Below are 88,514 nucleotides of genomic sequence, written 5' to 3' on the forward strand. Positions count from 1 at the left end.
ATCTTAGGATTACCCAAAAAGCGGTCAACGCAGTGGCGGACTAACTTCAAACGGTCAACTTATTTCAGGACGACACATTGCGGGCGTGGCGTCTCAACATACGGACCTTTTTACAAGACGCTTGCCTTAACTGCTTAGCACCCCCGAAAGATATTGCCGATTTTCTCATTCCCTGTTCTCACTAATCAACAACTCGCAGACTTCACCCCCATTGACTTCGTGAGATAACTAGTAATACTTATAGGTTACGCTCGCATGTATCGTCGACCAATCCTGTCCACGTCCACGTAGCCGTAGCGCAACAGCAAGTGATAGGCGGCGAATCTGCATGAAGGAAATAGATGGTCTGATGAGTCTACGCAGCAGCCGAGAAACATCGTGGTGGCCCGGCAAATAACCTCCTACTCGACGATCCATCGCGAGGAAACATTACGGGATTAAGATAGCGCTCCCGCCATCCTAGCCCCCGTTGGGTCAGGAGGCACGAGGCCACCGCACACTTCCATGATGCAGCCTTGCACCGTCCCGTTGGGTAGCACAAATCAAGTAAGGAGTGGAGGACCAGCGTTGGCTAGCAGCTAGTGCCTACTGATTTAACCCGTAGGCTACTCACGCATAGGCATAAGGCTGCAACTGTACACCCGCTAGGACCGGTACTGCCCGGCAGGCCCCTGTCGTGGGGTGCAGCCGTTCCGAAATCTGCGTCCGGTAGCCATAGCGGCGAAATAGGCGCTGGAACACGCGCAACCGTGCCACCGTGAAGGCCACGCGGCTTAGGCCAGGCGAGGACCCCTTCGGGGCGGTGAGCAGAGAACGCACTACGGCTTGCGGCATGCGCACCTGGCGGCTGATGGCTGACACATTCCAGGGCTGCAGCGGATCATTGGTGCGCTCAAACCACGCTTGCAGATGCTCCCAGGCTTCAGGCTGTTCGTAGATAGTACGGGCGGTGGGCATGCAAGGCGAAGAAGAGAGAGGAACGCCGCAAGGTACTGTATACAGGGTCAAAAAGGGAGTGGGTCTGCGAAACAACGACTGAAAAGGCCCCCAATCCTGCCAACTGGGCCACGCTCATCTATCCCATCATTTGCTCCCAGAGCGGCATATGGTACGCGACCGGTAGGAATGAGAACACTAGGAGAAGAAAGCACCCACCTGCTTTAGTTCCCAGCTGTCAGCAAGCTGATGACGCACCCGGGGTACGAGCACCGGTTCTTCCCGCAAGCTGGGGCGACGCGCTATCTCTGCCTCGAGACCAGGGGCCGGCGTCGTCACGGAGGCTAAGACCTGGGCCCAGTCGTTCCTATCTTTCATCGACGTAAGCCAACTATTCACGCCGGCTTGGTCTACTACCGTCTCGGCGAACTGTACGGTATACCCAGCGTGTTGCGCCAACTGTTCGATCACCAGCAGTAGCACGGCTGCATTACCTGCCTGGAAGGGCGCTACATGGTCATAATGATCGCAGTACGTGGCTAGACGCTGCACAAACTCGTCTTGCGCCAGCCCCCGCAGCCCGTTTTCCTGTTTCCACGCGACGCTGATCCTATCCAGTTCGTGGTGGACCGTCGTGGCCGCTGCAAAGGGGAAGGTATCCGGACCAGTTATTCGTTGCGGGTAATCGAAAATAGCCGGCCCTCTATTCGATTTCACCTCGTGCCGAGTCTGGCCGGCCCAGGAGTAGAGGTCTTGTAACACAAAGGCATGAATCTGACAAAAATGCAGTGTGTCGAAACGGCCTCGAATCACCATTAACTTTTCCCGCATCTCTCCTGCGCGAAATGCGGTGGTCACTTGCTGGGCTGCCCAGAGCACTTCCGAGTCAATTATCCCCAGTTTATTGAGTGGCACTTCGCCCGTACCATCATTGTAGTTCATGTTGAAGGCGGTGATAAGCCAGCGTCAGTGACGGCCGGAGATGAAAAAAGAAGGTAGTTGCTGGTCGGGGTGGCTACATACCAGCAATAGCATCAACGCAATGAGCCGAATCGGGCCTCCACTATTCTACAAGGGCCAGTTAAGTGGAATCTCCCGCGTGGCCGTAAGCGGGAGAAGTAGCGGCAAGAGTCTGCTTGTCATATGCCCGCAAGCTACTAAAACTTTAATTACGCTATCAAATTCAATCGCGTTCCTCATCACCACGAATATTCTGGGTGTAACCTTCCGTCTCCATCGCCCACCCAAGATCACGTCCTAAACCCGCTGTATTACGGCTAACAGAAGGGGTATGCTTGCGGGCTGTTCTACTACCAGCACGGTTGTAGGCAGGTGACAGTTGCCCTGATTGGCCAGTCCGATTATTGGTTGTATTTGTTCTATCAAGTTGGTCTGGCGGCAGCGTATTCTCTATTCGCTGTATCCTTCCTGTGCGCAGGAATTCATAGGGTTCTCGCACTACTTTCGCCGTGTTTGCTTGCCGGCCTATTCTCCCTAACCGCCTATAAAAAGCCTTGCTGTAGTCCTCCTCCCGGGCTACTTGTAACACAATAGAGGGGTCTAACTTCCCATTCTTCGGCAGCTTTGTATTTAGCCTTTCTACCTGCTCCAATAGCCGTTTATCTTGCTTCATCTGGGCGGCAATCGTATGAGCTGCCATCTTGGGATCTTTGCCCGTACGTAAGAATTTATATGGCAAATCATGGTAGTGCTGTTGCTTCGCCTCCCGCTCCAATTGCCCTAACCGGCCATAGAATGCTTTGCTGTAATCGAGTCTACGGGCTGCTTCCAACACCTTATTATGTTCCAGTTGTTGATCGACTGACCGTGCTTTATTGGCGCGGTCCACTTGGGCGAATAGCTGTCTATCCCGCTTCTCATCGGCTGGTTCATAGAATCGACAATTCACATAAGCACGCTTCGGACGTTGTGCACGGCCGTCTTTTACGGCGGCGCGGCGGCGAATAGAGTCGGCTATTTCCTCGGCCGTTTGCGTTGTCCGGCGACGCGTTTGCTGGCTTTGTGCCTGCTTATCAGCCCAGCTATTCGCTGCGTCACGCCGTTGCGTTCGGTCCTGTTGCAGGGGGCCGAACACCTGTTCAAACGCGACATTGCTCTTGGCATAGAAACCCACTCGATTAAACCGAGCGGCTTGTCCGAGGGGGTTTAGGGTGATCTTTTGCTGCTTATTATGGGCTGAAACCATCACGTGGATGTGGGTCTGTAAGCCCTCTTTCAACTGGCCACTGGGGGCGCCATCGTGGCCCCGATGTTTGCGTTCTTCGTGCTTGGTAGCCACCCACACTAGGTCTTTTTCCCCGAGCGGCTGACCTGACTTCATGCGAAAGTTCGCTGCATACTCCTGCATCACGTGGGCCGTATATGCTTTCAGTTTCATCGGATCATTGCTAATGTGATTCAACTCTTTCTCACTCGGGCTGATGACCAGGGAGAAGAATTTCGCCTCGTCTTTCCGCAAGCCTTTCCGGTTGGAATCGAGTAGGTGTACTGCCTCCTCCCCACTTATTCCTTCTCGCTCCGAGTGAAAAAACGTGGCATTCTGCCCCTGCTTTTTCGCTTCTCCCTCCAGATAATTAGTTGCTTGGCGGGCACTTCCTCGATTAGTATAGGCGTGCTGGCCGTCGTTGCCGGATTAATAATCTTGATATACATGGTCAATAAACGAAGATTTAGAAGTACTCCGGCAAACCGTCACTCACTGAGTTGGCAGGCGCCGGAGTAGACTTTTCCGCTCGGTTAGGTATGGCTGTTAAGGGCGGCAACGAAGGCTCCGGCCGAAGGGGTGGGACTAAATTCGTTACGAATTGATCGACTTTCTTTTTGACATCCTCATCCCGTCGGCTGTTAAATTCACGGTGCTTAGCTGGGAACTCATCCGCCCGATTCAAGGCTGTGAGCATCAATTGTTCCCCTAATCGCCGGCCATACAAGGCCTCCACATTAGTCAGCATTGCCTCTTGTATCAAGGGCATCAGGAACATTTCTTCTTGGTCACTGAGGTGTTCGTGGACGTTCTGCTCCTGCTGTTGTAGGTAGCTGAACAGAGTCTTTTCATGCCCGCGTAAGTAGCCGAACAAGTCCCGGTTCAAGTTCATTTCATGCTGGGTGAGCCAGCCAAAAAGACGATTGCTTAGGGTCGCCACGACCTTCTCCAAGTCATGAATTTTTGCTTGAATAACTAGGCCCTCCCGCTCCCGGTCAGTCACTGGATTTAGGCCGCGCTCGGCAAAAAAGCTGACGGCAGCAGACGCATATTCGGAGGCTGTTATCTCTGCCCTTTCGGCGGCTGGCAACAGCATAGCATGTGCCTCATAGGCTAAATAGACTTGGCGGCGGGCACTAGAAGCACAGCGTTTGCGCTTCTTTTCAGTTGGTGAGGTAGTTCGGCTCTGCTCACTCATAAAGCTGATTGGTGTTACCGCTAATGCGGCTGATTTCTAATAAATTGTGTTTGAAAAGTAAGCTATTAATTTTAATATCAATAATTACGAGGGTAAATATTGTCTAAAAGAGGGGATGCTACACCGATCAAAACGTTGATTATCAATTATTTAACTATCTGTTGGTGTCAGAAAATCTCTGATTTTTGCCCTAAATCACTTACTACCAACGCTTTAGCTTGGAGTATGTGATGCCCCTTTTGCTAACTAATCGTTAGCGCCTATTCAGGCGGCTTTTGGCTAGGGGCTACTGTCGTATACTTACGCCTGCTGACACTGGCTGAATTCGGGGAATTGCTGTTTCGGATGAATCGTTGCTTTTGGGGTCGTTATTGTTTCGCCTGTTTCACTGGTAGCGATAGTTTCATCAGATTTTGCCAGTTGCTCAGACTCACGAGTTTTGCAAAACCGCTTGCAAGCCCTGTATTGGTCTATTTGCGTTGGATGTTACCGTATGAAATAGCTATAGTTGACGTATGAAGTGTCCATAGTTGGGCAATCCACTTTCTGAGTAATCGCCTCAATTCATTCAAAAGGCAACCCCAAGTTGCACTTGCTGGGCCAGATGTTGACGTATGCAACGTCCATAGTTCACCCATGAAATGTGGTCAGTACCTCCGCAAACGGAGGAGCATACATTCTGCTCAAAACAGTCACTATTGCTCAATAGCCATTTTCGAGAAATTAGCGCTTTTCCTCATTTTGATCAAAACTGTAAAATACACAATTTTGCATTTTACAGTTTTGATCATATTTTATAAAATATCTCTTTCCTACGTTTTGATATTTTCGCGTTTTACGCCAACTTGACAAAGCGCTACTATTTGAACCTATGTTCACCTTCATTGGATGAGTATACTAGCTCAAAGCTGTTAGACTACTTCCGCTCGATGTATTGCGCTTATGGGCCTATCGTAAAATCTGCACTTCTGGCATCAGCTTGGTTGAGTACCAAATTTGCTCTGACCTACAGATTTGCTTTTTTGGCTTCTGCTGCATCATCGTGGCCTGAGCAACTTGTTACTGTTGCTGATCCTAACAGCCTACAGATCATACGCAACTAGCCTCCTCAGCACGATCTGTGAGAATGCCCTACCTGGCTAGTTGAAGAAATCGATGCGTGTAGTAATTATGCTGCTCCAGCAGATTTACCTACATATGCTCAGCTGCTACTTTTCATGTTGCTGGCCAGTAGACCCTGGCTTGCGTTTCCCCGCTTTCAACAACTTCCGCATTTTGCTTCGATTTTCGGTTTTTAACGAATCAGCGTTTTGCGACTTCGCACTGGTGACCACATTATCTGCCATTCCGCAAATCAGTCAACAGTACTCCCGTGAGCAATTCTGGTCTTATGACCAACACGACGAAACCTTATCGTTCGCATAATACCGGGTTGAAGCAAATTGCAGCAAGTCGCTCAAAGGGTTAAAATCACTCAGAGGGGAAATTCGAGAGATTCATAAAGTGGAGAAATCGATTTTTTATACTATCTGACGATTTCTGCAAAAATCTATAGCCCACTATTTTCTAGTTTCAGCTACTTTTTTGAAACTTTAAGTTTCTGTAGCGGCAGAAGCTGCCACTGGTTCTACATTTCACTTGAAGATATACTATTCTCTTATTTCTATAACAGGTATATATTAGTACATATGCGGCTTGTGCTCAAACACTAATAAATACTATTTTGTGCTTTATATTTCACTTTGATTATCCCCTCATTACAATCATATGTGATTTCTAACAAAATCACTCATTTTATTCTTTCTTCTATTTGTACCAATTATTAACTTTCCTTGATGCTACAGAAGTTAGCTACCTACTTACGACCATATACTTCTATATTTTCCATTCTTCACCAAAACTTCAACTCACTATCAATGGCAATTGATGAGCAGCACTCGAATACAACTACAACTGTTTCAGATGAATCCAAAAACACAGTTACTAATGCGTCAGCAGCTACCATTCCTAACACGTCCCGTAGTTCTGGTAAGAAGACCCACAAGACTAATAAGTCCACAAAGCCTGCGTTAGGGAAACTAAAGTTTTCGCTCACCCAATCCAGCGAACGAGCTCTTCGAGTAGCCGCCATCATGCTGGAGGACTTTCCCAATGCCCCCAACACCCCGCAGGAAATTGTTGAGGCAGCCACTATCACATACCTGAAGAAACTGCGCAATTCGAAAGTCCTGGAGATATCCCTCTCTTTGCTCCCAGAGTAGACTGCGCTGATCATTTAGTTCTATTGGTTCACTCCTCTTACCACTCTGCTCTCCTCTTCTCCGCTTTAACAAGAACAAGTCGTAGTGGAAAGTATTACTATCTAGATGCACGTGAACAGCAAGACCATTTACGGCATCCGCCACTAGAAAATCTTTAGGGATGGCCCGTCCAAAGAAAGCATGGCGACCCTCAACACGTAAAGCTTCAACGAGAGTAAACCCTTCAAAGCCGCAAATATCTGAATGACCGTAGGCTCTACCCCATAGCCCTGGGTAACCCACCCACGGCCACCAGGCGCTTCCTACTCAAGACGCACCGTAGGCAAGCCGCAACATCAACCGCGTAGACCTACAGGGCACAACGAGCAAGCTCCAGTCAAGCATACCAAAGGTGGGCTGGCCGTGGTGCTACCCACGCAAAAGCCTAATGCTATTACCTACGCGCTGAAGATTGTACCGACCTAAAGCAATTTCAGCACATGGTGCCAAATGCCTATCCGTTGGCCACGCTACCTCAACCCCTACAATCACCTACTAGTAAGAAATCGCAAAAGAGTTGAATGTAGCCGGATCAGTTGTGGCCCCTTGGTGGAGCAAGCCTGGGCGGGGGCTACGGTCCCAGGGAGGTAGGAAGTCGGCCTTATAGTACGTACCGCCTGTCTTCACCTCTATCCAAGAATTACTGTTGAGCCAGAAAAACCGGCACTTACTCCCCTGCTCTACGGTCATTTTCATCTGCACGGGCTGCTGGGCCTTGATGGCAACGGCTTGCAGCACCGTTCTTTTTTTGTCTTTCACTGCCCATACTTCCACCGTGTCGTTTCGTACCCCTACGCCTACTGCCTGGCTAGCATCTCCATACAGCACTAGGCTCTTCAGCGTCGCATTGTGCTTTGCTACCTCTGTGGTTACGGTGTAGGTGCCCATTAGCGGGCGAACTGTAAGTGCAGTACCGGCTAGGTTATCTGCCCCTACCGAGCCAGCCAACAACAGCGTCCCCTGCTTTATTTGCCACGTGGGCTGACTATGGCGGAAATCCCATTGCCACGCATTCGAGAGCGAGCCTGCGGAAAAATCATCCCGAAAATCTTGCACCGGCGCTGCCTTATCCCCTTCTGGGTGCAGGGTAGGCCAGCCTGTTGCTTTATTCCATTCGACCGCAGCCAACATCCCTTGGCGGCCGGTATACACGTCGGCCGTTTTGCTGTAGGCGTGGTACAGGAAAAAATCCTTGCCGTGGGCGGACGTCACCAGCGTGCCATGGCCAGCACACTTCCACGCCTCCGTTTCAGCCAGAATAGGATTGTTGGCATACCGCGTATAGGGTCCCCGCAACGTAGCCGACCGGGCCACCTGCACTTGGTAGGTACACTCGCGGCCGCAGCAGTTCCCCAGGGAGTAAAACAAGTAGTAGTAGCCTCCCCGCTTCACCACGCACTGTCCTTCTAAGCCTTTTTTTTCATCGTCGCGAAGAAGGGTAAAGGGCTCCCCTACCACCCGTACTCCATCGTCGGACAACCGACTGCCAAGTAATTCAATGGGCCGTTGGTCCAGCCCGTAGGCTTTCTAGGTGATGTACAACTGGCCGTTGTCTTCCAGCACAAAAGGGTCGATGGCCTCCTTCCCAAACTCCAGAAAAATGCCGTGGTCGGCGAAACCTTTCGCTGGGTCTTGGGCCGTAGCCACACCAATGCAGGAGACGCCATTACTCTTTTTGCGGGCCACATAGTACACATAGTAGGTGCCGTTTCGGTAAAACAACTCGGGTGCCCAGAAAGAAGAAGCGGCCCAGGCCGGCGTTTGTGGCAACACATAGCCCATGGGCTGCCAGTGGAGCAAATCGGTGGATTGAAATAAAGGAAAATGCGGCGCCCACTCCGATGAAGTCCCTGTGGCGTAGTACACTCTCCCCTTCCGGATAGCAGAAGGATCGGCAAAATCGCCGGGAATGACCGGGTTTTCCTAGCGCCGGCTGCTGTCTTTGCTCGCGCTCTTCACTACAAAGCCCCGCCTTTGCGGTGACCAAAAAGCAAAAGCAGGAGGTTGGAGAACGTAAGAGCTAAACACAAGTAGCAGAAAGATCAACCCGCTCACCTGCCGACTCCCGATGCTGTGTGCCATATACCCCATGCTATTTTGCGTGAATTGAAATGCCTAGCTCCTCCTTCTGATTGCGCCAACGGGTGGCAGGGCTAATACTCTCGTCAAGCTAATCTTTCGAACAAGCTATCCGCTTGTGCCAAGATACATTTTGAAATTTCTAATGGATATGTATCTCAGCTTAATGTACATCAACATATACAAGCTGTTTTCATAATTGTCATAATTATGGTAATGATAAAGCCACGCTATTATATCATCTTTGTGACAATGATGATTATACCTTACAATGGCAATAATTGTTGAAATGATCATAATTATAATAACTATTATCATTATTTAAATATTTTGTGCTGATACGTAAATATTTATGTATCCAAGTTTAGATTAAGATAAAACTACAGTTATAGTAATTTTCATAATTATAAAAATTACTATAATGTTACATATTGTAATAATGCACACCATTGTTGCTATTACAATAATGCGTATCATTGCCAACATTATCATAAAGACGCAGTATGTATACCATCACATTTGCTAATCACAAGGGGGGCGTTGGTAAGACCACATCCAATTTGAATGTGGGACAAACCCTAGCGCGCATGGGGAAGAAAGTCTTACTGATTGACTGCGATGCGCAGTGCAACTTGACCATGTCGTTTGCGCCCGATGGGGAAGCACACGTGGGCCAGGTGTTGCAGGGCGAAAAGACGCTAGCAGAGGTGATGCGCGTGGTAGAACCAAACCTATGGCTGGTTAATGCCACCCCACATCTGCACTACCTGGAAAAGCTGATTGCTACCCAACTGGGCTACGAGATGTTACTGCGGGAAGCATTAGAACCCTTGGCCGACCAGTTCGACTTTTGCCTGCTAGACACGCCCCCCAGCCTGTCGGCCCTGACGTATGCGGCATTGGTAGCCAGCCAGTCGGTATTTATTCCCAGTCAGCCGGAATACTACGGTTTCGAGGGTCTCACCACCTTGCTTGATGCCTGTGCCCGCGTGCGGAAGCACTTCAACCCAAACCTGAAGGTAGGGGGGGTGTTCTTTACAAAGTACTCGCCTACCTACCGGCGCAAGCTACACCACGACATTGTGCGCCTGATGAAGGAAGATGGGGTACTGAGCCAACTGGTGATGCAAACGACAATCCGTGAGAACGTAGCGTTGGCGGAAGCTCAGATTCAGAAGGAAAGTATCCATTCCTGGGCACCAGACAGCAATGGCGCCACCGACTACGAAAACCTTACCGCTGAAATCCTGACCCGGTTATGAAAAAGCAGAAACCTGATTTTGGGCGTAACCTACAGTCGCCAGCTCCTCTGCAACAAACGGATGCGTTACTATATGGCCTCCAATTGCCCCCTGCGGCTACCGTCTCGCAACCTAGTCCAAAGGCTCCTCCGGTTGCGCCAGAGCCTACCCCGGTGCCACCAGCCCCATCAAACGACGACGACGACGAGCTGATGGAGGTGTCTTTCACCACATTGATCCGCAAAAGCACTTTCCTGCGCCTGAAGCAGGCAGAGTTCTGGAAGCCTGGGTTCATGATTAAGAAGGCCACTGATAAGGCCCTGAGCGATTATCTGGATAACCTGCCGGAAGCCAACCGGACGTTGCCGGAGGAGGAAAAGCACCGCCTCGATTTAAAGAAGCTCCGGCGCTAACGTATCAGCAAGCCAAGCGGCGCCTCCTGATCTGCCAGCAAGCACCTGCTGCCCAAAACACCTATTACAAAAACCACGACAACCCCCGCCCCACGACCGCTACGTTGCCGCAACTCGTAGGAAATTGCAAGGCCAACGGGTTTCCATCGTGGTTTTTGTAATAGGTGCCCCCGCCTACTCCATGCTGGGAGGGTAGGGGAGGGGGTTGCGTCGTGGTTTTTGTAATAGATACCAGCTTAGAGAAGAGCTCGACGCAATATTTGATAAAGACACAAACATCTGATAATTAAATAGTTGGTTTGCATGTACCCTCAGGAATCTGACGGATACCGAAAAAGCATCTATTACAAAAACCACGACGGCCGCGCGACGCAATAAACCTAAACCGTCGATGGTCCCGCCAACGCCTTGTTGCCTGATGTTAGGGGCCTTACCCTTTTCAAATTTAAAAAACGACCTCTTTCACCTTTTAAAAAGGTTGTTCCTTATTTATAAGGTTTATAAGGTTTACAGGGATTGTAACTATTTGTTATACAATAATTTATAGGCCTCATCTATTACAAAAACCACGACAATCTATTACAAAAACCACGACAATCTATTACAAAAACCACGAACCAGCTATTACAAAAACCACGACAATCTATTACAAAAACCACGACAATCTATTACAAAAACCACGACAACCTATTACAAAAGCACGAAACGGGGGTAGTAGGGTAGGTGTGAACAACGTTTGCTATTACAAAAGCACGAATAGCGAATGAAAAATAGACCCGCTGCTACAGCTTCCATGTATTACAGCTGATAAGAGTTGTAATAGATGCAAACGTTTTGCATCTTTCGCTCGCTTACTTAGCGCTTGACAATGCAAACTGTTCTGTTCGACTCTACCCCTTCCGAAGAGCCTAGCGGCAAAATTGTAGTTCAGCACAATGCGCTGGTAAATGCTCGCTTCGATCTTAGCACCGTGGAGATGCGCCTGTTTATGGCCATGCTTTCCCGCATTGGACGCGACGACAGCGAGTTTCGGGAGATGTGCATTCCGCTCACCGAAATTGTGGCCTTGTCGGGGCGGCGGCCAAGCAGTAAGGACTACCAGCAGGTAGCCAGCATGTGCGACCAACTGGTTAGCCGTATTTTGCATATTGAGCGCCCTACCCTGACCCAGCGCAAAGAGCGGCGCAACGCGCCCGACTTCGATAAGATTCCGCTAATGGCCTACGCCAAATACCGCGGAGAGGAGGGGGCCCTGCGGGTACGTTTCAACGACGAGGTGATGCCGTATCTACTGCAATTGCACCGCAACTTCACCAAGGCCCAGGTGGTGCAGCTGCTCAAGCTGAAAAGTCCCCACTCGTACCGGATTTACTGGCTGCTGAAAGAATATTCCACGTTCGGTAACCGCGTTATGAGCGTGGAGGAACTGAAGGGCTTGTTGAACCTTGATGGGCAATACAAGCAGTTTCCACTGTTTCGGCTGCGGGTTTTGGACAAAGCCCAGATCGAACTGAGCCAGACAGATCTGCCGTTTGAATACGAGCTTATCCGGCAAGGAAAGAGCGTGTTTCAGATTCGGTTTATCTTCAAGCAAATGCCCTTGCTAGTGGAACCGCTGCCTCCAGCTCTGGCCGGTTGGCAGGAGGTACTGCATCAGGTTGGACTGGCCCCAAGCAGTTTGGCTACGATTGTGAGCCTAGTAGAACAGGGCGCAATAGAGCCAGAATACGTAGTTTTTGTGGTGAAGGCGCAGCGTGAAAAGCACCGGCTGGGCAAAGTCAAGAGCTTGGCTGGTTCTGTTTTCACCGCCATCACGAAACGTCATCTGGTCACCGAATATCAGCAGGCCCAAGAACGCCACAAGGTCCGGCAGGTAGCAGTTGTGGAAAAGGTAGATGCAGTACGCTTCCAGGTGAGCGATCTAGAGCCTGTGTATCAGACTCTCGTAAAGAAAAATAAGACTGCTGACGCCACATTCGAAGAGCACTTGCAACGCGTGTATCTGAGTCAGGGATTCGTCTTGCGCAAAGATCAGGAAGGCAAAAGCTGGGTGATCAAGCAGTAACAAAAATTGCGTAGCCAAGCCAATACAGTCTGAAACCCAACCAGGGTCTCAAATTATACCGATGTAGTGAGTTGAACTGACCGTATCGGAAACGATTTACAACTCCAATGTATGACTAGGTAGAAAGCTTGCTCAGAAAAGTAAGATAGGATTTGCTGGTAGTCGAGTTCAAATTGGTGGGGTAAGCGGTAGCCCAGAGCGGAGTGTCTGCGGTCGAGATTGAAGTACGTATCGAGGTAGTAGGCTACTTCCAGGCGAGCCTCTTCGAGCGAGGCAAAAGGCGCTCGCAAGGGCAGTAATTCCGTTTTGAGCGTGCTCCAGCCAGCTTCGGCCTGCGCATTGTCATAGGGAATACTGCTACCTAATGGATAAGAAAGCGTCAGCGCTACTTGGCCATTACGTTTGCTGTCGCATCTAATGCATGGACTTATGAAATCTTATAGCCATATGGTTTGAAATAGCGTTGAAGGCGCCGCAATCGAACCTTTGTAAACGCCGTGCGACTGAATCCCGGGGTACCCTTCGGGGCTAGAAGCAAAGCTCGCACGAGCGGCTGAGTCAGTTTCAACTGCCGAGCAATTCCGGACACGCTCCAGGGACGGGCTGAGTCATTGGTCTGTTTAAACCAAGCTTGTAAATGATCCCATTGTTCAGGTAGTTCTTGGATGGAACGTTGATTGCGCGACGGTGATGCTACGGAGACAGTAGGCTCTACTGCCTCCATAGCAATCGATTGTACATAGACCCGACGGGGTGGCGCCCAGTTGGGGTCTCGGAAAGCAAAGGCTAGGCAAATGTTGTCGGCTACTGCGTCACCACTAATCATTCCTTCCAGCGCGAAACGATATAACTCAATTGCTTCGTGCTGTTGGCTGGCTGGTAACGCTGACCCTTGCGTCAAAGCTCGGCTAGCTCGTTTGAAAACGCCATTCAGCTTATGAGCGACAGGGCAATAGGCTAGGCTGAGGGGGGAAGCAACGTTGGTATGCATTACATATAGATAGGTAGTTAAACGGGATAAATCCTCTTTTCTAATCTCCACATTTGACTCACCTACCTCTAATACCGGATAACAAGTGGCTACCACATGTGGCCACTGGCGAGAAGTTAAGGTAGGAAAGTCCTGCTGGAACACATTCTGAACAATGCTTACCGCCGCCGCTTGTAGGGCTTGGGAAGCCAGATGGTATGGAACACTTTGGTATGGCGGTAGGTGTTCAAAAGAGGATGACATAGGCAGGGAAAAGAAGGGTAGGGGGGAGAACCTTTTCTAAAAGTAATTCATGTAGTTGGTGAGCATAAGCGCACGTGCTAGTTGACGACCATATGAGTCTAGCTGGTTTATGAGTGACATGCAGAAGAAAGCAATTCTTAACTCGACTAACTGATGCTCGCCCAAAGTCAATCTTGAGCCGACGTTGGCACTTATTGCGAATAGGCACACGCAAATTAAGAAATAAAAAAAATTTAAGGGCGTATACACCCTTAAATTTTATGGCTACAGGCAGCAGCTTGCCTCGTGAAAAATCCTGCTGGCTTGAAGGCTTTCTCTGAGAGGTTGCGCTATCTACGCAAGCAACATGGCTACTCGCAGCAGAAACTGGCGGACATTGCTAACGTGGAGCAGTCCACCATCAAGCGTATCGAACTTGTGCAACTGGCTCCAACGTTGGACCTGCTCATCTCCCTAAGCCGAGCACTAGAATTAGAGGTACGAGACTTAGTAGATGATCCGGCTATTACCAATTCAGATAAACAGTCATAATGTTAAAAGGTACAATTACACAGCGGTAGGGCCGAAATAGGCCGTATGCCTTATTCTCATACGAGCACGAATGGTTCGCGAGATTATTGTTGAATGAAGCTAGTGAATAGCAAGTCTTCCCTCCACTGATTACACAAAAAAATCGACTACAAACATTCAGCCCCACTGCCCTGCGAAATACAGGAAGGGAGTTGAATCTGAGTGCGTGCGCTCGAATAACTAAAAGTCGGGAAGTGCTGAACAGACTTAGCTTGTACCCAAGATTTATTGTTCGCGTTCATCAGCAGCTGGAAGCGTGACGCCTTGGTGGGGTCTGGCACTGCTGCCTGTAGGTACGTCTAAGAGGAGGAGGTAGCGGTAAATCGTGGCGCGGCCTACACCCAGCAACTGCCCGATTTCCGCCACCGTCTTGTCTTGTTGCAAGTATAGGGTTCGAGCGGCCTGCGCTTTCGACAGCGCTTCTTTCGACAGGCCCTTGGGCCGACCACCCTGCCGACCCCGGGCGCGGGCCGCGGTGAGTCCGGCCTTGGTGCGCTCGCGGATTAAGTCCCGTTCAAACTCGGCTAAGGAAGCAAACAGATTGAATAGAAGTCGGCCCTGGGCAGTGGTTGTGTCTAGGTGGTCTTGCAGACTGATGAACTGCACCCCGCGCTCCTGCAAACCCGTCACCAAGGTCACCAAGTCTTTGAGCGAGCGCCCCAGTCGGTCGAGTTTCCACACCACGAGCGTATCGCCCGCGCGTAGCCGCGTGAGCAGGTGTTGCAGTGCCGGCCGCTCTTTCACAGAGGACACTTTCTCCTGGGCTATTTCAGCGCAGCCGTAGGCCTGCAAGGCATCGGTCTGCAGGTATAACTGCTGGCCAGCGGTACTCACGCGGGCGTAGCCAAAAATCATCGGTATGTTCTCAGAAAGTCAGGGCGCACGAAGATAGCGAGCCGTTGATTGCTGGGAACAGGAAACGAGACAAAACCAAGCAGATAGGCTGCTACCGGATCGGCGGCAGTGGGCATCTCGTGAAAACGTCCGTGGCTGTTGCAGAACTCAAGCGCTGCTAGGTACTTTCGCGACCACTAAGTCTGTTTGTCAGTTGGCGGCTCCTTTTGCCTCGCTGGAACAGGCAAATCGGACAAGGTATAGGAGGCCTGGGTAGGGCTACTGCCACGCCTAGGAGCTGCTTCGGCTGATACTTCAGGAGCTTTTTCAGATTGTAGGCCATCGCCGCCAGCAGCATCGTCTTGTGGGCACTGGCGCGACCACGCGTGTTGAGCCGGCGCAGACCGTACTGGTGTAACAGGCTGCCAAACACGGGTTCCACCGTGCTTTGTCGCCGCAGGCGCATCTGCTGGCCTAGCTGGCTCTGCTGTCGTTGCAGGGCCCGTCGATAGTGCGCGTCGTAGGCCGTGCGCGTAATCTGGCGGCATTTGCTCTTGGGGGCACACGCCCCTTTGCGCGGGCAGTGCTGGCAGGCTTGATAGGGTGCGCGGTAGATCTTCTGCAACCCGCCGTCGGCATTCGTATCGTACGTCTTGAAGGGTAGCGTCTCGCCCGCCGGACAGGTAAACTGATCCGTCTGCGGATCATAGGGAAAGCCCTCGATGATGGGTTTGTACTTGCCGAACACGGGGATCCACGGGGTAATACCTTGTTGCTCGAGCAGCGCATAATTCACGCCATTGGAGTAGCCGGCATCGGCCAGCACAGCCTGTAAGTACAACCCGTTGGCGCCTAAGCGCTGTTGCAGCCCCTGCACGATGCCGGGCAAGTGCACACTGTCGCGGCTGTCGGCGAAATCCGCTTGCACCTGACTGATCACGCCCCGGGCGGTGTCCACAGCCAACGAACACAGGTAATTCAGGGCCCGCGCTTTACCCGGCTTGACGGAGATACGGGCCTCGGGATCGGTGGGACTGTAATGCGTTTTATTGCTCACCAGCTGCGCCTGCGCGTGTTGCGCCCCTAACGGGCTACTGGTAGTAACGTGGCGACGGGCACGGCGCGCAGCCTCCCGCCGCAAGCGATGGGCTGGGGCTGATAACACCGCGCTGGGGTGCGGCGGCTTTGGGGTGGCCCCCAGGGATGCCCTCTCTACCGGCTCGGACGCCACAGGGACCGGCGGTTGCTTTTCTTGGAGGCGGTCCAGTGACGCGTTGGCCTTCACGGGGGCCGAATCGACGGCCTGTGTGTCTCCGCTCACCAAGCCGCGGGCCACGCACTGGGCAAACACGTGGTCGAACAGGTGCTCAAAGACAGTGGCTGGGATGAGCTGGCGGGTGCGGCTCACCGTCGAGTGCCACGGTAAGTTCTCATCGACCTCGTAGCCCAGAAAGAAGAGGATGTCGAGCCGTAGGGCACAGTGCTCGATCAGGCGGCGGTCGCTAACCAGGTTTTCCAGCCGGCCCACGAGCACGAGCTTGAAGAAAACCACCGGGTCGAGCGAGGGCTGCCCGGTGTGACTATAGAGGTCTTGGGTCTGCTCGTAGAGAAACGACCAGTCCACCACCTCGGCCAGCCGGCGGTAGAGATTATACGACGGAACGCGCTCGGAGAGCCGAAAGCGAGCCACCTCTTTGTCGAGAAACTGCTTCTTGCCTTGCATCCACTCTCTACGGACTAGGCAAGGGAAAAGGATAGGCCTTCTGCAACAGCCACGTCCGTTTAGCGGGACGGACAAGACAGCAAAAAATTTTGGACCACAGCCCAACCAGGGATTCAGGTTCGTACGTTTGTGCTACCCTGAACAGGAATATAAGGTTACGATAGCAGCCACGTAACGGAACCAGCCATTTTTTAGTAGCTCGCCTGTTTAACGCCTACATTTGACGGCATCATTTTTCTGCTGTTACCCCCGTCCGCATGCTGCCTATTACCCACGAAAGTCAAAATACTGAATGGAAAGAGTCGTGGCGCGACGAGTATATCAAGTGGCTTTGCGGCTTTGCCAATGCGCAAGGCGGCACGCTTCTGATCGGGGTGAATGACGAGGGCCAGGTGGTGGGTATCAAGAACAGCCGCCAGCTGCTGGAAGAAATACCGAATTAGGTTCGTGACCTGCTCGGCATTCTCGTGGATGTGCACAGAGCCGCCAGGAAGAGGAGCGGAACTATTTGGAAATTGTCGTGGAGGCGTACCCGTATCCGATCAGCTACAAAGGCCAGTACCACTACCGTAGCAGCAGTACCAAGCAGTACCAAGCAGGAGCTAAGAGGCGCGGCCCTCGACAAGTTTCTACTACGTAAGCAAGGTAAACATTGGGATGGAGTGCCCGTGCCCGGTATCACGCTGGCAGACTTGGCCCCCGAGGCGCTAGCGTTGTTCCGCCAGCGCGCTGCCCGCAGCGGGCGGGTGGACGCACAGGTGCTAGAGGATAGCATTGAGGCGCTGCTGGAAAACCTACACCTACTAGAGGGCGAGTACCTGAAGCGGGCCGCCGTGCTCTTGTTCCACCCCCGGCCGGAGAAATACATTACTGGGGCTTAGGTAAAGATTGGCTACTTCACCACCGAGGAGGACTTAAGCTACCAGGACGAAGTGCATGGCCCCTTGCTGCAACAGATCGAGCGGACCTTGGAGTTGCTACGCACTAAGTATGGCAAAGCGCACATTCGCTACGAAGGCGCTAACCGCATCGAAGAGTATACGTTTCCGGAAGCTGCGCTACGCGAAGCTTTGCTCAATGCCCTGGCTCACAAAGATTATAGCGGGGGGACGCCCGTGCAGATCCGCGTGCATGAGGACCGCATCGTGTTCTGGAACGAGGGGCACTTACCCGATAGCTGGACGGTGGAGAATCTGCGGCACCAGCACCCCTCCAAGCCCTTCAACCCGGATGTCGCCAACACGCTGTTTCGAGCAGGTTATATTGAATCCTGGGGGCGCGGCACGCTGAAGATGATTCATGAGTGTCGGGTGCGGCAACTGCCCGCGCCCCGCTACTATTTCGAAACATCGGGCATGGTGGTGGAATTTGTCCGTTACACGGAAGCCTATCTGCGCACGCAGGGTCTGCGCCCGGAGTTGATTCCGCTGGTACTCTACGTGCAGGAGCACGGGGTACTGACAAACTCGCTGGTACAACAGCTCACCGGTCTGAGCAAGCCAACCGCCACACGCTACCTAACGGAATTAGAGAAAACAGGCTATCTACAGAAAACCGGTACCCGGGGCACTGGCACGGCATATCACTTAGTGGGCTCAGTATAGGCTCATAGGCTCCTATTCAAGAAAGCAACTGGTGGTTACAGATAGGCGCTACGTGACTAAAAAAGCACTTTTTGGCTATGTATTGCTGATTCATGATTGGCTCACGAGAATTCTCGCTTACCCTAATGACGTAGCTTCAGCTTCTTATTCACTATAAAGAGAGCATGCCACAACGTAGCGGAACCGATTCTGTCTGCCATAGCCAGCACATCCTAGTCTGGTTGTAATCTTCAGACGGGTTGGCGCTGAGTATGCTATCTAATAGGACTGTATTCGAGCTACTTTTAAACGATTCTTCTAGCAGGATAAAGTTAACAGATGTCAATGCGTCGTACTAGCTTTTCTGCCTCCGCTAGGTACACACTTACTAGTTGGAAATTCATCTGTACACTACAGCTTAGCAGTGTCCGGCTTAGCTAGCCACTTCATTAATTTATTATCGTTTATTTTGTTACTAAATAATTGGTAAATAGTATTTTAAATAAAAATTCGCGTACCCGAGAAGTTCTGGCGAAACTCCTTGGGTGTGCAGCTCTTGCGTTTTTTGAAGATTCGGTTGAAGTTGGAAATGTTGTTGAAACCGCACTTGTACGCCACTTCGGCCACGCTATGCGTGGTGTCAATGAGCATGCGGGAGGCATGCCCCAGCCGGATTTCGTTGAGGCTGTCGATGAAGGTAGTGCCGGTGCGCTTTTTCATGAAGCGACTGAAGGATACTTCCGGCATGTTGGCAATTTTGGCTACCTCTGCCAGCGTAATCTGGCGGTTGTAGTGGGCGTTCATGTACTCGAACACCTTCTCAATGCGGCGGCTGTTGTAGTGGAACTGCTCATTGGTGAAGGAGGCGTCGGAGAGGATGCGCATGTTGCGCGAGGCTGACAAATCGTGCAGAATAGACAATAGCTCCAGTACCGAGTCGAAGCCTGTTTTGTGTTCCAGGGACAGAATGCGCCCGCGCAGGCGCTCCGCCGTTTCGCGCGAGAACAGAACGCCGCGCTGCGCATTCTCGAACATTTTCTGAATGAAGTGGAGCTGATTACGGCGCAGAAACTTGTCGTCCAGCAAATCTTTGTGAAACTGGATGGTCACTTCTTTGATTTCCTCGCTCTGACACTGGTACGTAAACCAGGCGTGATTTAGGTTGGGGCCTACTAAAACCAACTCCAAGTCGTCGATATCCTCAATATGGTCGCCCACGATGCGGCGGGCACCGGGCGCATTCAGGATTAGGTTGAGCTCGTACTCCTCATGGTAGTGCAGCGGAAAATTAAACTCTTTCTTCACCCGCGTAAACAAGGTAAAGCAGTCGTTTTGCGTCAGCGGGGTGATTTCCCGCATTAGGTTGTGCGTCATAACAGTAGGAATAAGGAGCGAAATTTATCAGATTCTGATAAAATAGTATTTCATTTCTGCCCTAAGTGTTATTATGATAAGTGCGCTAAAAACTACCTGAATGCGCATTTGCGCACGATTCGTGATTCGCTGTTGTCAACAGAGTGTCAGATAAGGTTAAAATAGTATTATAAATAGCATAAAGTAGGAGCATACATTTGAGCATTCCGCATCTGCTGCCGCTACGGTTGATGGATGTCGGGCTTTGCTCTTTCCCTACCCACATGCGTCTGCACCTACTCGACCTGCTTATTATTGCCGCCTACCTGCTATCCACGGTGTTTATTGGCCTGTGGTACCGCAAGAAAGCCCGCGAAAACAAAGACAGCTATCTGCTTGGCGGCAAAAGCCTACCCTGGTACAAATTGGGTCTGAGCGATGCCTCTGATATGTTTGACATCAGCGGTACCATGTGGATGGTCAGCCTGTGCTTCGTATACGGCATGAAAAGCATCTGGATTCCGTGGCTCTGGCCGGTATTCAACCAGGTATTCCTAATGATGTACCTCTCGCGCTGGCTGCGTCGCTCCAATGCCAGCACCGGCGCCGAGTGGCTGGCCACCCGCTTCGGTACCCGCGGGCCGGGGGTAGGGGCCTCGCACCAGGTTGTCATTGCCTTCGCCCTGCTGAGCTGCCTGGGATTTTTGGCCTACGGCTTCGTGGGATTAGGCAAGTTCATTGAAATATTCGTACCCTGGGCTTTGGTGCAGGACTACGTGCCGTTTGCCGTGGCCCCGCAGTACGTACCGCACGTGTACGGCATTGTATTCACGCTGTTTGCCATGTTCTACTCCATTATTGGGGGCATGCACAGCATTGTACTCGGCGACATCATCAAGTACGCCATCATGACGGTGGCCTGCCTGGCCATTGCCGTCATTGCTTACCTGGAGCTGCAAGGCAAGACCCTGAATGTGCCTGCCGGTTGGTACGACCCCTTCTTCGGCGCGCGCCTCGATCTGGATTGGTCCAACATCATCAGCCAGGTAAATCAGAAAATCGACGAGGACGGCTACTCCTTGTTCGGGGTGTTCTTTATGATGATGGCCTTCAAGGGGGTATTCGCATCGTTGGCGGGCCCGGCGCCGAACTACGACATGCAGAAAATTCTCTCTACCCGCTCGCCCGAGGAAGCCAGCAAAATGAGTGGCTTCGTGTCGATTATTCTGCTACCCATTCGCTACTCGCTCATTGTGGGCCTCACCATTCTGGGTTTGCTCTACTACAACCAGATGAACCTGGTAGGCCCTACCGGCGTGCTGGATTTCGAGCGGATTCTACCCGAAACCATCAATAAATTTCTGCCGGTGGGGCTGATGGGGCTGGTGCTCACGGGGCTGCTCGGTGCCTTCATGGGGACGTTCAGCGGCACCGTGAATGCGGCCCAGGCCTACATCGTCAATGATATCTACCTGAAGTACGTCCGCCCGGATGCCACCACCAAGGAGGTTATTTCGCTGAACTACGTGGTGGGCGTCGTCGTGGTGGCGGTGGGGGTGCTGCTGGGCTTCATTGCCAAAGATGTGAACAGCGTGTTGCAGTGGATTGTGTCGGCGCTGTACGGAGGCTACATCGCGGCCAACGTGCTGAAATGGCACTGGTGGCGCTTCAACGCCACGGGCTTTTTCTGGGGGATGCTCGCGGGCATCGTGTCGGCCCTCATCTTCACGCGCTTTTTCGAGGGGGTCGAGTTTCTCTACTACTTCCCGGTACTGTTTGCGTTGTCGCTCACGGGCTCCATTGTGGGCACCTACCTGGCGCCCCCCACTGACGAAACGGTGCTGAAAACCTTCTACCGCAACGTGCGCCCCTGGGGCTTTTGGGGCCCCATCAACGACCTGGTGATGGCCGAAGACCCCGCGTTTCAACCCAACCGCAACTTCCGCCTGAATATGTTCAACGTGGTGTTGGGCATCATCGCGCAGCTCTGCCTCACCATTTTGCCCATGTACCTGCTGCTTTCCCAGCACGTGCCCCTGCTGATTACGGTTGCCATTTTAGCCGTGGTGGTGCTGATTCTGAAAAAGACCTGGTGGAACCGCTTGACCGAATATTAGGCCAGGCGCATCGGCTGTCGTTTCAGTACCAGAGAAGGCTAAAAAAGCATTACCCTGCCTGTGGTAGCCAGCGCTACATTTGAGTTAAACGCCTGTAGGGTAGGGGTAGTACCGTTTGATTTTGAGCTGTTGGTTCCCCACATAGGCTCGGTGCCAACCCTATGGGAAAGAGCGTGCTATTGCCCCCCACCCAGCCTACTTCCACCCGTTATTTTCTCGCTTAACTTTTGTTTTCTGCCATGGAAAACCACTTCCATCAACGCCGCCACGACCTGGAAAACCTCCACCACACGCTGCTGACCCGCCCCAACGAAAAGCAAGGCCTTGGCAATGGCATTATTGACCGTTACCGCTATCCGGTGCTCACCGGGCAACACGCCCCGCTCTGCTGGCGCTACGATTTCAACCCCGCTACCAACCCCTACCTCCTGGAGCGTATAGGGGTGAATGCGGCCTTCAACGTGGGTGCCATCAAGCTCGATGGGAAATACTTGCTAGTAGCCAGGGTGGAAGGGCTGGACCGCAAATCGTTTTTTGCGGTGGCCGAAAGTCCCAATGGCATCGACAATTTCACCTTCTGGGAGCGGCCCATCACAATGCCCGATACCGACGAACCGGCCACCAACGTGTACGATATGCGCGTGGTGCAGCACGAGGACGGCTGGATATATGGCTTGTTTTGTGCCGAGCGCAAGGACCCCGCGGCCCGGCCCGGCGACGAGTCGGCGGCGGTGGCCCAGTGCGGCATTGCCCGCACCCGCGACCTGGTGACCTGGGAGCGGCTGCCCGACCTGCAAACGCCCTCCCCCCAACAGCGCAACGTGGTGCTGCACCCCGAGTTTGTGCAGGGCAAATATGCGCTCTACACCCGTCCGCAGGACAGCTTCATCGAGGCGGGCGCGGGGGGAGGCATTGGCTTCGGCCTTTCCGATTCGATGGAAAACGCCGTGGTGCCGCACGAGAGCATCGTGGACCGCAAGCGGTATCATACGGTGTACGAGGCGAAAAACGGCCAGGGCCCGGCCCCGCTCAAAACCGACAAAGGCTGGCTGCACCTGGCCCACGGCGTACGCAACACGGCCGCCGGTCTGCGCTACGTGTTGTACCTGTTTATGACCGATTTAGCTCAGCCCGACCACGTAACGCACAAGCCCGGCGGCTACTTCCTGGCGCCCGAGGGCGAGGAGCGGGTAGGGGACGTATCGAATGTGGTGTTCGGCAACGGCTGGATTTTGGACGACGACGGCACCGTGTTTATCTACTACGCTTCCTCCGACACGCGCACCCACGTGGCTACCTCTACCCTAGACAAGCTGGTAGATTACGTGCTGCACACGCCCCCCGATGAGTTTACCTCGGCAGCCTCCGTTCGACAGATCAACGAGCTGATTGACAGAAATGTAGAATACCTGGAGCAGACGCAGCTAACGAGCGTGCCTTCCTATAACGGGGTAGGAGCATGAGCCAGCCCCTACCCTCTACTTCCCTAGAGCTGCTGCTTGCCTACCAGCGGGAAATGGAGGCCGAGCTAGCCCGCATCGCGCAGTTTTGGCTGGAAAAAACCGTGGACCACCAGCACGGTGGGTTTATTGGGCAGATGACCGGCGCCGGGGAGGTAGACCCCGCGGCCGATAAGGGGGGCATTCTGAACGCCCGCATCCTGTGGACGTTTTCGGCCGCCTACCGCCACACCTCCCGTCCCGACTACCGGGAGGCGGCTACCCGCTCCTTCCGCTACCTGCTCGATCATTTCATCGATGCTGAATATGGCGGTATTTACTGGCTGCTTGATGCCCAGGGCCAGCCCCTGAACACGCGCAAGCAGATTTACGCCCTTGCCTTCGCCCTCTACGGATGCAGCGAATATTATCAGGCCACGCAACACCCGCAGGCCCTGGAAGTTAGCCAATCGTTGTTCCAGTGGATTGAGCAGCACAGTTACGATGAGCAGTACGGTGGCTACTTCGAAGCCTTTAGCCGCACGGGGGAACTACTGGAGGATTTGCGCTTGAGCGAGAAGGACCACAATGCGCCCAAAACCATGAATACGCACCTGCATATTCTGGAGGCTTACGCCAATCTGTACCGCTGCTGGCCTGATGCCCACCTGGCCGAGCGCCTGCACGGACTGCTCACTACCTTCCTCACCCATATCATGGATGCCGAAACGGGCCACTTGCGCCTGTTTTTCGCCCGCGACTGGACGCCGACTGTCGACCTGATTTCCTACGGCCACGACATTGAAGCGGCCTGGCTGCTGCTGGAAGCCGCCGAAGTGCTCGGCGACGAGCAGTTGCTACAGCAAGTGAAAACGGCGTGCCTGGCGCTAACCAATGCCACAGCCGCTGCCCTACTACTCGACGGCAGCCTCCCGCACGAGCGAAACTGCGAAAGCGGCCACCTCGACACCCACCGCGAATGGTGGGTGAGTGCGGAGGCCATGGTAGGGTTCCTGAACGCCTACCAGCTCACCCACGAGGCTACGCTGCTGGAGCACTCCTACAAAGCCTGGCAGTTTGCCCGCCAGCACCTGCTGGACTTCGACCTGGGCGAGTGTCGCTGGGGGGTGTGGGACGACTACCGCCCCATGGCCGACCACGACAAGGTAGGCTTCTGGAAATGTCCTTACCACAACGCCCGCGCCTGCTTGGAAGTGAGCCGCCGGTGCAAAAATGAATCAATGCGCTACGCCCAAGCCGGCGTCTCGGGGGCAGCTACCGCCACGTTCTAAAAGCGGGTGGAAATACGGTAGCTGCCAGCGCACAACGCTCGTCGAGCGACGTCTTTTGTCGGCTCAATAAGTAACCCAGCAACTTGTGAATAGCGCTTTAATGGCAAGTAATTGATAAAAAAGTATCATTATCAGAGAAGGGTAAATAGTATGTTTGTATTACCTCTTCGTTAATTAATTATTGCTGTTTCGCTATCAATAATAATCAGCGAATAGCAGTAAAATAATACCTATGCGGTGCCTATAGGTAGATGTAGCAAGTGTATTGCTGCCGCACTCGAACACAATAGTTTTTTTAAAAAAAACTATTACTCGCCTGACCCAACTCCCACTCAACTTTTCTTTTACACTTGACACAACGTATATGAGACAGCGGTACCTTTTTTCTCTGTTCTGGTTGTTGCTGTTGCCAGCATTTACCTGGGCACAAACGCTGACGGTGCGCGGCGTAGTGAAAGACGCGACAACCGGCGAAGGCCTACCCGGCGTGACGGTGCTGGTGAAGGGCACCCAAAACGGCACCGCCTCCCAAGCCGACGGCGCCTACTCCATCGCCGTGCCTTCAACCGATGCGGTGCTCACCTTTTCCTACATCGGCTACCTGCCGCTGGAGCTGCCCGTCGGCGGGAAATCGGTGCTGGACGCCAACCTGAAAGTGGATAACAAGAGCCTGGATGAGGTAGTGGTGGTCGGCTATGGCACAGTGGCCAAGAGCGACGTGACCGGTTCCGTGGCTTCGCTGAAAGGCAGCGAGCTGAACAAGCAGCCCGCTTCGTCGGTCGACCAGCTGTTGCAGGGCAAGATTGCGGGCGTGCAAGTGGTAGCGCCCTCCGGCGAGCCGGGCGCGGGGGCCACGGTGCGCATCCGGGGCTCTAGCTCCATCAACGGGTCCAACAGTCCGCTGCTGGTTGTCGACGGTTTTCCCTGGGGCGATGCCGGCAACCTCAAGCAAATAAACCCCGAGGACATTGCGAGCATTGAGGTGCTGAAAGATGCTTCCTCGGCGGCTATTTACGGCTCCCGGGGCGCTAACGGCGTCATTCTGATTACCACCAAGCGCGGCAAGGCCGGCAAAACCAGCATCACGCTGAGCACGCTGAACACCCTTTCGACCCTACCCAGCAAGCTGGATGTGTGGTCGGATCCGGTGGACGTGGCCGTTATTGATAACGAGTCGCGCCGCAATGCTGGGCTGGCGCCGCTTTTTGTGGGCGAGAACTACCTGGGCACCTACTACCCCTCGGTGGCTGAGTTGCGGGGCGAAGACCCCAACAAACCCGCCTGGCCCTACCGCACCTACTGGCCCGACGAGGTGTACCGCAACCCCTTCTCGCAGAGCTACACCCTGACTGCCACCGGCGGCACCGACCGCACCAAGTTCTCCATGTCTGGCAACTATTACCGGGAGGAGGGCTTGGCTATCAAGAATTACTACGACCGCTACAACGGCCGCCTGAACCTGGAGCAGAAGCTGACCGATAAGTTAACGGCTGGCGTAAATCTGATCCTGACCCACACGCAGCGCAACGGGGGTAGTCTCTCCGCTGACCGCTCGCCGGTATTCCCCATCTACAACCCCGATGGCACCTACTTCCGCATCGGCCCGCGCGACTTCGGCAACCCGGTTGCCTACGCCAACGAGGTGCTGAACAAGAACAAAACCATTGACGTGCTCGGTACGCTGTTCGTGAGTTATGATATTACCAAATGGCTGAATTTCCGGACGCAGCTGAGCGATAAATACGGTAATTCAATTGGCGATGTGTACGAACCGCGCAACATTACCAATACCGGGTATTTATATAATGGATTTGGCGTAATTGATAATTATTCGAGCAATGAATTACTGAGTGAAAATTATTTTACGGTTAATAAAAATTTCAACGAGATTCATAATTTAAATGTTGTGGCTGGCTACACCACGCAGACATTTAATATCCGCACGTCGCGGCTGGAGGGTAGAGGATTCATCAATGATGCGCTGGAAAATGAGAACCTGAATACGGCCCTCACGCAGTACACCACCAACGGCCTCACCAAGTCGCTGCTGAACTCCTATATCGGCCGCGTCAACTACTCGCTGCTCGACCGCTACCTGTTCACGTTCACCAGTCGCGCCGACGGTTCCTCCAAGTTTGGGGCGAATAATAAGTGGGCATTCTTCCCTTCGGCCGCCGTGGCCTGGAAACTCAATGAGGAAGCCTTTTTGCGCGCCGTGCCTACCATTTCGGAAGCGAAGGTGCGCGTGAGCTACGGTCTGACCGGCAACCAGGGCATCAGCCCCTACCAAACGCTCGACCGCCTGGGCGCGGGCCGCTACTACACGGGCGGCAACTTCCAGACCGGCTTCGGCCCCGGCATTTTTGGCTACGATGGGTTCAACAAAATCTGGGAAGGCGTGCCCAACCCCGATTTGAAGTGGGAAACCACCTCGCAGCTCGATGCCGGCCTGGACCTGGGCTTCCTGAACCAGCGCATCACGCTCAGCGCCGACGTGTACTACAAGCGCACCCGCGACCTGTTGCGCCAGACCTACATCACGCCTTCCTCGGGCTACGACCGCCTGTGGGTGAACGACGGCGTGATTGAAAACAAAGGCGTGGAGTTGGGCCTGAACGCCGAAATCCTGAACGGCCCGGTGCAGTGGAGCGTGGGCGGCAATTTCACTCTGAACCGTAACAAGCTCATTAGCATGGGCGAAGACAACTTCGTGTGGAATGGCAGCAGCATCGAAATGCTGCGGGCGCCGGTGAATGCCTACATCGTGGGCGAGCCCATCAACGTGTTCTACGGCTACAAGACCAACGGCATCATTCAGACGGAGGAAGAGGGTAGGGCTTCGGGCCTGACCGGCGACATGGCCCGGCCTGGCGAGATTAAGTACGTGGACCTAAACGGCGACGGCGCCGTGAACGACCAGGACCGCACCATCATCGGCAACCCCAACCCCAAGTTTCTCTACAGCCTCAACACCAGCTTGCGCCACAAGGGCTTCGACTTATCGGCCCAATTCTACGGCGTGTCGGGCAACGACGTGTTCGACATGCGCAAGTTCTCGCCCAGCCGCCAGCTCCAGCGCTGGACGCCCGACAACCCGACCAACGACTACCCCAGCGTGAATGCGACCCGCGCCTACTACGGCTCCGATTGGTTTGTGACCAGCGGCTCGTTTATGCGCATCCAGAACGTGACGCTGGGCTACAACTTCAAGTCGAATATGATTAAGGGGCTGGAAACGCTGCGCATCTACTTCTCAGGCAGCAACCTCTATACCTTCACGGGCTTCCACAAAGGCTTCGACCCGGAGGTGCCCTACAATGGCCTGCAATACGGGTCCTACCCCCGGCCCCGTGCTCTGTCGGTGGGGGTAAATATTGGAATCTAAGCGCGCAAACTCCCACCCCATGAAACGCATCACTCAACTGGGCCTGGCCGCGGCCGTCGCGCTGCTGGCAGGCTGCTCGCTCCAGGAAGAGCCCTACGGCTTCAACTCCACCACCAACTTCTACAAAACGGAGGCCGACGCCAACGCGGCCCTGGTGTACGCTTACGCCATCTTGCCGGAGATTGAATACTACTCCCGCAACTTCATTCTGATTACGGAGCTGCCAACCGAAAACATTACCCTGAAGCCCGACGCCGGCGCCAGCAACTTCGAGTTCGACCGCCTGGCCGTGCGCCCCGACAACCCGGAGCTGACCACCGCCTGGCGCTACGCCTACATCGGCGTGAACCGCGCCAACGCCGTCATTGCCAACGTGCCAGGCATTACGGAGATGAGCGACGCCAGCCGCAACCAGCTGGTAGGGGAGGCGCACTTCCTGCGGGCGCTGCACTACTTCAATATCGTGCGGCTGTTTGGGGCCGCCCCCGTGCATACCACGCCCGTTACGTCGCTGGACCAGACCAGCTCGGCGCGGGCTACCATGCAGGAAATCTATGCCCTGATTACTGACGACCTCAAGAAAAGCATCGAGCTGACCGATGCCGTGCGTCGCGATGGCCGCGCCAACAAGGTGGCCGCCTGGGGCCTACTGGCCAAGGTAGACCTGACGCTGGCCTCGGGCAAAGCCACCAACTCGCCCGGCTACGACTTCGTGCCCAATGCCGATGCGCTCTACGCCGAGGCCAAAACCTACGCCGGCAACGTGCTGAGCAACAGCGGTAGCTACGGCCTCGACCCTAGCCTAAAGGCCATTTTCGACGTGGACAAAAAGAACGGACCCGAGCACATTTTTGATGTGGCCACCGACCGGTCTGGCCTCTCGGAAGGCAACTACTCTAAGCTGCCACTGATGTTCATTCCCTACATCGACGGAGCCGTGTTCAAGCTCGCCGACAGCACCAGCGTGCGTTCGGGCTACAACCACTTCGTGACGGAGCCGGCCCTCTACAACAGCTTTGCAGCGGACGACAAGCGCAAAACCGAGCTGATTCCGAGCCGCGTGTACGTGGGCAACAAGGAAACGGTGCTCAGCATTACTGGCTACAGTCGGCCCTTTACTCGCAAATACCTCGACCCTAAGCAGGTAGGCGAACAGACCAGCGCCAACACCCCCGTGCTGCGCTACTCTGATGTGCTTCTGCTCTACGCCGAAGCCTGCGGCCCCACGGCAGAAGGTTACGCGGCCGTAAACCGCATCCGGACCCGCGCGGGCCTAACCAACCTGCAACCCGGCCTGAGCGTGACGGCCTTCCGCGACGCCGTTATTCAGGAGCGGGCGTGGGAACTGGCCTTCGAGGGTAACCGCCTGTTTGACTTGCGCCGCACCCACAAAATGGAAGAGGTGCTGGTGCAGAAATACGGCAAGACCATTCAGCCCGATAACGCCTATTTCTTCGCCACGCCTACCCGCGAAACCGACCTCAACCCCAACCTCTAACCCACCCTCGTTATGAACCTGCGAATCACAACTATAGGGGCTGGTATGCTGCTGGGCCTAAGCTGCCTGAGCGGTTGCACCGACGACCCCTTCGAAGACATTGAGAGCAACGAGCGCGCCATCACCGGTTTCTCTCTCGACAAAGGGCAGATTGGGGTAGCCGATATCGTTCGCACCCCTGAAACCGGCACCGTCACGGTGTACGTGGTGCGGGGCACCGACCTGACCAACGTAGTGCCCCGCATCGAAACATCGTACAAAGCCCACGTATCGCCGGCTTCGGGCGAAGCAGTGGATTTTTCCACCGGCAACCGTACCAAGACGTATTCGGTCACCTCCGAATCGGGCCAGACGCGGGAATGGACGGTGCAAGTAAAAGACTACCAGTCGGATATGGACGGTACGTGGAAGGTGACTAACATGCAGTTTCAGTACTTCATTGGGGAGGGCGAAAGCTGGGGCTGGAATGGCACCAAAAACGTAGCCAACAACATTGCCGATGCCACCAAGGAAAACGATAATACGCTGGCATTCACGACGACCGGCGTAACGGACGACGGTAAAATTACGGGCACCTACACCCACAGTCCCGGCCCGGATGGCGCTTTTGCTGACTTCAACTACAAGGGCACCGACTACAACTACAAGTTCCGCCGCCTACCCAAAAACCAAGGCACGTTTGTGCGCGATTTCGCCGCTAATACCATCACATTCAGCCCCGGCGGGCAGGCCGCTGGTCAGACCAAAACCATTACCATCGAGTTCAATGCAGATAAATCGACGCTGAAATTGCCCTTCAACGTGCAGCCCTACGATATTGATTGGGGTGGCGACGGCAACAAGCAAGAACTAGGCGGTGCCAAGACGACATGGTATATGTTGCAGAAAGAGAAGTAACTAGCTGCTAACGTTCCATCCGCTTCGTCTTCTCCCACCAACTTCCGTCCGCATGCACTCGCATCTCCTTAAAACATTCTTTCTCCTCTATCTGCTGAGTACGACCAGTGCCTTCGCCCAATCCAAGAAAGTGCTGCCCTACCTTCAGCGCATTTCGGGCAAGCAAACCCTAGCTGGGCAGCATAACAAGGAACCTAACGCCGAGCCTACCAAGTGGACCGACTACATCCACCGGACCACCGGCAAATACCCGGCGCTGTGGAGCGGTGATTTTCTATTTCAGCAGGAAAACATCGACAACCGCTGGAAAATGGTGCAGGAGGCCGAGCGGCAGTACAAGGCGAGCGCGGTGGTGAACATCATGTGGCACGCCTGCCCACCCGGCTCCGGCGAACCCTGCGGCTGGGACCCCGGCCTACTCAACCAGCTGCTTACCGACGCGCAGTGGCAGGAGTTGCTAACCGACGGCACCCCGTTGAACAAGACCTGGAAGTCGCGCATGGACGACATTGCCGTGTACTTGCAGTACCTGAAGGACAAGCAGGTAGAGGTGCTGTTCCGGCCGCTGCACGAGATGAACCAGGGGAAATTTTGGTGGGGCGGGCGGCCCGGTCCCAACGGCACGGCCCGCCTCTACCAAATCACCCACGACTACCTGCGCAACACCAAGGGTTTAACCAACCTGATCTGGGTGTGGGATATGCAGGACATGAGCCGCGACTTTGCCCAGTATAACCCCGGCCCCGAGTACTGGGACGTGTTTGCCTTCGACGTGTACGACAAGGGCTACGACCAGTCGTGGTACGACTACATCCTACCCCTTGTGGGCAACAAGCCCATGGCTATTGGCGAATGCGCCGTGCTGCCTACCCCCGAACTGCTGACGAAACAACCGCGCTGGGTATTCTTCATGGACTGGGCCGAGCTGGTGCAGGAAAAGAACTCCGTAGAAGTCATTAAGCGCATCTACAACGCGCCGCGCGTGCTCACGCGCGACGAAATGCCGCAGTGGAAATAGCCCCCAACGTGGCTACCAACCAAGGGTAGGGCGCGCAAACCAAACACCATGATACACCGCAACCTTGTGTTGCTGACGCTGCTGTGGCTGCTGTCAGCACGGATGGGCTATGCCCAAAAAGTCATCGGGCAGGCCGTGCTGCGCACGCCTACCATCCAGCAGTATGAGAAGACCGAGTGGGATATTGTGCTGAGTCAGCAGTTTCAGAACCCCTACCGGCAGCAAGAAGTGACACTGGATTTAGTACTGACCTCACCGAGCGGAATGCCAGTAGTCGTGCCGTGCTATTTCGAGCAGAACACTGGCGCCGCTTCGGCCTGGAAAGCCCGGTTTGCGCCCCGCGAAGCAGGCCCCTATACGGGCCTGTTTCGGCTCACGCGAAAAGATAAAACGGAGGAGAAACCCGTTGACCGCTTCACAGTGGTGGCGAGTACGAAACCAGGTTTTTTGCACGCAAACGACCTGTATACCTTCCGCTTCGACAACGGGGACTTATTTCGAGGGGTAGGGGAGAACTTGGGGTGGGAGGCGCGCTCGTTTGAGAATCAGAAGTGGACTTACGACTACCTGCTGCCTACCCTGGCGAAGAACGGCGTCAACTTCTTCCGCACTTGGATGTGCTACTGGAATCTGCCGCTGGAGTGGCAGAAAGTCAGCTCCACGAAGCGCTACACCAACACCACCGACTACTTCAACCCCGGCGCCATCCGGCGTATGGACGAGTTGGTGCACCTCACCGACTCGCTGGGGCTGTACTTCATGTTGACCTTCGACTGGCACGGCCATTTGATGGAGCAGGGCGGCTGGCGCAATAGTCCTTACAACCAACTCAACGGCGGTCCGGCCCGCACGCCTACCGAGTTTTTTACCCTACCCGCCGCCCGCGACAAGTACAAAGACAAGCTGCGCTACGTGGTGGCGCGCTGGGGCTACAGCACCAACATTGGCGCGTGGGAGTTCTTCAACGAAATCGACAACGCCGTGTTCACCCAGCAGGATAGCCTGCTGATTCCGCACGACGCCGTGACGCTCTGGCACGGCGAGATGAGCCGCTACCTCAAGGACATCGACCCCTACCAGCACCTGGTTACCACCAGCATCTCGCACCGCGACATTCTGGGAATGAACTCTATAGCCTATATCGACTTCAACCAGAAGCACATCTACAAGCACACCGAGAAGATTCCGGCCATCTACCCCAGCTACATTCAGACTTACGGTAAGCCCTACGTGGTAGGCGAGTTTGGCTACCGCTGGGAAGACGCCGACCCTACCTACAAGGAAGGCTTCAACTACGACTACAAACGCGGCCTGTGGTACGGCCTGTTCAGCCCTACCCCCATTTTGCCCATGACGTGGTGGTGGGAGCTGTTCGACGACCAGCAAATGACGCCCTACTTCCAGGCCGTGCGCACCATCAGCAACCAAATGCTGGCGGCGGGCCACGGCGAGTTTGAGCCATTTACGGTGTCGTCGGGAGCGGTACAGAGCTTCGGTATGCGCTGCGGCGACACCTACTTCGTGTACCTGCTCAACAACGGCCCAAACAGGGCCAGGGTGCCGGTTCGCTTCGACGTCCGTGGCAAAAAGCTCGCGGTGCAGTCCTTTGCGCCTACCACTCGGCAATACAGCAAGCTCACCCAGGTTGAGCAGAAACGTGAGCAGCTGACCCTACCCGATGTAACGCTGGACCCGCAACAAGAAGTGGTACTGCTTGTGAAAGCGACGAAGTAGAATACCGCATCCTTCATGTGGCATCTAGCTGATAGATAGCAACAAAGAATAAATAAGTTCTACCCTTATCACGCTTCCTACCCCAAATCCTACCCGTATGAAAACTCTCTACTCGTTGGCGCTGGTTGGCGCATTGTTGGCTGGTAGCACGGCCGCTGTGGCCCAAACGGCCTACAAAAGCCTGAACTTTCTGTATAGCATCAGTGGCACGCGCACGGCCTCCGGCATGCACAACCGTCAGCCCATTGCTACCCCCAGCACCTACACCAACCGCGTGCAGGCCATCACGGGCCAGTATCCGGCGCTGTGGAGCAGCGACTTTCTGTTCGAGCAAAGCGAAATCAACAATCGGTGGGCCATGACCAACGAGGCCAAGGCGCAGTGGGCGCAGGGGGCACTTATCAACCTGATGTTTCACGCCTGCCCGCCTACCCAGGCCGAGCCCTGCCAGTGGGAGGGCGGCATCAAGAGCAGCCTTACCAACGCGCAGTGGCAGGAGCTGATTACCGATGGTACCCAACTCAACCGCAACTGGAAGGCTCGCCTGGATGCCATTGTGCCCTACCTACAAGACCTCAAGAACAACGGCGTGGAGGTCCTGTTTCGGCCCCTGCACGAGATGAACCAGGGCGTATTCTGGTGGGCTGGCCGGCCCGGCCCCAACGGCACGGCCCGCCTCTACCAAATCACCCACGATTATCTGCGTAACACCAAAGGTCTCACCAACCTCATCTGGGTGTGGAACGTGCAGGATTTCGGCTCCTTGGCCTCGGATTTGGCCAACTACAACCCCGGCAGCAGTTATTGGGACGTACTGAGCTTGGATATGTACTACACCGATGGGCAAGGCTACACCACGGCCAAGTACAACGCCATGCTGAACGCGGCCGGCAGTAAGCCCATTGCCATCGGCGAGTGCGAGGTGCTACCCTCCCCGAGCCTGCTAGCATCGCAACCGAAGTGGAGCTTTTTTATGGGCTGGTCGGAATTGGTGTTTGAAAAAAACTCGAATACCACTATTCAGAACACGTTCTGGGCCAGCAATGTGCTTGTGCGCGATGAAATGCCGGGCTGGGGCAGCGGCGGCAGTACGCCCACGGCGCCCAACATCGCGTACCGGCGACCCGTTTCGGTTTCATCTTCCGAGAACAGCACGAATACGGGCGACAAGGCCGTGGATGCCGATGGCAATACCCGCTGGTCGAGCGCCTATGCCAACAACCAGTACCTCTACGTTGATTTGGGCGCCACTTATTCCATCAACCGGGTGCGCTTGGCCTGGGAAGCTGCCTACGCCAAAGATTACCAAGTGCAGGTATCGACCGACAACGTGACCTGGACGACCATCAAGGATGTGTGGGGCAAATCCGCCGCCGCTCCCGACGACCACACGGGGCTGAACGCGCGCGGGCGGTACGTGAAAGTATACTGCATCAACCGAGCCACCCCATACGGCTTCTCGTTGTATGAAGTAGAGGTATATGGTACTTCGGTTGTTACATCGGCCCGCACGGCCACCATGCCCGTTCAGGAAGGACGCGCTGCATCGTTGCTGGCAATATATCCCAACCCTACCAGCGGCATGCTTCAGGTGCAGCTACCCGCCGCTCAGCAGCCTAGCAGGGTAGTACTCCGAAATGTGCAAGGGCAGGAAGTACTGCGCAAAACCACAAACGGACCCACCTTCGCGCTCGACCTGAGTCACTTACCGGCAGGCATCTACTGGCTAACCGTTGTGGGCGCTGCTAGCCAAACCGCACAAAAAGTTGTGAAGCTATAGAAAGTAGTCAGACTGTAATGCTGAGCGATGCCAAGGAGTGGCAAGGGGCATGGAGCGCCACTACCTAGGCAACCGAACTCGTTGTCCACTGCCATTGGTGAGGGTAGAGTCTACCCCGAACTGCAACAATAGCCCCAACACGCGTTGCTTATCTGCCGGTAGCTGGGCAGCGTAGAACAAGACGGGCGTTGAATTCATGAAGGCGCTGCTGCGGCCGTTTGGGTCAGCGCTATGCCGCAGCAGGGTTTCCACCAGGTCGGCCCGACCTAATTGTACCGCGGCAATCAACGGGGTTTCGTCTTGGGGGCGTTCGTTGGGGTCGGCACCACACCACAACAGCAACTTCAGGTGGGCCTCGTTGCCGGCCGCAATGGAGGGCAACATGCTGGTGTGACGTAGCACAACCCACGGCAGCACGAAGAAGCAGGCCGTGGCGGCGAGCAATGCCCACCGCCCGGTTTGCGGTAGGGGTGCAGCAAGCAGCATCAGGACGCTGGTCAGGCCCACAAACCACCCGGCAAAAAGCGTTGGGGACGCGGCGAAGTAGCATAAGGCGATTCCAATTGCTCCGACCCCCAGTGAGTAGAGTAGCCACGCGGGCGTCGCCGCTCTATTCCAACTCAGCCTAGGAGATTGGGCCACTAGTGTGCAGAATCCAGTGGCCCACAACAGAAAAGCGCTCAGCCAGTACAACGGTCCAACATAGGCCGTCACCGAGCCCAACGCCACCGAGAGGAACGTGAGGGTCCAAAGAAGGGCCAGCAGGCGTTTGCGAGTCATAACGGAAAGATAATGGCGCAAGCTCTAAACACCAGGAATCAACCCAGTATTTGGCGGCTAGCTTACACCTGTAACGTGTGCCGAGTTCACCAAATGCTTTAATCGGAGCCTAAATCTTCACAATCCACAGGTAGGGCCAGTAGGGGTAAAGGGGTAAAACTGAGGTGGTCGGATAAATCTAGACAGAATAGGGTCTACTCTTTCCAACGTCATGAAAGCCAGCCCCCACCTGCCAAACGTCGGCGTTATGATGCCGACGTTTGGCAGGTGGGGGCTGGTTGATGAAAGCCGCTCGACGCAAGCCGCCGCGCACTCTCAACATCAGTCCCAAGCTGCTCTACAAGTAGCAGAAAGAGGCGCTCACCCCCATCGCGGCCGCCCGCGGGGCGGAGTTAAATCTGGCCACGGCAGCTCGCATTGCGCCAGCTGCGGGCCTTGGCGCGCCGGCAGGCGCAAGAGCTGGACATTTCAAAAAAAGTCATTGCCATCAGAATGCTGTAGCCGCATTATCGCAGACCCCAGACCAATGAGCCACTACCGCTTTATCCAGGCCCAGCAGGAGCAGTACCCCGTGCGCCTCCTGTGCCACGTGTTGGGCGTGGTGGTCGGTGGGTATTATGCTTGGCAAAGCTGGCGCACGGGCACCTGGGCGGCGCGCTGGGCGATGTGACGGTAGGTGCTCACCGGGTCGGCTAAGGCTTTTTTTAAAATATCGAGCGCTTGCTCGGCCCGCTTGAGGCGGGCGCGCAATGCACGCACTTCCGGGTAGCCGGCTACTTCTTCACTGCCCACTTCGGCCATCACTTGCTCCTACTGCCAGTGGTAGAGTAGTTTGGGATTAATGCCGAGCTCACGAGCGGCCGCTTGAGTGGAACAGCTCTCGTCAACTCGGCACAAGGCCTCGGCCTTGAAGGCCGCGTCGTATTTACGCCGTTTGTCGGGCGACGCCCCGCTCTTTTTTGCTGTCATCACAGAAGAAATATACCTCCTTCTTTTGTCCGCCTTGCCTAGACCACCTCATTCCTCCCTTCGCGTGGTGCGGGGAATCGTGCTCGTGTACTCCTTGGTGTTTCTCATCGGCACGTACACGCATCTGCCCGGCGTACTCACTTATGGCTGGCTCGCCTGGCCTGTGCCGCGGGCCATTGGCCTGTATTCTAATCACAGGTCCTTGACAGCCAGCTAGTGAGCACGCCGGGCCTCAGCGGCGGTGTGCAACGCGGCACCTAGCAGCTCCAAGTCTTTGAGGATAAAGCCACCCGCCCCACCCGGTACCCATAAGCCATCGACCACGGCAAACGCGTTAGGCGTCGTGAACAGGAATGACAGCGTAACGCCAAACATAAAGACGGCTCCTAGGCTCCCAACATAAGACAGCCGCGGCGCTACTGGTCGCAGGGCAATCAGCAGGGCAATCAGAATTTCAGCCGTGCCAACAAGGTTGGACAGCATCCGCACGCTGACAATATCGTAGAGCCACGCAAACAGCGGACTATTGACAAATAGCGGCTGAATACCAGCAGCCTCAGTCGGCGTGAATTTAAACAGGCCAAACCACAGGATGAGGAGCACCAAACCGTAACGCAGGACGAACGTGCCCGCACGGTCTAGGGGCGTGGACGGAGCAGGCGAGTGGTGGAGCCAAGGAACTGCGGTAGGCGATTGAGAAGCAGGGGAAGTGGGTTGCATAAGCGAGAGCCAACGCGTGGCCGGGTAAGGGGTAGAAGGGGAGGGGTACTGCAACTAGTATATCGCCCGACTCGGTGCTCAGAACGGACCACATCGAGCTCGCGGGCTCAAGCTACGAACAGCGTAAAAAGCCGTTTTTTTTGATAACTGCACTACTTACTTAACCGCCGTACTACCATCGCCTAGCGAGAGGCTCCCTACCCCCACTACGTGGTGCGAGGCGACTTCCTGCACCAGCACCACGGCCCGTAAGGAGTTGGTTTTCCAGTCAGCCTGCAGGTGGAGCAGGGTACTGCCGGTGAAGGTGCCCTCGGCCCCCACCGTGCCGAGGGTACGCAGGCTGCGCACTACAGCAGCGTGGCGCAATAGGCGGCCCGTGTTTTCGCCCCGGCCTATGTGCGAAGACAAACCCGTTTCGGTGAGGGCTAACTCGACACTAGCGGCCTTAATGCCGGCGGGCAAGTGACTAACCTGCACGACGATAGCACCAGTGGCGGCGCGAGTTAGCGTCACGGTAGCGCGGGGCGTGTGTGCAGCTTTGGCCACGGTGCTACGCTGGCTGCCGACGAACTCGTACCGGCCATTTACGACGGCCTGGGGCGTGTAGTGACCTGCCTTAAATCCCTGGGCGTATCAGCGCTGGCGGGCCGTGAATTGGGCTGACGAAAACGGGTCTTTCCAGCCCAGCCTGTTCCAATAATCGACGTGCTGGCCCAAGGCGATAACCTTGACGCCGGGCACCGACTGTACCGTTTCCAGTTCGCGCAGCGCCGCATCGGCGGCGGGGCACAACGAGCACCCTTCCGAGGTGAATAGCTCCACGACCACCGGCACGGCAGCGGGTACGGGTAGTTTGGTGGCCGGCCCCGAAGACGACGTAAGAGCTACGCTCGCAGCAGCAGCCAGCACGGGTGCCAGGGCAAATAGGATACGAATCATGCTAAGAAGGGGAAAGTTGTCAAGCCCGGAAGCCGGCTTTTGGAATTGCTAGACGCGCCGCTTGCCACTTCCTTGCAGCGGTAAGCAGAAAAAGAACGTGGGGCCGGCGGCATAGGTACGGGCAGACAGTGGGCGCTGGGGTACCCACTAGCTAGGCAGCAGGACCAGCAGAAACAAAACTTCAACTACGCAGTTATCAGCTGCTTACCTGGATTACCTTGGGCCGTTATAGTGCTTGCGTTACCTGCTTCACGCTGGCGCGGTGGCGGTAGTCGGGGTTGAAGTAGGCAAATTTGATTGTGCCGTCGCGGCCGATCACGTAGGTGGCCGGCACGGGCAGCACCGCCACATCGGCTCCATTGGCCCCTTTCAAATCCACGCCGAAACCTTGGTATTTCTGCACCGTGGCGTCATCCACGGTGAAGGCGGTTTTGTATGCCTTCATGATGGCAAAATCCTGGTCGTGGACGACGGGAATGCGGAGCTGGGTTTTCGCTACCGTCTTGTCGATGTTGGTTTGGATTTCGGGTGTTACCACCACTACTTGGGCCCCCTTCGCGGTCAGGGTTTGCAGCGAATCCTGTAATTGGCTGAGCTGCTTGTTGCAATACGGGCACCACTGTCCGCGGTAGAAATAGAGTACCACGGGGCCTTTTTTCAGGAGTTGAGCCAGTTCGACGGGCCGCCCAGCCGTATCCTGGCTTTTGAAAGCGGGCGCGGTCTGCCCCACCGTCAGGGCGGAGGCCGTAAGGGGGGGCGTGGTTTGGGCCAGAACGGGCGTGGCGAGCAGCAGACTGCCCGCGAGATAAAGGAACTTGGTCATCGTGAAAAAGGAGGGAAAAGTGCACTTCTTACCTGCTAGACGCCCTACCAGCCCTTACCTTACACCCTACGCTAAGATTTTTTGTATAAAAATTCTTAGCGTAGAGTATGCAGTTAGCTGGCAAGAGGCAGGAAAATTGTATGAATTTCCTTACGTACTTATTCAAGTGAACTACTTTGCCCGCTCAGTGCCCAGCGTACCAATCGTAGCCCCGCTCGGCCCAGTAGTCGGCGGGGCGGGTATCGGTGAAGGCGATGGTACCGATGCGCTTGAGGTGCTTGATGCCGTACTTGAGGGGCGTGACCAGGCGCAGCGGGGCGCCGTGTTCCAGCGGTAGCGGCTGGCCGTTCAACTCGTAACAAAGTAGGGTTTGAGGATGCAGTACCGTTTCCTGCTCCAGGCCCACGTAGTACGCCTCGTCGGGCGTCACGAAGCTAGCGTAGCGGGCCACATCGGCTGGGGGCGCCGCGGGGTTTAGGATGGGCTGACCCGAGGCCGTGGCCAGGGGGTAGCGGGCCAGAAAATCGGTAAGCCGTACCCCGGCCCAGGTCACCACGACGCTCCAGCCCTCGATGCACTTAAACTCGGTGGTCATCTCGGTGCGCGGCAGGGCTTTTACGTCGGCTAGGGTGACGTGCTGGGTGCGGGCCGGCGCGCCGGGGGCAGCGTAGCCTTGCACGGTAAGCTGCCAGGTAGCCGGGTCGAACTCGTTACCTAGGCCCACGTCGCCGTTAGCACGCAAGCGGCGGGCGTGGCCTTTGGTAAACTCGGGGGCTAGGCGCGTATGTTTAGAGTAGGCCTGCGTGAGCTGCGCGTTGAAATCCAGTACATTGCGCAAGCCCACCGGAAGGCCGTCGGCCTCAGGGGTATGCAGTAGGTAGCGCCAGCCGGCCAGCCCCGCTAGGCCGGCTAGGCCCAGCCCGATAAAAGAGCGTCTCGAGCGCTTCGTAGCTGCTTGTAGGGCCGCCGCTTCGGAAGCAGGAGCTGGCACGGCGACGTTAACGGCTGGCGGCGCGGGGGGCGTTTCGTTGGTCATAGCAAAAGCCAGCAGCCTGCTGGTAGTTAGTAGTTAATAGAAAAGAAAAGCGGATGCTTGCTACTGCTGTTTGCTCGGGGTATCGCCGGCGGGCAGGGCTGTCGGGCCAGCTAGTACGTTGCGAGTAGCGGGGTCGACGTCTTTCAGCTCGAAGCCGGCTACCATTGCTCGGAAATTGTTCCAGCCCGCCCGCACTACCTGCGCGATGTGCACGATAAAAAAGAGCACGTATCCCACCGTAAGCGCGAAGTGCAGCAAGCGCGCCGTTTCGTAGCCGCCCAGCAGCTGCGTAAGCCAGCCCAGCTGCACGGGTTGATACATAGCCAGGCCTGTCAGTACCGAGCCCACGCCCATCAGGATGACGGCGGTATAGGCAAGCTGCTGGGCGCCGTTGAACTTGCGGATTGGCGGCCCGTTCTTCCGCAGGCCCAGGTCGTGGAGCGTCACCTGAACGGCTTCCTGAAACGAGTGCCGGGTAGGCAGCAAGTAGCGCCACTCGCCGGAAATAGCCGTGTAGAGCACGTAGAGCAGTCCGTTGAGCAAGAAAGCCCACATCAGCACAAAGTGCCACGCCATGCCCTGGGCTAGCTTGTGGTCGAGGTGAAAGGCTTGGTAGAAGGAAGTAGGGAAGAACTGAAGCAGCGTCGTGCTGCCCCAGCCGAGGCGATATACGTCGTTGGCCCAATAGATCCAGAGCCCACTCCATAGCATGAGGCTGAGGATGGGAAAATTGAGCCAGTGAAACCAGCGAATAGCCAGCGGGTGCTTTTCGACAACGACTTTCATACGCAACAGGAAACAAGAGGGCACTACCCTCTCATGCGAGGGGCAGCTGGTCCGGTAGACGGAGTGTTGGGCCACTCCTTACAGGGCGGGGGCGGTAAAAAAATCACCCCCGCCTTGTAAGGATGGAGGCCCGAAGGCGTCTAGGCTAGGGTAAGCCGACGAGCAGCCGAATCATACCCAATAGAAGTGCCCTGCTGATGCAAGCGAGCCACCGGCCTCTTTTACCTCGCCTGTAAGAGTTGTCCGGTAGGCAGGCCGTCGACTTACATAGGCTACGCTGGCTTTTACTTTATTCGTACTATACTCCTTACTTACTTGACTTTTAGCGCAATGCGAACGCCGCTCATTGGTTTGGAGCCTCAGCAGTGGCTTGCTCGCTTCGGCGACGAGCTGTACCGCTACGCACTGGGCCGCGTGGCGGAGGCAGGTATGGCCGAGGAACTGGTGCAAGACACATTCGTCAGCGCCCTAGAAGCCCAGGCGTCTTTTCGCGGGCAGGCCTCGGAGCGCACGTGGTTGTTTGTCATCCTGAAGCGCAAAATTATTGACCACTACCGGCGGCAGGCCCGCTCGCCCTTCGTCCCGCTCACCCTCACGCCCGAGCAGCTGCCGGAAGCCGAATTTTTTCGGCCGGCCGACGGGCATTGGCGCGAGGAGGAATACCCGGCCCCCTGGGACGGGGTAGGCGACGAAGGTCGGGGGGATGTGCTGGTAGAACAGGCTGAATTTCAACATATCCTAAAAAGCTGCCAGGAGCGGCTTTCGCCGCAGCACCTGGCCGTATTTGTGCTGCGCTTCGTAGAGGAACTGCCGGCCGAGGCTATTTGTCAGGAACTCGGCCTCTCGCCGTCAAACTACTGGGTCATCGTGCACCGGGCCAAGTTGCAGCTGCGCCGCTGCCTCGAAAAGAACTGGTTTCAGTCCCCCCCCGCATCATGAGCATTCCCTCGCCCCTCTTCAACTGCCAGCAAGCCACCCTGCTCCTGGAACGCCGCGCCGACGCACCACTGCCAGCCAAAACCAATGCTCAGCTCTGGGCGCACCTGCGCCTTTGTCCCTACTGCCGGCGCTATGCGTTTCAAAGCTCCTTCCTGGCTCGTCAGGCCAAAGCGGCAGCCGAGGCCGTTGTGCCAGCCGACCTGCCATTACCGGTCAGCTTGCGCGCCCGCTTGCAGCAGCTCATCGACACGCACGAGGCGGGGCTCCAGCAGGAATAGAGGTTTTTTAAGTAAGATGTAAGTTCCTATTAAGTGGGGCGTCTGTCTGCTGGAAACTACTTTATTGCTCACTTTTTCACCCCTCTCACATGCGTACGTTCCTCGTTTCCGCTTCTTCGGTCCTACTCGTCCTCACACTCGTGCTGGCCACACCGCTTGCCCACGCCCAGAATGGCGGTAAAAAGCAAGATGAGAAGATGGCACAAAGCAACATGAGCCGCGGTAAAAGGGCAAAGGACAAAATTCGTGACAACAAACTGTAAGATCTTATCAACAAGGCTATATAAGGGAGCTATCCTGCATGCAGGATTGAGGTGGTCCGATTACGCTGGACAGTTTAGGGTGCTAAGTGGAAGCAACTGTTGATGAGTGTGATACGGCGTCTGGTAGCCAATACTGGAGTGCAGGCGCTCGTGATTGTAGTAGTCAAAATACTCAGCCACGCTGCGTTGGGCGTCGGCTAGGTCGGCAAAAACGGGCCGCTCGCGGACTTCGAGTACCTCCGTTTTGAGGCGCGACCACAGACTTTCAGCTTGGGCGTTATCGTAGCAGTCGCCGCGGCGACTCTGCGAGCGCAGGACGTGATGGTCGTGCAGCAGTTTACGGTAGGCATTGCCGCAACACTGCCCGCCCCGGTCCGAGTGGACGAGCAAGCCGGGCGTGGGTGGCTGCGCCCAAAAAGCCCGCTGCAAAGCCGTGTTAATCAGTTGTACGCTTCCCCAAACCGAGCGCCAGTTGTGAGTAGAGAAAGATGTAACTTTCCCTACCTGACGACTGAGAAATGAAAAAAGGACGATTCAGCGAGGCCCAGATTGTGGCCATTCTTCAACAGCAAGCCAGTGGGCAGACGGTGGCCCAGATTGCGCGCGAGCATGGCTTGAGCGAGGCCACGTTTTATGCCTGGAAAAGCAAATACGCCGGGGCCAGCGTCGCCGAGCTCACCCGGCTCAAGCACCTGGAAGAGGAGAATCGTAAGCTCAAGCAGATGTTCGCCGACCTAAGCCTAGAGAATCAGGCCATTAAGGAGATCCTGCGAAAAAAGTAAGTAGCCCTGCGGCGCGGCGCCAGGCAGCGCAGGGCTTAGTAAGGAAGGGCTGGAGCCAGCGCCGGGCGTGTGCCCTGGTGGGGCTGGCGCGCGGCAGCTATCATCCCGTGGCGCAGGGGCGAAACGATGCGCCCGTGCAGCAGGCCCTGCGGGCGTTAAGTGGGCGGCATCCGGGCTGGGGGGTCTGGAAACTGCACCACCGCTTGCGCAAAAATGGACTGCTAATCAACCATAAACGCACGTTACGCATCTATCGGGCCCTGGCCCTTAACCTGCCTCGGCGCCTGAAAAAGCGTGTGCCCGCCCGCATCAAGCAGCCCCTAGTGGTGCCCGAGGCCGCCAACGAGTGCTGGTCACTCGACTTTACGAGCGACGTGTTGACCGACGGCCGCCGGTTCCGCACGCTCAACGTGCTCGACGACTACAACCGCGAACTGCTGGGCGTGGAAATCGACTTCTCTTTGCCTGCTAGTCGCGTCGTGCAGGTACTCACGCGCTTAGTCGAGTGCTATGGTCGCCCCCTGCAGCTGCGCACCGACAACGGCCCTGAATTTATCAGCGCCAAGCTGAGTGAGTGGTGTGAGCAGCAGGGCATTTCCCTGCACTGGATTCAGCCCGGTAAGCCGACGCAGAATGCCTACATCGAACGCTTCAACGGCTCGTTCCGCCGCGAACTGCTCGACGCCCACCTGTTCCGCTCGCTGGCCCACGTGCGCCAGCTGGTGGACGAGTGGCGGCACGACTATAACACCCAACGGCCCCACCAGGCCTTGAATTTTATGACCCCACTCGAATTTAAACAAGCCGCTTAACCTCTGCCTACCACTGGCTTATCGAAGAGGGAAGCGTACACAGTTCCTCGGGCATCGTGGCCATCACGTGCCAGCCCAGCACCTGCTTGCTGGCCATGTCCTGAAAGGCGCACCGGTAGGCCCAGTCGCCATTGGCCAGCGGCAAATACGTGATGTCACTGACCCAGACCCGGTTGGCTTGCGTCGGCTTGGGCTGATCGAGCAGTCGGTTGGGCGCGCAGCGCAGCCCGTGGGTTGAATCGGTGGTGCGCTGCGTAAAGGCTTTCGGCTGGAGCGCGTGCAGGCCCCGGCGGCCCATAGGTGCTGACGCCCCACCCGGTGTCCCTTGTTGCGCAGCGCTACCTGCAGGCGGCGCGTGCTATAACAGCGCTTATGCACCCCAAACGACTTCACCAGCGCCGTTTTTCACGCCGGTTCCGGCTTGGTTGCTGCCTGCTGCCACGCGTAGTAGCCACTGGCCGGCACCTGCACCAGCTGGCAGAGCCGCCGCACGGCGTACTGTTCTCGTTGCGCCTCAATGAAACGATAGCGGCTCGTTGTTCCGGTGTCTGTGAGAGCCTGCGCTCATAACAAGCAACTGGCAATGGCTTTTTTTAAAATGTCCAGCTCCTGCACCTGCCGCCGAGCCAAGACCCGCAGCTGACGCAATTCAGCTGCCGTGTCCAGATTTAACTCCGCTCCGCGGGCTGCTGCGACTGGCGTGAGCGCCTCTTTTTGCCACTTGTAGAGCAACTTGGGGCTCATGTTGAGCGCACGGGGGCCGCCTGGGTCGAGCGGCTTTCGCTGGCTAGGCGCAACGCTTCGGCGCGGAAGGCGACGTCATAGCGCCGACACTTGGCGGGTGGGGGGCTGACTTTCATGGCGTTCGAAAGAGTAAAACCTATTCTGTCCAGATTTACTCGACCACCTCATCTTGGCTATCCATGTTTGGAGGCAGTGCGTGCTCAATAAAGCTACTTCCTTCCCGTTCCTCTTTCTGGACGTATGTATGAGCTTGTCGTTTACAGCTAAGCCCTTTTGACAAGCTCTACTTTAGCGGAATTCCAAAGGAATCTCTGTAATTGGCCTGATCCATATATTGCGATAGTAAGCTTCTGCTGCTTCAGACTGGAGTTGAATTTTGCCATCTACAAGCGGGCTCCAAGAGCCATCTAGCTTCCATTCTCGGGAGTCTTCTAACACCATTACAACCTCCCCGTTCACAACATGAATGCTTTTTTGACCTAAACAGATTAGTTCAATGGTGTTCCATTGCCCTAATGGTTTTTCTCTATTTTGTCTTCGACGGCAGCGGCCGCCATTTGGCTGATTCAGACCGAACAATTTTGACGGAGCCGTTGGCTCATAAATCCAACCACTCTCCCCTTCTATATTTTTAAAAATGGCATTTATAGTCATGCTAGGCCCCAACCCGAAATAATCTCCTATATCGGCTTCCTGAATCTGTAGTTCATGCGACAGCATCCACACGTTCCAAAAGGCGCCCTGATTACCTTTCGCATGGTATAAAATGCCACTGTCCCGTTTGTCGTTCAAGCGAGGTTCGTACTTGCGAGTACCCCATTTGAATTCTGCTTTAAAATGATAATTGCTGAATTCCTGTTTAGTGCTTAACCCACCGTAAATTTCTCCAGAAATATGCAGCACCGGGAGGCCATTTTCTGAGATTACCTGAAATACATTTAAAGGGTCCTGGTTCAGGCCAATTGGTGTACCTGTTACGCCATCGCCTTTGGGGTAACCGGGCAGATTAACGCTGTAATGTGGCACTCCAATGAACTTGTTCCAGTGGGTTAGATGCTGATCTAGCAAATTCGTCCATAAATACGTTGGCTTTGGGTCTGGATGAGTCTCTCTTTGGGAATCCCCCATAGCATAGCGTATACCGCCCAAGAGATGCTGTAAAAACAGTGGTTCCTGATAGCTTTCGTCTGTATGACCACCAGCTGTATAAAATGACCGCCCGCCTTGATATGTATGATACCAGGTGATTGGATGAGTATCTCCATGAATGCCACCAGAGTAGCTTTGTTCATCCAGCGTTGCTAGTACCCGAATGTCAGGATTTAGATCTTTAAAATTATACCATTCATCCGTCCGTTGCCAGGTATCGGGAAGAAAAGCAGTTGCTTCATGATTTTTGTCTGATACGTGCAGGGTAGCGAGCTGAATAGCAGGGTGTCCGTTGAAATAAGCGCCTACTAATCCGTTATACCATGGCCAGTCATATTCTGTGTCGGTAGCCGCATGGATACCAACAAAGCCATTCCCGTCTTTTATGTAGTGTTCGAACGCCTGTTGTTGCGCATCGTTCAGTACATCTCCGGTGGTGCTTAAAAATATTACCGCCTTGTATTGCGCTAGATTGAGTTGGTTAAAGCTTGCCCCTACCTTAGTCGTATCGACGTGTATGTTATTTTCGGCACCTAGCTTTTGCAAGGCTGTAATAGCTACCGGAATCGAAGAATGAAAGAAGCCAGCCGTCTTATAAAAGACCAGAATCTTTGGTTTGGGTCTAGGCTCACTGGGATTGTCTTTCTTGTCAGAGGCACAACTGCAAAAAGTAAAAACTGCAAAAAGCAAAAAACAAGAACGTAGAGCTACACTCATGACTGTTGCGTTTAAAAGTTTAACTCTGCCTTATAAAGAGATTCAGAGTGCAAAGCAACGTTGCGACATAAGATATAGCGTACGTGATCTGGTCACTAAAGTATCTTTTTACAGGAGTTGTAATTACATCCCAATTTTCTCTCATTCAACTAGCCCCCTGACTCTACCCTGTAGGAAAATCTCCGCTAATGCAGTACAACACAGTAGGCGGATAAGTAACTTGGAGTGCAAACGCTGACGCAGGTTCTCTAAATGGGAAGAGCGAAGATGGGCAATATTATCCTTTACTTTGATGCAAACCGTATCCCTTTCTCTGCTTTGGTAGAATTTAAGACCCTCTCCATCGTGGTGCCGATGTATAATGAGCACCGCTCTATCCACCTTATCTTAGATGTACTGCGCGAGGTGGACTTGATCCAAGGCATCCGCAAGGAGATTATTGTCGTGGATGATTGTTCGACCGATCAGTCTGCGGCGCGGGTCGAGGCATATGCACACCAATACCCTGCTATGGAATTGCGCCTGTTCAAGCACCAAGCTAACCAAGGGAAGGGCGCGGCCCTGCACACTGGCATCCGCGAAGCAACCGGCGATTATGTTATTATTCAGGATGCCGACCTGGAGTACGATCCGCAGGAGTACAATCTGCTGCTCACACCAGTGCTACGAGGTTTTGCTGATGTAGTGTATGGATCGCGCTTTATGGGAGGTAATCCACACCGCATTCTGTTCTTCTGGCATAGCATCGGCAACAACCTCCTCACGTTCTTGTCGAACATATGTGCGGACCTGAATCTGACCGATATGGAAACATGCTACAAGCTGTTCCGGCGCGACATCATTCAGGGTCTACAGCTGGAAGAAAAGCGCTTTGGATTCGAACCGGAAGTGACGGCCAAAGTAGCGCGGGTGCCTGGGGTGCGTATTTATGAAGTCGGCATTAGCTACTATGGTCGCACGTACGCCGAAGGCAAGAAGATTGGCTGGCGCGATGGGGTCCGGGCCATCTACTGTATTCTGAAGTATGGTTTACTGAAGCGCTAAATCTCTTGAAGTAGGGATTCGACTACGTTATGCTCAGGCCCGCACTTGGATGAGTGAAAGTGCGGGCTGACCTTATTGGTAAAGCGTTTCTGACCTTGCGTCTACCTTCTACGAGCAGCGTACCTATGCAACAATCAAAGAAGTTTTCGCGCCTCTTTAATTGTTTATTGTGTCTAATACACGGGCCAAGTGCGACTTCGATACCAGCCTTTCAACCAATCCATTGCTGTATGTGTATCGCTCCGGTTGCTAATACAAGGCCTTATCGCCGCACTTACCAAGTCGCTCCATAACGGTTGCTGCCAAATTATAATGCCTTCAGGCTATTTTCATACAAAAACATTTTTTCATTAGCCACTTCTACACTATCAATAATTTTATACTTATTATTTCTTGCGCCTAGCACCATCAAAACTCTAGATGATTCGCTATTTAATTTGTTATCAATCTCTGAAGCGCTTAAAAAATAAAATTTACCAAGTTTTTTGAAGTTATCCCATCCGTATTTATTTATTTCTTTATCGGATATTTGAAAATATTCTGGCTTTATCGAGCAATAAGTAGCTACAAAAATATAATCCTGTCCATCGCCGTTATCTTCTTGAATAAATATTTTATTATATTTATTCTGATAAATATTAACTTTCTTGCATGCCTCTACAAAGGTATGCCGCATTCCAACATTTCTTAGTTCTTCAGAAGAAATATATTTATTAATAAAATAATAGCTATTTAAAGTAATTAGGGTAGTAAGAAAAATCAAATACGCACTCTTAAGCACTGGTGTATTGATGTAGTTATAAATGAAAACTATGCCTGCTGCTGTTATTAATGGTGCCAGTACAATTAAACAGGAAGCACGTAGCGCGTTCGGATTTTCTTGCGTTAAAGCACTAGGTATTATAGCTATAATTAATATACTATAGAAATACATAGGGCTTATCACTTGTTTTTTATCTATGATTTTGTAAATAAAAAACAAGCCTATATAAAAGAAGACAAACTCGAGCATTAGCAACCTATCTACAGTAAAATAATTATAATTACCAAACTCAAAAAATAGAAAGTTAGGTGATATATTAGAAAGTATATTTTTGAATATACTATTTATGTAATCAAAAGAGAAGGAGAACTTCATCATACTTCCTTCAGCCCTAGAAAAGAACTGCTTCGGCATGGTGAGTGCAGCAATAATCTGAGGACTAGCGCCGACTAAACAGCTAATTGCAAAAGCTACACCCTTCTCCAAGGCTTTATTAGCATGCCGAAATAAATCATAGAAGACAAGAAGTGTAAATAAGAAAAAAATAAGTTTACTAGATTGGTACGTGCTAGTTCCAAGGCCTATGCATACTCCTAACAGGAGCAAGCTTTTAATATTATAATCTTTCTCTTTAACTCTTTGCCATAGATAGCATGTACTAATTAAAAAGAATGAAGGTAACAGAGTTCCTTCTGACGCTATTCGAGAAAACAATATATGCCATGGAGAAAGCACAATGAGAAGTAAAGCAAAAAAAGCAAACAATTTTCCTCCCATTTTTTTGGCAACTAAGTAAAGTATAATTAGAGAAAAACAGCCTAATATGACTGATACTAATCTACCAGAAGCAACCGAAAATCCGAAAAGACTAATAGTTATAGCACTCAACCAAGCGTACATGGGAGGACGATAGTCTAACGTCCCAAATCCTCTCAGAATTAGCGGGTATTTCTGACCCCACCGGTCGGCTCCAGTCTCTGCAATGGAATAACCATCATATATATTAGAAAGCTCATCATGATGTGCAGATAATGGATAGTTTTCTAGCTGTAGGAATCTGAGCAGAAAGCCGACTAGGAGTATAAAAAATAATCCAATCTGTAAGATATTGATAAATCTATTTCGAATATTTACTTGCATATTTTACAGAGAAAGTTGGTTTTGCTTACAAATATAGCTGCCTTAAGAAAAACAAATACTATTTGACATACATTAGATGTTCTAGGGGGCGTACTAGAGCTAGAACAAAAAACCACGCTAAGGAATTCGAGAGTCTACCGAACGCATGTATAAGCCTCATTTCCGGGGTTTTGGTCACAACGGGGCGAAAAAGTATGCTACACATTGAGTGATATCTTTTACGCTCTTTTTTGGAAGCAAACATCCCCTCTACCCCGTGCTGTCCTCCCGTTTATAGTGCCGAATACTTCTTCGGCTTCAGGCCGATATACTGCTCAAATACCCGCGAAAAATGGCTCATGTTGGTAAACCCCAACTGGTAGCCCACCTCCGAAACCGTCAGGCGTTGCTCTCTCAGTAGGCGGGCGGCTTCCTGCATGCGTAGCGTCTGATAATAGTCAAACACGCTTTTGCCAAAGGTCTGCCGGAACAGCTTTCGCAGCTTCGGCTCGCTCATGCTAGCCTCTTTGGCGAGGGCTGCAATGTGGGGGGCTTCCCCCAAAGACGACTGCAAACGCCGTTTGATGGCATAAATCGCCTGGAGGTCGGCCAAGTGCATTTTGCCCGGCGCAATGGCCTCGCGCTGCAGCAACAAGGCCACCGTATGACAGAGCAGTTCTTCGCACTTGAGCTTGCAGTAGGGGCTGGCCAGCATCTCCGGCACCGCCAGCAGCAGCAGGTCGCTGGCGGTGTGGAGGATGGCGGGGGAAGTACCCGTTTCAACGGCGAAGGTGGCGCTGGTGGCCAGCAGGCTGGCCACCAGCGGGTGGTCCAGTTCCCCGAACAGGTGCCGCAGGTAGGGCCGGGAAACGGCAATGGTCACACTGTTAAACAGCATGTTAGCCGGCATATCGATAACCGAAGAGGCCGCGTGCTGGCAGATCAGCACGCTGGCGGGTTCCGGCAGTACAGAGGGTGCCGGCTGGGCGACCGGGGGGAAAATACCCCGCAGCAGAAACACCACCTCCTCCGGCCGTTCGGCCAGGTCGGTGGTTTCCACCAGCACCGCCTCGTGCAGGTAGTAGTGTCGCACCATCATACGCAACTCGCTGCCCCAGGCAAAGCCGGTAATGTACCCGCCGCCCTTGCTGGCTGGAATATCGACGAAACGCCCCCGCACGGTGGCCCCGAGGGCTTGGGCTAATTGCAAGACAATACCAGCGCCGGTATCCGTCACAGCTATTTTCATTCGCGACTATTTTTAGAGCAATACGGGCTATTTCACCCCTGAAAGTAAGCCCACTTTTGCATGGTCAACACCAACGTTGATTTTTAATGCAGCTTCGATGCTTTTACACAATAAGAAAGTGGTCATTGTAGGCGGGGGGCCGGGCGGCCTGACCTTGGCCCGGCTGTTGCAGCAGCAGGGCGTGAGCGTGCAGGTCTACGAACGCGATGCCTCGCCGCATGTCCGGCTGCAGGGCTCGGCCCTGGACCTGCACCACGACTCGGGGCTAAAAGCCTTGACTGCAGCGGGCTTACTAGAGGAATTCAAGCAGACCTACCGCCCGGGCGCGGACGCCATGGTCGTTGTCAACGGCCAGCTGGAAGTCCTGCTCGATCAACATACTGACAAGGTCGCCCAGGATTTCGGGGACGAGGGCTTCCGCCCGGAAATTGACCGGGGGCCGCTCCGAGATCTGCTCCTAGCCTCCTTGCAGGAGGGAACCATGATGTGGGATGCTCACTTCAAGGCGATGCAGCCAGCCGGTGCGGGCTGGGACCTCTACTTTGAAAACGGAACCCACGCCTACGCCGACGTGGTGGTGGCGGCCGATGGAGCCAATTCCAAGGTGCGCGCCTACGCTACCGAAGTGCGGCCGGTTTATTCCGGCTTTGTCCTGTTGGAAGGCTCCCTTCCCGACGCGGCGCAGCGGGTACCCGCGCTATGGCAGCTGCTGCAGGGAGGTAGTCTTACGGCACTGGAAAATGGCCAAACCATCAGCTTCATGACCAAGGGCGATGGCACGCTTAACTTTTGGATCTGGGTGAAAAAGCCCGAAAACTGGTTGGCCACCTCGGGCATCACCTGCACCGACCGGGCCGCGGTCGCCGCGTGGTTTACGCACGAATTCAGCACGTGGAGCCCCACCTGGCAGGAAGTATTTGCCAACGAGGTCCTGACCGTGGTGCCCCGTCCGAGCTATTACTTTCCGCTAGACCAGCCCTGGCCATCGCAGCCCAATCTCACCCTGCTCGGCGACGCAGCACACCAAATGCCACCCAACGGGGAAGGGGTTAACCAGGCGATGGTCGATGCTCTGGACTTGGCCGAGGCGCTGGGCAGTACACACTTGGAAACGACTGGACAAGCCATTGCCGCATATGAGGAGAAGATGCGCCAGCGCATGGTGGGCGTCGAAGCGGACACGCGGGAGCTGTTGGACCTCATGCACGCCGACAACAACCAGGAGGTCTTTCTACGCATCTTTTCCGGGAACCCCGACGTGGCCCCCAACGCGTAGCGAGGATTTTAGTAAGGCCGTGTTCCTAGCCAGCCCTTGGTAGCATACGTGCCGGAATGCATGCAGCAAAAAGTGTAAGTTACGGGGCACAAGCGGTTAGGATGGCCGCCAGGCGCTGCTGGCGGAGTAGCCGGTCGTTTGGCTAGCACCAGTCCCAGCAGGAGCGCACGCCTAGCTGTATGACCCAAGTGTAGGAAGGCCGCCTGTGCGGCGGGTTGGTGGGCGAAAGCCTGAGCGAGGTTGGCCGGTAGGTGCAGCATCTCCACCTCATCCAGCAGCGCCCAGGAGCCATTTTGTTGCGCTGCTGCTACCCGGGCCAGTCCGTCAGGATCATCTGTCCCGCCGCCAACAGGCGCTAAATTTTTCTCCTTGTTGACCTTAGACCAACCGCTGGTGGCTTTGCGTGGACTAGAGTATTGCCGATAAGTAGGCTCATCCATGGGCTTCGCTTGGCTGTCTATCCAGCCGAAGCATAGCGCCTTATCTACGGCTTCACTCCACCGCAGGGTAGAGATACCAGCAATTTTCTTATGATACACCAGCCAGACCCCCGATAAGTGGCCGTGGTGCAGCTGCAGCCATTGCCGCCACTGATGCTGGTTCTGTGGGCAGATTAAGGCACTTTTTCCTTATTCATAGGATAAGTAACGGTTTACCTGCATAAAGAAAAAGGCAAGCGACGACTCGCTTACGCCACTGGAATTGCCGTCCTCCGCTCGTGAGCCAGAATCGCCGTGCTGATTTCTTGCGGAGCGTTTTCCTGAATAAAGTGTTTGACCTGTGGCAGCAGCAATACCTGGTGCGCGGGCAAATGCTGTTGTAGCCGGCGGCGGTCTGGCTCCCGAAATGCCCCATCTGCCTCGCCCCAAATAAGTAGGGCCGGCTTTTCCCGTAGCTTCGCCAGCCCAGCTTCTACCTCCGCCAAATACGCGTGGCTATGCGTAATCTCTTTGGGCAGTATCCATGTGGGCAGGCGGGAAGCCGGTGTGGCGAAAGGCCCCAGATAAGCGGCTAATTCCGCCTCGTTAAGCTGGCGATTCATGCCGGCTGGGATGAGCAGCCGGGCTATTAGGTTGTAGTACCTGTTCAGCCAGCGGAAAAGAGAACTGCCGAAGAGTTTAGAGAAGGCTACCATACCGACTTGAGCGGGCCAGGCAAAGGTGTTGCCTATGATAAGGGAGTGAATCAGGTCTGGGCGGCGGCCGGCAAAACCCAATCCAATTGGACCGCCCCAATCTTGCACCATGACACGCAGGTCGCACAGACCCAGATGCTCGACTACCTGCTCCACGACCTGCGAGTGCTCGCGCGGCGTGAAGCCATACCCCGGCCCGGCAGTACTAATCCCGAAGCCAGGGTAGTCCAAGGCGATACAGCGAAAATGTGGGGCCAGCTTCGGCACCAAGTGTCGATATAAGAAAGACTAGGTTAGGTTGCCATGCAGCAGCAACAGGGTGGGGCCGTGACCCTCATCGAGGTAATGAATGGTGTGACCAGCCAGTTGGAGCCAGTGGCTCTCAAAAGGAAAGAGGCGGCGATTAAGCCAACCGGGTACCAGACCGGAATGGTGCAGCGAAGAGGACTGAGGAGCCATATAGGAGCGAAATAGGTATTATTGTCAGGTGATGCACAAAGGTGCAGGGGACCAGTGACAGCCCTATGTCAGTATAGATGACCTCGGTTACTATTTTGAGCAAAAAATTAAGCTGAACTATGCGGCATTGAGCGCGAGTTGATGAAGGAGCGTACTCATGCGGGGCTGGCCTCGGTCCGGGCCGGGGTCGGGTGGCCGCTGGTAGGGGCTGTCGGAAGAAACCGAGTTGAGCCGCATCGAGCAGCGAGAGATGGTAGGCCACGAGGTATGGCAGGCGTAAGAGGCACGAAAACGTCCGTGGCTGTTGCAGAACTCTTCGAAGAGTACTCCAATCGTAAGTTTATCTGGAGGTGCTGCTCGGAAAAGAGCCAAAAACAGCATTTCTTCTTGTCAAAGCTCGCGGCCAACGCGTTCCAGACCCGAAATATGGACTTCTGCAACAGCCACGTCCGTTTTATAAGACCGACTAGACAGGCTGTGTCCTTAATCGTAAAGCGCGAGAGTATTATACTTGCCCCATACTTTCTGATGCTCTCCAAGTGTCTTCCAGTCCAGCGCGTAGGGCAGCCAGTGTAGCTAGGCAAGTAGCTAGTTCAGGTCCTTGGCGACTCATGACCTGAGCTAGGGGACTTTGCTCTCTTAGAGCGAGCTGATCGGTTAACAGCATCAGCAGACGCAGCTGTACTGGGTGGCCAGTCAGCAACTGTTGCACTTGACGGCCCAGAACCCGTGCGCCTACCACCAGCTTTAGGTTGGTGATATCCGTATCGTCCTCGTCAAATAGGTCGGAATGTAACGTGTATATCTCGTTGTATATCAGATCAAAATATACGGCCAGTAGATTCCATACATCAACTGCATCTTTTCCACGCATTTCTGGGCGGTCTTGCCAAGCTACCAGCTTCAGCACTACGATGCCGGGTAGCGTCACCACCCGCCACTGCTCGCCCGTGGGCGTAGTTACAGTTGCTGCGTCGGCTAGCACCTCCGCAAAACCTACCGTTGAAATGTGCTCCTTGCCCTGTCCTGAAAAATATACGTTGCCGAATTCGTCGGCAATAGCACCGAAGGGCATCAGATCGACTGTCACGCTGCCGACGGGCGAAGAGTAGAGCAAGCAGAATGCACTACTCGAAGCTCGCACAAAGCCTTCGTGCTCGACCAACCACGTTTGTAGGGCTTCGTACTCGTTCGTATCGTTGATGAACACTGCTAAGTCTAGGTCTTTGGTCGTGCGCCGGTCCGGCTCATCGTATATCTGAGTCAGCCAAATGTCGCGAGCCACCGCGCCCACAATGTAAAAATCGATGCCGAAGTGGTCAAACCCGCGTTGTAAGGCTTCCATGGTCTCGCTCATGCCGGCTGGCTTTAAGCGCTCAGGTGAGATAGGATAAATACTGCTCATGTAGGAGTTGGGCCACTTCCCGATTGCGCGGGTCGGTAGTTCTAATTAAATCGGCGTAAGCCAGTAGCGGATGGACGGCGTGCGGTTGAGGCTTTTCTGCTCCTAACGTGGTATCCATCGGACGCAGCACTTCTACTTTGCCATTAGCATCAGGCACTAGCCGCAGCCGGCGCATTACTTCACCCCGTGCAGCAGTTGTATAAAGGGTGAAATATTCGGGTAGCAGATAGCCTTCTAGCAGCAAATGCGCGGCGGGTTCACCTCCCCAAGCCATGTCAGGGCCTAGCTCTAGGTGCTGCCAACCCTGCCGAGCCATGCCAGAGTCGAGCCAGCGGTAGCGCTGTGCCGCCAGCTTTGGGCGCACCACTTCACAGTAAGCATCTACCCAACGACGTAACACCTGTGCGGGCTCCGTCCACCGGCGCTTGCCCGACTCGTCACGCAATAGGCCCAGCTGTTGTAAGCTTCGCAGTAGAATGCTTACCGAACCCAACGCAACCTGCGCCTGCTCGGCCATTGCCCGGTAGCTAGCTTGCAGCAGTGCCGGCTTACTTAGCAAGTGGTAAAGTAGCTGTACCCCTGCTGGCTGGAATGCTCGGTGCTGAGTTGGTTGTTCCGCTAGCGGTTGTCGCTGCCCTTTTACCAGTACAAAAAAACTTCTTTCAGCTGCGTGCAAATAGGCGTTTCCAGCTGTGTCAAGATATTGTATGCCATGCTGCTGCAACTTTTCGCCCTGTCGGTCACTTACGTAAGGTACCACTAACACTACCGGTTCGTCGGCCTTATTATTAATGGTACGGAGCTGCCCCACAGTGTCTGGTCTGAGATGAGGCTTCGCTTCGACTAAGAACAGATGTCCCTGCGGACCGATACTTAAACATCCATCAGCTTGGTAACTGCCGTGAGGCACTAGTTGCGTTGCCTGCTCCGCAAAAGCAACTAGGTGTGCGTTCAGCTTCGTGCAGCTTTCGAATGCACGGCAAGCCTGTAGCAGCAACTGTTCTTTCTGGAATACGTTCATTATTTTTAATCGTTCATAAATAGTGAACAATCAAAAATAATGAACAGGGAAATAAAAAGCAATATGCTGCTTCGCTATTATACTATACTACTGTTACAGGTACTTAATTCGCACATACTACTCCCGAGGCCCTCAAGGCAACTCCTCATCTACTTCGTAGCCTAAGAAGTAGAGAATATCGAGCCGTAAGGCACAATGCTCCATCAGGCGGCCCACCAGCACCAGCTTGAAAAACACGACCGGGTCGGGGAAGGCTGTCCGGTATGGCTGTAGAGGAATTGCGTCTCTTCGTAGAGAAAGGTCCAGTCCACCAGTTCTGCTAGTTGGCGATAGAAAGTATGCGCCGGGACCCGTTCGGAGAGCCGAAAGCGGGTCACAACTTTATCGGTGAAGTGCTTCTTGCCTTGCATCCTCTTGCTACGGACAGCACAGCAAATAGGATGGCCGTTCTGCAACAGCCACATTCGAAAGAGTAGACCTTATTCTGTCCAAATTTACCCGACCACCTCAGATGAGCTGGGCTCGGCAGTTGCTCTGCGACCGCCACGCCGTACGCTCGCAGAGCCACCGCGGCGACTGCTACGATAATGCGCAGGCCGAAAGTCTGTGGTCACGCCTCAAAACCGAGGTCCTAGAATTGCGCGAACGGCCCGTTTTTGCCGACCTAGCGGATGCACAGCGCAGCGTCGCCGTACTGCAATCACGAACGCCTGCACTCCAGTATCGACTACCAGACACCCTATCACACTCACCAACAGCTTCTTCCACTTAGTGCCCTAAAGTGTCCAGCCTAACTAGACCACCTCACTTTGAGGTGGTCTACCTAAGCCGGATATAATTGGGACGTTGTTTTGAGTTGGGTTTCGAAATGATTAGGAGCTAAGTAGCCGAGGGCAGAATGTCGGCGCTCGGCATTGTAGTAAGCAATACGGCGGCAGCTTCCCCAGCTTGGCCAAAGCCAAGCTGGGGAAGCTGCCGCCGTCGAACAGTTCGGCTTTAAATCGACTCCATAACGATTCAGCGTGGGCGTTGTCGTAGCAGTTACCGCACCGGCTCATGCTTTGCTGGGTGCCGTGTTGGGCGACTAGGTCTTTGAAGCGGGTGGCCGAGTACTGGATACCCTGATCGGAGTGGACGACGAGCCCGGCCGGTGGGCGGCGCACGGCCAGGGCGCGGCGTAGGGCTTCGCTGACCAGGTCTTCGGGCATGGTCTCGCGTACATCCCAGCCCACGATTTTGCGCGAGCAACGGTCGAGCCACACGACCAGGTACAGCCAGCTGCCGCCCTGCTGGGGCAAGTAGGTGATATCGCCTACCCACACCCGGTTGGGGGCCGTAGGCGCCGGTTGACCCAGCAAGCGGTTGGGCGCGGCCCGTACGGCCGTTGGAATCGGTGGTGCGGGCCGCCGCTAACGAACGGGGCTGCTGAGCGCGCAAACCACGGGCCTTGAGCACGCGACGGATGTGCCAGCGACCTACCCCAGATGGCCCTGCGCTTGCACTTCCACGCGCAGTCGGCGCGTACCGTAGTGCTGGCTGTGGTCGGCAAACGCCTCGCGCACAGATATTTTTCAAGCCAGCAGCTGCCGACGGCGCTGCCAGCCGTAGTAGGCAGCCGGGGCCACGCGCAGCACTTGGCAAAGCTGGCGGATGGGCACGTAAGCGGCCCGTTGGGCGATGTGGCGGTAGGCGCTCACCGGGTCAGCTGGCTGAGCCTGCGCCTACAGCAGGCAACTGGCCAAAGCTTTTTTAAACTGTCGAGTTCCTACTCGGCCCACTTGAGGCGGGCGCGCAGGGCTCGCACCTCCGGGTCACGGGCCACTTCTTCGCTGCCTACCTCGGCTACGAGCTGCTGCTACCAACAGTAGAGCAGTTTGGGGCTAATGCCCAACTGCCGGGCCACGGCCTGCGTGCTGCGGCTCTCGGAAGCCAAGCGCAGGTCCTCAGTCTTGAATGCTGCATCGTATGTACGCTGTTTGTCGGGCGATGCCCCGCTGGTTTGTGCTGCCATCACAGAAGAAATATACGTCTTTCTTCTGTCCGTCATCTCTAGACCACCTCGCCCAAGTGAGTGAGAGAACAAGCATTTTATCCTGCACTGAATTTAGGAAGGCAGCCTAGCTCGTTTCGCCTTGCGCTGCTCGATACTTTCCTGCTTAGCTCATTGGCTTATGTGTATCACCTCGTAGGCAAGTGGATGTGGATATTTGACTACACCACTTAGCAGATAAGCTACGATAGTAATCTAGCCTGTAAGGCCGTAATTTGTCGTTGTAGAGTGTATACGATGGTATCTGCTCGCTGCTGAATCTTATGCTGATAAAGCGACGCGGCCCAGCCAGCAGTATGGACGTGGCGCAGTTGTGCGTCTGACTCGTCTAATTGAAGCAGGGCTGTATAAAGGCCATCGTAAAGAGAAGTCCAGTCCGGCGAAGGCACCGGTTGACGCTGTTGCAGGTGAAGCCGCAGTTCCAGAAGTTGGCTGGTCAGACGGGCCAGCAGTTGCAGACGGTGTTGCTCCGGCGAACTGAGAGTCCGAGGGTGAGAGTCTAGCAGACAAAGCGCGCCAATATTATAGCCAGTAGAGGTTGGTAAGGGGTATCCTGCGTAGAAACGCATATGCAGGGAACGGACAAACGCAAAATCCAGTAATGTAGCGGGCTCCTGGTCTAAGTCTTCCACAATGAGGATGGCATCCTGTAGAATGGTTAGCGCGCACAAACTCTGCTGCCGCGGAATCGTGTGCTGCGTTACGCCATAGCTCGCTTTGATGCTGGTGTGCTCTTCGTCTACAAGGGTGAGTAAGACCAGTGGCACATCGAAGAGACGAGAAACTAAATCGGCTAACGCACTAAAAACCGCATCCGGAGCCACTCTCAAGCTTCTATAAGGCTGCAATGCCTGTAGCCGGGCCGGCTCACAGGGCGGAATCAAGGAGGAAACGCGTGGTAGCATAACCAGTAGGAATAAGGTAGATCAGGCAGAAACGATGCCTTCGGACAAACCAACAGCGCGCAGCCCGGCATACGCTGTTTGGGTTATTGAGTCTTGCAATACCGTTAGGTAAGGATGCTCGGAAATACAGAGCCATTCACCCCAATACAGTCTACAGCTATTCCCGCATCAAACAGGCGACGGTTATACCGCTACTGTCTTCAGTAGGGTGCCGCCTACCCCTTGGCTGTTATTTATTCTGCCGGTGGGTGGAGGTGGAAGCCCTGTTTGGCGCTGCAGCCAATTGCTGACAACTGCGTAGCCAATCTTGAGCTTCCGTTACATCATGGAAGAGTTGCAATTCAAGAAAACCATTCATATGCGTAGAGCTCGTAAGGGTGAGAATATCATACCCACTATTAGCTTGCACAACGTGCGCGATATAGCGCAAACCCAGTTTCTGAGCCTGTGGTAGCCATGTGCGTTCAAGCCACTCTACAGAGTTGAACCAAGGGCCTTGTAGGGCTAGATTGTTATTGAGTAGAAAAGCACTGCGATGATTCGGTACTTTGTCCAAGTACCCAATGGCTCCCTGCAACGCCTCAGTGTGACCAATTAGACCGCTCCACTTAGCATACAGCCAGTGCGAGGATTCATCATAACTCAGAACACAGGCTCCCCCAGAACTAAACTGTATAGCGTTCAGTAGCATACGTCTTCTACTAATGTTTCGTAGATAATTACCGCCGCAATACGTTTACTCAACTAACTTTATACTAACGAGTTAGTCACCTGTATTGTGCAGCTGTAAATTTGGGAGAGGATCTAACGCAAGACAAGGTGGCGAATACCAATTCTTCCTCCGTATTCTCCTCAAATACGTCGGCGGTTTTTACGTAGCCTAGCCAGCCAACGAAGTATGGGGAAGCAGTTCCAACCTTACGTATGTAAGTAGTATAATCGCAGCAAACCTGTGCCGCGCGCCTTTAAAGCCATCCGCGACGAACATAATCATCTTATTGATCTGGGGTACATCTTCGTTAACTCTCCCGTCGAGCAGCTTGCCGATAGCCAGCCGTTGCTAGGTCAAGGTCACACAGCGCAATTATCTGATAAATAGCACGATAATTTACTAGATGTGTGCCACCATATCATCGAGGCGGGAGTAGCAGAGGGCGGGAGTTTGCGCATCCCACTGAGCAATCAACAAGTTGGTTTCGCACTATTGTAAGTGCTCCTACCCCAGCCGCTACAAGTTGCGCTTTATCGTTTGGCTCAGGAGTTCGCCCACCACAGTCTCAAGTACGCTGGGGCCAGTCAAGCGATGCTAGAACTGGAAACCACTCCTGGTTGGAATCGTGCTACGAGCCGAAGATAACGGCCGTGGCTTTGAGCTTGGTGTTACCACCAAGGGCCTTGGTTTACGTATGTTGCATGAGGCCATTGACCTGCTGGGTGGCACCATCACCACAGATTCTTCTCCTGAGCACGGTACTCATATTCGCTTGCGCATTCCCCTTTCTTTAGTTTCCCCTTCATGATTCGTGTTTTTTTGGTGGATGACCACCCTATTGTGCGCGACGGTCTGCGGAACGTGCTCACAGCGGAGCTTTTGCTCGAAGTAGTGGGCGAAGCCTCCAATGGGCAAGAGTTACTGACGCAGTTGCCAATCACTCCGGCCGACGTTGTCCTGTTAGACCTGAACATGCCCGTACTAGATGGCTTGGCTACCACACACGAATTACAAAAACAGCACCCAGACTTGCGCATCCTCATGCTGTCGATGATGACGCACGAACGCACCATTGGGGAACTATTAGAAGCTGGCGCGCACGGCTACTTGCTCAAAAACGCGGATAAGGCCGAAATTGTGACGGCAATTCATGCCGTGGCGGCGGGCAAGCGCTTTCTATGCTCGGATATCGGCCTAGTCTTGCTCGAAAAACTGCTGGTCAGTGAAACGGAAAGTTTGGCCGCCTCCCCCGAAAATGCGATTCATCTCACCCACCGTGAACGTGAGATTCTGCAACTGGTCGCCAATGGGCTGACCAACCAGCAAATTGCCGATCAGCTCTTCACCAGCCGGCGCACGGTGGAAACGCACCGGCAAAGTCTGCTCGAAAAAACCGGCGTCAAAAATACGCCAGCCCTGATTAAGTACGCCATGGAGCAAGGCTTGCTGGACTCGTAGGGCATTGCCAACGCATCTGCATAGGTAGCAATAGGGGTAGGAAAACAGACGGTATTCCGTATTTATTCGAGCGAACAAGGAAACGTCCTGAATAAATACGGGTTGAAAATCACGCATTTACCACAGGCAAAAAGCGTATTTCAGCGGGCTAGTGGGCGCTTGTGCTGCTATTTCTTTGTGTCGTCAACTGTGTTGACCACGCGGATGGCTTTTCCTAGTCAAATGGATTCGCATCCTGCCGCGCTGACGAACTGCTACCAATCCTTCCTTTCCTCCTTACCACTATTCCTGTGTTAAATCCTAGCTTGTTACAGCCAGCTAATATGCTGCCTGTGAACCTGGCTGCTGTCGATGCGGCCCACTTGGTACGTATCCTCGTCCCCCCACACGCCCCGTTACTGGTAGACTGTGGCGCCCTACCCTGCCAACGTACGCAGGGAGTTTGCTTTCTGGTATCGCAACTGTTAATACTCCGCCAGCGCGGGGCCAGCGTTAGGCTATGCAATGCAAGTCTCACATTGCAGCGGTGCCTGCATACCCTACAGCTGGACTCAGTCTTCCCTACAGTGGATTGAAGAGCGCATGAGCGTTAGCAAGTAGCAACATTGCATACAACAAAGTGGGACGCGATGGCGGTAGGTAATAAATTGCCTGACCACCAGCGCGTCCCACTTTGTTGTATGTGCAGCATTGCCTGCGCCGTAACAATCTCATGGCCAGCCTTATCAGGCTAACTTAAACCGCTTGGTAAAGGAATTGGTTGGGCTGCCTAGCCCGGTACGGCCACCCGTTGCGCGGAAGTAGCCTTGCGAGTGCCAACGGGCTCCTCGACGGGCGTTACGGTCACCACCACGTACTTGGAGGTAGGCGTATTGCTCTTGTACGCCACGCTGCCAATAGGCACCAGCACATTGGCCTCGGGAAAGTAGGCCGCGCAGTTGCCCCGCGGAATATTGTAGGGAATGGCGATAAACTTCTCCGCGTGGCGCTGCTGGCCCTCAAAGTGACTGGTAATATTCACCACTCCCTTCTCCCGAATGCCCCGCTCGGCCATATCCTGGCGGCTGAGGAAGATGACGCGCCGCTCGTTATGCACGCCACGGTACCGGTCGTTGTAGTCGTAGATGGTGGTGTTGAATTGGTCGTGGCTGCGGATGGTGGTCAGCACCAGCTGATCGGGCTCCAGCACGTGCTTCTCGTAGGGCGTGCAGGTGAAGTTGGCTTTGCCATTGGCCGTAGTGAAGTTACGCTCGCGGGGGCCGTTGGGTAGGTAGAAACCGCCGGGACGGCGCACCTTTTCGTTGAACTTATCGAACCCGGGAATTACGCGCCCGATATGGTCGCGGATGGTATCGTAGTTCTCGGTGCAGGCTACCCAGTCCACGGTGCTCTTGCTGCCCAGGGTAGCGAGGGCCATGCCGCTCACAATGGCTACCTCGCTCAGCATTTCCCCCTGAAGAGGCGTGAGCACGCCCTTGCTCATGCTCACTACCCCCATCGAGTTCTCGCAGGAGGTGAACTGCTGCTGGCCATGCTGCCGGTCTACATCGGTGCGGGCCAGGCAAGGTAGGAGCAGCGCCATTTCACCGTTGACGAGGTGGCCGCGGTTTAGCTTCGTGGTGATGTGCACCGAAAGCCGCAGCTTGCGCATGGCCTCAGCCACAAACTCCGTATCCGAGCAGGCTGAAAGCATATTGCCGCCCAGCGCAACGTACACCGGCACCTTGCCGTCGTGCATGGCCTTCACGGCCTCCACCGTGTCGTAGCCGTGCTCCTGGGGCGGGTGAAAGTTGAATTCCTTTTCCAAGTCGTCCAGAAAGCTTTGCTCGGGCCGTTCCCAAATGCCCATCGAACGGTCGCCCTGTACGTTGGAGTGGCCCCGCACCGGGCACAGCCCGGCGCCCGCCTTCCCCACGGCGCCTTTCAGAAAATGCAGGTTTACAATTTCCTGAATGCTGTAAACCCCATTTTTCTGCTGCGTGAGGCCCATGGCCCAGCAGGTAATAATTTTCTTGTGACGAGCAATCAGGTTGGCTGCTTCGGTGATGTCTGCGCGGCTCACCCCGCTGGCCTCCACAATGTCGTCCCAGCTTGTATTGTTCAGGTTTTCAATCAGTTCCTCGTAGCCAGTAGTAAATTCCTGAATGAAGGCACGGTCGAGCACCTTGCCTGGGTTTAGGGCTTCGGCTTCGAGCAGTCCTTTCATCAGGCCGCGCACCACCAGCAGGTCCGAGTTGATGCGCACTTGCAGGTAGAGGTCGGTTATCTGGGTGCCGTCGCCGAGTAGGGCGCCCAGCGCCCGCAGCGGATTCATGAAGTCCTGCGGATTCTTGAAGTGCTGCAAGCCAGCCTCAATCAAGGGGTTGATGCTGATGATTTTGGCCCCGTTGCGCTTGGCTTTTTGCAGAGCCGTGAGCATACGCGGGTGGTTGGTGCCGGGGTTCTGCCCAATGATAACGATGACCTCCGCTTCGTAGAAGTCGTTGAGCGTGACGGAGCCTTTGCCCAGGCCAATGGTAGGGCTTAGGGCCGAGCCGCTGCTCTCGTGGCACATATTGGAGCAATCGGGCAGGTTGTTGGTGCCAAACTGCCGCACAAAGAGCTGATATAAAAAGGCGGGCTCGTTGGGCACCTTCCCCGAGGTATAAAAGATGGCCTCGTCGGGTGAAGCCAGGGCATTCAGCTCCTGCCCCACCAGCGCAAACGCCTCTTGCCAACTAATTGGCTCGTAGTGCGTACCGCCGGGCCGCACAACCATTGGGTGCGTGATGCGCCCGGCGTTGTTGAGGTCGCGGTCGGTCATGTGCGACAGTTGGACCAAGCTGTGCTGGGCAAAAAATGCCGGATCTACGCGTTGTGCGTCGGCATCGGAGGCCGTGGCCTTGGCGCCATTCTCGCAGAACTCGGCTACCGAGCGGTGCTCGTCGGGGTCGGGCCAGGCGCAGCTAGAGCAGTCGAAGCCATCCTTCTGGTTGAGCTTGAGCAGCGCGTGCGTGCCCCGCGCAATGCCGTCCTCGCCCCAGGCAAACGCTCCCGACTTGAGCACCGCCGTGATACCAGCCGCCACCGTGGCGGGCTTGCCTAGCTTGAGGCCCGTGAACCCTTCGGGCGGCTGAGCCAGAATCGGGTGTTGGTGTTTGGCCCCCAGCGTGTCGGGCGCGGTCATCTTGCGCTTGTCAGCGTCGGGCTTGCCTTCGGTGTCGTAGTGGTCCACGGCGGGCGCTTCCCCCTGGTCCGAACGCTCGCCGCTTTTGGGGGCATTGCCGGCCTTCTGGGCCTCTACGTCGCCGGCTTTTTCGGGATTCTCAGCGGGTGATTTTTCCATGATTCACAACAACTAAACGGGATACTGCGGATTTGATAGGGTATAGCTGAACTTCAGCACGTGTGGCCTAAGCCAGACACTACGTGGCCATGCGCTTCAGCTCCTGGTAGGTTCGCTGCGCCTGATGGTACTGGCGCTCTACCTCATGCCGGATGGCGCCGCGTAGCGTTTCATCGTCCAGTGCCTCTTTGTAGGCGGCCAGCGCCCACTGCTCGCCGTGGATGTTGCTGGCTAGCACCGTCTGCTCGTCGCGGCCGGTGAAAACGGCAGCGGCAGCCATGAAGCGGCGGTAGAGCTTGCCTTTCAGGGTAGTGCTAGTTTCACGCCCACCGCCGAGGTGGCGCAAGTGCTCATTCAGGGTCTGTGCAAACTGCTCGCTCTGGCCTACCAAACGCTGGTAGTAATCGCGTCGCTGCGGGTCTTGGCTTTCTTCGACGGCTTTTTTGTAGCCTTCTACCCGGTCATTGACAAAGTGCAGCAACTCGTGCAGGGTGCTGATTTCAGCCTTCTGAGCTTTCTTATGCCCTTTTTTAGGGCTTTTATCACCGCGCGTGAGCCGGCGTATAGCAAGTAGCAGCACCACGCCACCCACTACTTTTTGGGTAGTACTGAACTGCTGATAGCGGCTAACTACTTTAAGGACCGTTTCTTTCACCGACTTGGGTAGCTGGTCGAGTAGGTAGGCAAGCGAACTTCCGTTAAGCGGGTCCGGTGCTGCATCAGACGGTGAAGTTGGGTGGGCAGATGACAACGGTGGGCCGGATAGACGGGGAGGTGTGGCTGGTGAATGCATGGCAAAGGAAAAATGAAGGTGTTCGTGTTAGGTTAATGGGTAGGCGCCTTAGTAGGGGCTGGCGCCCAAGCCAGGGGGCCTACCCTCGGTGTTAGTCGGCGGCTAGCGCTTGCTGGCGTTTCTGCTCCACGGAGGCAAGCATCTTAGCAAAAGGCTCCTTGAACTTTTGCACCCCTTCCTTCTCCAGCTGCTGCGTCAGTTTGTCGAGGTCAAGGTCGAGCTTGGGGAGGTCGGCCAGCACCTGGCGGGCGTGGTCCGTGTTTTCCTCCAGGCGGGCAGCCGGACGGCCCTTTTGCTTGAAAATATCCATTGTCTCCACCGGAATCGTGTTCACCGTTCTGGGGCCAATGAGGTTTTCAACGTACTTCAGGTCGTCGTATTTCGGGTTTTTATTGCCTGTGCTCGCCCACAGCAAGCGCTGCGTGTTGGCTTCTTTGGCAACCAACGCCTCCCAGCGCGGGCCCGCAAAAATCTCCTTGTAGCGCTGGTAGGCCTGTTTGGCGCAGGCAATAGCAACCTCGCCTACCAGTGAACCAGCCAACAAGCCACGGTCGCCGCCGTCGGCAGCAAGTTGTTCCAGCATCGGATCAAGTAGCACATCGATCCGACTCAGGAAGAAGCTGGCGACCGAGTTGCTGTTGGTCAGCGAATGGCCCGCTTGGGCTCGGTCTTCCAGCCCCGCAATAAAAGCCTCGGCTACGGCCTGGTATTGGTCGAGACCGAAAATCAGCGTTACGTTGATGTTGAGGCCTTCTGAGATAAGCGTGCGAATGGCCGGTATACCTGCCGGCGTAGCGGGCACTTTTATCATCACGTTAGGCCGGTCCACGGCCTGCCAGAGCTGGCGAGCTTCGGCCAGGGTGCCCTCCGTGTCGTCGGCTAGTTCTGGCGATACTTCCAGGCTCACGTAGCCGTCGCTGCTGTTATCGTGGCTTTCAAACAGCTCGCGGAATAGGTCGCAGGCCGCTTGCACATCGGCCACGGCCAAGCCCTGGTAGATTTCCTCCGCTGACTTGCCCTGGAGCGCCTGCTCGCGGATGGTGTCGTCGTAATCGGCTGAGCCGCCGATGGCTTTCTCAAAAATAGCCGGGTTGGAAGTGACCCCGCGCAGCGCATCTTCCGCAATGCGGCGTTTCAGCTCACCGTTAGTGAGTACCTGTCGGCTAATGAAGTCGAGCCACAAACTCTGATCGAGGTGGCGAATGTCAATTAAAGGATTCATACGTCTAAGGGAGTAGATGAAAGGGAAAGCGCCACCGGGCTAGCTCCTTGCCTAACCGTAACGAGTAGATAGCCTAGTGGACTGGGTAGGGGTAGGCGCCTTGCGGCACCTCGATTGTAGGAGCGCGCAACCGATACAGACTAGTACAGCACAACAGGGTAGACGCGGAAGCAAAAAGAGCACTCCCCATTTACTGGGAAGGCTCTTTTGTGCGGTAGGCTAGGCAGCAGGCTGCTGGTTATTGGGTAGCGCTACCTCTTCGGGGGGCGTAGCCTGACGGCCTCCAAAGGCCGATACGGCGGCACCCAGCCCTAGACCCAACGCAGCCAGCAGTGCGGCTTTGGAGAGACCCTCGGCTGCGGCATCGCCAGCCTCACGGGCTTTTTGTTCGGCCTGCACCTTCAGCTGAGCATACTTAGCCTGCGCTTGTTTGGCCGTTGCAATCCAATTGTCAACAATCTGCTCCGATTCTGCACGGCTCTTACCGGTGCGCTTCATCACCACGTTCACGGCAGCGTCGCGGTCGGCGGCGTTGCCGATGTTGTCGGCTTTGCTGGTTAGGTTGTCGATGACATCGTCGAAGCTGTCACCAGCCGTCTGCGGATTGGCAGCGGCCTGTCCGGCTTCGTTTTGTGCCTGGCTACCTGCCGCTCTGGCTTGCCGCTCGATGTTCTCTGGCGCTAGCTCGGCTTTGCCGGTCTGGCGCAACAACAAACGAGCCTGATTCTTGACATCGCTCAGGTCGATGCCCTGCTCTTTCAGTTCGCTTTTAATGGCATCACCCGCACCGGGGGCCACCGCGGCAATGCCCGAGCCTACCCCCGACAAGGCCCGTCCGGCCACGCCCGTTACGCCGCCAATAATGCGGCCCACGGCAGTTGTCAGCAAATAAAAAGTGAAGAGCGTCACCACCGACCACGTGAGCAGTCCGTGGAGCAGCCCGTCGGTACGGCGCGGGATGCCAGCCAAGCGGCTGGCTACCGTTGCGCCCAGGTAGAGCGAGCCCAACGTCGTGACCAGCCACCAAATAGCGGCCCCCGTGCTGATGCCGGCCATCGGGTTTTGCTCAGTCAGCGGGTCGATAGTGCCCAGACCGATGCCCAAGCCCAGCAGGCTCAGGGCTAGTTGAAGAACGATGGCCACCAGCGCCCCCGCAAAGATGGCGCCCCAGGAAATACGTTTGCTGACGGCCAGCATAGATGCTGCATTCTGGTGAACTGGTTCGTGAACGCGTGGCGTGGCGAAGGGCACCGCTTGCTCACGGCCCGAACCGGGCGTATTGTTTGTAGTAGATGTCATAGCAGAAGAGGATGAGAAGCCAAAAGCTCCGATCAGCTGCTTGCAGTAGCGGGGTTGTCGGCGCCTACCAGCAAGCAGAAGTGAAAAAAAGTATGAGCCATCTTACGACTCACACCGCGGCAATGGCAGTCTTTTCGCTGTTTAATCTTCTGATTATCAAATTTCTAGTATTTATACGGTAGTGCCGTCTGTATTTATTCGGGTTGGGTGCGTATTCGCCGCTAACCAAGGGTAGCTTCCGTATTTCTACTGGGTAGTAACGGTGGCCGGAGGTGCTTCAGCCATATCGTCAGCTGAATAAGTGTGGATAGGTACAGGTAGTGTGGCGGCATAAGCCGCTGTTAGCTTATCCGAGCTTGCGTGGAGCTGTGGCTCCTACAAATGCTTTGGCTTTCTAGCATGCTGAGCGTCAGCTGCGCTGGCTAGTACCCGTGGCGGGGACGTACACCAGGCTACATACATACAGCTGAAGGGTAGTGAAGGCACCTCAACCGTAGTGCGTCACGAGTGCCCCCTTCGCTCAGGCCGGCCGGCCAAACTGGTAGAGCACGCGGTAGTGGGAGCGTAGCGCGCCCGCAAAGGACGCATTCTCCAGGTACGGCAAGCCAAATTCGTGTGCTGTCTGCTGGACGATGCGCGCCAGGGCAGGGTAGTGGATATGACACACGCGCGGGAATAAGTGGTGCTCGATCTGCCGATTCAGCCCTCCGCAGAGCCAGCTCGCCAACTGGCTCTGCGGGGCGAAGTTCGCCGTCGTCCGCAACTGGTGGACCGCCCAGGCCTCCTGCACATCCCCCCGCTCATCCGGCACGGGAAAGGCCGTGCCTTCCACCACGTGAGCCAGTTGAAACACTAGCCCCAGCACAAGACCCATAACCAAGTGCAGCGCAAGAAATCCTACCACCAGTTGCCACCAGCTCAGCGATAGCACCAGGTAGGGCACGAGCAGAAACAGTAAGTAATACAGCGCCTTGTAACCAAATAGATTCCAGTATTCCCGACGCGGGTGTGCCGGGGGAGCATACTGGCCGATGGTGCGCTGAAAGAACTTAACGTAGTCCTTGCGAAATACCCAGGATAGTGAGGCCAAGCCGTAGAGCGGAAAGGCATACCAGTGCTGGTAGCGGTGCCAGGGGCGCACGGGCTCCTCGGTGCTTAAGCGCAGCAGGCCTGGGGCAACTTCCAGGTCCTCATCATGCCCCACAATGTTGGTGTAGGTGTGGTGCACCAGGTTGTGCGTCAGGCTCCACACGTAGGGGTTGGCCCCAACCAAGTGAAAGAGCAGGCTGAAGACGTGGTTGACGCGCTTATTGGCGGAAAACGCCCCATGAATGGCATCATGGCAAATATTGAAACCGATGAAGGCGCAACAGGCGCCCAGCAGCATCGCCAAACCTAGGCGAATCCAGAGGGAGAAGGGCCCGAATAGTACGAGCAAGTACACCGTGACAAAGCTGAGCAGCAGGATGATGGTTTTGCGCCACATGGCCCCGTTGGCGTGCCGCGAGAGGTGTTGGGTCGTAAAATAGGCATCGACACGCTGCCGCACCGTGGCGAAAAAATCAGAATGGGCGACGTTGGTAAAACGGAGTTTGGGGGCCATGGAGGGGCGGTGCTTGAAAAAGAAAAACGCAGTACCAGGTGCGTAACACGATACACCTGCGCGACCTGCCGCAAGAAAATGGACGAGCTTATGGTAGTGCTGACTCGTCTGGTATAGAAAAACCAAGTAGGACATAGCGTAGATACACACGCGAAGTCGGGGCGCTAAGAAACTAGCTCAGCGAGGCTACGTTGATTAAGTGCCTGTTACAGAGGCTAGGGAAAGGAGTATTGGGGGCCACTTGCTTATTGGGCGGGCCGGATACCAGGAGGCAACGGAAAGTTGTCTTCCCAGAACGCAGTAGGTTCCTGCCACTCCGGATGGTGATTCAGTAGCTGCTGCAACTGGTCCAGGTAGGTCATGGCCAGGAGTAGGGTTCGGCGCCGCTGCTCTATTTTCTGCTCGCTCAGCCGTTCGTTTTCGTGCGCACACAGCGTGGGCCACTGCTGCTCAGCACGAGCCAACAGGGCACTCAGTTGCTGATTGTAGTCGCCCAGGACGGTCATTAGTAGTTGGCTCATCGTCGAGAATGAAATAACTGTGGAGGAAGCGGTAAGGGTGAAAAGGTGCGGTTGTGCGCCAGCAGTCGCGTTGGTCTAGACCGTCTGTCCGGGGGTAGGGCTTTCGCTACCAGGCGCGGCTGGTTGGGTCGGCTTAGGGCAACTTTTTGTGCGCAGATTGCAAGTCGTCACTCACGGCTTCCTGTTTCAGGATAGACTTGTGCACGACGCGGGCTTGGAAGCCGGTTTCGGCGGCTTTTGCCAGAAACAGCTGGGCTACGTTGTTTTGAGGTGAATCACCGAAACGATATGTCGCGGCAGATACAGCTTGAAAACCAGTATACTATTTCAGTAACGCCGCTTTGTGGAATCAAGGTTTTCAAGCACTTACACAAAGGAACTGCTTTTCTGCCCCAGCTTTTCTCCGCATACATACCCGATTCATCAAGGATGAATACCCAATTAAGTCCCCGTATTTATACGGGGACTTAATTGGGTATAGCCCCAGAGCGTGATGGGGTAGTTTCCGGGCTGCACTTATGGGACCAGTGCTCTACGGCAGCGTCCGCCTAAGCGGCGGCTATATGGCGCACTATCCAACACTGTCAGAAAAGCCTACCAAGCCTAGCCACGCGCTACAGCATGGGTCCGAGAAAGGTGGTCAAGTGGCGCATGATCTACTACTGAAGCCATCCTTGCTCCATCGCATACTTAACTAGCGCCGGCGTATTCTTGACGCCGGTTTTTTCGAGCAAGCTTTGGCGGTGAGTTTCAACGGTACGCCTACTCGTAAAAATCGTATCTGCAATCTGCTGATTAGTCAGTCCATCGGCCACTAACTGAAGAATTTCGCGTTCACGAGATGTCAAGTAAGAAGCATCTTTCCCCGTGGTTGCTACGCTTTCATCCGCATTGTTCAGCACTTTGTCGAGGATAGCTAAACTAATCTCTGAGCATAGAAAGCGCTTACCAGCCGCTACCGCCTGAATTGCCGTCACGATTTCAGCCTGATCCGCATTTTTAAGCACGTAGCCGTGTGCACCAGCTGCTAATAACTGGCCAACCGTACGTTCGTGCGTCATCATGGAAAGTATCAGGATGCGCAGGTGGGGATACTGCTTTTGCAGTTCAACGGTGGTAGCGAGCCCATCCAAGACAGGCATATTCAAATCCATCAACACGACATCAGTCGGTACATCAGGCAACTGCGTGAGCAATTCTTGCCCGTTGGCGGCTTCACCTACCACCTCTACGATGTTGTGCTCCGCCGTTAGCATTGCCCGTAGGCCGCGGCGTACCACCGCATGGTCGTCAACAAGAAAAAGGCGAATCATAATAAGAGCACAAAGGATGTATCCACAGGCGAATTATTTGCCATGGCGCAAAGCAGACCAGTTGTATCAATGCTGCCTGGCAAGTGGACGATATCATAGGGTATACGTAAATCTACCCCCTAGGAGTAACAACATAAGTAAAATCGCAACCATCTTCCTTGGGCAGCCGCCCTACTTAGCCGGATCTGTGCGCTTGCTAGCGGCGTAGCCAAATTAGCGTCACAAAGGAGGCCCATACGCTTTGGAGCAAGCTAATGGGGTAGTGAAAACAGTACAAGTGAGCCATAAGCTAGATAGTCTCGTTCGCTCACTTTGCGAGCGTGACTAGGCTGTTCTACCGCATACTAGGTGAAACATATATGCGGTAGCTGAAATAAGCATGTATCCACCAGCGCAAGTCCTGTACTCTACTTCATGCTTGTTACGGGAATCTGAATGGTTACTTGGGTTCCTACACCAGTAATAGGAATATGTAGGAAAAAGGTACCGTTCAATAGTTTTACTCGATCCTTAATCGTGCGAAGTCCAATGCCTACCGATTCGCTGGGTTCTGGGCTGATGCCTTTACCGTTGTCACGCACTTTTAAGGTTAGCTCATTATCCTCCTGTGCCAGCAATATATCAGCCTTGGTTGCCGCCGCGTGTTTCATCACGTTCGTCAACAATTCCTGGCAGATGCGGTAAACTGCAACTTCCAAATAGGTTTCCAATCGGTTTTCCAACCCGCTTACTTCGCACTTTACTCGAAGGGCCGTTCGGCTGTACTGCTGACATAAGTCCTGTAAGGATTTAGCTAAACCAAAATCACTCAACATAGCAGGAACCAGCTCATGTGACACCTTTCTGGTTTCCTGAATAGCTTCATCTAGTAACTGGTTAGCATCCTTAAACACATCTCGTGGTACCAGAGCAGCTATTTGATTGAAGTTAAGTTTCGTGGCGAACAGCAGTTGACCCACTCCGTTATGTAACGATTCGGATATACGGCGGCGCTCTTCTTCTTGCGCATCCAAAATGCCCAGTAACAACGCTTTCTGCTGGTCTAGTCGCATCTGCAAATTTTCCTCTTCTAAGCGTTTCACTTCAGAAACATCTAAATCGAGGCCAAGCATTTTCAGTGGTTCTCCTTGCTCATTGCGTAGCACCACCGATTTAATCCGGAAGGTATGGACTTGGTCGTCTACTTGCAGGCGTAGCGTTTCGTCCAACGGTTCGTGGCGTTCACGAAACTGTTTTACCAGCTTCTGTGCAAGAGACTTATCGGCTTCTATAACATAGTCTAGGTAGATTTCTGGGCCTATTGGTTGATCGTTAGGTAAGCCAAATAGCCGATACATCCCGGTGCTCCAGGTTATGCTGCCGCTGATAATGTCGTACTCCCAGCTGCCCATCTGTGCTACCTCCTCAGCCTGCTGCAAGATGGTGAGGTTTCGTTGCAGGGTTTCCGTACTCTGGTGTAGCTGCGCTGTGCGGTCCTGCACCTGTTGCTCCAGGCCAATGGATACCTGTTCCAGCGCTTGGATAGCTCGGTGCCGCTCTATGAAATCGGCCGCGGTCCAGGCTAGTAAATCAAGTAGTTGCAACTGGTGCTCGGTCGGGCGGTGAGGCTGGCGAAACTGGTTGCTCAGGACACCTATCACGCCATTGCTACGTGTGATAAGGGGAGTAGACTGCGTAGCCCGAATTCCTTCTGCTAAAGTAATTTCGCGGTCTTGCGTACCCAGTAAAGGAGCAAAGGTTTCGACATCTTCGATGAGCAGGCGGGTACGGTCACGGCGCACCACATCACAGGCGGCTCCTGAGTCGGTACGTAGGAAGTGCTGAATAAAAGGGTTGGTTTCGGTGTAGCCTTGGTAGGCATACATTTCCAGCTGCTGGCCATCCTCGCTGACCAATTGCACGCAGCCGCGGTCAGTGTGGGTGAAGTCGCAGGCGAGAGCCACCAGCTCTTCCAGGGCCGCTTGCAGGTTGGTTTCGGTGGCCAGCTTGGCGTGCAGTTCGTGCAGCCGCTGCATGCCGGCCAGGTCAGTGGCCACGGCTTCTTCGGCTTGCTTGCGGGCGCTCATGTCGATGGCATACTCGGCAATGGTGCCGTCGCCGAGGTCGGCAGACGCAAACATCAGCCAGATGCGGGAGCCATCTTTGCGGAAATACTCTTTCTCGTACGGGCCGCCGCGGCCTGTCTGCCGCAACTGCTCCATTACTTGCTGGCTGGCTTCTATATGCTCTGCCGGAGTGAAGTCGAGCCAGGTGAAGGTGCGGGCCTCAAACTCTGAGCGGGTGTACCCTACTATCTCCAAGAAGGCATCATTGACCTGGAGCACCGTATTGGTATAGTCAAACGTCAGCATACCTACGCTGGGTACGTTCACCATGCGTTGCAACCGCTGCTCGCTGGCTTGCAGGGTTTCTTCGGCTCGCTTACGATCGGTGATATCGAACAGCGTGATGACCACGCCCTGAATCCGGTCTTCAGTCGTGCGGTAAGGTAGGGCTCGCATCAGGAAAGACCGGTGGTCGATGGTTTCTACCTCTCGCTCTAATGGCGTGAGCTTTTGCAATACGGCTTCGGCATCGAGTAGTAAGTCGTCGTATTGCAGCCGATGAGTAATATGCGAAATAGGGCGGCCATAGTCCGAGGGTATTAGATTGAACAGCTGCTGGGCCGCCGGGGTATACAGCCGAATGCAGAAAGCACGGTCGAGGAAAATGGTGGCTACTCCGGCCGAGTTGATCAGGTTTTGCAGGTTATTGCTGGTCACGCTGATTTCCTCAATCTTGACTTTCAACTCCTGGTTGACCGTGCGTAGTTCTTCGTTTATGGATTGTAGCTCTTCCTTGCTGGTTTCCAACTCTTCGGCCGCTGAGCGCAACTCTTCATTCACGGCCTGAAATTCCTCATTCGACGCCTTTAGCTCCTCGGCCTGGTATTCGTATTGCTCGGCCGAATAGCGCAGTTGGGCCTTCACCTGGAGTAGCTCTTCCTCTAATTGCCGGGCGAGGGGCGCATCCGACGTCAGCACTACTTTTTCCTCCTCCTGATCTTGTTCGTTGGACTCAAACAAGATCAGGATAAAGCCTTTCGTCGTGTCGCCTTCTTTGGTAACCGGCTTGACTCGGATGGTCAGCGACTGGCGTTCCCCGTTTTTATTCCATAGGATATTGCGCGCTTCAATAGCGGTTTGCAGTTGCACGGCCTGGTGGAGTGCCGAGCGCAGTTCCAAGCGCAGCTCGGGCCGAATGAGCTTGAGCAGGTTCTTGGTGGGCTCGCCGCCCGAGAACTCAAGAAAGCCGCCTACCTTCTCCGACATGTGCAAGATGTCGTACTCCTCGTTTACGACCAGCGAGGGCGGCGCATATTGCTCCAGCAGCTTCTGGTGCAGCTCCCCCAATGACAAGCGATTTAGTTGCCGGCTTTCCGCCTCGTGCAGCGTCAGGGAGACCGGTTGTGTAGGCTGTAAGCTGGGCACCGATTCGGGTACCGGGTAATGGGGTAGGGTTACTTCCCGGGCCCGGTAGAGATGGTCCTCCCGGCTAACGGTGGCGTACAAGTCGCTGGCCCCCTCCACGGATTCAGAAGAACCCAAAAATAAAAAGCCGCCCGGGCGTAGTGCGAAATGAAACGTTTCCATCACCCGTTCCTGTGCCGTAGTGTTGAGGTAGATCAACACATTGCGACAGGTCACCAGATCGAGACGCGAAAAAGGCGGGTCTTTCAAGAAGTTGTGATTGGCAAACAGCACCATTTCGCGCAGTTCCCGCTGAACGCGGTAGCTGTCGCCTTCTTTGGTAAAGAAACGTAACAGCCGCTCAGGCGACACATCGGCGGCATCATTGAGTGTGTAGAGCCCCTCGCGGGCGGCCATAATGGCGGCTTCGTCGATATCGGTAGCGAATATTTGCACACGGGGTGCGTCCAATACTCCCGCAGTTCGTTCGGCCACCAGCATCGCCAGGGAGTAGGCCTCTTCCCCGGTAGCGCAGCCCGCTACCCAGATACGTACGGCACTATCCGATTTCTTATTATGAAAAAGAGCCGGCAACACGTCGTGCTCCAAGGCCTGGAAAGGCTTCCTATCCCGGAAGAAATTAGTCACTGAAATCAGCAGGTCTTTGAGTAGTGCCTGACTTTCCTCCGGGTTTTGGTTCAAAAAGGCAGCGTAGCTCGGCAGATCGGTTAGGCTACGCACGTTGATGCGGCGTTCAATGCGGCGCAGCAGTGTGGCTTGCTTGTAGTTGGAGAAGTCGTGCCCGGTGCGCACGCGTAGGTGCGTAAATATTTCGCGCAGTGCCTGCTGTTGCTGCTCCGCCCGGTTTTCGGCTTCCACCGGAATTTCCACTGTGCCCAGACTATTACGGTAGGCTAGTATTCGGCCGGGAATTTCTGCCACCGGCAGTACCTCATCCACCAGATCGGTTGCTATGGCGTTGCGGGGCATTTCATTAAATTCCGCTTCCCGTGGGTTCTGCGCATACGCAATACCGCCCATTTCTTTCACTCGCTTCAACCCCATCGAGCCGTTAGCGCCCGTGCCGGATAGCACCACACACACGGCCCGGGACCGGTGGGCATCAGCCAAAGTGCGAAAAAAGATATCGACGGGCGCCCGCCTCTCTTCTATGTGCAAGTTGAGGGTAGGCACCAGAAAGTCTTCTTCCATCAGCAAATGCTGATTGGGGGACACCACGTAGACCTGATTAGGTTCTATTTGCACCTTTTCCGTCACACGCATCACGGGAATGTGAGCTGCCGTTTGCAGCACTTGCGCCAACTGGCTGTCGTGGTCGGGCGATAGGTGCAGAATAACGACGTATGCAATATCAGAATCTGCGGGCACGCGCTGGAAGAACTCTCGCAGCGCCTGAATGCCACCGGCCGAGGCCCCTAGACCCACAATAAGAAAGCCATGTGGCTTTTCGGCCATCAAACCAGTAGATTCCATTATGCTTTTTTATTTACGTCAGACCCCAATGGGGTTTCAACCTATGAAACAGGTTTGAAAGAATTATGCTGCTCAGGAGTGCGCTACCCCTCGTCATCTTCAGCCTGCGTACTAATGCTGGCCGTGCTTAGCTGCTCATGACTGAAAACAGTCTGGCGAACTATTTCGGCTCGGCATTCGGCTTCCTGTGCCTTTTTAAAATACATGGCCGCCAACTTAGGCTGATTTTTGTCGGCATAGTGGTCACCCAGGTTGTTGAGTAGCAGAATGCTTTCCTCTACACCCCGAATGGCACTCCACAACGTGTCTTCAATCTGTTCGGTAATGGTAGCGAGCAGGCTGTCGGCCGAATGCGCGTGCCCGGTATGGCACCGGTAGCGAATAATGTCGCCATCGGTAATGGCCACCAACACCCCGTGGCAGTCGGGACAAGCATACGGGGTTGGCGTTCCCAACGTGAGGATGCCCTGCTGAAGCGCTGGGTTTTGCGCGGCGATGCGCGTCTCAATAGCCGTTTTTCGTTGCTCTTCCATCGTAATTTCGCTAGCCTCGGTTACCGTCTCAGCCGTTAGCCTTACCAGCAGCGTAGCCATTTCGGCAATCGGCACCCGATAATCTACCTCTACGGCGGCCAGGGCACTTTCGGGCATAGAGGGGAAGGCTGCTTCAGCTGGCTCCTGCACGATGGCGATGCCGCCTCGGCTTTTTATCGTCCATAGGCCGGCCGTGCCATCATCTAAGGCGCCGGATAAGATAATGCCGATGACCCGGGCGCCATAGCTCTCGGCAGCTGACCGAAATAAAGGGTCAACGGCGGGACGAAACCGATTTTCCTTCGGCCCTCTGCTGATCCGTACGACACCCTTCTCTAGCAGCAGGTGCTTGTCGGGTGGGGCCACATAAATATGGTTGCAACTAATTGGTTCGTTATCAATAGCGTTGGTGGCCAATAGCGTGTTTTGCCGGTTCAATACCTGCGGCAACATGCCCGTTACATCCGCAGACATATGCCATACGACAAAAATAGCGGCATCCAGATCGGCCGGTAAGGCGGCAACAAGTTGTTTAATGGCCTCAAACCCTCCTGCGGAGGCACCAATAACAATGATATTTCTTTTCCCCGACATTAAATTATATAAGCACACTGCCGTGTCATTAGACGCTACAGGAAGTATGGAGGCTGTTGTAGAATTCAGTTGAAAGTAGAAAACAATCTGATGTGACTGTTCGTCGGGAGTACTCTACTGGAGATGCAGCCAGGCAGCTTCTGCGCTTGGCCACCTTATGGACGGAGGTGACACCAATTGTTAGTGCGCTCCCCCTCATGCTTAGGAGGTACTTGCACCACCCGGGCACTAATCCAGGTGGCTACATCGTCGTACACCTGTTGCTTGCTCGCTTCTTGCAGAATCTCGTGCCGCAGGCCCGGGTAGAGTATCTGCTGCACCTGCGCAAAGCCGGCTTGCCTTAACTGCTGCGCCACGCGGCGAATGCCCTGACCAAACTGGCCGACCGGGTCGTCTTCGCCACTCACGAGCAACACGGGCAGCACAGCGGGAATGCCGCTTGTCCACGGTCCTTCCGTGGCTTGCTTCATCAAGCTGAGCAAGGTGTAAAAGCCATTGTTGGTGAACGGTATGCCACACAAGGGGTCTTGTAGATACGCTACCTGATTCTGCTGGTTGGCACTCAACCACTTGAGCGAATCATTGGGTGCTGGTTCTTTAAACGCGCGGTTGTTTACCCACCCAAAAAAAGCATTGAGCAGCTTCGTGCGGTGCCGGGGAACGAGCTGGTTCAATACGCTTAGGAGCGCACGCGCCAGGCTAGCTCCCGGCACCGCAGCCGCGGTTCCCATCAGGATGGCTCCCTGGAAACAACTGCCCGCCTGTTGGAGCAGACAGCGGACGACAAAGGAGCCCATGGAGTGGCCCAGTACGAAGTGCGGCACGGCGGGAAACAAGCGGGCCAGTGTAGTGGCCATGTGCGCCGCGTCTTGGACGAGGCGCTCGACGGGGTGGTCGAGCTGAAAGAAGCCCCGTTCTGCGTTGGTTGGGGCAGTCCGGCCATGCCCGAGTTGATCATAGGCCAGCACGGCCACCCCGTGCGTGGTGAGGTACTGGGCAAAGGCAGCATAGCGCTGGTGGTGTTCTGCCATACCGTGCAGCAGCAGCAGCGTGGCCGTTACGGGTTGGGTATCCGGCGCAAATAGGGTGTACTGTAAGCCGGCAAGAGAAGCTTCGGTGTGCATGAGAGAGGAAAAGAACTACTGCTACGTAAAACCGGAAATGGGGACGAAGCGTGTTCCCACCGGAACCAGTCCCTCCGAACCAAGAACCCGATTGCCAAAGAAATTCCACCCGTGTGCTGCGTAGCCTAGCCGACCTGATCGGATCAGAGATGGCGCTTGAGCGAATCGTGTTGGGCTGACTACGTTGCCAAGTTCGTGATTAACCGATTCTGACGGCCCGGAGAGAATCTTACAAAAGAAAAGGCCCCAACAAATGCTGGCGCCTCTGCTAAGCACGTTCTTTAGGTCGGTCTTATGCCCCCGCTGCTAGCGAACCAGCAAGCGTTGCATTAATGATTGCTATGGCAACCCGTCGCCGCCGGCCGAGCCGTAGATCTGGCCGTTGGCGTAGCTGGCCAGCGGGTCGGCCAGTAGCACATAGATTCCCGCCAGCTCGGCCGGTTGGCCGGCGCGGCCCAGGGGCGTGTCGCCGCCAAATTTCACCAAGCTTTCTTGGGTGGCCCCGCCACTCACTTGCAGAGGCGTCCAGATGGGGCCGGGGGCCACGCCGTTGACGCGGATACCCTTTGGCCCGAGCTGCTTGGCCAATGAGCGGACAAAGCTGGTGGTCGCCGCCTTGGTCTGGGCGTAGTCGTAGAGGTTGGCCGAGGGCTCGGTGGCCTGCACGGAAGAGGTGCCAATGATGGCCGAACCAGGCTTGAGGTGGGGTAGCGCCGCCTTAATCAGCCAGAACGGCGCGTAGATATTGGTCTTCATCGTCCAATCGAACTGCTCCGTGGTCAGGTCCAGAATGGACTCGTGCGTCTGCTGCCGAGCCGCGTTGCTAACCAGGATGTCGAGGCCGCCGAGCTGGCGGACGGCGTCAGCTACTAGCTTTTGGCAGAATGCTTCGTCACGCAAATCACCCGGCAGGGCCACGCCTTTCTGGCCGGCGGCTTTGATAAGCGCAAGTACTTCTTTGGCGTCGGCTTCCTCGGCGGGCAAGTAGTTGATGGCCACGTCGGCGCCTTCGCGGGCGTAGGCAATGGCTGCGGCCCGGCCCATGCCCGAGTCGCCGCCCGTAATCAGGGCTTTGCGGCCTTTTAAACGGCCCGACCCTTTATAGCTTTTCTCACCGTGGTCGGGCACAGGGTCCATCTGACTGGTTAGACCCGGCCAGGGCTGCTTTTGGCTTTTATAGGGTGGCTTCGGGTAGGCAGTGGTGGGGTCTGGCAAGGGAACAGCCCTGGCTTCCCCAGGACGGGTAGCGGCTTCGGCGCCGAGCACGGAGCCCGCCGCGGCCACGGCGAGGCTGGCACTCAGGCCACTAATCACTTGCCGGCGGCTCAGCTGGGCATCTTTTTTCATAACACTAGGATGGAGGTGGATACCCTCCTTACACGCAGAACGGACCTTGCCGTTGCTAACGTGCAGCTTACTGCCCGTAGAGGGTAGGGCCTGCTAGTAAGGAAAAACCCGCCCCAGGCGGGGGGTATGCCCTTATGTGACCCGCCATATTTCTTTTCAGCCTCTCTACCAACAGCCCGATAGCCTATGTGGCATCAACGGCTCGATAAGCTCTAGCTGAAAGCAGGCACACCACCCCAAGCTGGGGCGAGGGAATCGGGTTGCTGCAAACTCTTTATTCGGGCCTATTCCGTGCAAAAGCGAATACTCAGCTAGTGGAAAGACGGTAAGAAGAGCCTTTGTTGGCGTCACCCAGCTGTTCACTTCATTCAGTAGAGCCAGTGACAGACTTCTGCAACAGCCACTTTAGTTTAATGAACGCTATACGGCTCTATTATCTCTTTAACTATTTGATTTACAGAATAAATAAGGATCTGTAAAGTAGTTGCCTGTGTATTAATTTTGTACTTTATAACGCATGTATACTGTTCTAGAAGGTTTGCTCAGTACCGTTTTCAACGGGTACAACACCCGCTGCTACTACGGCTGGCCGCTCATAAGTCAATAAAAAAGGTGGTGCCCTCGTTTTCGCGGCTTTCTACCCAGATGGTACCGCCGTGTAGGCGCACGATTTGCTGGGTGATGAATAACCCCAGCCCCGTTGTTGACTCCCCGGCCAGCCCCTCCCGGGCGGCCTTGCTGAATTTGTCGAATAGGTGCTGCTGGTACTCGGCGGGAATGCCCACGCCCGTGTCCTGCACGGAAAAGCGCGGCCGACCGGCGTGCTCGCGCAGACGTAAGGTCACGCTCCCGCCGGCGGGGGTGAACTTGAGGGCATTGGCGAGCAGATTGTCCAACGCACGCCCAAATTTGCTAGGGTGCAGGGGCGCGTGCACTGCCTGCGCTGTCAGGTCCAATTCCAACGCAATTCCTTTGGTTTGGGCCGCCAGACGGTGCGCCGCCAGTTGGGCCGTCAGGTAGGGTTGTAAGTTAGTCGATTGCTTCACTAGACGTGTGGTGTCGAGCTGCCCGATATAGAGCACATCTTGCAGAATGGCGTGGGCCTGCGCACACGCTTGGTCGATGAGGGCCAAATACTCAGCCGAGTCCGTGGCGCCTGGATCACGATGCAGCAATTGCACGGCCAGCTGAATGTGCGCCAGCGGCGTGCGGACGTCGTGGGCCACCAGGTGCAGAATCGTCTCCTGGGCATCGTAGAGGCGTTGGAGCGAGTCTTGCAGCTGTTTTTGGGCCGTAATATCAATCAGGGTCGTGTAGCCTAACTCCTGGCCCTCATCTGTAAACAGAATCGAGTGGACTTGACACCAGAACGAAGACCCATCTGCCCGTACTAAACAGGTTTCCAGGGTGAAGTAGGGCATTTTGTGCGCCCATAATTTCTCTTGTAAGTGATGCCAGTCGGCACGAAAGTGGGGATGCGCAAAATTAAGAATAGGTTGCCCTTCGACTTGCGTGGGGTCCGAGCAGCCAAGCATGGTCACCAGCGTGGCGTTAGCGCGGCGAATGGTCAGATCGGGATTAATGATTTTCTGTCCCAGCGGCGACTGCTCGAACACGGTGCGAAAGCGTACCTGGCTCTGCTCGTAGCGGTCATCAGGCGCGGGTGGCCCGGCGTCTACTGCCTGCCGAGCCAGCAGGTGCTGAACGTGCGCACGCAGGACCTCGTTTTCGGTGCGCAGCTCGCTGAGGGTGAGGGTAGCGTCGGGCATGGAGAGGGATACTTGGAAGGAAGACGGCAAGATAGCACCCCTGACAGAAAAGAGTAGAAGCAATTGTGAGGTGGCCCGATTACGCTAGACAGTTCAGGGTGCTAAGTGGAAGCAACTGTTGATGAGTGTGATACGGTATCTGGTAGTCGATGCTGGAGTGCAGTCGCTGGTGATTATAGTAATCAAAATAGTCCGCGACGCTGCGCTGTGCATCCGCCAAGTCGGCAAACACGGGCCGCTCGCGTAGTTCAAGCACCTCCGTTTTGAGGCGCGACCACAGACTCTCAGCTTGGGCGTTATCGTAGCAGTCGCCGCGGCGACTCTGCGAGCGCAGGACGTGATGGTCGTGCAGCAGTTTACGGTAGGCATTGCCGCAATACTGCCCGCCCCGGTCCGAGTGCAAGAGCAAGCCGGGCGTGGATGGCTGCGCCCAAAAAGCCCGCTGCAAAGCCGTGTTAATCAGTTCTTCGGGCATCGTGGCCATCACGTGCCAGCCCAGCACCTGCTTGCTGGCCATGTCCTGAAAGGCGCACCGGTAGGCCCAGTCGCCATTGGCCAGCGGCAAATACGTGATGTCACTGACCCAGACCCGGTTGGCTTGCGTCGGCTTGGGCTGATCGAGCAGTCGGTTGGGCGCGCAGCGTAGCCCGTGGGTCGAGTCGGTCGTGCGCGGCATAAACGCTTTGGGTTGCAACGCGTGTAGCCCCTGGCGGCGCATGGCTGCACGTAGCCGCCATTGCCGAAGCCCGCGCACGGGCAGCACCCTGCTCATCGCCAAGCTCGACCGCCTCTCGCGCAACGCGGGCTTCATCTTCGCCCTGCGCGACTCGGGCGTGGACTTCGTCTGCTGCGACATGCCCGACGCGAATACGCTCACCGTCGGCCTGTTTGCCGTGATTGCCCAGCACGAGCGCGAGACCATCTCCAAGCGCACGAAGGACGCACTGCAAGCCAAAAAGGCCCGCGGCGCCCAACTCGGCTCACCGCAGAACTTCACGGCCGCGGTCAGGGCCCAGGGGCGGGCCACCATGCAGCGCAACGCCCGCCAGCATCCGGCCAATCAGCAGGCCCGGCAGTTGGCCGAGCTGCTGCACGACACCGGGCACACGCTCTGGCAGATTGCCCACAAGCTCACTGCTTCCGGGTACTGTACCCGTCGGGGGCAGCCGTTTCAGGCCACGACCGTCTTCCGGCTCTTGCTCCCACTCAACGTCGCTCCCCCCGAAGAGTAGCCCGCGTAGGCTACTCCCAACCGCGGGTCATGGGCGCTGGCAGCAGATGTGCTAAGTAGTAGGCAACTGGGTTACTGCTCACGCGTCCTAGTAGACCATCACGCGTTTTGTAACAAGGCCGCGCGATGTGTGAATAACCAACCAGTACAGCCCCGTCTGCCGATCCGCAAAGTGTAGCTGGTGACGGGATCCGGTCTCCGCTTGCAAATCAACCGTCGCAATCAGACTCCCCAGGGTATTGTACACTTGTACGCGTTCCAGGGAGAAATCGGCTTTCCGCCAGTCCAGGGTAACATCGCGCTGCGCCGGATTGGGGTACACCGTAATCGCTTCGGCAGGACTAAGATCGAGGACGGTAAAGGGCTGGTTACTACGGGTACTACCGCCGCTGCCGACAATGACAAAGGGGGCCGTGCGGGCGCCTTTCGGTACCCGAATCACGGCGCTAGTGGCCGTGGTGGCTAGCACCGCTACGGGGTGCGTACCCAGTAACAGGGTGTCGGGCTTACCCTCCACGAGGAAATTTTTTCCCGTCAGCGTGACGAGTTCCCCCACGCTCCCCTGTATGGGAGCGAAGGATGTGATAACGGGGGCCGGAAGGAAGGTAAAGGCCGTGCCCGCGGTATCGGATCCGCCCGGTGTCTGGACCCGCAGCAAGCCGGTTTCCGCATCAGTAGGTACTCGCACCAGCAACTGGGTAGGAGTTGCCTGTACCAGCTGCGCTTCCCGACCACCGAAGTCCACCCGAGTGCGGGCAGCAGAACCTAAATGATTGCCGACGAGGGTCACCATCGTACCGGCTTTGCCGCGCACAGGACTGAACGCCGTAATGGTTGGTGGATGCCATATAACGTACGCCTGGGCTGTTTCTGCCTGGCCGCCTAGGGCCGCTACCCGAACTTTACCGGTAGTCGCTCCAGTAGGGACCGTTACCTGCAGCGACGTAGTCGTGGCGTGCAGTATGGGGGCGAGCACACCGTTGAACCAGACGGTATCGTGGGCCGCCACCGGCGAGAAATGCTCCCCGGTCAGCGTCAGCGTGCTACCGGGCTTTCCTTCCGCCGGTACTACCGCATGTAGTAGTGGAGGCTGGTATACGGTAAACTTCTGCGCACTACGTCCCGCGCCATCGCTCGTGATAACTTGCACCGTTCCGGTGGTGGCCCCCGGCGGGACGCGTACCGTTAAGCTCGTAGCCGTAGCACGTAGCACAGCGGCTGGTATCCCCTGAAACAGCACCTGGTTGTCGGCCAGACGCGACGAGAAATGGCTACCCTGCAGGGTGACGAGCGCGCCCACCCGACCCTGTGCTGGTGAGAAGCTGCGGATACTCGGGGAGACGATGACCTCCTGCGCCTGCAGTTGTGCTGCGGACGCTATGGTTGGCGGAATATCGTAGATGCGATTGAGCGTCGTATTGGTCCGGACGGGTTCATTGTAATCAAAGAAGATATCGGCGAAGTTGTTAATGCGCGTTTTCGGAGCCAAGCCCGCTTTCGGTCGTAGGCTGAAGCACACAAAACCGTTGCTGCCCACTTGGTCGTGGCTGCTGTCCGGCAGCAGGATATTGTCAAAGGTGAAAGTAAGGACGGGGTGCGTCTTGCCTGATACGCTCAGGCGGTAGGAGTGGGAGGCCGCCCCCACCTGCAAGGTGCTCAGGTCCAACTCGGTCGCCAGCGTATCCACCACGACCACCCGGTAGGCGACATCCGTGCCGGTGTTCTGGAACCGAACCTGGTAACGCAGCGCGGTGTTGGTGGGCGTGTAGTGCTGGGCCGTAAGCCCGGCCGGAACGACTTGTTTGTCGTTGGGGTCAAACGAGTCCACGATGGGCTGGCAATCCTGGGCTTTCTCGGGCCCCTCGTCGTTGGGTGGGAAGGCCAGGACCGCTGCGCTGGGCGAGCCCGCCGGGCTGGGCAGTTCGACGTAGGCGCTGGCCGTGGTGGCAAAGGGATGGCCGGTCGGCTGATCGGCCTCCACCCGTACTACCTGACCAGTAGCCGGTACACGCAGGACCAGACTGTCGCCGGCGGCCAAGCGGTAGGGGTGCCGCAGGGCCAGCTCAGTGTCCTGGTAGACGCGCAGATACAGACTATCGGTCGTCGCCCCCCGCCCCGTATTCTGCACGACAAACCGGGTTTGCTGATCGGCTTGTAGGGCGCCGCCTACCATCATGGAGGCTTCATTCCAGAGGGTAGGCGGCGAGTAGGTATTGCGGGGCGTAATCCACGCTTTGGTGCACACCGTCAGGCCGCGGATGTCCGGGTTGTCACACGCCACGGAGTCCTGGATTGTGATGGTGCCGCGCTGGTTGGGCTGGAGCGTACCCACAGCAAATTCGTAGTAGCCCTGGGCGGTGCGGGTGTGCGGCACATCCGCCGAGACGAAGAGAACGTGCGCGGGCAACTCAACCCGCACTTTGGCGTCTGCGGCCGCGGCGAAGCCGGTATTGGCGTACGTCACGGTCGTGAGATTGCGGAAACAGCGGCGGCGGCGGTTGGAGGCGACTTGTACTGTCAGATGTGGGGTGAGGGAAACCAGGTTGCCGAAGTTGGGTCCTGGTGCGGTGGTACCGTACGCGGGAATACGTACGGCGCCCGCCGTCACGCAGCTCAGCTGCAGAGTGCGCCCCACTTCCGTGGGCAATAACTGATGCACGGTGTAGGTGCCCGTGTCGGTGGCGATGGTATAGAAACCATCGTCATCCGAGATACCATAATAGCTGCCGGGCTCGGCTACGACGGCAATACCGGCCAGACCAGGCTCCTCGGGCTGCGCTACGCAATCCTGATTCAGGTCTTGGAAAATGCGTCCCTGCACCCGTACTTCTCCTTTTCCGGGTAGCGCAGGGGCCTCATACGAGCTGACTAAGTCCGAGTACATCTCCAGCTGGAGCAGCCGCGTCCCCTGGCGGTTGACAGCTACCCGGCCCAGGTAGTCAAACGTACCGGGTATAGTTCGAACCAGCTTTCCTGCTGGGTCAAACATGACGACCTGGTTATCGACCGCGTTGCTCAGAAACACGGTGCCCGCTGCATCGACACTCAAGCCCACATTGGCCTCTCCTCTATCCATCCCGGTGCCCCCCGTTTCGTTCTGCCGCAGCAGCTGGCCGGTCGAGCTGAGTTTCTGCACGCGTCGTCCGGCCCGGTCTGCCACATACACACCGCCTCGCCCATCCACTGCTACCTGCCAAGGACGCTGAAAGTGCACCGTCTGGTTACCAGGTCCTCCGAACTCGGCCAGTTTCTGCCCTTGCGGATCCAGCTTGATCACACTTTCGCGCCAAACGTCGACCACATACAAACAGCCTACGGGGTCAACGGCCATACTCGGCAGCCAAGTAGAGTTGCCATTAGGATGGGCCACTTCGATGACCTTCAAAAACTGCCCCCGAGCCGTAAATTTTTGAATTCGAATGGCTTGATCTTTTGACTCCAGTACATAGATATTATCCTGCGCGTCTAATGCTAACCCACTGATTTGGCCGAAGGTACCCGGTTGCGTACCATACTTGCCGAAGCGGAATAATTCCCGGCCGTTCGCATCATATTTGAGAATCTGCCTCCCTTGCTTGTCCGCCACGCACAGGTTCCCCACCCGGTCAAAGACGATGCTTTCGATATTAGTTGACCGGCCCCACTGCCCTACCTGCTCCCCCGCCGCATTAAACTTGTAGAGCTTGTTGGTATTGGAAAGGGGTTCCGGATGATTCGTTGCGTAAAGATTGCCTCTGCGGTCAACGGCCAAGGCCGTGGGTGACGAGTAGTTGAACATACCGGACCCAATGCTGCCCAGATAACGGCCTTCCGACGAATATTTATAAATAGGGACCGGGCCACTGTTAGGATTACGTGTATAAATATTTCCTTGTGCATCCCGGACTAAAGTTCCGTCGTAGGTGTTGCCCATACGGGACGAAAGGATCGTTTGCAGACTATCTCCTGTCGTTGGATCCAGTTGGAGCAGGGCGAAATTATCTTGTATAACAAATAAGCTGCCGTCCACACCTGGTTCTACGTCCACGGGACGCACGGCCATTCCGTAATGCAAGCCCGAAGGAATATACTGCCATTGCTGCTGCCCGCGCGCATCGAATTTTAGTACGCGTCGCTTGTCAACGACATATATATTGCCTGTCATATCGACTGCAATGCGTTGTAGTTGCTCTATCTGACCGGGGCCTTGCCCTACTTGTCCGAAGGCCAACAACAGGTGACCGTCCGGACTGAATTTTCGGACTTCTCCATACTTCCGGTCGCCCACGTAGAAGTTACCCGCTCCGTCCAGGGCCAGGGCAGTGCCCGTGCTGCCGGTCTTAGCCGGGTCGGGACTCGTAAGGGCTATTCGCCGGCTATACACTCCCTGGCTATCCAGTTGCGTGATATAGCCGCTGTCTAGCACGTACATGCGTCCCTGATCATCGACACTAACGTCCTGCGGTTTGTTCAGCGGCGTCCACAGCAGATTGCGTAGGGTGAAGTCAGAGGTTACTTGCGCCAGACTGGATAGGGGGAACAAGAACAAGCAAAGCCAATGTAGAAATGCTTTCATAGAATAGCGGATAAATACTCATTTTAGCTGCCGTCATACTAACACCAAGCACACTATAAAGGGCAGTTGTATAACAAATTACAGCTATATCAGTGTGCAAAAGAATAGTGGTCAACATTATATTGTACTATTTATATTATTTACTGCTTTCCTTATACTAGGTAATAGCAGATTAGCCATTACTTAGTATCGTAGCGTTAGCCATTCCTTCTACAGCTTATGTTCTAGTAGCTAATACTTTCTCACGTGGTTCAAGGCTACCTGACGGAGGCGGGATAGCGGTACCTTGGGCACTTTACGGGGGACGTTTGGAAAATGTCCAAGCTGCTATCTTTGCTCCATTTCCTTCCTCAACTGCCCCCTGCTGATGCCCTTTGTTGCCTACTACCGCGTCAGCACTCTCCAGCAAGGCAAGAGCGGTTTGGGCCTGGCTGCGCAACAGCAGATGGTAAAAGGCTTCGTGAAGGAAGAAGCCGTGGTGGGGGAGTTCGTAGAAGTCGAGAGCGACAAGACGGCGGCCAGGCTCCAGTTGCGGGCAGCCGTGCAGCTGGCCAAGAGTCGCGGGGCGGTGCTCGTCATTGTCAAGCTCGACCGACTCTCCCGGAACGTGGCCTTTATTGCCTCGCTCATGGAGTCGAGGGTGGAGTTCGTGGCCTGCGATCAGCCCCAGGCCAACAAGTTCACCGTGCACATCTTCGCGGCCCTCGCGGAGCAGGAGCGTGACATGATCAGCGAGCGCACCCGCCGGGCCTTGCAGGTACTCAAGGCCCAGGGGAAGCAGCTGGGTACTCTGGCCAACTTGACGCCGGCAGCCCATGCGCACGGCCTGGCCAGTCGACAGCAGAACGTGCGCACCCACGAGGGCAACCGCCAAGCCACGGCTATAATCAGATTGCGCAGGAGTTGGAAGAGATGGGCTTTCGTACACGCCGCGGCTGCCGCTTCACCCATAAACAGGTGCAGCGCCTAGCTCAACGAGCCGCGGAGCAGACATAGGCCGCGGAGCAGACATAGAAAGGAAGCCCTATAACATCTGACAATTCACCGTGGCTGTTGCAGAACTACCTACTTGATAGGCTAATCGTAGAAAGGATAT

Annotated in this window: 74 protein-coding genes and 4 pseudogenes; 29 read left to right on the top strand and 49 right to left on the bottom strand. The window is 55.2% G+C overall.

What is annotated here, in order from left to right; translation table 11 throughout:
• Positions 1 to 609: 609 nt before the first annotated feature.
• The 4 genes and pseudogenes from KYK14_RS04025 to KYK14_RS04040 all read right to left on the bottom strand — a co-directional run bounded on the left by KYK14_RS04025 (position 610) and on the right by KYK14_RS04040 (position 4,358).
• Entirely contained in the window at positions 610 to 957 is a 348-nt protein-coding gene (locus KYK14_RS04025) for a hypothetical protein (protein WP_219157052.1), read from the bottom strand.
• A 177-nt stretch (positions 958 to 1,134) separates the two neighbouring features.
• On the bottom strand, positions 1,135 to 1,698 hold the full coding sequence (locus tag KYK14_RS04030) for a hypothetical protein (RefSeq protein WP_219157054.1): 564 nt from the start codon (positions 1,696 to 1,698) through the stop codon (positions 1,135 to 1,137).
• Positions 1,699 to 2,119: 421 nt separating this feature from the next.
• Positions 2,120 to 3,562 (bottom strand): annotated as a pseudogene (locus KYK14_RS04035) (DUF5712 family protein); the annotation flags it as partial.
• 64 nt (positions 3,563 to 3,626) lie between these two features.
• Entirely contained in the window at positions 3,627 to 4,358 is a 732-nt protein-coding gene (locus KYK14_RS04040; protein ID WP_219157056.1) for a hypothetical protein, read from the bottom strand.
• Positions 4,359 to 6,274: 1,916 nt separating this feature from the next.
• On the opposite strand from KYK14_RS04040, the gene KYK14_RS04045 reads away from it, so the two are divergent.
• Positions 6,275 to 6,619 carry a hypothetical protein gene (locus tag KYK14_RS04045; RefSeq protein WP_219157058.1) on the top strand — a complete coding sequence of 115 codons (345 nt, stop codon included), beginning with the start codon at positions 6,275 to 6,277 and terminating at the stop codon, positions 6,617 to 6,619.
• Between the two features lie 534 nt (positions 6,620 to 7,153).
• Here the strand turns inward: KYK14_RS04045 and KYK14_RS22400 are convergent.
• Together KYK14_RS22400 and KYK14_RS22405 are read right to left on the bottom strand one after the other, a co-directional pair.
• Entirely contained in the window at positions 7,154 to 7,714 is a 561-nt protein-coding gene (locus KYK14_RS22400) for a beta-xylosidase family glycoside hydrolase (RefSeq protein WP_343217053.1), read from the bottom strand.
• Positions 7,715 to 7,759: 45 nt separating this feature from the next.
• Positions 7,760 to 8,569, bottom strand: a pseudogene (locus KYK14_RS22405) (glycoside hydrolase family 43 protein); the annotation flags it as partial.
• 671 nt (positions 8,570 to 9,240) lie between these two features.
• Between KYK14_RS22405 and KYK14_RS04060 the strand changes: the two are divergent.
• The 3 genes from KYK14_RS04060 to KYK14_RS04070 all read left to right on the top strand — a co-directional run bounded on the left by KYK14_RS04060 (position 9,241) and on the right by KYK14_RS04070 (position 12,456).
• Complete coding sequence (locus KYK14_RS04060; RefSeq protein ID WP_219157061.1) at positions 9,241 to 9,999, top strand: ParA family protein; 759 nt, start codon at positions 9,241 to 9,243, stop codon at positions 9,997 to 9,999.
• Positions 9,996 to 10,391 carry a hypothetical protein gene (locus tag KYK14_RS04065; RefSeq protein WP_219157063.1) on the top strand — a complete coding sequence of 132 codons (396 nt, stop codon included), beginning with the start codon at positions 9,996 to 9,998 and terminating at the stop codon, positions 10,389 to 10,391. Before KYK14_RS04060 ends, KYK14_RS04065 begins: the two co-directional genes overlap by 4 nt.
• Before the next feature lie 868 nt (positions 10,392 to 11,259).
• Entirely contained in the window at positions 11,260 to 12,456 is a 1,197-nt protein-coding gene (locus KYK14_RS04070) for a replication initiation protein (protein ID WP_219157066.1), read from the top strand.
• Positions 12,457 to 12,509: 53 nt separating this feature from the next.
• On the opposite strand, the gene KYK14_RS22540 is transcribed toward KYK14_RS04070, so the two are convergent.
• Both KYK14_RS22540 and KYK14_RS04080 read right to left on the bottom strand, forming a co-directional pair.
• Positions 12,510 to 12,887: an integrase core domain-containing protein gene (locus tag KYK14_RS22540; RefSeq protein WP_219157243.1), complete on the bottom strand. Its 378-nt coding sequence runs from the start codon at positions 12,885 to 12,887 to the stop codon at positions 12,510 to 12,512.
• The gene (locus KYK14_RS04080; RefSeq protein ID WP_219157069.1) at positions 12,884 to 13,690 is read right to left on the bottom strand and encodes a hypothetical protein; all 807 of its coding nucleotides are present in this window, start codon (positions 13,688 to 13,690) and stop codon (positions 12,884 to 12,886) included. Before KYK14_RS04080 ends, KYK14_RS22540 begins: the two co-directional genes overlap by 4 nt.
• 285 nt (positions 13,691 to 13,975) lie before the next feature.
• On the opposite strand from KYK14_RS04080, the gene KYK14_RS04085 reads away from it, so the two are divergent.
• Positions 13,976 to 14,221, top strand: coding sequence for a helix-turn-helix domain-containing protein (locus KYK14_RS04085; RefSeq protein ID WP_219157072.1), 246 nt, complete (start codon positions 13,976 to 13,978; stop codon positions 14,219 to 14,221).
• A 264-nt stretch (positions 14,222 to 14,485) separates the two neighbouring features.
• Here KYK14_RS04085 and KYK14_RS04090 read toward each other — a convergent pair whose 3' ends face one another.
• Together KYK14_RS04090 and KYK14_RS04095 are read right to left on the bottom strand one after the other, a co-directional pair.
• Positions 14,486 to 15,115: a recombinase family protein gene (locus KYK14_RS04090; RefSeq protein ID WP_219157075.1), complete on the bottom strand. Its 630-nt coding sequence runs from the start codon at positions 15,113 to 15,115 to the stop codon at positions 14,486 to 14,488.
• 157 nt (positions 15,116 to 15,272) lie between these two features.
• The gene (locus KYK14_RS04095) at positions 15,273 to 16,817 is read right to left on the bottom strand and encodes an IS1182 family transposase (RefSeq protein ID WP_187320686.1); all 1,545 of its coding nucleotides are present in this window, start codon (positions 16,815 to 16,817) and stop codon (positions 15,273 to 15,275) included.
• Between the two features lie 257 nt (positions 16,818 to 17,074).
• Here KYK14_RS04095 and KYK14_RS22065 point away from each other — a divergent pair, with 257 nt between their 5' ends.
• The 3 genes from KYK14_RS22065 to KYK14_RS22075 all read left to right on the top strand — a co-directional run bounded on the left by KYK14_RS22065 (position 17,075) and on the right by KYK14_RS22075 (position 18,421).
• Positions 17,075 to 17,260 (top strand): AlbA family DNA-binding domain-containing protein, encoded by a 186-nt coding sequence (locus KYK14_RS22065; RefSeq protein WP_246601668.1) that lies wholly within the window; start codon positions 17,075 to 17,077, stop codon positions 17,258 to 17,260.
• Between the two features lie 72 nt (positions 17,261 to 17,332).
• On the top strand, positions 17,333 to 17,698 hold the full coding sequence (locus tag KYK14_RS22070; protein ID WP_246601669.1) for a hypothetical protein: 366 nt from the start codon (positions 17,333 to 17,335) through the stop codon (positions 17,696 to 17,698).
• 63 nt (positions 17,699 to 17,761) lie between these two features.
• Positions 17,762 to 18,421: an ATP-binding protein gene (locus KYK14_RS22075; RefSeq protein WP_246601670.1), complete on the top strand. Its 660-nt coding sequence runs from the start codon at positions 17,762 to 17,764 to the stop codon at positions 18,419 to 18,421.
• A gap of 477 nt (positions 18,422 to 18,898) precedes the next feature.
• On the opposite strand, the gene KYK14_RS04105 is transcribed toward KYK14_RS22075, so the two are convergent.
• The gene (locus KYK14_RS04105; protein ID WP_219157078.1) at positions 18,899 to 19,774 is read right to left on the bottom strand and encodes a helix-turn-helix domain-containing protein; all 876 of its coding nucleotides are present in this window, start codon (positions 19,772 to 19,774) and stop codon (positions 18,899 to 18,901) included.
• 263 nt (positions 19,775 to 20,037) lie between these two features.
• Between KYK14_RS04105 and KYK14_RS04110 the strand changes: the two genes are divergently transcribed.
• From KYK14_RS04110 to KYK14_RS04150, 9 genes are all read left to right on the top strand, one after another.
• Positions 20,038 to 21,870, top strand: coding sequence for a sodium:solute symporter family protein (locus tag KYK14_RS04110; RefSeq protein WP_219157081.1), 1,833 nt, complete (start codon positions 20,038 to 20,040; stop codon positions 21,868 to 21,870).
• Between the two features lie 239 nt (positions 21,871 to 22,109).
• On the top strand, positions 22,110 to 23,333 hold the full coding sequence (locus KYK14_RS04115; protein WP_219157084.1) for a glycoside hydrolase family 130 protein: 1,224 nt from the start codon (positions 22,110 to 22,112) through the stop codon (positions 23,331 to 23,333).
• Positions 23,330 to 24,601, top strand: a complete 1,272-nt coding sequence (locus KYK14_RS04120) for an AGE family epimerase/isomerase (protein ID WP_219157089.1) — start codon at positions 23,330 to 23,332, stop codon at positions 24,599 to 24,601. The genes KYK14_RS04115 and KYK14_RS04120 overlap by 4 nt, the downstream gene beginning before the upstream one ends.
• Positions 24,602 to 25,007: 406 nt before the next feature.
• On the top strand, positions 25,008 to 27,986 hold the full coding sequence (locus KYK14_RS04125) for a SusC/RagA family TonB-linked outer membrane protein (protein ID WP_219157092.1): 2,979 nt from the start codon (positions 25,008 to 25,010) through the stop codon (positions 27,984 to 27,986).
• Positions 27,987 to 28,005: 19 nt separating this feature from the next.
• Positions 28,006 to 29,484 (top strand): RagB/SusD family nutrient uptake outer membrane protein, encoded by a 1,479-nt coding sequence (locus KYK14_RS04130; RefSeq protein ID WP_219157096.1) that lies wholly within the window; start codon positions 28,006 to 28,008, stop codon positions 29,482 to 29,484.
• Between the two features lie 12 nt (positions 29,485 to 29,496).
• Positions 29,497 to 30,381, top strand: coding sequence for a hypothetical protein (locus KYK14_RS04135; RefSeq protein WP_219157099.1), 885 nt, complete (start codon positions 29,497 to 29,499; stop codon positions 30,379 to 30,381).
• 52 nt (positions 30,382 to 30,433) lie between these two features.
• Positions 30,434 to 31,399 (top strand): glycosyl hydrolase, encoded by a 966-nt coding sequence (locus tag KYK14_RS04140; protein ID WP_219157102.1) that lies wholly within the window; start codon positions 30,434 to 30,436, stop codon positions 31,397 to 31,399.
• A gap of 48 nt (positions 31,400 to 31,447) precedes the next feature.
• Positions 31,448 to 33,133: a DUF5060 domain-containing protein gene (locus KYK14_RS04145; RefSeq protein WP_219157105.1), complete on the top strand. Its 1,686-nt coding sequence runs from the start codon at positions 31,448 to 31,450 to the stop codon at positions 33,131 to 33,133.
• A gap of 97 nt (positions 33,134 to 33,230) precedes the next feature.
• A complete protein-coding gene (locus KYK14_RS04150) occupies positions 33,231 to 34,913 on the top strand; it encodes a glycosyl hydrolase (protein WP_219157108.1) in 1,683 nt (560 codons plus the stop codon).
• 60 nt (positions 34,914 to 34,973) lie between these two features.
• On the opposite strand, the gene KYK14_RS04155 is transcribed toward KYK14_RS04150, so the two are convergent.
• Entirely contained in the window at positions 34,974 to 35,693 is a 720-nt protein-coding gene (locus KYK14_RS04155; RefSeq protein ID WP_219157112.1) for an ankyrin repeat domain-containing protein, read from the bottom strand.
• A 526-nt stretch (positions 35,694 to 36,219) separates the two neighbouring features.
• Between KYK14_RS04155 and KYK14_RS04160 the strand changes: the two genes are divergently transcribed.
• Positions 36,220 to 36,363, top strand: a complete 144-nt coding sequence (locus tag KYK14_RS04160; RefSeq protein ID WP_219157247.1) for a hypothetical protein — start codon at positions 36,220 to 36,222, stop codon at positions 36,361 to 36,363.
• On the opposite strand, the gene KYK14_RS22545 is transcribed toward KYK14_RS04160, so the two are convergent.
• Both KYK14_RS22545 and KYK14_RS22550 read right to left on the bottom strand, forming a co-directional pair.
• A complete protein-coding gene (locus KYK14_RS22545; RefSeq protein WP_219157116.1) occupies positions 36,309 to 36,494 on the bottom strand; it encodes a hypothetical protein in 186 nt (61 codons plus the stop codon). The genes KYK14_RS04160 and KYK14_RS22545 overlap by 55 nt on opposite strands.
• Positions 36,495 to 36,503: 9 nt before the next feature.
• Entirely contained in the window at positions 36,504 to 36,662 is a 159-nt protein-coding gene (locus tag KYK14_RS22550) for a transposase (protein WP_219157119.1), read from the bottom strand.
• A gap of 34 nt (positions 36,663 to 36,696) precedes the next feature.
• Between KYK14_RS22550 and KYK14_RS04175 the strand changes: the two genes are divergently transcribed.
• Complete coding sequence (locus tag KYK14_RS04175; protein WP_219157122.1) at positions 36,697 to 36,879, top strand: hypothetical protein; 183 nt, start codon at positions 36,697 to 36,699, stop codon at positions 36,877 to 36,879.
• On the opposite strand, the gene KYK14_RS04180 is transcribed toward KYK14_RS04175, so the two are convergent.
• The 5 genes and pseudogenes from KYK14_RS04180 to KYK14_RS04205 all read right to left on the bottom strand — a co-directional run bounded on the left by KYK14_RS04180 (position 36,876) and on the right by KYK14_RS04205 (position 40,966).
• Positions 36,876 to 37,382, bottom strand: coding sequence for a YkgB family protein (locus KYK14_RS04180; RefSeq protein ID WP_219157125.1), 507 nt, complete (start codon positions 37,380 to 37,382; stop codon positions 36,876 to 36,878). The genes KYK14_RS04175 and KYK14_RS04180 overlap by 4 nt on opposite strands.
• Positions 37,383 to 37,538: 156 nt before the next feature.
• Positions 37,539 to 38,321, bottom strand: a pseudogene (locus KYK14_RS22080) (DUF1223 domain-containing protein).
• A gap of 226 nt (positions 38,322 to 38,547) precedes the next feature.
• A complete protein-coding gene (locus tag KYK14_RS04195) occupies positions 38,548 to 39,144 on the bottom strand; it encodes a peroxiredoxin-like family protein (protein ID WP_219157131.1) in 597 nt (198 codons plus the stop codon).
• Between the two features lie 184 nt (positions 39,145 to 39,328).
• On the bottom strand, positions 39,329 to 40,180 hold the full coding sequence (locus tag KYK14_RS04200) for a molybdopterin-dependent oxidoreductase (protein WP_219157134.1): 852 nt from the start codon (positions 40,178 to 40,180) through the stop codon (positions 39,329 to 39,331).
• Positions 40,181 to 40,240: 60 nt separating this feature from the next.
• Positions 40,241 to 40,966, bottom strand: a complete 726-nt coding sequence (locus KYK14_RS04205; RefSeq protein ID WP_219157137.1) for a cytochrome b/b6 domain-containing protein — start codon at positions 40,964 to 40,966, stop codon at positions 40,241 to 40,243.
• 330 nt (positions 40,967 to 41,296) lie between these two features.
• Here KYK14_RS04205 and KYK14_RS04210 point away from each other — a divergent pair, with 330 nt between their 5' ends.
• The 3 genes from KYK14_RS04210 to KYK14_RS04220 all read left to right on the top strand — a co-directional run bounded on the left by KYK14_RS04210 (position 41,297) and on the right by KYK14_RS04220 (position 42,446).
• Positions 41,297 to 41,905: a sigma-70 family RNA polymerase sigma factor gene (locus KYK14_RS04210; protein ID WP_219157140.1), complete on the top strand. Its 609-nt coding sequence runs from the start codon at positions 41,297 to 41,299 to the stop codon at positions 41,903 to 41,905.
• Entirely contained in the window at positions 41,902 to 42,183 is a 282-nt protein-coding gene (locus KYK14_RS04215) for a hypothetical protein (protein ID WP_219157143.1), read from the top strand. Before KYK14_RS04210 ends, KYK14_RS04215 begins: the two co-directional genes overlap by 4 nt.
• An 89-nt stretch (positions 42,184 to 42,272) precedes the next feature.
• Entirely contained in the window at positions 42,273 to 42,446 is a 174-nt protein-coding gene (locus tag KYK14_RS04220; protein WP_219157146.1) for a hypothetical protein, read from the top strand.
• A gap of 60 nt (positions 42,447 to 42,506) precedes the next feature.
• On the opposite strand, the gene KYK14_RS04225 is transcribed toward KYK14_RS04220, so the two are convergent.
• Positions 42,507 to 42,836: an integrase core domain-containing protein gene (locus tag KYK14_RS04225; protein ID WP_219157150.1), complete on the bottom strand. Its 330-nt coding sequence runs from the start codon at positions 42,834 to 42,836 to the stop codon at positions 42,507 to 42,509.
• Between the two features lie 128 nt (positions 42,837 to 42,964).
• Between KYK14_RS04225 and KYK14_RS04230 the strand changes: the two genes are divergently transcribed.
• Positions 42,965 to 44,040 (top strand): IS3 family transposase gene (locus KYK14_RS04230; RefSeq protein WP_219157153.1). Its coding sequence is split into 2 segments (ribosomal slippage): positions 42,965 to 43,217 and positions 43,217 to 44,040, totalling 1,077 coding nucleotides; the frame shifts between segments, so codons are not numbered across the junction.
• Positions 44,041 to 44,047: 7 nt separating this feature from the next.
• On the opposite strand, the gene KYK14_RS04235 is transcribed toward KYK14_RS04230, so the two are convergent.
• The 3 genes from KYK14_RS04235 to KYK14_RS22410 form a co-directional block, all read right to left on the bottom strand.
• Positions 44,048 to 44,338 (bottom strand): hypothetical protein, encoded by a 291-nt coding sequence (locus KYK14_RS04235; RefSeq protein WP_219157156.1) that lies wholly within the window; start codon positions 44,336 to 44,338, stop codon positions 44,048 to 44,050.
• A gap of 266 nt (positions 44,339 to 44,604) precedes the next feature.
• The gene (locus tag KYK14_RS04240; RefSeq protein WP_219157158.1) at positions 44,605 to 44,784 is read right to left on the bottom strand and encodes a hypothetical protein; all 180 of its coding nucleotides are present in this window, start codon (positions 44,782 to 44,784) and stop codon (positions 44,605 to 44,607) included.
• 288 nt (positions 44,785 to 45,072) lie between these two features.
• Positions 45,073 to 46,650 (bottom strand): ThuA domain-containing protein, encoded by a 1,578-nt coding sequence (locus KYK14_RS22410; protein ID WP_219157161.1) that lies wholly within the window; start codon positions 46,648 to 46,650, stop codon positions 45,073 to 45,075.
• A gap of 267 nt (positions 46,651 to 46,917) precedes the next feature.
• Between KYK14_RS22410 and KYK14_RS04250 the strand changes: the two genes are divergently transcribed.
• Positions 46,918 to 47,694: a glycosyltransferase family 2 protein gene (locus KYK14_RS04250; protein ID WP_219157164.1), complete on the top strand. Its 777-nt coding sequence runs from the start codon at positions 46,918 to 46,920 to the stop codon at positions 47,692 to 47,694.
• A 307-nt stretch (positions 47,695 to 48,001) separates the two neighbouring features.
• Here the strand turns inward: KYK14_RS04250 and KYK14_RS04255 are convergent, their stop codons facing one another.
• Together KYK14_RS04255 and KYK14_RS04260 are read right to left on the bottom strand one after the other, a co-directional pair.
• Positions 48,002 to 49,597 (bottom strand): glycosyltransferase family 39 protein, encoded by a 1,596-nt coding sequence (locus KYK14_RS04255; RefSeq protein WP_219157167.1) that lies wholly within the window; start codon positions 49,595 to 49,597, stop codon positions 48,002 to 48,004.
• A gap of 271 nt (positions 49,598 to 49,868) precedes the next feature.
• The gene (locus tag KYK14_RS04260) at positions 49,869 to 50,825 is read right to left on the bottom strand and encodes a helix-turn-helix transcriptional regulator (protein WP_219157170.1); all 957 of its coding nucleotides are present in this window, start codon (positions 50,823 to 50,825) and stop codon (positions 49,869 to 49,871) included.
• A 97-nt stretch (positions 50,826 to 50,922) separates the two neighbouring features.
• On the opposite strand from KYK14_RS04260, the gene KYK14_RS04265 reads away from it, so the two are divergent.
• Entirely contained in the window at positions 50,923 to 52,101 is a 1,179-nt protein-coding gene (locus KYK14_RS04265) for an FAD-dependent oxidoreductase (protein WP_219157172.1), read from the top strand.
• An 8-nt stretch (positions 52,102 to 52,109) separates the two neighbouring features.
• Here the strand turns inward: KYK14_RS04265 and KYK14_RS22415 are convergent, their stop codons facing one another.
• The 10 genes from KYK14_RS22415 to KYK14_RS04305 form a co-directional block, all read right to left on the bottom strand.
• A complete protein-coding gene (locus KYK14_RS22415; protein ID WP_219157175.1) occupies positions 52,110 to 52,640 on the bottom strand; it encodes a YdeI/OmpD-associated family protein in 531 nt (176 codons plus the stop codon).
• 149 nt (positions 52,641 to 52,789) lie between these two features.
• Positions 52,790 to 53,503, bottom strand: coding sequence for an alpha/beta fold hydrolase (locus KYK14_RS04275; RefSeq protein ID WP_219157178.1), 714 nt, complete (start codon positions 53,501 to 53,503; stop codon positions 52,790 to 52,792).
• A 21-nt stretch (positions 53,504 to 53,524) separates the two neighbouring features.
• The gene (locus KYK14_RS04280) at positions 53,525 to 53,695 is read right to left on the bottom strand and encodes a hypothetical protein (protein ID WP_219157181.1); all 171 of its coding nucleotides are present in this window, start codon (positions 53,693 to 53,695) and stop codon (positions 53,525 to 53,527) included.
• A gap of 505 nt (positions 53,696 to 54,200) precedes the next feature.
• Complete coding sequence (locus tag KYK14_RS04285) at positions 54,201 to 55,052, bottom strand: nucleotidyl transferase AbiEii/AbiGii toxin family protein (protein ID WP_219157183.1); 852 nt, start codon at positions 55,050 to 55,052, stop codon at positions 54,201 to 54,203.
• Between the two features lie 19 nt (positions 55,053 to 55,071).
• Entirely contained in the window at positions 55,072 to 55,659 is a 588-nt protein-coding gene (locus tag KYK14_RS04290) for a type IV toxin-antitoxin system AbiEi family antitoxin (protein ID WP_219157186.1), read from the bottom strand.
• Positions 55,660 to 56,324: 665 nt separating this feature from the next.
• Positions 56,325 to 56,585 carry a transposase gene (locus tag KYK14_RS22650; protein WP_484825365.1) on the bottom strand — a complete coding sequence of 87 codons (261 nt, stop codon included), beginning with the start codon at positions 56,583 to 56,585 and terminating at the stop codon, positions 56,325 to 56,327.
• Positions 56,586 to 56,993: 408 nt separating this feature from the next.
• Entirely contained in the window at positions 56,994 to 57,512 is a 519-nt protein-coding gene (locus KYK14_RS04295; protein ID WP_343217054.1) for an IS3 family transposase, read from the bottom strand.
• A gap of 180 nt (positions 57,513 to 57,692) precedes the next feature.
• Complete coding sequence (locus KYK14_RS22295; RefSeq protein WP_279592476.1) at positions 57,693 to 57,818, bottom strand: hypothetical protein; 126 nt, start codon at positions 57,816 to 57,818, stop codon at positions 57,693 to 57,695.
• A 158-nt stretch (positions 57,819 to 57,976) separates the two neighbouring features.
• Positions 57,977 to 58,132 (bottom strand): transposase, encoded by a 156-nt coding sequence (locus KYK14_RS04300; RefSeq protein ID WP_219157192.1) that lies wholly within the window; start codon positions 58,130 to 58,132, stop codon positions 57,977 to 57,979.
• Positions 58,133 to 58,353: 221 nt separating this feature from the next.
• On the bottom strand, positions 58,354 to 59,076 hold the full coding sequence (locus KYK14_RS04305) for a GAF domain-containing protein (protein WP_343217052.1): 723 nt from the start codon (positions 59,074 to 59,076) through the stop codon (positions 58,354 to 58,356).
• Positions 59,077 to 60,413: 1,337 nt separating this feature from the next.
• On the opposite strand from KYK14_RS04305, the gene KYK14_RS22555 reads away from it, so the two are divergent.
• The gene (locus tag KYK14_RS22555; RefSeq protein WP_425514666.1) at positions 60,414 to 60,596 is read left to right on the top strand and encodes an ATP-binding protein; all 183 of its coding nucleotides are present in this window, start codon (positions 60,414 to 60,416) and stop codon (positions 60,594 to 60,596) included.
• The gene (locus KYK14_RS04310; protein ID WP_219157198.1) at positions 60,593 to 61,246 is read left to right on the top strand and encodes a response regulator; all 654 of its coding nucleotides are present in this window, start codon (positions 60,593 to 60,595) and stop codon (positions 61,244 to 61,246) included. The genes KYK14_RS22555 and KYK14_RS04310 overlap by 4 nt, the downstream gene beginning before the upstream one ends.
• 769 nt (positions 61,247 to 62,015) lie before the next feature.
• Here KYK14_RS04310 and KYK14_RS04315 read toward each other — a convergent pair.
• From KYK14_RS04315 to KYK14_RS04375, 13 genes are all read right to left on the bottom strand, one after another.
• Positions 62,016 to 64,571: an FdhF/YdeP family oxidoreductase gene (locus tag KYK14_RS04315; protein ID WP_219157201.1), complete on the bottom strand. Its 2,556-nt coding sequence runs from the start codon at positions 64,569 to 64,571 to the stop codon at positions 62,016 to 62,018.
• A 79-nt stretch (positions 64,572 to 64,650) separates the two neighbouring features.
• Complete coding sequence (locus tag KYK14_RS04320) at positions 64,651 to 65,364, bottom strand: ferritin-like domain-containing protein (RefSeq protein WP_219157204.1); 714 nt, start codon at positions 65,362 to 65,364, stop codon at positions 64,651 to 64,653.
• Positions 65,365 to 65,455: 91 nt separating this feature from the next.
• Complete coding sequence (gene tal / locus KYK14_RS04325) at positions 65,456 to 66,586, bottom strand: transaldolase (protein WP_219157207.1); 1,131 nt, start codon at positions 66,584 to 66,586, stop codon at positions 65,456 to 65,458.
• A gap of 219 nt (positions 66,587 to 66,805) precedes the next feature.
• Positions 66,806 to 67,885 carry a hypothetical protein gene (locus tag KYK14_RS04330; RefSeq protein ID WP_219157210.1) on the bottom strand — a complete coding sequence of 360 codons (1,080 nt, stop codon included), beginning with the start codon at positions 67,883 to 67,885 and terminating at the stop codon, positions 66,806 to 66,808.
• A gap of 520 nt (positions 67,886 to 68,405) precedes the next feature.
• Positions 68,406 to 69,488, bottom strand: coding sequence for a fatty acid desaturase family protein (locus tag KYK14_RS04335; RefSeq protein ID WP_219157213.1), 1,083 nt, complete (start codon positions 69,486 to 69,488; stop codon positions 68,406 to 68,408).
• Between the two features lie 245 nt (positions 69,489 to 69,733).
• Complete coding sequence (locus KYK14_RS04340) at positions 69,734 to 70,009, bottom strand: hypothetical protein (RefSeq protein WP_208309464.1); 276 nt, start codon at positions 70,007 to 70,009, stop codon at positions 69,734 to 69,736.
• Positions 70,010 to 70,668: 659 nt separating this feature from the next.
• On the bottom strand, positions 70,669 to 71,322 hold the full coding sequence (locus KYK14_RS04345) for a response regulator (RefSeq protein WP_208306956.1): 654 nt from the start codon (positions 71,320 to 71,322) through the stop codon (positions 70,669 to 70,671).
• Between the two features lie 407 nt (positions 71,323 to 71,729).
• Positions 71,730 to 76,265 (bottom strand): CheR family methyltransferase, encoded by a 4,536-nt coding sequence (locus KYK14_RS04350; protein ID WP_219157216.1) that lies wholly within the window; start codon positions 76,263 to 76,265, stop codon positions 71,730 to 71,732.
• Positions 76,266 to 76,348: 83 nt separating this feature from the next.
• Complete coding sequence (locus tag KYK14_RS04355; protein ID WP_219157218.1) at positions 76,349 to 77,392, bottom strand: chemotaxis protein CheB; 1,044 nt, start codon at positions 77,390 to 77,392, stop codon at positions 76,349 to 76,351.
• Between the two features lie 155 nt (positions 77,393 to 77,547).
• A complete protein-coding gene (locus KYK14_RS04360) occupies positions 77,548 to 78,516 on the bottom strand; it encodes an alpha/beta fold hydrolase (protein ID WP_219157221.1) in 969 nt (322 codons plus the stop codon).
• A gap of 339 nt (positions 78,517 to 78,855) precedes the next feature.
• Positions 78,856 to 79,863 (bottom strand): SDR family oxidoreductase, encoded by a 1,008-nt coding sequence (locus KYK14_RS04365; protein WP_219157225.1) that lies wholly within the window; start codon positions 79,861 to 79,863, stop codon positions 78,856 to 78,858.
• 593 nt (positions 79,864 to 80,456) lie between these two features.
• Positions 80,457 to 81,632 carry a PAS domain-containing sensor histidine kinase gene (locus KYK14_RS04370; protein ID WP_219157228.1) on the bottom strand — a complete coding sequence of 392 codons (1,176 nt, stop codon included), beginning with the start codon at positions 81,630 to 81,632 and terminating at the stop codon, positions 80,457 to 80,459.
• Between the two features lie 79 nt (positions 81,633 to 81,711).
• Complete coding sequence (locus KYK14_RS04375; protein WP_246601672.1) at positions 81,712 to 82,488, bottom strand: IS3 family transposase; 777 nt, start codon at positions 82,486 to 82,488, stop codon at positions 81,712 to 81,714.
• On the opposite strand from KYK14_RS04375, the pseudogene KYK14_RS04380 reads away from it, so the two are divergent.
• Positions 82,391 to 82,864, top strand: a pseudogene (locus KYK14_RS04380) (recombinase family protein); the annotation flags it as partial. The gene KYK14_RS04375 and the pseudogene KYK14_RS04380 overlap by 98 nt on opposite strands.
• A gap of 87 nt (positions 82,865 to 82,951) precedes the next feature.
• Here KYK14_RS04380 and KYK14_RS04385 read toward each other — a convergent pair.
• Entirely contained in the window at positions 82,952 to 87,418 is a 4,467-nt protein-coding gene (locus KYK14_RS04385; RefSeq protein WP_219157237.1) for a DUF7619 domain-containing protein, read from the bottom strand.
• 367 nt (positions 87,419 to 87,785) lie between these two features.
• Between KYK14_RS04385 and KYK14_RS04390 the strand changes: the two genes are divergently transcribed.
• Positions 87,786 to 88,388, top strand: a complete 603-nt coding sequence (locus KYK14_RS04390; protein WP_246601673.1) for a recombinase family protein — start codon at positions 87,786 to 87,788, stop codon at positions 88,386 to 88,388.
• The last annotated feature ends 126 nt before the right edge of the window (positions 88,389 to 88,514 follow it).

Source organism: Hymenobacter profundi (assembly GCF_019334315.1).
Lineage (GTDB): Bacteria > Bacteroidota > Bacteroidia > Cytophagales > Hymenobacteraceae > Hymenobacter > Hymenobacter profundi.

Excerpts from the sequence above, each read along its gene's own strand:
- KYK14_RS04390 (WP_246601673.1), top strand. The coding sequence starts at position 87,786 with ATGCCCTTTGTTGCCTACTACCGCGTCAGCACTCTCCAGCAAGGCAAG.
- KYK14_RS04095 (WP_187320686.1), bottom strand. The coding sequence starts at position 16,817 with ATGCAAGGCAAGAAGCAGTTTCTCGACAAAGAGGTGGCTCGCTTTCGG.
- KYK14_RS04345 (WP_208306956.1), bottom strand. The coding sequence starts at position 71,322 with ATGATTCGCCTTTTTCTTGTTGACGACCATGCGGTGGTACGCCGCGGC.
- KYK14_RS04040 (WP_219157056.1), bottom strand. The coding sequence starts at position 4,358 with ATGAGTGAGCAGAGCCGAACTACCTCACCAACTGAAAAGAAGCGCAAA.
- KYK14_RS04140 (WP_219157102.1), top strand. The coding sequence starts at position 30,434 with ATGCACTCGCATCTCCTTAAAACATTCTTTCTCCTCTATCTGCTGAGT.
- KYK14_RS04120 (WP_219157089.1), top strand. The coding sequence starts at position 23,330 with ATGAGCCAGCCCCTACCCTCTACTTCCCTAGAGCTGCTGCTTGCCTAC.
- KYK14_RS04025 (WP_219157052.1), bottom strand. The coding sequence starts at position 957 with ATGCCCACCGCCCGTACTATCTACGAACAGCCTGAAGCCTGGGAGCAT.
- KYK14_RS04255 (WP_219157167.1), bottom strand. The coding sequence starts at position 49,597 with ATGCAAGTAAATATTCGAAATAGATTTATCAATATCTTACAGATTGGA.
- KYK14_RS22410 (WP_219157161.1), bottom strand. The coding sequence starts at position 46,650 with ATGAGTGTAGCTCTACGTTCTTGTTTTTTGCTTTTTGCAGTTTTTACT.
- KYK14_RS04365 (WP_219157225.1), bottom strand. The coding sequence starts at position 79,863 with ATGAAAAAAGATGCCCAGCTGAGCCGCCGGCAAGTGATTAGTGGCCTG.
- KYK14_RS04280 (WP_219157181.1), bottom strand. The coding sequence starts at position 53,695 with ATGGCTCCTCAGTCCTCTTCGCTGCACCATTCCGGTCTGGTACCCGGT.
- KYK14_RS04065 (WP_219157063.1), top strand. The coding sequence starts at position 9,996 with ATGAAAAAGCAGAAACCTGATTTTGGGCGTAACCTACAGTCGCCAGCT.
- KYK14_RS04070 (WP_219157066.1), top strand. The coding sequence starts at position 11,260 with ATGCAAACTGTTCTGTTCGACTCTACCCCTTCCGAAGAGCCTAGCGGC.
- KYK14_RS04200 (WP_219157134.1), bottom strand. The coding sequence starts at position 40,180 with ATGACCAACGAAACGCCCCCCGCGCCGCCAGCCGTTAACGTCGCCGTG.
- KYK14_RS04105 (WP_219157078.1), bottom strand. The coding sequence starts at position 19,774 with ATGACGCACAACCTAATGCGGGAAATCACCCCGCTGACGCAAAACGAC.
- KYK14_RS04330 (WP_219157210.1), bottom strand. The coding sequence starts at position 67,885 with ATGACATCTACTACAAACAATACGCCCGGTTCGGGCCGTGAGCAAGCG.
- KYK14_RS04145 (WP_219157105.1), top strand. The coding sequence starts at position 31,448 with ATGATACACCGCAACCTTGTGTTGCTGACGCTGCTGTGGCTGCTGTCA.
- KYK14_RS04315 (WP_219157201.1), bottom strand. The coding sequence starts at position 64,571 with ATGGAAAAATCACCCGCTGAGAATCCCGAAAAAGCCGGCGACGTAGAG.
- KYK14_RS04195 (WP_219157131.1), bottom strand. The coding sequence starts at position 39,144 with ATGACCAAGTTCCTTTATCTCGCGGGCAGTCTGCTGCTCGCCACGCCC.
- KYK14_RS04265 (WP_219157172.1), top strand. The coding sequence starts at position 50,923 with ATGCTTTTACACAATAAGAAAGTGGTCATTGTAGGCGGGGGGCCGGGC.
- KYK14_RS04150 (WP_219157108.1), top strand. The coding sequence starts at position 33,231 with ATGAAAACTCTCTACTCGTTGGCGCTGGTTGGCGCATTGTTGGCTGGT.
- KYK14_RS04260 (WP_219157170.1), bottom strand. The coding sequence starts at position 50,825 with ATGAAAATAGCTGTGACGGATACCGGCGCTGGTATTGTCTTGCAATTA.
- KYK14_RS04335 (WP_219157213.1), bottom strand. The coding sequence starts at position 69,488 with ATGGCCCCCAAACTCCGTTTTACCAACGTCGCCCATTCTGATTTTTTC.
- KYK14_RS04340 (WP_208309464.1), bottom strand. The coding sequence starts at position 70,009 with ATGAGCCAACTACTAATGACCGTCCTGGGCGACTACAATCAGCAACTG.
- KYK14_RS04155 (WP_219157112.1), bottom strand. The coding sequence starts at position 35,693 with ATGACTCGCAAACGCCTGCTGGCCCTTCTTTGGACCCTCACGTTCCTC.
- KYK14_RS04115 (WP_219157084.1), top strand. The coding sequence starts at position 22,110 with ATGGAAAACCACTTCCATCAACGCCGCCACGACCTGGAAAACCTCCAC.
- KYK14_RS04180 (WP_219157125.1), bottom strand. The coding sequence starts at position 37,382 with ATGCAACCCACTTCCCCTGCTTCTCAATCGCCTACCGCAGTTCCTTGG.
- KYK14_RS22065 (WP_246601668.1), top strand. The coding sequence starts at position 17,075 with ATGCTGCCTATTACCCACGAAAGTCAAAATACTGAATGGAAAGAGTCG.
- KYK14_RS04215 (WP_219157143.1), top strand. The coding sequence starts at position 41,902 with ATGAGCATTCCCTCGCCCCTCTTCAACTGCCAGCAAGCCACCCTGCTC.
- KYK14_RS04080 (WP_219157069.1), bottom strand. The coding sequence starts at position 13,690 with ATGTCATCCTCTTTTGAACACCTACCGCCATACCAAAGTGTTCCATAC.
- KYK14_RS04235 (WP_219157156.1), bottom strand. The coding sequence starts at position 44,338 with ATGGGCCGCCGGGGCCTGCACGCGCTCCAGCCGAAAGCCTTTACGCAG.
- KYK14_RS04240 (WP_219157158.1), bottom strand. The coding sequence starts at position 44,784 with ATGAGCCCCAAGTTGCTCTACAAGTGGCAAAAAGAGGCGCTCACGCCA.
- KYK14_RS04375 (WP_246601672.1), bottom strand. The coding sequence starts at position 82,488 with ATGTCGCAGCAGACGAAGTCCACGCCCGAGTCGCGCAGGGCGAAGATG.
- KYK14_RS04360 (WP_219157221.1), bottom strand. The coding sequence starts at position 78,516 with ATGCACACCGAAGCTTCTCTTGCCGGCTTACAGTACACCCTATTTGCG.
- KYK14_RS04370 (WP_219157228.1), bottom strand. The coding sequence starts at position 81,632 with ATGCCCGACGCTACCCTCACCCTCAGCGAGCTGCGCACCGAAAACGAG.
- KYK14_RS04220 (WP_219157146.1), top strand. The coding sequence starts at position 42,273 with ATGCGTACGTTCCTCGTTTCCGCTTCTTCGGTCCTACTCGTCCTCACA.
- KYK14_RS04355 (WP_219157218.1), bottom strand. The coding sequence starts at position 77,392 with ATGTCGGGGAAAAGAAATATCATTGTTATTGGTGCCTCCGCAGGAGGG.
- KYK14_RS04305 (WP_343217052.1), bottom strand. The coding sequence starts at position 59,076 with ATGCTACCACGCGTTTCCTCCTTGATTCCGCCCTGTGAGCCGGCCCGG.
- tal (WP_219157207.1), bottom strand. The coding sequence starts at position 66,586 with ATGAATCCTTTAATTGACATTCGCCACCTCGATCAGAGTTTGTGGCTC.
- KYK14_RS04110 (WP_219157081.1), top strand. The coding sequence starts at position 20,038 with ATGCGTCTGCACCTACTCGACCTGCTTATTATTGCCGCCTACCTGCTA.
- KYK14_RS04205 (WP_219157137.1), bottom strand. The coding sequence starts at position 40,966 with ATGAAAGTCGTTGTCGAAAAGCACCCGCTGGCTATTCGCTGGTTTCAC.
- KYK14_RS04320 (WP_219157204.1), bottom strand. The coding sequence starts at position 65,364 with ATGCATTCACCAGCCACACCTCCCCGTCTATCCGGCCCACCGTTGTCA.
- KYK14_RS22650 (WP_484825365.1), bottom strand. The coding sequence starts at position 56,585 with ATGTGGCTGTTGCAGAACGGCCATCCTATTTGCTGTGCTGTCCGTAGC.
- KYK14_RS04250 (WP_219157164.1), top strand. The coding sequence starts at position 46,918 with ATGGGCAATATTATCCTTTACTTTGATGCAAACCGTATCCCTTTCTCT.
- KYK14_RS04160 (WP_219157247.1), top strand. The coding sequence starts at position 36,220 with ATGAGCCACTACCGCTTTATCCAGGCCCAGCAGGAGCAGTACCCCGTG.
- KYK14_RS04060 (WP_219157061.1), top strand. The coding sequence starts at position 9,241 with ATGTATACCATCACATTTGCTAATCACAAGGGGGGCGTTGGTAAGACC.
- KYK14_RS04090 (WP_219157075.1), bottom strand. The coding sequence starts at position 15,115 with ATGATTTTTGGCTACGCCCGCGTGAGTACCGCTGGCCAGCAGTTATAC.
- KYK14_RS22545 (WP_219157116.1), bottom strand. The coding sequence starts at position 36,494 with ATGGCCGAAGTGGGCAGTGAAGAAGTAGCCGGCTACCCGGAAGTGCGT.
- KYK14_RS04300 (WP_219157192.1), bottom strand. The coding sequence starts at position 58,132 with ATGGCAGCACAAACCAGCGGGGCATCGCCCGACAAACAGCGTACATAC.
- KYK14_RS04130 (WP_219157096.1), top strand. The coding sequence starts at position 28,006 with ATGAAACGCATCACTCAACTGGGCCTGGCCGCGGCCGTCGCGCTGCTG.
- KYK14_RS04350 (WP_219157216.1), bottom strand. The coding sequence starts at position 76,265 with ATGGAATCTACTGGTTTGATGGCCGAAAAGCCACATGGCTTTCTTATT.
- KYK14_RS04045 (WP_219157058.1), top strand. The coding sequence starts at position 6,275 with ATGGCAATTGATGAGCAGCACTCGAATACAACTACAACTGTTTCAGAT.
- KYK14_RS04385 (WP_219157237.1), bottom strand. The coding sequence starts at position 87,418 with ATGAAAGCATTTCTACATTGGCTTTGCTTGTTCTTGTTCCCCCTATCC.
- KYK14_RS04310 (WP_219157198.1), top strand. The coding sequence starts at position 60,593 with ATGATTCGTGTTTTTTTGGTGGATGACCACCCTATTGTGCGCGACGGT.
- KYK14_RS04135 (WP_219157099.1), top strand. The coding sequence starts at position 29,497 with ATGAACCTGCGAATCACAACTATAGGGGCTGGTATGCTGCTGGGCCTA.
- KYK14_RS04210 (WP_219157140.1), top strand. The coding sequence starts at position 41,297 with ATGCGAACGCCGCTCATTGGTTTGGAGCCTCAGCAGTGGCTTGCTCGC.
- KYK14_RS22550 (WP_219157119.1), bottom strand. The coding sequence starts at position 36,662 with ATGACAGCAAAAAAGAGCGGGGCGTCGCCCGACAAACGGCGTAAATAC.
- KYK14_RS04285 (WP_219157183.1), bottom strand. The coding sequence starts at position 55,052 with ATGAGCGAGACCATGGAAGCCTTACAACGCGGGTTTGACCACTTCGGC.